This is a genomic window from Saccharopolyspora sp. NPDC000359 (assembly GCF_040300525.1).
Taxonomy (GTDB): domain Bacteria; phylum Actinomycetota; class Actinomycetes; order Mycobacteriales; family Pseudonocardiaceae; genus Saccharopolyspora.
This window is the reverse complement of record NZ_JBEPDU010000033.1, coordinates 1-84951: the sequence shown is the minus strand read 5'-3', so window position 1 is coordinate 84951 and position 84951 is coordinate 1. Positions and strand designations below refer to the sequence as shown.

Sequence of the window (84951 nt, the reverse complement as noted above, 5' to 3'; positions counted from 1 at the left end):
CTCTTCTGGCGAGTCACCCTCCACTGGCGCAAACCCAAGGGGTCGTGAGTGCGTAACAGTGTTCGAACACTGTTACGCACTCACGACCCCCGGCGCTGAGCCGAGAGGAACCCACCCCATTGAGGCCGGTTGAAGACGAGCATCCCGCCGTCGCGGTCCTTGATGTCCCGCGCGCTTCGTCCCGAAGCGGTGCTCAGCCGAGCGCTGGGAACCGCAGTTTCAATTGAAACTGCGATCCCCGCGCCTGGCCGATCGCAGTTTCAATTGAAACTGCGGATCAGCCGAGCGGTCGGGAGGCAGGAGGAGGAGTCCGTGGGGTGGTGTCGGCTGCGGTGGGCTTCGACGAGCACCCGCCCCGTCGACATCGAGCTCGCACCGGAGTTCTCGTGGCTCGGTCCGTGCCGGGAGTGGCCGGTGTTTCCGTAGCTGGTCACCGGCATGGCGGGGTGTTGTCGACGCCGAGCTGGGCCAGGAGTTCGGCCTCTTGCGGGGTGTACTCGCGGTCGGAGATCCGGCACAGGTCGTCGAACCACTGCTGCGGGTCGAGCGGGAGCACTTCCCGGTGCGCCGGGCGGTCGTCCAGGGTGAAGGTGCCGTCCTCCACGGTTTGCTGCTGGTAGTTGTTGCCGAGGTCCAGCGACGCCACTTGGACGCGGTCCCGCCACTGCCAGACGTACAGGTCGGACGTGCCCACGGCGAACAGGTAGTCGCCCGAGATCCCGATGACGTCCTGGCCGCTGGCGTTCAGCGGGGGCAGGGGCGTCATCGTGGTCAGGTCGAAGAGCGCGATCGAGGTGCCGGTCAGCTCGGCCACCGCGGCGACCGAACCGTCCTGGGACACCACGGGTGCGTGCGAGCCCTGGACCTCGAACCGGTGGAAGGGCTGCCGGTCTCGGAGGCCCCACACCTCCACCCCGTCGTTCCACACCAGGAGCTGGTCCTCGTGCCCCGGTCGCGGCACCACCTGCGGGCCGCTGTCCACCCGTTCCCCCGGTCCGCGCAGGGGCAGCGGCGGCGCCACCTGCCGCCCCGTTGCCGGGTCCCAGGACGACAGCACACCCAGGTGGCTGATCAGCACGGTTCCGCCTGGAGCAGTCGCCACCGACGCGTCCCAGACGTGGCTGACCTCGCCGGTGAACCCGGCGGGGGCCGGCAATCGGGCCTCGTGCTCCAGCACCAGCCCGGAAGCGCGGTAGATCCGCAAATCCAGGCCGTCGACCACGATGACGTGCTCGCCGGTCGCGTCGAAGGCGAGCGCGTTCGGGAGCCTCGGCGAAGGAACCTGGTCCAGGACAACACCTCGTGGGTCGAGCAGCACGAGCTGCGCCCGCTCGTCCGCAGCCGTGCCACTCGGGCCGTGCACGTACGTCACCCAGAACCGACCGTCCGGGCTCCGAGCGCTCCCGTTGTTCCAGACCTGCCTGCGCTCGTCGAGCCGCGTGGTGGTCGGGACCGTGCTCAGCTGCACGACGCCGTCGCGCAGCGAGATGACGTCGAGTGAACCACCGGCACCTCGGATCAGCGGGCCAGCACTGGGGATGTCATCGACGCCGAGCCAGGTCCCGGTGCGCCACCGCATGACCGCCGACCCGAACACCAGGTACTCGCCGCTCGCATCGACCGTGAAGCGGCACGACTCGAAGCTCCCGGTCGCTTCTTCGAGCACCGCGGGTTCGGTCGGGTGTGGGCCCCGCACCTCGCCGGAGAACAGGTCGTGGATGGTGAGCGCGCCATCCGCGCAGACGGCGGCTCTCGTCCCCGCGTCGAGGACGGCGAACTGCCACGACGGCGTCGGCGGTGACCGGCGGGCCTCCGCGCCGGACGCGAGGTCGCGCACCACGGCGAAGCGCTGGGTGTCGCCTTCCGGGCTCCGGGCCTCCTCGACCGTCACCAGCGAGCGGCCATCCGGCGACGGGTGGAATCCGTGGACCACCTCCGGACCGCGGTACGGGTGCTGGGCCGGTTCGGCGGTCGGGTCATCGAGGTCCCAGACCAGGACCCTGCCGTCCACGGAGTCCAAGGCGGCGAGGAACCTGCCGTCGGCGCTGAACCCCAGCTGCGCGGGAGTGAGCCACGGGTCCAAGGTGGTCGGCTGGTCCGCGTGGCTGAGGTCCCGCAGCTGGACACCGCGCTGCTCGTCCGCGGTCACCAGCAGCCGCCCGTCCGGGCTGAGCAGCAGTGTGGTGTCCGGGCTCGCCGGTAGCTCCAGGTGGCTGGGCTCGGGCCCGAACAAGCCCCACCACACGGTCGCGTCCTTGCCTGCCCCGCGTGGTTTCAGGGCGACCACCCCGCCATCGGCGCTGGCCACCATCTCCGTGACATCGACCAGCGACGGGTGGGCGGGAACGCGGTCGACCCCGCTCCAGTACAACCGCTGCTGGAACAGCGCGCCCCACGCCTCGGCGTTGCCCGGCTTTTCGCGCCAGGCGGCGAGCGCCAACTGCAAGGCCTGCGACGGGTTGTTCTCGGTGGCCCGGTTGGCTTCCTGCGCGAGCCGCCCGGCGTTGATCTGCCGGAGCCGCCCGTCCAGTTCGCGGTTGTTCGCCAGGACCACGCCGGTCAGCACCGCCGACACCAGCGCCAGGACGCTGACGACCGCGGTGGTGGTGCGCCAGCGGCGCTGCGTTCGGCGGTGGTCTGCTTCGGCGGCGTGGATGTAGTCGCGCAGCGACTCGGGGATGTCGCGGCGCCGTCGCAGCCAGGCCGAGGCTTCGGCCAGCAACGCCCCGGTGAGCTGGGCCCCGGAGTTCCTGAGGTCGTCCAACTTCGCCCGCCAGGACAGGAAGTCGGCGTCCTCGGCCAGCCAACCGCGCAGCGTCGGCCAGTGGTCGATCAGCGCTTGGTGGGGCAACTCCACCCGGCCGTCGTGCACGACCACCAGCCGTTCCCTGGCGAACTCCAGCGCGAGCTCCTGCAGCTCCGATTCCAGGTCCGCGAGGACCACGCTGCGCCGGACGTGCCCGTGCCCGCCGTCCGGGTGGGTCAGCTCGGTGAGCAACCGCCGGGCTCGGCGGAGCCCCTCGGTCCCCAGCCTGGCGAGGACGTCGTCAGCGCGTTTGCCGAGCGCGCCCGTGACCCGCCCCAGCCGCTGGTAGGCGCCGTGCGTGAGCCACACGCCCTGCTTGTGCTGCCAGAGCTGGTCGAGCACGGTGGACAGCAGTGCGAGTTGACCGGGCGGGCAGTCGTGCCGGATCGCTTCTGGCAACCCGGCCTCGAACGCCAGCCCGGCGCGCGCTGCCGGGACCTCGATCGCCTCGCGGAGCTGGTCCGGGCGCATCGGTTTGAGCAGCCAGACGGCCTGCCCGAGCTGTTGCGCGGTGTTCGGCGTGATCAGCTCGTCCAAGGACCGGGACCGCAGCGTGAGCACGACCCGCAGCGGGTGCTCGGCGAGCTGCTGGATGATCCGCTCCAGCTTCGCCCGCGCGGCCTCACGGTCCGCGACCACCTCCTCCTCGAACTGGTCCAGGAACAGCACCCCGCTGGTCGGCATCGGATCGCCATCGCCGAGCTCGACGACCTCGGTCCCAGCCTGCCGGAGCCGGGGGATCAGACCGGCGCGGACCAGCGAGGACTTCCCGCTGCCGGACGGCCCGGAGAGGGCGACCATGCGCTGCCGACCCAGCACCTCCAGCAGGTCGGCGACCTCCTCGTCCCGGCCGTGGAAGCTGTCCGCGTCGGACTCCCGGAACGGGTCGAGCCCGCGGTAGGGGTTGTGGTCGGAGTCGACCCACTCGCGCAACGCCGAGATCGGCAGCAGGTGCGCGGTGGCCTCGTTGCTGCCGGACCTGGTGACGACCATCCCGACGACGCCGCCCAGCTCCCGGTCCCACACCGGTGCGCCGCTGAAGCCCTGCACGATCTGCTCGTGGTCCGGGTCCACCGACATCTGCACCCGGTTCTCGCCCTGCGCACCCGCCAGGACCCCGTTCACCCACACCCCCCGCGGGTTGGCGGTGGTGCAGCCGAGGACCCGGAACCGGTGGTCGACCAGCGCACGGTCGAGCCGGACCGGAGCGGGGCGGATGCCGGACGGCGGATCGAGCAGACGCAGGACCGCGACGTCCTGGGCGGCGTCGAGCGATTCGACCTCGACCGCGCAGCTACCGGCCGCCAGCAACGGGAATTGCGCCGCGATGCCGTCCACGCCGTCGACGACGTGGGCACAGGTGGCGACGCGATCTCCAGGCAGCACGAACCCGGTGCCCAGCAAGGACCGACCCGCGACCAACCGCACCAACGACGCGGCGAGCGGCTCGGCCGCGGTGAGGTCGGACGTCATGCCACGCCTCCCGCCTCGCACGGGGGTTCAGTGCTGGTTCCAGCCGGGAGCAGGGCTTCCTCCTGCGGTGTGTAGGGGCGGTCCGCGAGCCGGCACAGGTCCGCGAACCAGCGGTCGGGTGCCATCGGGATCGGTGGACGCAGTCCGGGGCGCGCGTCGAGCAGGAACTGGTCGTCCCAGAACCCGGCGGAACCGTGCGAGGCACCCACGTCGGTCACCGCGGCGACCTCGCGGCGCCGCGGCCAGTCCCAGACGCCGAGCCCGTCGTTGCTGAAGGTGATCAGGTAGCGGTCGGTGATCCCGAAGACGTCCGAGGTGTTGATGCCGGACACCACGGTCGCGGTGTCCAGGTCGACGACGCTGACCGGGGGGCTGGTGATGTCGAAGGCGACGTACCTGCCGTCCGCCGACACGACGAAGTCCGACGAGGTGCCGCTTTCCCGGACGGGGAAGGAGTGCAGCACCGTCCGGGCGCGGACGTCCCGGACCGTCAGGTTCCCGTCCGCCAGCACGAGCAACTGCTCGGGGTGCCCGGGGCGCGCGCTGATGCGCGGGGTGCCCGGTTTCAGCCCACCCGCCCGAGGTCGTTCGACGACCAGCGGGGGTGCGGTCTGCGCACCCGTGCCCAAGTCCCAGAAGGACAGCATCCCCAGCGCGCCGACGACCAGGCCACCGTCGGCGGAGGGGAGCAGGGACACCCGGGTGTTCGCGGAGAACCCGTGCTCCGGCGGCTGGGGGAGCTGGAGCTCGCGTTCGAGCACCAGCCCCGCCGCGCGGAAGGTGCGCACCACCGGGCCGAGCGACAGTGCGATCCGCTCCCCGGAACCGTCGAAGGACAGGCGGATCGGCGTGTAGGTGAGGTCCGTGCCCGAGGTGCCCGGTACAGGCGTGGAGGCCAGCGGCGAGCCCTGTTCGTCCAGCAGCACGAGTTGCAGGCCGATGGCCTCCTGCGAGGTGTCCACGGCGGCCCACAACGTGCCGCCAGGCCCGCGGGTGAAGCGGCTGTAGTGGCCGAGGCCTTCCTCCGTGGTGGCCTCGATCCGCACCGACAGCGCGCCGTTGTGCCGGGTGATGACGGTCAGGTCGTGGTCACCGCGCGGGCGCAGCACGACCGTGTCGGACAGGTCGAACCCGACGAACTGCTGCTGCCAAGTCGGCCAGTGGACGAGCGGTGCTGGGAGGGTGTTGCCGCCCGACGACGGCACCAGGTACTGCCCGGTCAGGTCCGTGCTGAGGTGGGAGCAGCCGAGGGGGTTCGGCAGCGCTCCGGTCGTGCGCCCGGTGAGGGGTTCCACCGCCCGCAGTCCGCTGTCGTCGCAGGTGACCAGCAGCGTTCCGTTCCCGACGAGCAGGTCGTCGAAGTCGCTGGGATAGGTGCTCGTGGGCGCGCCGGTGGCCAGGTCGCGGACCACGACCTGCTGAGCGGAATCCAGGTCGAGGGACGACGCCTCCCAGGTGATCAGCGAACGCCCGTCGGGAGCGGGGAATGCTTCGCGGGCGGTTTCCCCAGGCAGGTGGGCGAAGTTGGCGCGGCTCGGCAACTCCGCCCCGCTGTGCAAGTCCCACACCCGCACGGGCTGGCCCTGTTCGACCGGTGTCGCGCTGATGAACCGGCTGTTCGCGCTGAAGCTGACCTGCCCGACCTGGACCGGGGGTGGGGTCAACTCGACCGCCCGGTCCTGGTCCGCCAGGTCGAGCACGCGCAAGTCGCGGCTCGGCATGTCCAGCACGGCGAGGAAGCGGCCGTTCGGGCTCAACGTCACCGCTGCCGGTGGCGATGAGCCGGGGTCCACCGGGAGCACCCGGTGCCGCGGGTGCGGACCGTCGATGTCCCACCACACCGAAGGCGCCTTCGACCAGTCCCCCGGGTAGGTGATCAGCACGCGGCCGTCGGCGCTGGCCGTCATCGACCAGATGTCGCCGGTCGGCAGCAGGTCGGGCGGGATGATCCGCTCGGTGCCGTCCCAGTTGACGCGTTGCTGGAGCAGCGCACCGAACGCCTCTGGGCTGTCGCTCCTCTCCGCGTAGGCCGCCATCGCGAGCTGGAGACCTTGGCGCGGGTCGACCGCGTTCGCCCGTTGGGACGCCTGCGCCAGCAGTGCGGCGTTGGTGGTGCGCAGTTGGTCCCGCGTCTGCACCGCGTAGCGCGCGACCACGCCGGTGAGCAGCAGTGCGACCAACGCCAGCGCGACGGACACGGCCGTGGTGGTGCGCCAGCGGCGTTGGTCGCGACGGCGGTGCGCTTCGGCGGCCTGGATGAAGTCGCGGTGTGCCGGGTCGATGTCGGTGGGCCGGGACCCGAGCCAGTCGAGGGCTTCGGCGAGTGCGGCACCGGTGAGGTGGCCGCCGGACGCGCGCAGGTCGTGCAGCTTCGCCCGCCAGGTGAGGAAGTCCACGTCCCGGTCGAGCCAGTCGCGCAGGGTCGGCCAGTGGTCGATGAGCGCTTGGTGGGCCAGGTCGACGCGGTCGTCCTGGATGGTGAGCAGGCGTCGAGCCGCGAGTTCCTGGGCGATCGCGCGGAGATCCGGGGTCAGGTCGTCCAGGTCGGCGCTGCGGCGGGCGTGGCCGCGTTCGCCGTCCGGGCGGGTGAGCTGGGTGAGCAGCTGGCGCGCGGCGCGGCGCTGCTGGACGTCCAGTGCGGCGAGCACACCGTCAGCCGCGGTGCTGATCGCGCCGGGCACGCGCCCGAGCCGCTCGTAGGCCTCGTGGGTCAGCCAACCGCCGTGGCGGTTCTGCCAGAGCTGGTCGAGCACCAGCGAGAGCAGCGGCAGCGTGCCCGGTTCGGCGTCATCCAGGATCCGCTGCACCAGGCCGGATTCGAAGGCCAGCCCGCCGACCACCGCCGCCGGTCCCTCGACGGCTGCGGCGAGCTGCTCGCGGGACATCGGTTCGAGGAACCACACCGCGCGGTTCAGCTCCTCGACGGTGTCCTTGGTGATCAGCTCGTCCAGCGACCGCGAGCGCAGCGTCAGGACCGCCCGCGCTGTCCCGGCCAAGCGGATCACCGCGGCGAGCTTCTCCCGCGCAGCCGCCGGATCCGCCGCTGCGGTCTCCTCGAACTGGTCCAGCACCAGGACCGTGCCCGGCGCTGGGAATTCGGGGACCGCGTCGCTCGCACCGAGGTGGACGACGGGCGAGCCGTGCTCTCGGAGCTTCGGGATCAACCCCGCGCGGACCAGCGACGACTTGCCGCTGCCGGACGGCCCGGCGACCGCGACGACGTCCTGGCGCCGCACCAGGTCGAAGAGCCGTTCCGCGTCGGCGTCCCGGCCGTGGAACAGCTCGGCGTCCTCCTCGCGGAACGGCCGCAGGCCCCGGTACGGGTTGCGGGCAGGTGTCGTCCAGGCGGCGCCGAGGGCGCTCGTCGGCACCAGGTGCGCGGTGGTGCCGCTGCGCGCCGACACGGTCACCACCATGCCGACCACCCCGGCCAGCTCCTCGTCCCAGACCGGCGCGCCGCTGAATCCCGGTTCGACGTGCCAGTGGTCGGGATCGACGGCCATCTGGACGCGGCCGGAACCTTCCGCTCCGAGCAGCCGCCCGGTCACCCAGACCCCGTCCGGCATGTCGTGCGGGAAGCCGAAGGTGCGGAAGCGGTGGTCGCGGACCTCACCGGAGATCCGGGCCGGGGCGGGCAGCGCGCCCGGCGGCGGTTCGGCCAACCGCAGGATGGCGACGTCCAGCCCGTCGTCGCGCTCCAGCTCCTCGACGGCGTGACCGCGGCTGCCCAGCAGCGGGAAGTCGACGACCAACCCGGTGTCCACGACGTGCGCGCAGGTGGCGACCACGTCCGGGGCGACCAGGAACCCCGCCCCCAGGACGCGCTGGCCAGCGCGCAACCGGACGAGGGCGGGGCCGACCGCCGCGCCGCCCATCAGGACTTGTCGACGCCGTTCCACTCGATGGTGACGTTGAAGTTCGCCTCGCCCGCCGACTTGGCCACCGCGAGGTTGGCCTCCCCGGTCACCTTGATGCCGAACTGCACGTTGATCTTCGACGGCGGCTGGTCCATCGCGCGCAGCTCGTCGAGCACCGCCTGGGCGGCGGAGCGGATGTTGCCCATCGCCTTCTGCACCGTCTGCGACGCCTGCACCACGCGGCTGCCGCCGACCGGGATCGAGCCCTGCCCGTCGACGGATTCGATGAGTAGCTCGCCGCCGTCTTCCAGCGGCATCTTCACCAACGACATAGGAAACCCCCAGTGCGCTGCGGAGGTGATCGAAGTTACCCCGAGATCCACCCGAATGTGAATGCCTTTGGCAACTCCCGGTAAGGCCCTCGTTCGGGTGACCTCCGGCCGTGTCTCGGGTCCTCCTGTGCGGGGTAGCCGGGAGACGGCATGCACAGGAGGCACGCGCGTCTTCCACCCGGAGGTGGTCTGCCATGAAGGCAGTCGTGTACCAGGAACCGTTCTCGGTTGCGGTCGACGAGGTGGACCGGCCGAGTATCCAGCACCCCAACGACGTGGTCGTGCGGATCACCTCGACCGCCATCTGCGGCTCCGACCTGCACATGTACGAGGGGCGCACGGCGGCCGAGCCGGGCATCGTGTTCGGCCACGAGAACATGGGCATCATCGAGGAGCTCGGCTCCGGGGTGACCAGCCTGAACCGCGGCGACCGCGTGGTGATGCCGTTCAACGTCGCGTGCGGGTTCTGCAAGAACTGCATGGCGGCCAACACCGGGTTCTGCCTGACGGTCAACCCCGGCTTCGCCGGCGGCGCCTACGGCTACGTCGCGATGGGGCCCTACACCGGTGGGCAGGCGGAGTACCTGCGGGTGCCCTACGCCGACTTCAACTGCCTGAAGCTGCCCGCCGACGGCAGCCACGAGACCGACTTCATCCTGCTCGCCGACATCTTCCCCACCGGCTACCACGGCTGCGAGCTCGCGCAGGTCTCGCCGGGGGAGAGCGTCGTGGTGTACGGGGCCGGGCCGGTCGGGCTGATGGCCGCCTACTCGGCGCTGCTACGCGGTGCCGCGCGGGTGTTCTGCGTGGACCGGATCCCGGAGCGGCTGGCCAAGGCGGAGGAGATCGGGGCCATCCCGATCGACTTCTCGCAGGGCGACCCGGTGGAGATGATCAAGGACCAGACCGACGGCGAGGGCACCGACAAGGGCGTCGACGCGGTCGGCTACCAGGCGCAGGTCGGCGACGGCACCAAGGAGGAGCCGGCCGTGGTGCTGAACTCGCTGATCGACACCGTCCGCCCGACCGGTCGGCTGGGCGTGCCCGGCCTGTACGTGCCGAGCGACCCGGGCGGGCCGACCGACGAGGCGAGGAAGGGCCAGCTGCTCGTCTCTGTCGGCCGGATGTTCGAGAAGGGCCAGGTCATCGGCACCGGTCAGTGCAACGTCAAGCGCTACAACCGGCAGCTGCGCGACATGATCATCGCGGGCCGCGCCAAGCCCAGCTTCGTGGTCTCCCACGAGCTGTCCCTGTCCGACGCCCCGGACGCCTACCGCAAGTTCGACCAGCGCATCGAGGGCTACACCAAGGTCGTCCTGCACCCGTGAGGTGAGCGCTTCGGGGTGGTCGGCGCACCCCGAAGCGCCCGCAGCAGGCTCAGCGGTCGAGAACCGAGCGGAGGGCCTCCGCCAGCTCGGTGGGGGAGCCCGCGCCCTGGCTGCGCCAGGCGATGAAGCGGTCCGGGCGCACCAGGACGGCCCCGTCCGCGGTGACGCCGTACTTGCTGGTCCAGTCCTCCCCGCCGAGCCGGTGCGCCCGCAGACGGACACCAAGGTCGGCGGCCAGCCGCTCGGCTGCCCGGGCCCACTCCTCGGACCCGGTCAGCAGCGCGAACCCGCGGCCGAACAGATCGATCGTGGAGACCTCGCCGTCCGAGGTGGTCACGCGGACATGCGGCGCGCGTGAGCCGGGGCGGCCGGTGGGCGCCGTCGGGTCCTCCAGCAGCTCGCCCTCGTCACCGGGTTCCGCGACGACCGCGCCGTGGTGCCGGTAGCCGAACAGCAGCATGCCGGGGTCCTCGATCGGCGGGGCGTCGTCGTCCCGCTCGAGGTGCGGCATCATGCGCGCGATCGCGTTCTTGTACTGGTTCTCCGCGATCAGCTCGCCCACTGGGCGCCGCTCGACGTCGTGGCTGTCCAGCAGCCCGGGCCCGGCTTCGCCGCGAAGCACCGCGGCCAGCTTCCACGCCAGGTAGAAGCCGTCCATGATCGCGGTGTTGCCGCCCATCCCGCCCTGCGGCGGCATGGTGTGCGCGGCGTCGCCGACCAGGTGCACCCGGCCCGCGGAGAACCGGTCCGCGACGTGCATGCCGGTCGTCGTGGTGTCGGCGGCGAGGACCTCCACCGCGAGGTCGGGGACACCGGTGGCCAGCCGGATCTGCTCGACAGCGCGCTCCGCGGGGAAGTCGGCCAAGCCCTCCCGCTCGGGGTCGTAGCCGACGCCGACCACGAACTGGTCCGGGTGGTCGGTGCTGGCCACCACGCCGCTGCCGCCGGAGAGCTGCGGGTTCTGCAGGTAGTGGAGGACCTGGCGGTCGCCCACGACGGGGGAGAGGTCGGCGCGGACCAGCCAGTGGACCGAGTGGCCCAGGCTGCCGCGCCCGTGGGTGCCGATGCCGAGCTGCTCGCGGATCGGGCTGCGGTGGCCGTCGGCGGCCACCAGGTAGTCGGCGTGCACCTCGCGGTTGCCGGAGAGCACCGCGTGGACGCCGGACTCGTCCTGGCTGAACGACTCCAGCGCGGTGGCGAAGCGGATCTCGGCCCCCAGCTCGCGGGCGCGCTCGGCGAGGATGCGCTCCGCAGCGGCCTGGCTGGCGTCAGCCGAACGGGCCGGCGTCAGCTCGTCGAGCTGGACGAAGGTGTCGTGCAGGATCTCGCGGAAGACCGGGCCGCTCGCGCTCCCGGCGATCCGGATCAGGAACCCGGTGTCCCTAGGCGAGGCCTCGACCATCGCCCCGGCCAGCCCCGCGTACCCCAGCGCCTCCATAACGTGGTGCTGCTGACCACGGGCTTTGGGATGGGTGGAGGTGCTCGGGTGGCGCTCGACCACCAGCGACGGTGTGCCGTGCAGGCCGAGGAAGACTGCGGTCGACAGACCGGCCAACCCGGCGCCGACGATCAGGACGGGAGTGCTTTCGGACATCTCGGTGACCCCTCTTCGCGAACGGCGTTCGTGTTACGAACACTGTTCTAGATTCGAACGGTGTTCGCGTCAAGTACGGTGTTCGGGACAGCAGCGTGTCGATGTTGGGGAGAACGATGTCGGTGCCCGTCCCGCCCTGGCGCCAGCGCGCGGCCCGCGAGCGGTCGGTCAAGCAGCCGCTGAGCCTGGACCTGATCGTGCGCACCGCGCTCGACCTGCTCGACACCGAAGGGCTCGACGCGGTCAGCATGCGCAAGGTCGCCCAGCGGCTGGGCACCGGAGCGGCCTCGCTGTACGCCTACGTCCGCAACAAGGACGAGCTGCTCGAGCTGGTGCTCGACCTGGTCATCGGCGAGATCACCCTGCCCGGACCCGACCCGGCGAAGTGGCAGGATCAGCTCAAGGACCTGGTCCGCCAGCAGGTCGCGGTGCTCAGCGCGCACCCCGGCATCGCCCAGGTCGTCCTGCGCACCCCGGCCCCGACCGGCCCGAACGCCCTGGACGTCAGCGAGGCGATGATGGCGATCCTGCGCGCGGCCGGGAAGTCCGACCGGGTGGTGGCCTTCGCGGTGGACGTCCTCGCCCTCTACGGCACGGCGGTGGCCATGGAGCGCACGGCGGACTTCGGCCTCACCGAGGCCGAGCGGCACGAGCGCCTGACCCAGGTCCAGCAGTACTTCGCCGAACTCCCCCCGGACCGCTTCCCGACCATCACGGCCCTCCTCCCGGCCCTGATGTCCGGCACGGACGAAGAACGCTTCGAGTTCGGCCTCAGCCTCCTGGTCCAAGGCCTCGCCACCACCAACTGACCCCGCCCCTGCGGGACCCCGCGACCCCAGTGGAAATCGCGTGGTCTCCGAGGCCGACTTCGGTGGGACCACCTGCGTGCAGCAGCGGACTCGGCTGTTCTGCGCGGCGTCCCGGGTGCACGTGGGGTGGTCGGGAGTGGACGGTGCGAAGTGGGGTGTTGCGATCGGGGACACGTTGGTGCGCAGGTGCGGCGTGGGTGCCGGGGTGGGCGGTTACTGTTGTCGGTCATGGATGTTCGGGTCGTGGATCACCCCCTGGCGAAGGCAAGGCTGTCCACCATGCGCGACGCACGCACCAACAGCGCTGCGTTCCGGGCCGCCCTGCAGGAGCTCACGCTGATGCTCATGTACGAGGCCACGCGGGACGCCGAGGTCGCGGTGGAGCCGATCCACACCCCGGTGGCGCGCACCGACGGCTACCGGCTCGCCCACCCGCCGCTGCTGGTCCCGGTGCTGCGGGCGGGCCTGGGCATGGCCGACCAGGCGCACCGCCTGATCCCGGAGGCGCAGATGGGCTTCGTCGGCCTGGCCCGCGACGAGACGACCCTGCAGCCTACGCCGTACCTGGAGTCGCTGCCCGCGGACCTGTCCGGCCGCCCGGTGTTCGTGCTCGACCCGATGCTGGCCACCGGTGGTTCGATGGTCCACACGATCCGCATTCTGACCGAGCGCGGCGCCACCGACGTCACGGCGATCTGCACCCTCGCGGCCCCGGAGGGCATCCGGAAGCTGGAGGAGTCCGGCCTCCCGGTCCGGGTGGTCACCGCGAGCATCGACGAGCGCCTCAACGAGTCCGGCTACATCGTGCCCGGCCTCGGTGACGCGGGAGACCGCGAGTACGGGGCGGTCTGACCCACCAGCGCCGCAACCTTCCTCGAATTCGGGTTCACCGCACGGATGCGGCCGGGGAGCGACTCCCATTCCCGGGGAAGTCGCATGACCCCGGGGCCGCGCTGAACCCAGGGCGACCTTGTCCGCACATCGCCGCCCCCACCGACTGACCTGCGGTGGGGGCGGTTGTCGTGCGCGGCTGGACGCAGTAGTCGTTTTTCGGCTGAACAGGCGATGGTTGGTCTAGACCTGCTTCGAATATGGTCTATACCACATGGAGCGATCCCCCCGATGAAGTAGGAGTCGCCATGTCCACTCGAAGACGACGGTTCCCGTTCCGGATCCCGGTGCTGATGGCTTCGGTCCTCGCACTGGGGTTGCCCGTCCTGGCCGCGCCAGCGGGCGCCACCGACACCCCCGCCGAACCCCAACCGCAGGTCGCGGAGGCCCAGCCGCAGGCTGCGGCCCGCAAGGTCGGGTACTTCACCCAGTGGTCGATCTACGACCGCAACTACTTCGTCAAGAACCTCGACACCTCCGGCGCCGCCGGGCAGCTGACCCACCTCAACTACGCCTTCGGCAATCTGGACGCCTCCGGCAAGTGCTTCCAGGCCAACCAGCTCGGCGAGGGCGACGCCTGGGCCGACTACCAGCGCAGGTTCACCGCCGAGCAGAGCGTCAACGGCCAGGCCGACGCCTACGACCAGCCGCTGGCGGGCAACCTCAACCAGCTCAAGCAGCTCAAGGAGAAGTACCCGGACCTGAAGGTCTACATCTCCTTCGGCGGCTGGACCTGGTCGAAGAACTTCCACGCCGCGGCGGCCACCCCCGAATCGCGCGCCGCGCACGTGAAGTCCTGCATCGACATGTGGATCCGCGGCAACCTGCCCAAGATCGGTGAGCCGCAGGGCGGGGACGGCGTGGCCGCCGGAATCTTCGACGGCGTCGACCTGGACTGGGAGTGGCCCGCATCCGAGGGCGGTCCGGGCAACGTGGTCGACCCGGCCGACAAGCAGAACTACACCGCGCTGCTGCAGGAGTGGCGCACCCAGCTCGACGCCGTCGGCCAGGAGCTGGGCAAGACCTACGACATCAGCGCCTTCCTGCCCGCCGACCCGGCGAAGATCGAGGCCGGGTACGAGGTGCCCGAGGTGTTCGACCTGCTGACCTTCGGCACCATCCAGGGCTACGACCTGCACGGCGCCTACGACCCGACGACCAACCACCAGTCGGCGATCTTCAGCCCGGACGGCGACCCGTCACCGGAGAAGTGGAGCATCGACCAGACGATCAACGCCTGGCGCCAGGCGGGGGCACCGGACGACAAGATGGTGCTCGGCGTGCCGTTCTACGGGCGCGGCTGGACGGGCGTGACCAACGAGAACAACGGCCTGTTCCAGAACTCGACCGGCCCGGCCCCGGCCACCTACGAGGCGGGCATCGAGGACTACAAGGTGCTCAAGGCCAAGGCGGGCCAGTTCACCCTGCACCGCGACGAGCAGGCCGGTTTCGCCTGGTTGTTCGACGGGACCACCTTCTGGACCTACGACGACGCGCAGGAGATCACCCGCAAGGTCGAGTACCTCAAGCAGCAGGGCCTCGGCGGCGCGATGGTCTGGTCGATGGACGGTGACGCCCCGGACGGGGAGCTGATGACCGCCATCCACAACGCCCTCGGCTGATCCCCGAGCTGTCGTGCTCGGTGTGGTGCGACCCGCCGGGTCGAGCACGACGCGCTGACCCCGGAGACCAACCCCCCCGTCGCTCCGGGGTCAGCGCCTCCAACCCCTGATGCCGTTGACCAGCGCCCGCTCGTAGCGGGCGCTGGTGGCGTTCTCGGGGAACATCGACCCGTGCTGCAGCTCCAGCGAGACCAGGCCGTGCACCATGGCCCAGGCGGCGAAGGTGATCTCGTCCGGGTCGGCGTCGACCAGCAGGCCCTGGTCGACGCCCCGCGCGACGGCGTCCTGCAGCGGCCGCAAGCTGCGCAGCGCGGCCTCCAGGGCCTCGTCGTCGGGGGTGAAGTCGGGCACCGCGCGGCCGAACATGATCGAGTAGAAGTGCGGGTTGGCCAGGGCGCTCTCCCGGTAGGCCAGACCGAGCGCGCGCAGGTCGGCCACCGGGTCGTCGGTGCTGGGCACCTGCTCCATCCGGTCGCCGAGCCGCCGGAAGCCCTCCACGTACAGCGCGCGCACCAGCCCCGGCTTGCCGCCGAACAGCGAGTACACCGCGGTGGTGGAGGTGTCGACGTCCGCGGCCAGCCGCCGCAGTCCCAGCCCCTCCGGCCCCTGCGCGGAGAGCACTTCACCGGCCCGGTCCAGCAGCCGGGTGCGCAAGGCGTCGTCGTGCGCTCGCGGTCTAGGCATTGACCGAACGTATCGCCTTCACCGAGTGGTATCAGCGCGATACCATCACTCCATGGCCATGACCCTGCGCCTCACCGAGGAAGAGAACCAGCGGCTCGCCGAGCTGGCGGCGGCCGAAGGCCGGTCCAAGCAGGAGGTCGTGCGCAGTGCGCTGGCCGACCGCTGGGCCCGGCAGCAGAAGGAGCAGCAGCTCGACGACGTGGTGCAGCGGGTGCTGCCGCGCTACCGGGGCTTGCTGGACAGGCTCGGCAGCGCATGATCGACCATTGACGGTGTGATCGTTTACCTCGACACGTCGGACCTGCTCCTGCTCGCCACGGCGGTGACCGAAGGCGACCTGGTGGTGCGGGACGGCGGATTGCTCGACGCGGCCGCGTACCGGCCGCACGCCGAGGTGTTCGGCGTCCCCGCCTACGAGACGTTGTGGCTGAAGTCCGCCGCGCTGCTGGACTCGATCGTGCGCACCCGCCCGCTGGTGGCGGGCAACTGGCGGCTGGCGTGGGTGGCCGCGGTGGCGATGTGCGACCTCAACGGGTGGTGGGTGGAGGCCGCCGACGACGCGGCCCTGGAACTGGTCCGCGAAGTCGGCCGCGACCAGCGCGAACTCCCGGACGTCGCGGACCACCTGGAGTCCTGGGCGAAGCCCAAGGGGTGACCCCCGGAAGCGGTGGTGGCCCGGCCGGGACTTCCGGTCGGGCCACCGCGGTCGTTGTGCCGGTTGCCGGTCGTCAGCCGACGGAACCGCTTTGCATCTTGCGCAGCGCGATCGGCGCGCCCGCCAGGTCCTCCTCGTTGCAGAGCAACTTCAGGTCGTAGTACGGGGCACCTTCTCGGTCGTCGTAATCCAGGTGGACTGCGATGACATCGACGGGCTCGCCCAGCCACTCCTGGGCTTCGCGGAGCCACTTGGCGGAACGCTCCAGAGCGGCCGGTAGGTCGTTGTCGCGGAACTCGACAGGTCGGTAGGGAACGCCCTGAACCTGGTCGTGTGGACCAGCGGGCTGTGGGAGATCCACGGAGACGCCGGAGTCGTCGAGTTCGAGTCGGATCGTTTCCTCACTCACTGTCGCAGCGTAACCCCTCCGGCCCGGCAAATGCTGCTGGAGTCCTGGGTGGATGTGTTCCGACGTCCCGATTGGGGTGGTTCCAGGGGGACTGGACCGTTACCGAGCGCGAGGGAGGAGGGCGCCCCGAACATCGCACGTTGATGAGGGAAGGCGGGCTCAGCCCAGGGCGCCCCGTGTCGTCAAGGGGCGCGCCCCGACGACACGATCAGGTTACTCCGCCCGATCGGACCAAGATCAACTGGGGTTCTTCTGGTACCGCGCAACCGAAAACCCGTCGCGCGGCGGTGGGGGAAAACGCCGGAATGCCCGGTCCTGGGGTCAGGCGTCCATGAGCCCGGCCGCGACCGTCGCGCCCAGTTCCCAGCAGGCCGCCAGGTCGTCCCGCTCCGGGGCGCCCAGCGCGACGACCGGCTCGGCGACCTGCTGCCAGGACAGCCCGGTGGTGATCGAGCGGATCGCCCGCTGCGCGCCCTCCACGCCCTCGTTGCCGTGCACGTAGTACCCGAACGGGCGTCCCGAGGTCGAGTCCAGGCACGGGTAGTAGATCGTGTCGAAGAAGTGCTTGAGTGCGCCGCTGATGTAGCCGAGGTTGGCCGGGGTGCCCAGCAGGTAGCCGTCCGCCGCGAGGACGTCGCTGGCAGTGGCGCCCAGGGCCGCGCGGCACACCACCTCGACACCCTCGATCTCGTCGGTGGTCGCACCCTCGACGACCTTCTCGAACATCGCCTGCATCCCCGGCGACGGGGTGTGGTGGACGATCAGCAGCCTGGCCATTCAGCTCCCTCGCACGAGTTCGGACACGGCCCGCTCCAGCGCGGCTAGGCGGTCCGCGGCGCGCCGCTTGGCCGCGGGCAGCTCGTCGACCTGCTCGACCACCTGCAGGTAGCACTTGAGCTTCGGTTCGGTCCCGGACGGCCGGACGACCACCCGCAGCCCGCCCGCGCCGGTGATCACCAGGGCATCGGTCCTCGGCAGCAGGTCCTGCACGTCCACCGCGGTCCCGGCCAGCTCCGCCGGGGGGTGGGCGCGCAGCCGCTCCATGGTGCGTGGGATCTCGCCCAGGTCGGAGACGCGGACCGAGACCTGCCCGGTCTCGTGCACGCCGTGGGCGGTGGACAGCTCGTCGAGCAGCTGCGGGAGGCTGCGCCCCGCCGCCTTCAGCGTGGCCGCCAGGTCGCTGGCCAGCACTGCGGTGGAGATGCCGTCCTTGTCGCGCACGAAGTCCGGGTCGACGCAGTGGCCGAGCGCTTCCTCGTAGGCGTAGACCAGCCCGGTGCCCGCGCCGTCCCCGGCGCGCACCAGCCACTTGAACCCGGTCAGCGTCTCGTCGTAGCGGACACCGAACTCGGCGGCGATCGAGCGCAGCATGGTCGCGGACACGATCGTGGTGGCCACCAGCGGGTCCGCCTTGCGGTCCACAGTGGACAGGATGTGCCAGGCCAGCAGGACACCGGTCTCGTCGCCGCGCAGCATCCGCCAGGTGCCTCCCACCGGGACGCCCAGCGCGCACCGGTCGGCGTCCGGGTCCAGCGCCACCGCCAGGTCCGCGTCCACCTCGGCGGCCAGCGCCAGCAGCGCGTCCGTGGTCCCGGGCTCCTCCGGGTTCGGGAACCCGACCGTCGGGAAGTCGGGGTCGGGGTCGGCCTGCGCGGCGACCAGGTGCACGTCCTCGAAACCCGCGCGGCGCAACGCTTCCCGGAGCGGCCGCGCGCCGACGCCGTGCAGCGCGGTCGCCGCGATCCGCAACCCGCGGGCGCTGCCGCGCGGCAGGGTCGCGACCCGGGCCAGGTAGTCCTCCAGCGCCGACTCGTGGACCGACCAGCTCTCCGCGCGCGGCACCTCGTTGGCCGCCGGGGTCGCGGCCACCGCGGCCTCGATCTCGCTGTCGGTCGGGTCGACCAGGTGGATGCCGCCACGCAGGTACAGCTTGTACCCGTTGTCCTGCGGGGGGTTGTGCGAGGCGGTGATCTGGATGCCCGCGACCGCGTCCAGCGCGCGCACCGCGTGCGCGAGCACCGGCGTCGGCAGCGCCTCGGGCAGCACCCGCACGTCGAAACCGGCCGCGGCCAGCACCCCGGCGGTGTCGGCCGCGAAGTCGGCCGAACCGTGCCGCGCGTCCCGGCCGACGACCACGACACCACCACCGTGGCCGTGCGCGGACAACCACTCGGCCACCCCGGCAGTCGTGCGCACGACCACCGCGCGGTTCATGCCGTTGGCCCCGGCGCGGACCGCGGCGCGCAAGCCCGCGGTGCCGAACCGCGGCATCCCGGACATCCGGTCGGCGAGCTCCGGCGAGTCGGCGTCGACGAGCTGCTGCAGCTCGGCCTGCGTGCGCGGATCGACGTCCTCGGCGATCCACCGCTGGGCCGCGGCCCGCGCACCAGTCCGGCAAGTCCCCAACACTTCGCTCACGCGGCCTCCGATCGCCTCCGGCGCTGCCCGGCCCGGATCATCTCAGCTCCGCGCCGCCCGCGTGGGGTCGTGAGTGCGTAACAGTGTTCCAACACCGTTTCGCACTCACGACCCCCCGGGCTCAGCTGGCCTCGACGACGGAGCGCAGGAGCTTGCCCATGCGGCTGGCCGACGCGCGCCCCGCCGCCAGGACCTCCTCGTGGTTCAGCGGCTGGCCGGACAGCCCCGCCGCCAGGTTCGTCACCAGCGACAGGCCGAACACCTCGGCACCCTCGGCGCGGGCCGCGATCGCCTCCAGCACGGTCGACATGCCGACCAGGTCCACGCCCATGGTCCGCAGCATCCGGATCTCGGCCGGGGTCTCGAAGTGCGGACCGGGCAGCCCGGCGTAGACGCCTTCCTCCAGCGTCGCGTCGATCTCGCGGGCCAGCTCCCGCAGCCGCGGCGAGTACAGCTCGGTCAGGTCCACGAAGTTCGCGCCCACCAGCGGCGACCGCGCGGTCAGGTTGACGTGGTCGCTGATCAGCACCGGCTGCCCGACCTGCATGCCCTCGCGCAGGCCACCGGCCGCGTTGGTGAGCACCACGGTGCGGCACCCGGCCGCGATCGCGGTGCGCACGCCGTGCGCCACCTGGTCGATGCCCTTGCCCTCGTAGAGGTGGGTGCGGCCGAGCATGACGAGCACCCGCTTGTCACCCACCGGCACGGACCTGATCTTGCCGCTGTGCCCGATCGCGCCCGGGGCGGCGAAGCCCGGCAGGTCGCCCATGCCGATCTCGGTGGCGTGCGGGCCGATCTCCTCGGCGGCGGGCTGCCAACCGGAGCCGAGCACGACGACCAGGTCGTGGCGCTCGACACCGGTGGCCTCGGCGAGCGCGGCGGCGGCAGCGGACGGGTCGGAAGCAGTACTAGACGTCACGGCCGCGCAGCATAGAGCCTTCCCGGCGGTCGTGTCGGGCACGACGCGAACCCGTCAGGCCGCGCTGGTGTCCAGGGTCGGTGCGATCTCGTCCAGCACCGCCTGGAGCTCGGTGATCTGCCCGACCGGGCCGGTGACCCGCACGATCCACAGGTCCTTGCCCCGGCGGACCAGTTCCGCCGCCGTGGCGCGCTCGTCCGGGCTGCCGCTCGGGTCGAGCTCCGGGCGCACCGTCGTCGTGTAGACCAGCCGCTGCCCGTCGCCGTGGTCGGTCACCGTGTCCACCTCGACCTCGCCCTGCGCGCCCGCGGTGCTCGGCAGCCCGGCGAGGTAGTCGTCGATGTCGTGACCGGCGCGGAAGTAGTTGCCGTAGCGCTGCACGGCGACCTCGGTGCGGCCGTCCGGGGACACGTGCGAGACCACCAGGCTGTTGGCGATGTCGGTTCGTTCGCTGTGGAACGACCGCCAGCCCTCGGCGCTCGGGGCCAGCACGGTGAACTCGCCGCCCGAGGGCGCGGCGGTGTGCTTGGCGTTGTCCTCGACCTCCACCAGGCCCAGTGCCTCGCTCAGCGGCGTCTTCGTCGTCGGGATGCTCTGCTGCCAGGGGTTCGGCAGCACCGACTCCTGGGCGAGCAGTCGAACGGCGGCGAAACCACCGGTCAGGGCGGCGGCGAAGAGCAGGACGGCGGCCACCGCCAGCGCGATCACCGCCCACGGCGAGCGGCGGCGCGGCGGCGGGTCCTTCAGCGCGAACGGCGGCAGCCCGGGATCGCTGGCCAGCTGCTGCGCGGGAGGTGCGCCGAGCGTGGGGTTCTTGGGCTGGGCTGGCGGCGGGGTCGCCGGGACCAGCGTGCGGACCCGCACCGTGGGCGCGTCCGGGTCGAGCAGCATCGAGAACGGGCGCAGCCCCGGCTCGGGGAGCAGGTGCTGCACCCGGCGGCGGACCTCGGTCAACGGCATCCGCTGCGTCGGGTCCTTGACCATCAGCGCCGCGATGACCTCGCCGAGCGGGCCGGGCCGGGCCGACCGCGGCACCGGCCCGCGCACCACCTCGGTCACGGTGGCCAGCGGGTCGTCGCCGACGTCGTAGGGGGCGCGGCCCTCGGCGGCGGCGAACAACGTCGCGCCCAGCCCCCACAGGTCGGCCGCCGCCATGACGCCCTCGCCCGCCGCGACCTCGGGCGCGATGAAGGCCGGGGTGCCCAGCAGGATCCCGGTGCTGGTGATGGTGTGCTCGGCGATGTTGCGGGAGATGCCGAAGTCGCTGACCTTGATCCGGCCGTCGTCGCCGATGAGCACGTTGCCGGGCTTGACGTCGCGGTGCACGATGCCCGCCCGGTGCGCCGCGTCCAGCCCGGCCGCGACACCGTCGGCGATCACCGCGAGCTGCTGGTCGTCGAGCGGGCCGTGCTCGCCGAGGATCGCCGCGAGGCTCTGCGACGGCACGAGCTCCATCACCACGAACGGTTCGCCGTGCTCGCGGGCCACGTCGTAGAGGGTCACCACGTTGGGGTGCGACAGCACCGCGATCGCCCGGGCCTCGCGGAGCGCGCGTTCGCGCAGCTCGGCGGCCTCCTCGTCGGGCATCCCCGGGGGGAGCTTGACCTCCTTGACCGCCACCGGGCGGCGCAGCAGTTCGTCGGTCCCGGCCCACACGGTGCCCATCGCACCGCCGCCGAGCTCGCGGTCCAGCCGGTATCGGTCGCCGATCAGCCGGCCAGCGCCGGCGAGGGTGTGGTCATCGTTCGCGGGCACGCCCACATTCTCCACAGCGCACCTGCGGCGCGAGGCCGAACGGTCCGATCGTTGCGCACCTGGGACGCGGCCGCGCACCTCCTGGGACGATCAGTGCGAACCGGTCGTATCGGTGTTACAAAACGTGAGTAATCCCACCTGGGCGCGCGCCGCTGAGCCGTTGTTGACGCGGCTAACGTCTTTCGCCGCAACGAAAAAACCGGTCTCGATCCGCTACCGGTTCCTCGATCGCGGATTGGCTCGAATACGTGTGTTTCGGATAAGTTGGGCGCTGATCGGACCTCGCTGACATCGGTGGCCCGAGCCTTCTCATCGCCGATATTCGCAGCGTGGCGCGCTGGTGAGCAACATACCCCAGCCGAGGTGCGCCCGCGATGACGGTGGCGAACCATCCCGGTGGTCGGGTGTCGGCGGGCCGAGCTGACCACGACCAACCGGCGTCGAGGAGGTGCCCTTGCTCGCGTTCGTCGTCGTGCACCTGCTGGTGGCCCTGGCACTGCCGTTCCTCGCCCGCCGCAGCACCCGAGCAGCTTTCCTGACCGCAGCCGTCCCCCCGGCCGCGGCACTGCTCTGGGTGCTCGCGCAGGCAGGACCGGTGCTGGCCGGGGAGGCGATCAGCGAGACCGTCGAGTGGGCACCGCTGATAGGCCTGGAGTTCGCGTTCCGGCTGGACGCGCTGGCGCTGCTGATGACCATCCTGGTCGCCGGTCTCGGCGCCGTGGTGCTGGTCTACGCCGACTCCTACTTCTCCCGCGGCGGTGGGGACGCCCGCCGCTCCGCACCGCTGCTGCTGGCCTTCGCCGGGGCGATGCTCGGGTTGGTCTTCTCCGACGACCTGATCACCGTCTACGTCTTCTGGGAGCTGACCACCATCTGCTCGTTCCTGCTGGTCGGGCAGGCCGGGCTCAGCCGCGAGTCGCGCCGGTCGGCGCTGCAGGCGCTGATGATCACCAGCCTGGGCGGGCTGGTGATGCTGCTGGGCTTCGTGGTGCTGGGCGAGTCCGCGGGCACCTACCGGATCTCGGAGCTGGTGGAGAAGCCGCCGGGCGGCGCCGCGGTGACCGTCGCCGCGGTGCTGATCCTGGTGGGCGCGTTCACCAAGTCCGCGCAGGTCCCGTTCCACAACTGGCTTCCCGCGGCGATGGTCGCACCGACCCCGATCAGCGCCTACCTGCACGCCGCGTCGATGGTCAAGGCCGGTGTGTTCCTGGTGGCCCGGCTCGCGCCGGTGTTCACCGGCGTCCCGCAGTGGACGCTGCTGGCCATCGTGTTCGGCCTGGTGACGATGCTGGTCGGCGGCTGGCGCGCGCTGCACGAGTACGACCTGAAGAAGCTGCTGGCCTACGGAACGGTCAGCCAGCTCGGCTTCCTGATGGTGCTGTTCGGCGCTGGTACCCACACCGGCGCGGTGGCCGGGGCCACCATGCTGCTCGCGCACGGCATGTTCAAGGCGACGTTGTTCCTGGTCGTCGGCATCATCGACCACCAGACGGGCACCCGGGACATCCGCAAGCTGTCCGGGCTGGGCCGCCGGATGCCGGTGCTGGCGGTGATCGCCACCCTCGGCGTGGCCTCGATGGCCGGGCTGCCGCCGATGCTCGGCTTCGTCGGCAAGGAAGCCGCCTTCAGCGCCTTTCTCACCGGCGGTCGACCCGACCTGCTGGTGGACGCGGTGCTGGTCCTCGGCTCGATGCTGACCGTCGCCTACAGCCTGCGGATGCTGTGGGGTGCCTTCGCGGACAAGCCGTCGCTGCCGGACACCAAGGCGAAGACGCCCTCCTGGGAGTCGCTGATCCCCACCGCGCTGCCCGCGCTGGCAGGCATCGTGCTCGGTGTCCGCTACCGGATCACCGACAAGCTGGCGAACGCCTACGCCGTGTTCTTCACCCCGGTCGCCGAGCCGTACCACCTGGCGCTCTGGCACGGCTTCAGCCTGCCCCTGCTGCTGTCCGCGATCGCCGTCGCCGGTGGTGTCGCGCTGCACCTCGGCCGGGTCCAGCTGACCGCGGTGCGCAACCGGTTGCCCCGACCGCTGGACGCCCAGCGCGGCTACGAGCGGATCATGGCGCTGCTGGAGCGGGTGGCGGTCGGCGTCACCGGTCGCCTGCAGGTCGGTTCGCTGCCGACCTACCTGGGCATCATCCTGCTGACGATGCTGGCGATCCCCGGTTCCGCGCTGGTGCTGCGGGCCAGCATCCCGGACGGGCTGCGCGCCTACGACAACTTCCTGCAGGTCCCGCTGGCCATCGTGCTGGTCGTCGCGGCGGTCGCGGTGCTGCGCGCGCGGCGCAGGCTCACCGCGGTGCTGCTGGTCGGCGTCGTCGGCTACGGCATCGGTGGCCTGTTCATCGTCGACGGCGGCCCCGACCTGGCGCTGGCCCAGTTCCTGGTGGAGACGCTGACGCTGGTGGCGTTCGTGTTCGTGCTGCGGCGGCTGCCGGTGCGCTTCACCCAGTCCGACACCTCGAAGACCTGGCAGGTGCCGAAAGCGGTCATCGCCGGTGCCGCCGGGACCTTCATCGCGGTGGCCGCGGTCATCTTCAGCGGGGCGCGGCAGAGCCCGCCGGAGGCCAGCCAGGCGTTCATCGCCAACGCCGAGCAGGGCGCGGGCGCGACCAACGTGGTCAACGCGATCATCGTCGACTTCCGCGCCTTCGACACCGTCGGTGAGATCGCGGTGCTCGCCATCGCCGCCACCGGCGTCGCCAGCCTGATCCTCGCCTCCCGCCACGAGCGGCGGAAGCGCAGCACACGGGTGCCGGTACCCGTCAAGACCCCGACCAAGCAGCAGGAGGAGGTGCGCGAATGACGACCACGCCGATGAAGCGCCCGTCCTGGACGACCTGGGACGCACCGACCGAACGCTGGTTGCTGTCCGGGTTCTGCCGGGACGGCAGGCAGCGCACCGTGCTGCTCGAGCTCGCCGCCCGCACCATCTTCCCGACCGTGCTGGTGTTGTCCATCTACCTGCTGTTCGCCGGGCACGACCGGGCCGGTGGCGGGTTCAGCGGCGGCCTGGTCGCCGGGCAGGCGTTCGTGCTGCGCTACCTGGCCGGTGGCCGGATGGACGACAGCTCGATCATCCCGATGCGGCCGCCGGTGCTGATCGGGCTCGGCCTGACCATCGCCACCACCTCCGCGTTCCTGCCGGTGCTGTTCGGCGGCGAGCTGCTGGAGACGGCGATCTACAAGTTCACCGTGCCGCTGCTCGGCCAGATCAAGGTCGTCACCAGCTTGCTGCTGGACAGCGGGGTGTACCTGCTGATCGTCGGGGTTGTTCTGGACCTGCTGCGCACCCTGGGCTCGGGCATCGAGGCCGACGCCGACGCGGCGGAGCGGGGGCAGCCATGACCATCAACCTGACCATGGCCGTGGTGCTCGCGGTCCTGTACTCGGTCGGCTTCTACCTGCTGATGCAGCGCTCGCTGATGCGCATCCTGCTGGGCATCGTGATCCTCGGGCACGGCTCGAACCTGCTGCTGCAGACCGCGGGCGGGCCGCCCGCCCTGGCCGCGATGATCGGCACCACCGACCCGGCGCAGATGGCCGACCCGCTGCCGCAGGCGATGGCGCTGACCGCGATCGTGATCACCTTCGCGCTGACCACGTTCCTGCTGGCGCTGGCCTACCGCTCGTGGACGCTGCTCGGCCACGACGAGGTCCGCGACGACCTGGAGGACCGGCGCATCCAGCGGTTGGAGCGGCGGCTGGCCGAATCCGAGGAGGACAGCTCGGAGGAGCTGGAGAAGGAGGCCACCCAGTGACAGTCCTCGTGGCCCTGCCCGTCCTGCTGCCCCTGCTGGCGGCCGGGCTGTCGCTGGCGCTGGGGCGCTTCGCCGACATCCAGCGCGCGCTCGGGCTGCTGGTGCTCGGCGGGATCATCGCCGACGCGGCGGTGCTGCTCCACGTCGCCGACCGCTCCGGGCCGGTCGTGCTGCAGATGGGTGCCTGGCCCGCGCCGTTCGGCATCACGCTGGTCGCCGACCGGCTCTCGGCGCTGCTGCTGCTGGTCTCCTCGGTGGTGACCTTCGCGGTGCTGATCTACTCGATCGGCCAGCGCATCACCGACTACGGCCGGGAGCGCTCCAGCACCACGTTCCACCCGATGTACCTGATGCTGTGCGCGGGCGTCTCGCTGGCCTACCTCACCGGCGACCTGTTCAACCTGTTCGTCGCCTTCGAGATCATGCTCAGCTCCTCGTACGTGCTGATCACCCGGCGCACCACCGCCACCCGGGTGCGCGCGGGGATGACCTACGTGATCGTCAGCCTGGCGTCCTCGCTGCTGTTCATCACGATGATCGCGCTGGTCTACGCCTCGACCGGCACGGTGAACCTGGCCGACCTGGGCGAGAAGGTGCACCAGCTGCCCGACGGCCTGCAGATCGCGCTGTCGCTGCTGGTGGTGATCGTCTTCGGGGTGAAGGCGGCCATGGTGCCGCTGCACTTCTGGCTGCCGGACAGCTACCCGACCGCGCCCGCGCCGGTCACCGCGGTGTTCGCCGGACTGCTCACCAAGGTCGGCATCTACGCGCTGATCCGCACCCAGACGCTGGTGTTCAGCCACTCCGAGAGCTGGAACCTGATGCTGGGCATCGCGCTGATCACCATGGTCGTCGGCGCGCTCGGCGCGCTGGCCCAGAACGACCTGAACCGGTTGCTGTCCTTCCTGCTGGTCAGCCACATCGGCTACATGCTGTTCGGGCTCGGCGTCTACGACGTGGTCGGGCTGACCGGCGTGATCCTCTACGTGGTGCACCACATCACCGTGCAGGCCGCGTTGTTCCTGGTCAGCGGTCTGATCACGCGGCACACCGGCACGGTGGCGCTGACCCGGATGGGTGGGCTGGCCAAGGCCGCGCCGCTGATCGCGGTGCTGTTCGCGCTGCCCGCGCTGGCCCTGGCCGGGGTGCCGCCGTTCTCCGGGTTCGTCGCCAAGCTGGCGCTGCTGCAGGCCGGTGCCGGTGCCGGGACCTGGACGGCCTACGTGGTGACCGGCGGGCTGGTGCTGACCAGCCTGCTCACCCTGTACGCGATGGCGCGGGTGTGGACGCGGGCGTTCTGGGGCCAGGTCAAGGCCCCGGAGCAGGACCCGGACCCGACCGATGAACTGGTGGTCGGCACCGGCACCTCGAACCGCTCGATGGTGGTGGCCAGCGGGGTGCTGGTGGCGACCAGCGTGGTGATCGCGCTGGTGGCGGGTCCGCTGGCGGAGGTCAGCGGGCGGGCCGCGACGGATCTGATGCACGGCGAGACGTACCGGACCGCGGTGCTGGGAGGTGCCGGATGACCGAGCGGATCGCCCGCCGGGGCAAGTTCGTGCGGCGGCTGCCGATCGTGGCCTGGCTGACTTTGGTGTGGGTGATGCTGTGGGGCACCTTCGACCTGGGCACGCTGTTCTTCGGCCTGGTGGTGGCGGTGTTCGTGGCGACGCTGTTCCCGAACCCGACCATCCGCACGAACTTCGCGGTGCGCCCGCTGCGGGTGCTGCAGCTGTTCGGGTACCTGGCCTGGGACCTGGTGATCTCGACCCTGCGGGTGTCCTGGCAGGCGGTCACCCAGGGGCCGGGCACGCCCGCCGGGATCGTGGCCGTGACGCTGCGCACCGACTCCGACCACATCACCGCGATGCTGGCCAACGGGGTGTCGCTGGCGCCGGGCAAGTTCGTGCTGCAGATCGACCGGGTGAACCGGATCTGCTACGTCTACGCGCTCGGGATGCGCGCTGAGGACGCCGAGTCGGTGCGGCAGGAGGTGCTCGCGCTGGAGCGCCGGATCGTGCGCGCGGTCGGTTCGGACACCGACCTCGCGCTGATCAGCGGAGAGGAGGGGTGACCATGACCTGGGTCTTCCTGGTGACCTTCGGCCTGCTGTGCGTGGCCGGGCTGCTGGTACTGGTGCGGTTGATCCTGGGCAGCACCACGCTGGACCGGATCGCCGCGGTCGACGTGTTCGTGACCATGATCATCGCCGCGACCTGCGTGAGCATGGGCTGGCTGCAGGACGGCTCGAACATCGCGCTGCTGGCCGCCTTCGCGCTGCTGGCCTTCATCGGGTCGATCAGCGCTGCCCGGTTGGTGGAGAAGAAGGAGCCGTACCGATGAGCCTGCTGGACGTCTTCTCCGCGGTGTGCCTCATCGGCGGCGCGCTGTCCTGCCTGCTCGGCGCCATCGGCCTGCTGAGCTTCCCGGACGTGCTGGCCCGCCTGCAGGCCGCCACCAAGCCGCAGACCCTGGGGCTGGTCCTGATCCTGATCGGCACCGCGGTGCAGCTGGACTTCGTCTACGCCTCCGGCCTGGTGCTGGTGGGGCTGTTCCAGATGTTGACCTCGCCGGTGATGGCGCAGCTGGTGGGCCGGGCGGCCTACCGCGCGGACAGCATCCGCCGGGACACCCTGGTGGTGGACGAGCTCGGCGATCGGATCGAGCGGGAGCGCCGGGTGCGCTGATCCGATCCGGCACATCTCGAACGCGACTGGTCACAGTCCGCGCGGCCTGTGATCAAATGGTCCTGTACGGGTGACCACGAAAGTGTCGGCTGTCCGACGCTGCGCAGAAGGATGTGGAGCCATCATGGGGCGGACCGGCCGCGCGCTCGCTGGCCTGGCGATCGTGTTGTCCCTGTTCTGGGCCCCGGCGGCGGCCTCGGCCGAGGAGGCCCCCGCGCCCCCGCCGACCGTCGTGCTGGCGCAGGAGCCACCGCCCGCCCCGCCGGCCGAGCAGCCTCCCGCGGACGCGGGCGCCGACGCGCGCCAGCGGATGGGGATCGGCATCGCGGGCTTGGTGCTGATCGGCCTGGTGCTGCTGTCGCGCCGCCTCCGCAAGAAGCCGGTGCTGTTCGTCAAGTGGAAGAAGTCGTAGGTCTGGGAAAACCGGGTGACCGGTCTGTTCTTTGTGAAATGATTTCGCTGTCAATTCTCGCCATGGACTAGACCTGACGGCGAACCTGTGGGATTTTCACAACAGACTACGTGCGTAGGCGCAAGCCACACGAGGTGACACCCGTCCCTGACGTGCGTAGATCGGGGCGAACGCCCCCCACGGACGTGGGCCGGCACCGGGAAGCCCCCCGACCGGTGCCGGCCCACACCCTTGTCCGGACCCGTCTCCGCCGTTGGTTGAATGTGAAATCAATGCGCGTTGAGAACTGTTCCACCCAGGCACGGGGGTGGCTTTCGAGTCCGTGCGAACCCCCGGGGTTTCAGCCGAGCTGAATCGAGACCACCCGTTCGTCGCAGCGGGAGTACCAGTGGGCTAGACGTTCGCCATCGGCACCGCGCGGGTGATCCCCATGATGCAGGATGGGCGGCAAATGAGTACTCCGCCCGCTCCGCACCGCACCCCCGGCCACCCCGCCGCCGCGCGCTGCCGCACCACGGTGCTGCGCCACGAGCACGAGCTGGTCGAGTTCTCCCACCGCATCCACGCCGAAGCGGAACTCGCCTTCGAGGAGCACCGCAGCGCGGCCGCGGTCGCTGACCTGCTCGACCGCCACGGCTTCGCGGTCCGCACCCCGGTGGCCGGGCTGGACACCGCGCTGGTCGCCGAGTTCGGCAGCGGTGACCTGGTGGTGGCGGTCTGCGCCGAGTACGACGCGCTGCCGGAGGTCGGGCACGCCTGCGGGCACAACATCATCGCCGCGGCCGCGGTCGGTGCCGCCCTGGCGCTCGCCGAGGTCGCCGACGAGCTCGGCATGACGGTCCGGCTGGTCGGCACCCCGGCGGAGGAGACCGGCGGCGGCAAGGTGCTGATGCTGGAGCGCGGCGTGTTCGACGACGTGGCGATGGCGATGATGGTGCACCCGGGCCCGGAGGAGGTCTGCCGCCCGACCTCGCTGGCCATCACCGACCTGGAGGTCCGCTACACCGGCCGCGCGGCGCACGCCGCCTCCGCCCCGCAGTTGGGCCGGAACGCGGCCGACGCGCTGACCGTCGCGCAGGTCGCCATCGGCCTGCTGCGCCAGCACCTCGAGCCGCAGCAGATGGTGCACGGTATCGTCACCGCAGGTGGCGCGGCGCCGAACATCGTTCCCGCGCGCACCGCGGCGGTCTACAACTTGCGCGCTGCCGAAGCGCGCTCCCTGCAGCGCCTGGAGAACCGCATCCGGGCCTGCTTCGAGGCGGGCGCGACAGCGACCGGGTGCACGCACGAGGTCGTGCAGGTCTCCCCGGCCTACGCGGAGTTGGACCCCGACGGCTGGCTGTCGGAGGCGTACCGCCGCGCGATCACCGAGCTCGGGCGGAACCCGCTCGACCGGGGTGCTGAGCAGGGCCGGGTCATCGGCAGCACCGACATGGGCAACCTGACCCAGAACCTGCCCGCGATCCACCCGATGATCGCGATCGACTGCGGCGACGCGGTCAACCACCAGGCGGAGTTCGCCGCGGCCTGCGCGACCCCGACCGCCGACCGGGCGGTGCTCGACGGAGCGGTGGCGATGGCCTGGACCGCGGTGGCCGCAGCGGCGGACGTCGCGCAACGGGACCGCCTGCTGGCGGGCGTGCGCGAGCGGTCCGAGCGGAGTTCGTCGGAACAGTTCTGCACACCGGGAAGCGGCGCGCACCGCGGACCGGGTGCGGGTGCCCAGCAGGACGAGGGCGTGGCGTGAGCGCTGGCTCCCGCCCGTGCCCCGAACTGGGTGCGGACACCCCGCAAGACAGTGGAGGAATGGCGTGACCGTGGTGGATTCCCGTGGCTCGGACCCGGGGCGGCCCTCGAACAGCGGTTCGGCGGTGGAGGACGTGGACTGGTCGGCGGAGCGCACCGCCGGGCCGGGCACCCTGCTCGCACCGGGCGTGGACGGGCCGTCCGCGCCGATCGGCAGGACCATGTCCGGGGTGGACACCAGTGTCGGGGCCGTGGCGGATCTGGGCGCCGGTCGCGGGCCGTCCTGGCTGGACTCCTGGCTGGACGAGAACGCCCAGCGGGTGGTGGCCTGGCGGCGGCACATCCACGCCTATCCCGAGCTCTCCCGCGCCGAGCACGAGACCACGGCCTTCCTCGCGGACCGGCTCACCCGTGCTGGGCTGAAGCCGGAGGTGCTGCCGGTCGGCACCGGCCTGATCTGCGACATCGGTGAGGAGCGCCCCGGGGCCCGCACCGTGGCGCTGCGCGCGGACATCGACGCGCTGCCGCTGACCGAGGCCACCGGCCTGCCCTACTCCTCCACTGTGGACGGAGTTGCGCACGCCTGCGGCCACGACGCGCACACCACGGTCGCGCTGGGCGCCGCGCTGGCCCTGGCCGCCGCGCCGGAGCTGCCCGGCCGGGTGCGGTTGGTCTTCCAGCCCGCCGAGGAGGTGATGCCCGGCGGCGCGCTGGACGTGCTGGCCGCCGGGGGCCTCGACGGGGTGGACCGGATCTTCGGCCTGCACTGCGACCCGCGGCTGCCGGTGGGGCAGGTCGGCACCCGGGTCGGTGCCATCACCTCAGCCGCTGACCTGCTCGAACTCCGGCTGACCTCGCCCGGCGGGCACACCTCGCGGCCGCACCTGACCGCGGACCTGGTGCACGCGCTGGGCACCGTCATCACCGGCCTGCCGACGTTGCTGTCCCGCCGCGTCGACCCGCGCACCGGCACGGTTTTGACCTGGGGCGCGGTGCGCGCGGGGGAGGCGCCGAACGCCATCCCGCAGGACGGGGTGCTCACCGGCACGCTGCGCACCGGTGACCGCGACACCTGGGCCAAGCTGGAACCGCTGGTGCACGAGCTGGTGCACAGCCTGCTCGCGCCGCTCGGGGTCGGGTTCGACCTCCAGCACCGCCGCGGCGTGCCGCCGGTGGTCAACGACGACGAGAGCACCGAGCTGTTCCGCCAGGGCATCGAGGCGGGGCTCGGGGCGGCGGCCCTGGCCAGCACCCCGCAGTCGTCGGGTGGCGAGGACTTCGGCTGGTACCTGGAGCACGTGCCGGGCTCCTTCGCGCGGCTGGGCGTCCACTCCGGGGTCGGCCGGGTCAAGGACCTGCACCAGCCGACGTTCGCGCTGGACGAGCGGGCCCTGCTGGTGGGGGTCCGAGCAATGGTCCACACGGCCTTGCGTGCACTGGAGCACTGACGTCGGCAGGGGATTGCACCTGATCGAGGTGCATCCACCTCCAGCTGTATCTGGGAGCGGGGTTCGCTCCTCTATAAGGGCATGAGGACGAACATCACCTGCCCCGAAGATCGAACCCCGGCGCCAGTGGTCGAGTGGCCGCCCTCGGCCCGGCACGGCGCGATGACCTGGCTTGACGCCGAACGGCTGCTCGGCCCGGCCGGGCTCGCGGCGGGCTTGGCCGACGGCGAGTGGGTGCGGCCCTGGCACGGCGTCGTGGTCCCGGCGGCCCGCGCGCACGACCCGAGGACCCGCGCGGCGGCCGCCCTGCTGCGCGCCGGGCCGCACTCGGTGCTGTCCGGTCCGACTGCGGTGGCGATGCACGGCTGCGGCCCGGTCGACGAGGTCGTGGACGTGACCATCCCCTACGACCGCGAGCTGCGCTCGCAGCCGGACCTCGCCGTCCACCAGGCGTGGGTCCGGGAGTGCGACGTCGTGGAGCTGGACGGCCTGCGCACCCAAGCCCTCGACTTCGCGATCACCGAGCTGCTGTGCACCGGCGACCAGCGGCAAGCCCTGGACTGCCTGGAGCAGGCGCTCGGTCGGCTCGGCGAGCAGGCCGAGCGCTTCCGGGCGCTGGTCGGCGAGCGGATCGCCCGCCGCCGGGACCGCCGCGGCACCCGGCGGGCGAGCGCGCTGCTCGGGCTCGCCTGGGCGAAGCCGCGCCCGGAGCTGGTCGGGGGTGCGCGGTGAGGACTTCAGCGCGAGGGTCGGAACCAGTTCGCGGCCTGGGCCGCTTCGCGGGCGGCGGTGAACCGCGCGTAGGCGTCGTCGTAGGTGGCGCGATTGGCCTCGATGGGGCGCAGCGGTTCCGACGTGCCGACCAGCTCGCGGGCCACCTCGGTGGTGCTCCGGCCGGTCAGCAGGGACTGCGCGGTCACGGTCGCACCGCGGGCACCGGCCTGCTCATCGGTCGTGCGCACGACCGGCAGGCCGGTCACGTCGGCGATCACCTGCCGCCACAGTCGGTTCGCCGAACCCCCGCCGGTCAGCCGGAGCTCGGTGGGCTGCGCGGTGCTGGCCCGCAGGCAGTCGCGGATCGCCATGGCCAGCCCCTCCAGGCAGGCCCGCGCGATCTCGGCCGGACCGTGCTCCAGGCTCAGGCCGTGCAGGCTGCCGCGCGCGGCCGGGTCGTAGAACGGCGCGCGCTCCCCGGCCAGCGAGAGGTAGGGCAGCACCAGCAGGCCCCCGCTGCCCGGCTCGGCCTGTTCTGCGAGGTCGGTGAGGTCCTCCGGGTTCGGCAAGCCGAGCATCCGGCAGGCCCACTCCACGACCTCGGTACCGGACAGGGTGGCGCTGGCGAGCATCCACCGGCCCGGATCCGGCGTGCGCAGCGACATGCCGACGGGCGTGCGTTCAAGCCGCGGGCTGTCGCTGAGCACCTCGGTGCAGATCGTGGTGCCGAGGATGGTGCACGCCTGGCCCGGTTCGGTGACCCCGGCGCCGATGGCTGTGGAGATCACGTCGTAGGCCCCGAGCACCACCGGCGTCCCGGGCGGGACGCCGAGGCGTTCGGCAGCGAAGTCGCGCAGCGGAGCAATCCGCTGCTGGCCGTCCACCACCTCGGGCAGCAGCGGCCGCGCCCAGTCCAGCCCGAGCTCGGCGAGCACGGTGGGCGAGTACTGGCCGGTGCGCGCGTCGAGGAAGGGGTTCGAGGCCTCGGAGACGTCCCAGGCGAGGCGTCCGGTCAGGCAGTGGAACAGCCAACCGCCGCAGGTCAGCACGGTCGCGGACCGGTCGATCCGGGCCGGGTCGTGCTCGGCGAGCCAGCGCAGCTGCGCGTGCGGGAGGCCGCCGAAGCCGACCGATCCGTTGATCTTGAACAGCTCGGCGAGGACCCCGGACTCGGCCCAACCGGCGGCGATCTCGGATGCGCGGGCGTCGTTCCAGAGCAGTGCGGGACCGGTGGGGCCACCGGCGTCGTCGACCAGCCAGCACCCGTCGCCCTGCGCGGTGAGCGCCAGGGCAGCGACGTCGGACCCCGCTGCGGCGGTGAGCTCGGCAACGGTGTCCGCGACCGCGCTCCAGACCTCCTGCATGTCCTGCTCGGCCCAGCCGGGTCGGGGATGCTCGACCCGGGTCGGCCGCCGGGCGACCGCCAGCTCGGTCCCGTCCGCTGCGTAGGCGACGCTCTTCACCACCGAGGTGCCGGCGTCGATGCCGATGGTGATCACGGGCGTTCCCTCCAGATCCCGCCTACCGGGTCGGCCGGTGCGCGACCCGAGAACATCACAGCATCGAGTGTTAAAAATTTCAAGATGGGTGTTATGTTGGCGCTGGGATGTGACACCACGGTCCCGGTAGTGGACCACCACCGGAAGGACGCGACGTGCCGCCTCAACCCACCACCGATGCCCGGATCGACCTCGTGCTGCTCGACGTCGGCGGCCCGGTCTACGACGACCGCGCCTACCGCGACGCGCTGCTGCGCGCCACGCGCGAACTCGCCGCCGAGGCCGGGCGCGAGGTCGACGAAGCGGAGTTCCAGCAGGTCTACGACGAGCGGCGGCAGGCCCAGGGCGGCTCACTGCGCACCGCGATCGCCGAGCGGTTCCTGACCGCGGGTGCGCGCCAGCAGCTGTCCGACCGCGCCGAGCAGTACTGGGAGTACCCGCCGTCGGCGCTGCACGACGACGTCCTGCCCGCGCTGCGCCAGCTCGCCGGGCGCTACAAGATCGCGGTCGTGGCGAACCAGCGCGCGGTCGTGGTGGACGCCCTGCGCCGCGACGGCGTGGCCGAGTTCGTGGACGTCTGGGCGATCTCGGAGGTCGTCGGCGCGGAGAAGCCGGACCCGCGGATCTTCCAGCACGCGCTGCGGGAAGCCGGCGTCGACCCGCGCAACGCGGTGCACGTCGGCAACCGGTTGGACACCGACGTGCGCGGCGCCCACCGGGTCGGTCTGCGCGCGGTGTGGGTGGTGCGCGGCGAGGCCCCGCCGAACCCGACGCCCGAGCAGCTCGCCGAGCCGGACGTCGCGGTGTTCTCGATGGCGGAACTGCCGGAGGCGTTGGAGAAGCTGCAGGCCGCCGGATGACCAGCGGTCCACGCTCCGGGGAGGGGTGCTGATGGGAGAGCTCGTCGCAGGGGTCGACATCGCGACCGCGAACGTGCGGGTGCAGGTCCACGACCCGGTCGGTGCGGTGGTGGCTGCGGCCTCTCGGCCGCTGCCGCAGCCGGTTCGCTCGTCCGGCGGCCGGTCCGAGCAGGATGCGAGCGCGTGGTGGCCCGCGGTCCGCGACTGCCTGGCCGAGTGCGCAGCCGCGCTCGGGTCGCGCAGTGCCGAGATCACCTCGTTGGCGATCTCGGCGACCTCGGGCACGGTGGTCCCGGTCGACGGCAACGGAGACCCGCTCGGTGCGGCCCTGATGTACGACGACCGGCGTGCCGAGGCCGAGGCCAGGACCGCGGTCGAGGTGGGAGCGCTGCGCTGGGAGCGCACCGGCATCACCCCGTCGGCGGGTTCGGGCCTGGCCCGGATTGCCTGGTTGGCGCGGCACCTTCCGGAGGGGACCGCGCAGGTCTGCCACACCCCGGACGTCATCGCGCGGAAGCTGGTCGGGCTGCCGGTCGCCACCGACACCAGCCACGCGCTGAAGAGCGGCTACGACGCGGTTGCGGGGGAGTGGGCGACGGAGGTCTTCGACGCGCTCGAGGTGCCGTCCCGGCTGCTCCCGGAGGTCGTGCGGCCAACGGCGGTGCTCGGTGCGGTCGGCGCCGCGGCTGCGGCGGAGACCGGCCTGCCGCAGGGCTGCGAGGTGCGGGCCGGGATGACCGACGGGTGCGCGGGCCAGCTGGCGTGCGGGGCCGTCGACATCGGCCAGTTCGTGACCGTGCTGGGCACGACGCTGGTGCTCAAGGGCGTCTCGGCGGAGCTCGTGCACGACCCGGCCGGGGCGGTGTACAGCCACCTGCACCCGGACGGCCTGTGGCTGCCCGGCGGTGCGGCCAACATCGGCGGCTCCGCGTTGTCCGATGTGGACTCCTCGGAACTCGCGGCGCTGGACGAGGCGGCCACCGGGCGTGGCCCGGCGAGCGTGGTCAACTACCCGTTGCGCGGGGAGGGCGAGCGGTTCCCGTTCCTGGCCGAGCGGGCCGCGCAGTTCCTCCTCGGCACCCCGCAGGACCGGGTGGACGAGTACCGCTCCCGCCTCGAAGGCGTCGCCTTCTGCGAGCGGCTCGCGCTGGAACGCCTGGCGGACCTCGGCGCCCCGGCCACCGGCCCGGTGCGCACCGCGGGCGGCGGTGCCCGCAGCCTCGCCTGGTGCCAGATCAGGGCGTCGATCCTGGACCGACCGGTCCTGCGCGTCCAAGGTGCGGGCACCGCGCTCGGGGCGGCGCTGCTGGCGGCAAGCGGATCGACCCACCCGGACCTGAGCGCCGCAGCGATCGCGATGGTGCCCGAGGGCGAACTGGTCGAGCCGGTGCCCTCCGAGGTGCCCCCGCTCGACAGCAGCTACCAGCGCTTCCTCGGCGAGCTCCGGGACCGCGGCTGGCTCGCCGCAGCCTGAACCGCGAGGGCCATCGGTCGGCGGAGGTCAGCGCTCGGCGACCTCCAGCGCCACCCCCGCCGACCGGAGCTCGTCGAGCCGCGCGGCCGGGGTACCGGCATCGACCACGACCAGGTCGAACTCGGTCAGCGGGGCCAGCTCGTGCACCGCGCGCCGGTCGAACTTGGAGTGGTCCAGCAGCAGTACCCGCTTGCCCGCAGTCTCCATCAGCGCCCGCTTGACCTGGACCGTCTCCTGCGAGCGGTGCAGGCAGTGCCCGCCGACGACGGCGGTGGTGGACATGAACAGCACGTCCGACCGAAGGGTGCGGGCCGTGGTGGCGGTGTGCAGCCCGAGGAAGGCGTCGTAGGACGGCTGGTAGTCGCCGCCCAGGCCGATCAGGTGCAGCCCCGGCTCGCCGCTGAGCAGGTTGATCACCGACAGGAAGTTCGTCACGACGGTCAGCGGGGCCAGCGCCGGCAGCCGCTCGGCGACCGCCAGCGCGCTGGTGCTGTCGTCCAGGGCCACGACCTGGCCGGGGGAGACCAGCCGCGCGGCGTGCTCGGCGATGCAGGCCTTCTCCTCGGCGGCGTCGGCGATCCGGGCCCGCACCGAAGTCTCCAGCAGCGCGGTCGGCGTCGAGGTCGCCCCGCCCCGGACCTTGCGCAGCCAGCCCTGCTGCTCCAGCACGTCCAGGTCGCGGTGGATCGTCATGCCGCTGACGCCGTGCTTGGTGGCCAGCTCCTCGATGCGCACGAACCCGCTGGCCAGCACCTCCTGGCGGATCTCCTCGCGCCGGTCCTGCTGGCTGACCGGCGTGCCGCCTGCCTCGGCCACCCGAAACCCCTCACCTCAGAGCTCGTCGCCGCAGCTCCCACCCGGCACGCGACGGCGAGCGACCACGTGTGCAATCACCAGTGATTGTCACACGTGCGGCGTGATGTTCGGATCAGATGTCACGCGGGGAACCGGGACCGACGTTGCGGCAGGGCCGCTTCCGCAGCTTCTCGACGTAGTCCTCGGGGGCTCCGGCGGCCTCCGCGGCGTCAGCCATCACGCCGAGGTAGCGCGCTGACGGCAGCCCGCCCTCGTAGGCGTCGAGCACGTACAGCCAGGCCAGCACCGGCCCGTCCAGCGTCTGCACCCGCAGCCGGAGCTTCTTGTGCATGCCCAGCTCGGCGCCCTCCCAGTTGTCGAGCTGCCGCTCGTCCTCCGGGCTGACGTCGTAGAGCACCGTGAAGACCTGGGAACCCGGGCATTCGACGATGGTGGCGAGGGCGCCTTCCCAGCCGTAGTCCTCCCCGCCGAAGGTCAACCGCCAGTCCACCAGCCAGCCCGTACCCGCCATCGGCGAATGCGGCGCTCGCTTCAACATCTGGGCCGGATCCATGTTGGACCCGTACGCGGCGTACAGAGGCACGCCCAACAGGGTAGCGATCGAGAGCCCGGGTGGCGGACCAGACCGCGTCACAAAAGTGGGTATACACGAGCGGCTTCGGTCATCTCGACCGGTTTCGGGCACCCCGGGGAATCGCGGAGCGCAGCCGCCGACCCCGAGCTGGTGACCCTCGGTCGCGGCGGTGCTGTGGGGTGCACCACGGTGGTCATTTCGGGCGACACCACCCGAATCGACCGGACTACGCGCAGCGTACGGTGAGTCTGGCGCCCACACGGCAGGCATCGGGGAGGAACGCGAAGTGACCCGCATCGTGATCATGGGAGGCGGCCCGGCCGGTTACGAGGCGGCGCTGGTAGCCGCGTCGAACGGGGCGGACGTCACGCTGGTCGAGCCGGAGGGCCTCGGTGGGGCTTGCGTGCTCTACGACTGCGTGCCGTCGAAGACCTTCATCGCCTCCGCGGGGGCGCGCTCCGCCTACCGCGATGCCCGCGAGCTCGGCATCCGCGCGAAGACCGAGGACTCCGACGTCGACGTGGCCGTCGTGCACGGCCGGGTCAAGGGCCTCGCGCTCGCGCAGTCCGCTGACATCCGCTCCCGGGTCCGCCGCGAAGGCGTGAAGATCCTGCCCGGGCGGGCGCGCTTCACCAACCCAGCGAAGGGCATGGCGGTGCACCAGGTCGGCGTCGACCTCGCCGATGGCGGCTACCAGGAGCTGTCCGCCGACGTCGTGCTGATCGCCACCGGGGCCACGCCGCGGGTGCTCAAGGGCGCCGAGCCGGACGGGGAGCGCATCCTCAACTGGCGGCAGCTCTACGACCTGCCCGAACTGCCCGAGCACCTGGCCGTGATCGGCTCCGGTGTCACCGGTGTGGAGTTCGCCTCCGCCTACACCGAGATGGGCGTCAAGGTCACCATGATCTCCAGCCGTGACCGGGTGCTGCCGCACGAGGACGCCGACGCGGCCGCGGTGCTGGAGGAGGTGTTCGCCGAGCGCGGCACCGAGGTCGTCAAGCACGCGCGCGCCGAGAAGGTGGAGCGCACTGGCTCCGGGGTGCTGATCCACCTGGCCGACGGGCGGCAGGTGGAGGCCAGCCACGCGCTGATGACCGTCGGCTCGGTGCCCAACACCAGCGACATCGGGCTGGAGCGGATCGGCGTCGAGACCGACCGGGGCGGCTACATCCCGGTCGACCGGGTGTCGCGGACCTGCGTGCCGGGCGTCTACGCGGCTGGCGACTGCACCGGTCTGCTGCTGCTGGCCTCGGTGGCGGGCATGCAGGGCCGGATCGCGATGTGGCACGCGCTCGGCGAGGGGGTCACCCCGATCAAGCTCAAGACGGTCGCCGCGAACGTCTTCACCCACCCGGAGATCGCCACCGTCGGCATCAGCCAGCAGGCGATCGACAGCGGCGAGGTGCCGGCGCGGACCGTGATGATGCCGCTGGCCACCAACCCGCGCGCGAAGATGGAGGGGCTGCGCCGCGGTTTCCTCAAGGTCTTCTGCCGCCCGCAGACCGGTGTGGTGGTGGGCGGCGTCGTGGTGGCGCCCAACGCCAGCGAGCTGATCCTGCCGATCGCGCTCGCGGTGCAGAACCAGGTCACGGTGGACAACCTGGCCAACACGTTCTCGGTCTACCCGTCGCTGTCGGGTTCGCTCACCGAGGCCGGTCGGCTGCTGATGCGGCACGACGACCTGGACTGACCCGGTCCTCCCGCGCCTGCGGTGCGCAGGAGTCTGGCCGGGTACCCGCTGGGCAGGAGTGGCCATGACTGAGCTCCCGGTGCTGATCTACGACGGCGACTGCGGGTTCTGCACGCGCAGCGCGCGGCTGGCCGAGCGGCTGCCGGTGCGGGTGCGCGTGCTGGCCTGGCAGGAGGCCGACCTCGCCGCCTACCGGACGACGGCCGACCGGGCCCGGCACGAGGTGCTGTGGGTCGCGCCGTCCGGGCGGGTGTTCGGCGGCGCGGCCGCGGTCGCCGAGCTGCTCAAGGGCTGCCGACTGCCGTGGTCGGTGGCCGGTGCGGTGCTGGCCGCCCCGGTGGTGCGAGGGCTGGCCGAGCTGGTCTACCGGTGGGTTGCCGAGAACCGCTACCGGCTGCCCGGCGGCACACCGGCGTGCAGGTTGCCGGAAGAACAACGTCCCGGCCGCGGAGATCGTTCCTGAGCCCGGTGATCTCGGCCGAAAGTACGAGGATGCCGGGTGGCTTCCTGGCCGATCGGTTGACCTCACCTGACACATCGGCTGATCCGCCGCCCCTCTGCCGCGCCATAACTTGGATGTCGTCGGGGGTTGAACGGGCCGGTTCGCCCCGCTCCAGGGGATCGGCGGGGCGAACCGGCCCCCCAAGCGAGATTGGTGCGTCTTGGCACCAACGCGGTGTGGAAGAGCTGAGGTGGCCGAGATGTACGGCAAGGCGTTCGCGCCGGAGTTCCAGGGGCGGCTCCGGAACCTGTCGGTGAACACGAACTACGAGGAGGCGCTGGCCAAGGCGCGCGCGGAAGTGGCTCGCGCGGCGGAGGAAGGCGATGCTCTGGCGCTCGCCCAGGCGAGGTTGGTGGAGTCCGAGGCGTGCCGCCGGTTGGGGCGGATCGCCGAGGCGGACGTGGCGTGGCGCGCGAGCTACCGGGCCGCCCGGGACGCTGGCGAGCCGGGCGCGATGGCGTGGGCGCTGTGGAACGGCGGCACCCTGGCCCGGCAGCGGGGGCAGATGACCGGTGCGCTGCGCTGGCTCGGCCTCGCCCGCGACGCGGCGGTGCGGGCGGGCGACGTGGTGGCCTTGGGCTACTCGGTCGCCGGGATCGCCGAGACGCTGCGCATCCGGGGCGACTACGAGGAAGCCCGCGACCTGCACGAGAAGCTGCTCGCCGAGGCACGCAGGCGGGGCGAGACCCGGCACACCGTGTGGGCGCTCGAAGGGCTGGCCCAGCTCGACCGCAACGCCGGTGACCTGACCGCGGCGTGGGAGCGCTTCGCCGAGGCCGCGCAGATCGCCGAGGACGGCGGGGACGAGCGGGGGCTCGCCTGGGCGCTGCGCGGCCTGGCCGACGTGCTGTCGCTGCGCGGGGAGCACGACGAAGCGCTGCAGCTGCTGACCAAGGCCGAGCAGATCTGCCGCCGGATGGACCTGTCCAGCGCCCTGGCCTACAACCGGAAGATGCGCGGCAACGTCCTGTTCCGCGCGTGCTGGTACGGCGAGGCGGCGCGCACCTACCAGGAGGCGCAGAAGATGTTCCGCGCCATGAACGAACCGCGCGGTGCGGCGCTGGCCCAGCTGGGCCTGCTCAAGAGTCGCGACAAGCTGGGGCGACCACGACCAGCCACCGAGCGCGACCTGCTCGCCCTCCGGGACACGTTGGACGCCCGGGAGCACCGGCACACCCGGAAGATGGTGCAGGACGCGCTCGACGAACTCCTGGAACTGGTTGCTTAGTCGAGCTTGCCGATGCCGCAGCGGTTCTGGCGCGAACTCGGTCCAGTACCGCCTAATTCCAGTGTCGCCTGTGGACGGACATCTGCTCCTTGACAACTGCATTGTGATGCTCCCGTCGGTGTGAACGGGCAGGCCCGGGCGCCGCAGCAGAGCCCGTCGCCCTCGGCGGTCCCTGGTCGACTGGGCAGGCGGGCGCGGGGCACGTCCGGGCCGGTGCTGTCGAGCAGCGGCCGCGCCCCGTCGAGCAGTACCGGATTGGAGTCGTTCTCGACGCGGGCGGACGGGGTGCCGCCAAGCGCGCGGAAAAGGGTGCGACATCGTGGTGCGGGCTGCGTTAACCTGACCGCATGGTGCAGAAGCAGCTCTACCTCTGATCTCGCTCCCACTCACGGCCTCGCGGCGGCTTCGATCCGCCTGCCCGGCCGCGTGTCTTCGCGCGCCCACACCGATCCGGCGTGGCGGTGCACCGCACCTCGCCCGCTGATCCCGCACCTCCGAACCCCGATCGCACGCTGCGAGCAGGCCTCCTGCCGCGGTGTTCGGGGTGCGCGGACTCGGCTGCCCGGGCGCGCCCACCGACATCGTTGAGCAGCCCTCGTCGTGGCGAGGGCGCATTCGTCAGGAGCAGAAGCAGATGACCAAGGCTGCGCAGAACGCGCACCGCACCCGGCCCGCGCACATCACCTTCCTCACCATCCCGGCGCACGGCCACGTCAACCCGACCCTCGGCCTGATCACCGAGCTGGTGAGCCGGGGGCACCGCGTCAGCTACGGGGTGACCGAGGCGTTCGCCGACCAGGTGGCCGAAGCCGGGGCGACCCCGGTCCGCTACACCTCGCTGCTGCCGGGGTCGCCGACCGCGACCCGGCAGGAGTGGCCGGACGAGGAGGTCGAGGCGCGCTTGATGTTCCTCGAGGAGACCAAGTCCGTCGTGCCGCAGCTGGAGGCGGCGTACGCGGCGGACCAGCCCGACCTCGTGGTCTACGACCTCCCCGACTTCCTCGTCCTCGCCGAGAAGTGGGGAGTGCCAGCGCTGCAGCTGTGCCCGACGCACGTCTACGCCGAGGGGCTGGAGTCGGTCCTGGACATGACGCCGACCCCGGAGAAGGTGGCGGTGGAGCGGGCCTACGACGAGTACTTCGCGGAGCAGGGCGTGGCCCTGACCCACGAGGTCCTCATGCACCCGCGCCGCTGCGTCGTGACCATCCCGCGGAGCTTCCAGTACTTCGGGGACAAGGCGTCGGACGTCTACGCGTTCGTCGGCCCGATGCTGACCGAGCGGGCGTCCCAGGGGGACTGGCAGCCGCCGGACGACCGGCCGGTGCTGGTGATCTCGCTGGGTTCGGCCTACAACGACCGCCTGGACTTCTACCGGACGTGCCTGCGGGCGTTCGCCGACCTCGACTGGCACGTGGTGATGTCCGTGGGGAAGGCGGTTGATCCGGCCGTGCTGGGGGAGATCCCGGCGAACTTCGAGGTGCACCGGTGGATCCCGCAGCTGCGGGCGCTGTCCCGGGCCAGCGCGTTCATCACGCACGCCGGGATGGGCGGCACGATGGAGGGCCTGCACCACGGCGTCCCGCTGATCGCCGTGCCGCAGGCCGTCGACCAGTTCATGAACGCGGCCCGGATCGAGGAGCTCGGCCTGGGCGTGCAGCTGGACGGTGCGACCGCCACCCCGGAGCAGCTGCGCGCCGCCCTGGCGGAGGTCACCTCGGATGAGGGGATCCGGACCCGGGTGGCGGACATGCGGCGGGAGATCGAGGAGGCCGGCGGGCTGGCGCGGGCCGTCGAGATCGTCGAATCCATGCTGTAGCCGTCTCGCGCGCCACCCGCCGGGTCACTCCGGCGGGTGGTCCGCGCAGCCCGGTTCTACCGCTCCCACCTGGGCATATCCACGGCGGTTGTGGCCGCACCCGGATGTTCTGGTTCCCGCCGCGCGCGGCTGCCGCCTACCGTCGGGGCGCGACCTCATCCAGGTCGTCTGACCAGCAGTGATGCCGGGAGAACGGGGAGAGCAGTGGCGGAGCGGAGCTTGCGCGGCAAGGTCGCGGTCATCGGCGGTGGGGGCAAGAACCTGGGTGGTCTGCTGTCCACGACGTTCGCGGACGAGGGCGCGAAGGTCGTGGTGCACTACAACAGCAGCTCAACCGCCGCCGAGGCGGAGAAGACGGTCAACGCGGTGCGGGAGGCCGGTTCCGAGGCCATCTCGGTGCAGGGCGACCTGACGCAGGTCAGCGAGGTGCGGCGGTTGTTCGACACCGCGGTGGACACCTTCGGCGGGGTCGACGTCGCGGTGAACACCACCGGGATGGTGCTGCGCAAACCGATCCTGGACACCACCGAGGAGGAGTTCGACCGCATGTTCGCGATCAACGCGAAGGCGGCTTACTTCTTCCTCCAGGAGGCGGGTCGTCGGCTCAACGACGAGGGCAAGATCATCAGCCTGGGCACCTCGCTGCTGGCGGCGTTCACCGACGGCTACTCCACCTACGCCGGGGGCAAGGCACCGCTGGAGCACTTCACCCGCGCCGCGGCCAAGGAGTTCGCGGACCGCCGCATTTCGGTGAACGTGGTGGCCCCGGGACCGATGGACACGCCGTTCTTCTACCCGCAGGAGACGCTGGAGCGGGTGGAGTTCCACCGGTCGCAGGCGATGGGCAACCAGCTCACCCACATCGAGGACATCGCCCCGGTGATCCGCTTCCTGGCCACCGAGGGCTGGTGGTTCACCGGGCAGACGGTGTTCCCGAACGGCGGCTACACCACCAGGTGATCGCCGGTGGCAGGCCGTCGGGCGGAGCGGGCACCAGTGCGGCAGGAGGAGCAGTGGTGAACCTGGCCGGGGTGCGGTGGCGGGCGATGCGGGGGCGCGACCCGAACGAGCCGCACCGCGCCTCGACACCGCTGGAGCTGTTCTTCGACCTGTGCTTCGTGGTGGCGGTGGGGCAGGCCGCCGCGCAGCTGCACCACACGTTGGACGAGGGCCACCTCGGCGGCGGGCTCGTCGGGTTCGCGGCGGTGTTCTTCGCGATCTGGTGGGCGTGGATGAACTTCACCTGGTTCGCCTCGGCCTACGACACCGACGACGTGCTCTACCGACTGCTCACGCTGCTGCAGATGGCCGGGGTGCTGGTGCTGGCGGCCGGGGTGCCCGCCGCGTTCGAGCACTACGACTTCAGCGTCGTGGTCCTCGGCTACGTGCTGATGCGGATCGGGTTGGTCTGCCAGTGGTTGCGGGCCGCCGTCGAGCACCCGGAGGGCCGGGGCACCGCGTGCCGCTACGCCGCCGGGATCGCGGTGGTCCAGGTGGGATGGATCGCCCGGTTGTGGGCACCGGGGGCGTGGGCCTGGGGCACCTTCGTGGCGCTGGTGATCGCTGAGCTGGCGGTACCGGTCTGGGCCGAGTCCCGCCGGCGGACCACCTGGCACGCGGAGCACATCGCCGAGCGGTACGGCCTGTTCACCATCATCGTGCTCGGCGAGGTCGTCCTCGGTTCGCTCGTGGCCGTGCAGTCAGCGCTGACCGAGTACGGGGTGTCGACGACGCTGGTCCTGATCGCCGCCGGGGGCCTGGCACTGGTGTTCGTGGTGTGGTGGATCTACTTCACCGGTGCGGAGCCGCACCTGGCCACCTTGCGGGTCGCCTTGACCTGGGGGTACGGCCACGTCTTGGTGTTCGCCGCGATCGCCGCGCTCGGGTCGGGGATCGAAGTCGCGGTGGACACCGCGGGGCACCACTCGCACGTGAGTGAACAGGCCGCTGCGTTCGCCGTCGCGGTGCCGGTCGCCGCGGTGCAGATCGCGCTGGGTGCACTGCACCGGCTCGCACGCACTGGTGCGGTGCGGAACTTCGCGTTCGTCGTGATCGGTGTGATCCTGGTGCTCGCCATGCCGTTCAGCACACCGCTGCTCGGGTTGGGCGGTGCCGTGGTGGGCATGGCCGTCGCGGCTGCCGCGACGTTGGTCGTCAACGTCCTCGGTGCCGGATCGGACCGCGCGGGGAAGAGGAGGTGACGTGGGCCTGGACCTGCACAAGCTGGGACACCTGGTGGCGGTGGCGGAGGAGGGCAGCTTCACGCGGGCCGCAGTGCGCCTGCACCTGTCGCAGCAGGCGCTTTCGACCTCGATCCGCACGCTCGAACGCGAAGTCGGCGTCGACCTCCTCGAACGGACCACCACCGGGGTGGCTGTGCTCCCCGCTGGTGAAGCGCTGATCGCCGACGCCCGCGTGCTGGAGGGCGTGGCCCGCTCAGCGCTGTACCGCGCAAGGCGGATCGGTCGGGGTGAGGCGGAGGTGCTGCGCATCGGGCACACCCCGGCTGTCACCGGCGACGAGGTCACGGCGCTGCTCCGCCAAGCCCACGCCGACCACCCGGACCTCGCCACCGACGTCAACCAGCGCTACCCCGGTGAACTGGTGGAGCAGCTGCTGGCGGGGGAGCTCGACCTCGGGTTGTGCCGCGCCATGGCCCCGGCGCACGGCCTCACCCGCGCGACGCTCGTCCACCAGCGGCTGCGGTTGGCGGTCTCCGCGGCGCACCGCCTCGCCGACCGGGACGTGGTCGAGCTGCCCGAACTGGCCGACGAGCAGATCGTCGTGTGGGGCAGCCCCGGGCAGTCCGGCTACACCGACCTGCTCCTCGAGCACTGCCGACGGGCGGGTTTCGAACCGCGCACCCGCCGCAACCCCATCCAGGGCACCCCACCGGTCACCGCGGTCCTCGGCACCGACGACGTCGCGTTCGTCACCGCCGAGCCCGGCAGGGCCGCGGGTGGGGAGGTCCGGGTCGTCGAACTCGCCCCGCCCACCGAGGTGCCGCTGCAGGCGCTGTGGCCGACGCACACCACCTCCGACGCCCGGCAAGCCTTCCTGGCCAGCTTCACCTGAGCCCGGTCGGTCGTGGGGTCGGCAGGTCAACCGGATTGCGGGCGGATCGGCGACCTTGGCTTTTCCGCGCACCGCCGGTTATACCTGTGGTCGGCGTGCGCGGAAGCGAGGTGGCCCGATGGCTGCGCTGATCACCGGACTGCGGACCTGTGACGTCCGGTTCCCCACGTCGCGGGAGCTGGACGGCTCGGACGCGATGAACCCGGCCCCGGACTACTCGGCGGCCTACGTGGTGGTGGAGACCGACGCTGACGACGGGCTGACCGGTCACGGGTTCGCGTTCACCATCGGTCGGGGTAACGACGTGCAGGTCGCCGCGATCCGCGCGCTGGAGTCCACTGTGGTCGGTCGGCCGGTGGCGGCGGTGCTCGACGACCTCGGCGCGGTGTGGCGGGAGCTCGTGCACGACTCCCCACTGCGCTGGCTGGGCCCGGAGAAGGGCGTGGTGCACATGGCGATCGGGGCCGTGGTCAACGCGCTGTGGGACCTGAAGGCGAAGCGGGCCGGGAAACCGCTGTGGCAGCTGCTCGCCGAGCTGTCCCCGGAGCAGGTCGTCGACCTGGTCGACTTCCGGTACCTCAGCGACGCGCTCACCCCGGGAGAAGCCCTGGATCTCCTGCGCCGGGCACAACCCGGCCGCGCGGAGCGCACTGCGGAGCTCCTCCGCGACGGGTACCCGGCGTACACCACGTCCCCGGGCTGGCTGGGCTACCCGGACGGGAAGCTGCGCCGGCTCTGCACCGCCGCGGTGGGCCAGAACTTCGACCTGATCAAGCTGAAGGTGGGCGCGGACCTGGACGACGACGTGCGGCGGTTGCGGATCGCCCGCGATGCGGTCGGGCCGGACGTCCGGATCGCCGTCGACGCCAACCAGCGCTGGGACGTGCCCACCGCGATCAGCTGGATCCGCGAGCTCGCGCCCTTCGACCCGTGGTGGGTGGAGGAGCCGACCAGCCCCGACGACGTGCTGGGGCACGCCGCCATCGCCGCGGCGGTCGCCCCGGTCCGGGTGGCTACCGGCGAGCACGTCGCCAACCGCGTGGTGTTCAAGCAGCTGCTGCAGGCGGGGGCGGTGTCCGTGCTGCAGCTGGACGCCACGCGGGTGGCCGGGGTCAACGAGAACCTGGCGATCCTGCTGCTGGCAGCCAAGTTCGGCGTCCCGGTGTGCCCGCACGCCGGTGGGGTGGGGTTGTGCGAGCTCGTGCAGCACCTGGCGATGTTCGACTTCGTCGCGGTGTCCGGTTCCGTGGAGGACCGGCTGATCGAGCACGTCGACCACCTGCACGAGCACTTCGTGGACCCGGTGGTGCTCCGGGGCGCTCGCTACGCCGCCCCGCAGCGCCCCGGCTTCTCCGCGCAGCTGCGCCCGGAGGCGTTGCGGGACCACAGCTACCCCGGTGGCCGGGTGTGGGCCGGTGGGTGAGGGAGGTACCGGCATGCAGCGAATCACTCCGCACGCCAGGCTGAAAGCTGAGTACGAGCAGATCCACGCGGTGATCCCGGCCGAAGTGGACGTGGTGCGGGTAGCGGACCTGCACGGCTCGCGGATCTGCCGCGACGGCTTGGACCTGTTCCACGGGGCTGAGGTGGCGTTGCGCGACCAGTCGGCGAACGTGGCCGGGCAGGCGTGGACGTCCGAGCGGGAAAACCGCTCTGGAGCGAGAACCGGTCCTCGGCAGGCGCAGGAGCTGCCGTGAAGCTCGGTGCCTCGGACGTGGTGGTCTCCCCGCTGGGGTTCGGCGGCGCGGTGATCGGCAACCTATACCGCGCCGTCGACGAGGACACCGCCCTCGGTGCGGTGGATGCGGCCTGGGAAGCGGGGATCCGGTACTTCGACACCGCTCCGCACTACGGCCTGGGGCTGGCCGAGCGCCGCCTCGGCACGGGCCTGGCCGGGCGGCCGCGGTCGGAGCTGGTGGTGTCCACGAAGGTCGGCAGGTTGCTGGAGCCGCGCCCAGCGGGCGCGGGGACGCGCGATGCCGCGGGGTTCGACGTGCCCGCCGACCACGAGCGGGTGTGGGACTTCAGCGCGGACGGGGTGCGGCGGTCGCTGGAGGCCAGCCTGCGGCGGCTCGGCATGGACCGCGTGGACCTGGTGCTCATCCACGACCCGGACGACCACTGGCGGCAGGCGGTCGACGAGGCCTACCCGGCGCTGCACGAGCTGCGCTCGCAGGGCGTGGTCGGTGCGATCGGCGCGGGCATGAACCAGTGGCGGATGCTGGAGCGGTTCGCGACCGAGACCGATGTGGACGCGGTGATGCTCGCTGGCCGCTACACGCTCCTGGAGCAGTCCGCTGCGGACACCATGCTCCCGACGTGCCTGCGGCAGAACGTGGCGGTGCTGGCCGCGGGGGTGTTCAACGGCGGCGTCCTGGCCACCGACGAGCTCGACCCCGGGGCCATGTTCGACTACGCACCCGCTTCGCCGCAGCTGCGCGCGAAGGTCGCCCGGATCGCGGAGGTGGTCCACCGGCACGGCGCGAGCCTCCCGCAGGTGGCGATGGCCTTCGCCGCAGCGCACCCGGCCATCGCCTCCGTCGTCGTCGGGGCCAGGTCCGAGGCCGAGGTCCGCCGCAACGCGGCGCTGTTCGAGCGGCCGGTGCCGTCCGCGGTGTGGGAGGAACTGGTCGCCGCCGGGCTGCTCCGGCCCGACGTCCGTCCCGGCGCCTGACGAAGTGGACTGGTCGTTCTCCGGAGCATTGGCCCTGCCGAAGTGCCACTCCGGGTGAGATCGTCGACGCGACCCCGCAGAAAGGAAGCGCATGTTCACCGGCCTCAGCGCCTTCCCCCTCACCCCGACCGACGAGACCGAGGTCGACGAGCGAGCGTTCCGCGCGCTCGTCGAGCGGTTGGCCGCTGCGGGTGTTGATTCGATCGGCGCACTCGGCTCAACGGGCGGGTACGCCTACCTCACCCGCGAGCAGCGCGCCCGAGCTGCCCGGATCGCGGTCGATGCCGCGGGCGGTGTCCCCGTCATGATCGGCATCGGTGCCCTGCGCACCTCCGACGTCCTGGCCCTGGCTGAGGACGCCCAGAACGCGGGCGCCTCCGCGGTCCTGCTCGCCCCGGTGTCCTACCAGCCGCTCACCGACGACGAGGTGTTCGGGCTCTACGAGGACGTCACCGCGCAGCTCTCCGTCCCGCTGTGCGTGTACGACAACCCCGGCACCACGCACTTCCACTTCAGCGACGAGCTGCACGGACGCATCGCCGCGCTGCCGAACGTCGGTGCGGTGAAGATCCCGGGCATTCCGGCGGACCAGGCGGCTGCCCGGATCACCGCGCTGCGGAGCGGGTTGCCCGACGGCGTGGCGCTCGGCGTCAGCGGCGACCAGCTCGCGGCTGGTGGTCTCAACGCTGGTGCCGACCTGTGGTTCAGCGTCATCGGCGGGTTGCTGCCCGACGAGTGCCTGGCGATCACCCGTGCTGCCGCGGCGGGTGGCGCGGCCCGTGCTGTCGAGCTGTCCGAACGCATGGAACCGCTGTGGGAGCTGTTCGGGCGGTACGGCAGCCTGCGCGTCACCTCCGCCGCTGCCGAACACCTGGGGCTCGTGCGCTCCCCGAACCTGCCCCGCCCGCTCCGCGGCCTCCCGACCGAGGCCCGGCGCGAGGTCGCCGCCGCGCTCACCGTCCTGCGCGCCTGAAACCCCCTGCCAGCTGGGCGGCACGAGTTGACCTCGAGTGCGCTCGAAGTCCTAGGTTGGGGTCGAACTCGAACAGCTGGAGGGACATTCGATGACGGTGCTGGTGACCGGTGCGACGGGCAACGTCGGACGCCGGGTGGTGGCACGCCTGCTGGCGTCCGGTGCGCAGGTCCGCGCGCTGACCAGGAACCCGGACACCGCCGGACTGCCCGGCGAGGTGGAGCTGTTCCGCGGCGGGCTCGGCGACGCGGAACCGCTGGCCCGGGCGCTCGACGGCGTCGACCGGGTCTTCCTGTTCCCGGTCCCGGAGAGCACTCCCACCTTCGTCGAGCAGGCCGCGGCCGCCGGAGTCCGGCGGGTCGTGGTGCTGTCGTCGTTGGCGGTGGAGTTCGGCGACGGCAACGCGATCGGCGAGCGGCACCGGCTGGTGGAGCAGGCCGTCGCCGACGCCGGTTTCGAGTGGACGTTCCTGCGGCCCGGTGCGTTCGCCACCAACACGCTGGCCTGGGCGGAGTCCATCCGCGCGGAGGGCGTGGTCCGGGAACCGTTCCCGGAGGCGCGGCAGACGTCCATCCACGAGGACGACATCGCCGCCGTCGCGGTCGCCGCGCTGCTGGCGGATGTGCACGTCGGGAAGGCGTACCGGCTGACCGGCCCGGAGGCGATCAGCGCGGCCGACCAGGTGCGCGCGATCGGCGCCGCGATCGGCCGGGAGGTCCGGTTCGAGGTGGTGGCGGTCGAGCAGGCGAAGGCGCGGTTGCTGGCCCGCGGCGTGCCGGAGAACGTCGCGGACACCCTGCTCTCGCTCCACGACCAGCGCAGCGACGAACCGGTGCCGACGGTGCAGCAGGTGACCGGGCGCCCCGCCCGCACCTATGCCGAATGGGCGGTCGACCACGCCGACGACTTCCGCTGAGGAAGGCGCGGAAGCGGGCGCGGAGGGCGCAACCTCCGCGCCCGCTGCGCGTCTACGCGAAGGGGCGAGGTCGACGGGCACCGACCTCGCGGCAGTGCACCGACCTCCCGACGACGGGACCCCTCGACTCGTCGTCCGGTGCTGCCGAGGGCGGGGTAGCACGGGGCAGGGCACCCCGCCCGCTCCCTTCGCGTGGCCGCGCCAGTTCGCCACGCTCCACGTGGGACGACCCGCACCCCCGGCGGGGATGCGGGTCGCGCCGCTGGTCAGGTGCTCAGTCGACCCAGTTCAGGGTCTTGGAGACCGCCTTCTGCCACTGCGCGTACTGCTGCTCGCGCAGCTCGACCGGCATCTTCGGGTCCCACTGCTTGTCCTTGGCCCAGTTGGAGCGGATGTCCTCCTCGCTGCCCCAGAAGCCCACTGCGAGACCCGCCGCGTAGGCCGCGCCGAGAGCGGTGGTCTCGGCGACCACCGGCCGGATCACCGGCACCCCGAGGATGTCGGCCTGGAACTGCATCAGCAGCTCGTTGCCGACCATGCCGCCGTCGACCTTCAGCGACTTCAGCGGTACGCCGGAGTCGGCGTTCATCGCCTCGATCACTTCGCGGGTCTGGAACGCGGTCGCCTCCAGCACCGCGCGGGCCAGGTGGCCCCGGTTGACGTAGCGGGTCAGCCCGACGATCGCGCCGCGCGCGTCGGAACGCCAGTGCGGCGCGAACAACCCGGAGAACGCGGGCACGAAGTAGGCGCCGCCGTTGTCCTCGACGGTGCTGGCGACCTGCTCGATCTCCGGTGCGCTGGCGATCAGCCCGAGGTTGTCCCGCAGCCACTGCACCAACGAGCCGGTGACCGCGATGGAACCCTCCAGGCAGTACACCGTGTCGTTGCTGCCGATCTTGTAGCCGACGGTGGTGAGCAGCCCGTTCTCGCTGAGCACCCGCTCGGTGCCGGTGTTGAGCAGCACGAAGTTGCCGGTGCCGTAGGTGTTCTTGGCCTCGCCGGGCGACAGGCAGGCCTGGCCGAAGGTGGCCGCCTGCTGGTCGCCGAGGATGCCGGCGATCGGGATGCCGGCGAACACGCCGCGCTCCCGGAACTTGCCGTACACCTCGGAGGACGAGCGGATCTCCGGCAGCATCGCCATCGGCACGCCGAGCTCGGCGCAGATGTCGGCGTCCCACTCCAGCCGCTCGAGGTCCATCAGCATCGTGCGGGAGGCGTTGGTCGGGTCGGTGACGTGCAGTCCGCCGTCCGGACCACCGGTGCAGTTCCACAGCACCCAGGTGTCCATGTTGCCGAACAGCAGCTCGCCGCGCTCCGCGCGCTCGCGGGTGCCCTCGACGTTGTCCAGGATCCACTTCACCTTGGGACCGGAGAAGTAGGTCGCCAGCGGGAGACCGGTCTTGCGCTGGTACCGGTTCTGCCCGTCCTCGCCCGCGGCGAGGGTGTTGACGATCTCGTCGGTGCGGGTGTCCTGCCAGACGATCGCGTTGTACACCGGTCGGCCGGTGGCCTTCTCCCACACCACGGTGGTTTCCCGCTGGTTGGTGATGCCGACGGCGACGACGTCGGAGGACACCAGGTCGGCCTTGGCCAGCGCGCCCGCGCAGACCTGCCGGGTGTTGGTCCAGATCTCGACCGGGTCGTGCTCGACCCAGCCGGCCTTCGGGAAGATCTGCCGGTGCTCGACCTGGTCCACGGCGACGACCCGACCGGAGTGGTCGAAGATCATGCACCGGGTCGAGGTCGTGCCCTGGTCGATGGCGGCGACATAAGAAGCCATCTGTCGTTCTACCTTCCTATGTGGACGAGTCAGGTCAGCTGGCGATGGGCAGTGCGAGGGCAAACGCACCCGCCAGCACACCACCGAGGATCGGGCCGACGACCGGCACCCAGGAGTAGCCCCAGTCCGCCGAACCCTTGCCGCGGATCGGCAGCAGCGCGTAGGCGATGCGCGGGCCGAGGTCGCGGGCCGGGTTGATGGCGTAGCCGGTCGGGCCGCCCAGCGAGTTGCCGATGCCGATCACGATGAAGGCGACCGCCGCGTAGCCGAGGGCGGAGTTGCCGAAGGTCGGCACGCCGTCGGCGCCGCTGGGCCCGGCCTGCGGGCTGAGGATGATCCAGAAGACCAGCACGAAGGTGCCGATGGTCTCGGTGATGACGTTCCACGGGGCGTTGCGCACGGTCGGCGCGGTGGAGAAGATGCCGAGCGTGTTCCGCGGGTCGTCGTGGGTGTCGAACTGCAGCTTGTACGCCGCCCAGCACAGCACGGCGCCCAGGGTGCCGCCGATGAGCTGCGCGACGATGTAGACCGGCACCTGGTCCCACGGCGTCTGGCCGTTCACCGCCAGCCCCAGGGTGACCGCGGGGTTGATGTGCGCGCCGGTGGGTTCGGCGATGCTGGCCCCGGCGAAGACCGCGAAGCCCCAGCCGAAGTTGACCATCAGGAAGCCGGTGTCGTGCCCCCCGGTCTTGCGCAGCACGTTGTTGGCCACGACGCCGCAGCCCATCAGCGTGAGTACCGCCGTCCCCAGTAACTCCCAGAGGAAGATCTCCCCGAGACTCGTCGTCATTCTTGCCGTTCCCCTCTTCATGCCGCCGTTGGCACAGGCGGGATTTGGTGACTGTCCGACATGGAGTGGGTCGGGACGGTACTGCCGCATGTGAACACGTGTCCATCCATGCCGCCAGTCGTGGGTACGGGGTTGCTCCGTACCGCCCAACGTCCCCGCTCGACCGCGCGGCGCCGGATCGGACCCGGTCCCGGCCGCAGTGCGACCCGACGCCGCTCCATACTGAGCGGTAACAGTAGACTTGGTGAAAACAACGCTGCAAGATGCCTCCGATGGTGTTTTTATCGAGATGGCTGGTGCAGGAGCGAGGGGAGGACGACGATGTCCGCTCGGCGTCCGTCTGAGAAGCAGCAGGACCGTCGGCGCAGGATCACCGAGCTGGTGATGGCCGAGGGCACCCTGCGCATCGACGACCTCGTCGCGACCATCGGCGCCAGCGCGATGACCGTCTACCGCGACCTCGCCGACCTGGAGTCGCAGGGACTGGTGCACCGCAACCGGGGCAACGTCTCGGCGGCGTCGTCGCTGCTGTACGAGGCGGCCTCGGAGTACCGCCTGCCGCAGAACAAGGCGGAGAAGGAAGAGCTCGCCCGCGCCGCCGCCGAACTGGTCGAACCCGGTCAGGCACTGGTGCTGGACGACTCGACGACCGGGGTCTACCTGGCCCGGCTGCTGCCGGAGCGGGCGCCGCTGACCGTGGTCACCAACCACCGCGGGGTGTTCGACGAGCTGCGCAACGCGCCGGGCATCAGCCTGATCTGCGTGGGCGGTGACTACCTGCCGTGGGCCGACGCCTTCGTCGGAGGCATGGCGCTGGACGCGCTGCGCAACCTGCGGGTGGACCTGGCGATCATGTCGGTCTCGGCGGTCACCGACGGCATCTGCTGCTACCCGCAGCAGGAGATGGTGCAGATCAAGAAGGCGATGCTCGCCTCCGCGCAGCGGAAGGTGCTCTACGTCGACCACACCAAGTTCCGGCGGCGGGCGCTGCACGCGGTGGCGCCGGTCGAGGACTTCGACATCGTGCTCGTGGACTCCAAGACCACCAGCGCGGAAATCGAGGTGCTGCGGGACCGCGGTGCGCTGGTCGAACAGGCGGGCCGAACGCGCAGTGGCGCGTCGAGCACGGACCGTGGTGGTCGGGCATGATGACCACTCGTCGAGGTCCGGCTCCCGCGTCGGCGGCGGGCGTGAGGAAGTGCGTTGCGAGCGGTCCGGGCGGTGACCTGCGATCACCTCACCGGTCCGGGGTTGCCCTCCCGCGGAGGCCTGCGAGCGCGCGCAGCGGGTACAGCTGAGTCCCACCCCGCGAGCGGCTGCCGCCGCTGCAGGCAGAACTGATGGTGGGACGTGATTCGAGCGAGGAGGACGCGGTGTCCGAAGACAAGACCGAGAACCGGCTGAAGGGCACGTTGGGGCCGACCGAACGGGCCGAGAACTGGCGGCGGCTGGGCGCCGACGAGTTCGACGTGGTGGTGATCGGCGGCGGCGTCACCGGCGCCGGGGCCGCGCTGGACGCCGCGACCCGCGGCCTGAAGGTGGCGCTGGTCGAGGCCCGCGACCTCGCCGCGGGGACCTCCAGCCGGTCCAGCAAGCTGTTCCACGGCGGCCTGCGCTACCTGGAGCAGCTGGAGTTCTCGCTGGTCCGCGAGGCCCTGCGGGAGCGCGAGCTGATGCTCACCCGGATCGCGCCGCACCTGGTCAAGCCGGTCCCGTTCCTGTACCCGCTGACCCGCCGGGTCGTGGAGCGCCCGTACACCGCGGCCGGGCTCTTCCTCTACGACACGATGGGCGGCGCCCGCTCGGTCCCGGGCCAGAAGCACCTCTCCCGTGCCGGTGCGCTGCGGATGGTGCCCGCGCTCAAGCGCAGCGCGCTGATCGGCGGCATCCGCTACTACGACGCGCAGGCCGACGACGCCCGGCACACCATGACCGTCGCCCGCACCGCCGCCCGCTACGGCGCGGTGGTGATGAACTCGACGCAGGTCACCGGGTTCCTCCGGGAGGCCGACCGGGTCGCCGGGGTGCGGGTGCGCGACGTGGAGACCGGTGCCGAGACCGAGGTCCGCGCGCAGGCCGTGATCAACGCGACCGGGGTGTGGACCGACGAGCTGCAGAAGCTCTCCGGCGGCCGCGGCCGGTTCCGGGTGCGCGCCAGCAAGGGCGTGCACATCGTGGTGCCGCGCGACCGCATTGTCTCCGAGACCGGGATGATCCTGCGCACCGAGAAGTCGGTGCTGTTCGTCATCCCGTGGGGCAACCACTGGATCGTCGGCACCACCGACACCGACTGGAACCTGGACCTGGCGCACCCGGCCGCGACGAAGTCCGACATCGACTACATCCTCGAGCACGTCAACACGGTGCTGGCGACCCCGCTGAAGCACGACGACATCGAGGGCGTCTACGCGGGTCTGCGCCCGCTGCTGGCCGGGGAGAGCGAGGAGACCTCGAAGCTGTCCCGCGAGCACGCGGTGGCGCGGGTCGCCCCGGGCCTGGTGGCCATCGCCGGTGGCAAGTACACGACGTACCGGGTGATGGCCGCCGACGCGGTGGACGCCATCGCCCCGGACATCACCGGCCGGATGGCCTCCTCGATCACCGACCAGGTCCCGCTGATCGGCGCCGACGGCTACCACGCGCTGGTCAACCAGGCCGACCAGCTGGCCGCCGAGCACGGCCTGCACCCGTACCGGATCCGGCACCTGCTGGACCGCTACGGCTCGGAGGTCCACGACGTGCTGGGCCTGGCCGCCGACAAGCCGGAGCTGCTCAAGCCGATCCCGGCCGCGCCGAACTACCTGCAGGCCGAGGCGGTGTACGCGTGCAGCCACGAGGGTGCCCTGCACCTGGAGGACGTGCTGACCCGCCGCACCCGGATCTCGATCGAGTACCCGCACCGCGGTGTGGAGAGCGCGGAGCCGGTGGCTCGGTTGATGGCGGAGGTGCTCGGCTGGGACGAGGCGCAGATCGAGCGCGAGGTCGAGGTCTACACCCAGCGGGTGGAGGCCGAGCGCGACTCCCAGACCCAGCCCGACGACCAGGCGGCGGACGCCAAGCGCTCGGCGGCCCCGGAGGCCCGCGACCGCCTCGAGGAGCCGCTCACCTGACCGGCCCCCCGCGATCCCAAGGAAGTTGGACACCTGATCCCCATCGGGATCGCACTACCTCGGGGCACCGCCGTCTCCGGACGACGGTGCCCCGAGGTCTGAGCCCGGGAGCTGAGACCCGGGGCCTGAGACTCAGGCCCCGGGATCCGATCTGGGGCTGAGATCCGGGATCCAGCACGGGGACCCGAAATCCGGGTCTGAGATCCGAGGCCCGAGGCCCGAGGCCCGAGGCCCGAGGGCCAGGCGGCGGGTCGGGTCCGATTTGCCCGGATTCGCAGTTTCAATTGAAACTGCGGTTTTTCGGCGTGTGGGTGCCCGACGCGCCGGTGGCGCCTCGGTGGTTCGTTGGAGTCCTGAGTCCTGAGTCCTGAGGCCCGCAGCTCGAGGCCGAGGGTCAGGCGGCGGGTCGAGTCCGGTTTGTCCGTATCCGCAGTTTCAATTGAAACTGCGGATTTCGGCGTGTCGGGCACCGACACGCCGGTGGTGCCTCGGTGGTCGTTGGAGTTTTGAGACCTGAGACCTGAGGCCTGAGGCCTGAGGCCTGAGACCCGAGGTCTGAGGCTTGAGGCCTGAGGCTTGGGGTCCGCAGCTCGAGGCCGAGGGTCAGGCGGCGGGTCGGGTCTGGTTTGCCCGGAATTGCAGTTTCAATTGAAACTGCGGTTTTCGGCGTGTCGGTGCCCGACACGCCGGTGGTGCGTCGGTGGTGCGTCGGTGCCCCCGGGTCTGAGGTTCGAGGTCCGGGGTCGTGAGGACCGGGGGCGGAGGCGGCTGGGTCGTGGTCCGGTTCACCCGCGTTCACAGTTTCAACTGAAACTGTAACCGGGGTGAACCGCAGTTTCGACTGGAGCTGCGGGTGGCCGGTCAGTCGGTGGGGGTGACCTCGGCGAGGAGTTCTTCGAGGTGGGCCGTCAGGCGGCGGGCGTCGACCGGGGCGATGGTGCTCCACAGGTCACCGGACGGCGATTCCCGGCGCAGTTGGGCGTACCGCCCGTGCGCGGTGTCGAAGAACCCGACCACCCGGCCCGCCCGGACGCGGCGGCCGAACCGGTCGCGGGCCGCCGCGCCGAACTGCCCGCGGGCGCCAACCCCGGCGATCATGGCGGTCAGCGCTTCCGCGTCGTCCGCGCGCGTTCCCCGGCGCTGCAACGCACTGGTCAGCTGCTCGACGTTGTTCCCGGCCTCCTGCGCCGCGGCGTCCAGGTCGCCGCTGCGCAGCGACACCGACCGGCCCGGCCCTGGTGGCAGCGGGGGCAGCACCGAGATCGCCTCGCGCGGCAGGCCGCTGGCCGCCGCCGAACGCAGGCTCAGCTGGTCGCCGTCCTTGACGACCAGCACCGCTTCTTCACCGTCCGCCGCGGCGAGCACCCGGACGCTGCGCTCCAGCCACAGCCGCCCGTCGACCTCGCGCTCCGGGCGGGCCAGCAGCCGCAGCGCCCGCTCCAGCTCCGGGTCGACGTCGGTCGGTCGTCCGAGCCCGCGTTCGCCCAGCGACCGCCACGCCGAGTCCACCAGCTGCGCGCGTTCGGTGTGGGTGCGACCGGGGGAGGGCACCTTGAGCACCAGCGGCATCGTCTCGAGTTCGAGGTGCTCGACCAGCACGTCGAACTCCAGCGCCGACAAGCCGAGCTGCCGAGCGGTGGTGGGGAACGTCATTGCCCGGGCTCGCCACCGATCACCGGTCGCGAAGGTGCCTCGACCAGGTCGAAGAACCCGCCCCGGCCACCGACCTGCTCGGTGACCTTCCGGTCCACGCCCTCGTCGTGCTGGTCCCGCCTGGCCCGCCCGCCAGCGGTGGACCGGGCACCGCCGCCGGACCGGCCCTCGCCCCGCACCGGGGTGGCACCGGGCCGGGGCTGCTGCCCGGTGCGCTGCGCCACGGTCGTGGCTCCGCGCGGCGCGGGCACGGTCGCCGGGCCCCAGCTGATGGTCACGTTCTGCTGGCCCACGGAGACGCCGGAGCCGCCGCTGATCGGCGCGTCCACGACGACCTGCGGCGGCGGCGTGAACGAGGCCAGCGAGGTGGTGTTGGCCTGGGTGGACGCCTCGTAGGTGCGCATCACGTCGAAGGCGCGCTGCTCGGCCGCGTGCTGCTTGGCCTCCTGCACCTCGTAGTCGGTCTGCCCGCCGAACAGGTGCGTGAGCAGGGTTTGCGCCGAGCTCGGTTCCTCCGCGGTGACCTGCACCGGCGGCGGCATGTCGCGGCGCGCCTTGCTGATGAACTCAGCCTGCTGCTCGGCCCGCTCCCGCATCACGGTGCTGGCTTCCTGGGCCAGCGCGGCCCAGTTGCCCAGCGGGCGCAGCCCGTCCTGGGCGCTGTCCGCCGCGGCGCCCCGCCAGCCGCCCATCGCCGAGGTGACGGCGGCGGCCAACCCGGCGTCGATGTCGCCGAGCGCGCGGGTCAGCTCGCTCCAGCGCCGGACGCTGTCGGTCGAACCCTCCGGTCCCGGTCCCTCGTGGATCTGCGCGTACAGCTCGGGGTGCCGGTAACCCTGCCATCGGTGGTCGCTCATATCCGGTCAGCAGCCCCCGATGCCCATCGCGCTCTCGCCGTCAATGCGCGAGTACTGGTGGTTGGCCCGCTCCAGCGATTCGGCGGCGGCCTGCAGCTGGTCGCGGTAACCGCACAGCGCGGTCAGCGCGTCCTCGCCGCCGCCGAGGGAGCGCCGGTTGAACTCCTCGGCGGCATCGGCGCTGATCGGGTCGCCGGCCCACGGCCGGATGCGGAGTTCGGTGATGGCGTGCTCGATCTGCAGGCCGACCGCGTCCAGCGATTCCTGCAGCGCGTTGACCAGCCTCGGGATGGCGGCGGGCTCGACCTGCATCGAGCCGCCGGACACACCCGGCAGGGCTTCGGTCGAGCTGTCGCCCCACGGAGCAGTTAGCGGCACGTTTTCCCCTCCCACAGGTAAGGGCCCAGATCACGGGTGCCGGCCCTCGTGCTCGAACGCGCGGTTGCGCGGGGCCGCCCGCCGGACAGGTGTTGTGCGGGGCACCTGACCGGGTAGCGGAGCACCCGAGCGCTCAAGCTACTAAACGTCCAGCGAACACTGTAGTCACCAATCGTCACGCTGGGGAGTGCTCCATAAGCGGTGAGTATCACTCTGGTCCCCGCGAATCCGGTCGCTCTGGGTGATCAGTCCGGCCTCGAGGACTCCGTTCGGGGTTCCGAGGTCTCCGGCGCGGCCAGCGTGGCCATGGCGTCCTCGGCGACCCGCTGGGCCCCGGCGCACAGCTGGTCCACCGGCGACGGGGGCTGCGCGCCGTCGTCGCGGTAGAGGACGTCGAGGTGCTGGCCCTCGGCCACGTCCACCGCCACGTTGCAGGACAGGTCCAACCCCGGGGTCTTGATGACCAGCGCCGGGAACCCGCCGATCACCACCGGGGTGGCCTCCACCTGCGCGGTGTCGTCGGTCCACACCCCCATGCCCTCGGTGGTGATCAGCGCCAGCCGGGCACCGACCTTGGCGGTGGTGTTGCGGTAGCTGCAGGTCGCCGCGTTGCCGAAACCGGCTTCGGAGTCGGGCAGCGGGTCGCGGTCGAAGCCGAGCTGGTTGCGCTGGGCGGGGGTGAGCAGCTCGCAGGCGTCCATGCCGTCCAGGCCGAGCTCGAAGGGGCGGGGCGGCGGTGGAGGCGGGGTGCTCGACGTGGGCAGCGGCAGGGGCGGTGGTGCCGCGGTGTCCGCGGTCGGCTGCGACTGCCACAGGCTGCATCCGGTGAGGGTGAGCGCGCTGGCGGCGAGCAGCGCGCTCAGCCGCCGAGCCCCGGTGATCCGCGAGCTGTGCATGTTCACACCGTAACGAAGCGTGGTCGGGAACGAGGTCGTGTCGGCGTTCACCGGCGCCAGGTGAACCAGAGCAGGGCAACCAGTGGCACCAGCAGGATGAGGGCGGCCTGCCGGGCGACGACCACCAGCAGGACCCCCAGCACCGCCACGCCGACCGCGAGTGCGATCCGGGTCGCGGGCGAGCGCGGTGCGACCTGCGGTGCCGGGACGGCGCGTTCGGGGCGGGGATCGGGGAGGTCGTCGAAGAGCGCCTCCAGCTCGGAGCGGAACCGGGCCGCGGCGACCTGGCGGCACCGCTCGTCGTACTCGCCCACGTCGAGCCGCCCGACGGCGAAGTGCTCCCCGAGCAGCCGCATCGCGAGTTCGCGCTCGGGATCGCCGATGCGGAGGTCCTTGCCCCGCCGTCCCTTCTCCACGCCCCCATCCTACGGTCGCCCCACCCCCGATCGAGCTGGCCGAGACGAGGGTTCAGGTGAACATCAGAGGACTGCCGACCGCAGCCGCGACGGGCAACACTGCTCAGGCCACGAACGCGGTGGCACCGCCTCGGTCGAGGGCGCCTGAGGTCGGCAGCTGGATGCGTTCCTCGGATCAGGCGTTGGCGAGCTCGCGGTCGACGAGGGGGGTGCTGGGCTTGGCCAGGACCTCGTCGTCGAGCAGGCCTTCGCTGCGGGCGACCACGGTCGGGACCACGATCTGGCCCGCGACGTTGGTGGCGGTGCGCATCATGTCCATGATCGGGTCCACCGCGTAGGCGATGGCGATGCCGGTGGCCACCACCTCGGCCGGGAAGCCGAGCGCAGCGGTGGTCAGCGTCAGCATGGTGAACCAGCCGGTCACCCCGGCGGTGGCGATCGAGCCGAACACCGCGACCGCGACGATCGTCAGGTACTGCACCGGTCCGAGGCTGATGCCGAAGAGGTTCGCGATGAAGATCGAACCGACCGCCGGGTAGATCGCGGCGCAGCCGTCCATCTTGGTGGTGGTGGCCAGCGGCACCGCGAAGTTCGCGTAGGAGGCCGGCACGCCCAGGTCCTCGGTGGTCTGCCGGGTCAGCGGCAGGCTGGCGCTGGAGGAGCGGGAGACGAACGCGAACTGCAGCACGTTCCACGACTTGGCGAAGAAGCGGACCGGGCTGACCTTGGCCACCAGCGCGAGCAGCACCGGGTAGACCACGAACAGCACCAGCGCGCAGGCCACGTAGGTGGAGCCGATCAGCTTCAGCAACGGCGCGAAGAACTCGTTGCCGTAGCTGGCGACGGCGTTGCCGATCAGGCCGAGGGTGCCGATCGGGGCGAGCCGGATGATCCAACCCAGCACCCGCTGGATGACCTCGAAGGCGGCCTTGTTGAAGTCGACGAACGGCGCCGCCTTCTCACCCAGGCTGTAGGTGGCGGCCCCGATGATCAGCGCGACGAACACCACCTGCAGCGTCTCGCCCTCGGCGAAGGCGCTGATCAGGTTGCTGGGCACCAGGCCGGTGATCAGGTCCAGCCAGGAGCCCTGGGTCTTCTCGCCGATGGACTGCAGCTTCTCCGGGTCCGGTTCGATGACCAGTCCGCGACCGGGCTGGACCAGCGAGCCGACGGCCAGCCCGATCGCCACCGCGATCAGCGAGGTGATGGCGAACCAGAGTGCGGTCTTGCCGCCCAGGCGCGCCGCGACCCGACCACCGCCGAGACCGCGGAGGCTGTTGATGCCCACCACGATCGCGGTGAAGATCAGCGGCAGCACGGTGAAGGTGAGCAGCTTGGTGAAGGTCGAGCCGATGGTGTCGAGCGTGGTGGCGAGCCAGTCGGCGCCGGTTTGCTTGGCGACGTAGCCGAGCAGCGCGCCCAGCACCAGCGACGCGATGACGGCGATGGCGAAGAGCTTGGGGTTGAAGCGCAGGCGCGATCGCCCAGCAGTGGTGGACACAGGGGTCTCCTGGAGTCGCGGAGTGAGTTCGAAGGCAGTGCGGTTCGAGCGGGCGCGCTCGGAGGGCGCGCGGGGCTTGGGAGCGGCCGTGCCGCGCTCGATCACAGACAGACGGAGCTGGCCTGCCGTCGCAGATCGACGTGCAGGCGAGAAGTCAGGTACAGCCGTCGGAGGGTGTCCATCGCGAACATTTGTAACCAGCCGCGAGGCGAAACCCATCCAGGGGTAACTGAATTGTGTTCGTATTCACTCGGACGCCGGAAGGCCGGTGTCACTCCGCGTTCGGCGTGCTCCACAGCGTCACAACGCCGACCCCGACCTCGGCGAGCAGCTTCCGGGTCAGCGGCAGGCTGATCCCGAGCACGCTCGACGGATCGCCGTCCACGCCCTCGACGAACCAGCCGCCGAACCCTTCGAGGGTGAAGCCGCCCGCCACGTGCAGCGGCTCGCCGGTTGCCAGGTAGGCCTCCAGCTCGGCCTCGCTGGGCTCGCCGAAGCGCACGGTGGTGCTCAGGTGGCCCTGGGTGCGCGCGGTGACCTCGCCGCCCTGGATCCGGGCGATCGCGTGCCCGGTCAGCAGCTCGCCGCTGCTCCCGGAGTTCTGCGCCCACCGCTTGGCCGCGGCTTCGCGCGTGCCGGGCTTGCCGACGACCTCGCCGTGCGCCATCAGCAGCATCGAGTCGCAGCCGACGACCACCGCGTCGGGCTCCTCGGCACTGATCTCGGCGGCCACCGCCTCGGCCTTGGCCTGCGCCAGCGCGGTGACCAGCTCGGTCGGCGCGGGGTCACCCAGCGACGCGGTCACCGCGTCCTCGTCGACGCCGGAAACCCGCACCAGCGGTTCGATCCCCGCCGAGCGCAGCACCGACAAGCGAGCGGATGACGCGGAAGCAAGCACGAAGCGCACGCCGCCGATGGTAGAGACCGCCCGCGCCACCCCCCCACCGCCGGTGCTCAACGGTCGTGAGCGGCGATGGTCGTTAGAGCCACCATTCCCGCTCACGAGGTGGGTGTGCAGGGGTCGTGAGTGGCGATGGTTGTTAGGGCCACCGTTGCCGCTCACGAGGTGGGTGGCTCCTCCTGGGGGTACGCGCGGTGCGCCGTTGGGCGGCTTCGTCGGCGAAAGCAGGTGGGACGGCGGCATTTTCGCGCTCAGGATGCTCCGAAAGGTGGTGTCCGATTCGCGGGCCGACTCCTTAATGTCCTTCTACGCGAATCGCCCGCACCCCGAGCGGCCGGTTCGCCCCCTCCCACCCCACTCCGCACCGTCGGCGGATCGCCGGGCGGTGCCACGCGCACCACCTCACCCCCGGCAGCGGGTGCCGGGGGCTCCACGCTCCCGCGCACCCGGGCCGGACCGGTCCCTGCGTGGGTGATCCCTGCCCAATTCGGATCGAGGGAGACGACCATGAGTCGAAGGAGAACCACCCGGTTGCTGGGTGCGGCAGTGCTGGCGGCGGGCACCCTCGCCGCGCTGGCGGTGCCGTCGACCGCCGCACCGGCGCCGGACCAGGCCGCACCCGAGCTGCTCGCCGCGATGCAGCGGGACTTCGGCCTGACCGCGCAGCAGGCGCAGGACCGGCTGGCGCGGGAAGCCGACGCCATCGAACTGGCCGAGGCGGTGCGCGGGAGCACCGGCGACGCCTTCGCCGGTTCCTACTTCGACGACGCACGCGGTGAGCTCGTCGTCGCGGTGACCGACGGGCGCGCGGCGGAAGCTGCGCGTGGTGCCGGTGCGGACGCCGTCGTGGTGGCCAACTCGGCGCGGGAGCTGGACGCCGCGAAGTCCACCCTGGACGCGATGGAGGCGTCCGCGCCGCAGTCGGTCACCGGCTGGTACGTGGACGTGCGGTCCAACTCGGTCGTCGTCTCGGTCGACCGCACGCAGCGGGACGCGGCCACCGAGGACTTCCTCGCCCGGGCCCGCGGCGTCGATGACTCGGTGCGAGTGGAAGAGGTCGCCGAGTCGCCGCGGACCTTCTACGACCTGGTCGGCGGTGACGCCTACTACATGGGTGGCCGCTGCTCGGTGGGCTTCCCGGTGCGCACCGCGTCCGGTGGCGCGGGCATGGTCACCGCTGGCCACTGCGGCCGCCCGGGCACCGCGGTCTCCGGGTACAACCAGGTCTCGATGGGCACGTTCCAGGGCTCGTCGTTCCCGGGCAACGACTACGCCTGGGTCTCGGCCAACTCCAACTGGACGCCGCGCGGGCTGGTCAACATGTACAACGGCAGCGCCCGCGCGGTCTCCGGTGCGTCGGTGGCCCCGGTCGGGTCGTCGATCTGCCGGTCGGGTTCGACGACCGGCTGGCACTGCGGTTCGGTGCAGGCGACGAACCAGACCGTGCGCTACGCCGAGGGCACGGTGTACGGGCTGACCCGCACCAACGTCTGCGCGGAGCCGGGCGACTCGGGTGGCTCGTTCATCAGCGGCACCCAGGCCCAGGGCATGACCTCGGGCGGCTCCGGCAACTGCAGCTCCGGCGGCACGACCTACTTCCAGCCGGTGCAGGAGGCGCTCAACGCCTACAACCTGCGGCTGGTGACCGGCTGACCTGAGGTGCGGTGAGCGCTGGGTGCCCGCAGTGCTCACCTGCTCGGACCAGGGTGGGGCGATCTCGCTGGAGATCGCCCCACCACCGTCAGCGGCCCGGGACGTCCCGGTTGAGCTGGACGTCCGGTCGCGGCGGGACGCGGTCCGGGCGGACGCTCGGCTTGTCCACCCCTGCCGCGGTCAGCGCGGGCAGGTCGCCGATGAGCGGGAGCGCCACCGAGGTGCTGCTCAGGTCCAGGCCGATTTCGCCGGGCTGGCGCGGGGCCACGATGAACGCGTTGTCCGTGCCCCCGATGATCAGCGCCAACCGGTGCCCGGCGGGCACCACGTGGTCGGTGGTGGCCAGCCGGAACGTCATCGTCTGCGGCGTGCCCGGCTGCAGCGGTTGCTCCTCGGACAGCGACTCGTGGTTGGCCAGGTCGGCCCAACCGCGCGCGATGATCTCGAAGTCCACGTCGGTCGTGGTCGCCTCGGTGTCGAGGTAGCAGGCGTCGTCGCCGGGACGGCTCTCACCCCAGCAGGACTCCGTCCCCAGGGTGCGGATGCCCTCGCCCTCGCCCAGGTAGTCGCGGGTGGTGGCGGGGCCGTAGTCGACGAGCACCGCGGACAGGTGCGCCGTCGGGGTGCTCGGCGTGGCGGTGACGGTGACCGATCCGGTCCCGGCCACCCGGACGTCCGCGCTCAGCGGCGCGGGGCTGAACCGCGCGCGGGCCGGTGACGGCTGGTCGGGGTCCGCCGCCCAGTCGTACTCGTCCAGCGACGGGTCGTCGGTGAACGTGGCGGTGCCGCTGCCCGGCTGCTGCCCGAGGCCGTCCTCGCGCGGGTGGAGCACGACGTCCTGGGCCAGCTCACCGGACCAGGTCGGCTCGTCCGCCCAGACGTCCGGCGCGCGTTCGATGCTGGCGGCGGGTTCCCGCTCGATCCCGTTGTCCACGCCGAGCAGCCAGTGGTCGAACCAGCGGTGCAGGGTGTCGACCCACTCGGCGCGGCGGAAGTCGAACGGGTCGACGTGCCCGGTCTGGCTCAACCACAGCTTGCGCGGCACGTCGTGCTCGGCCAGCGCGTCCCACCACTGCCCGAGGTGGAGGGTCTTGACGTTGAGGTCGCCGAGGCCGTGCACCGCGAACACGCTCGCGGTCACCTGGCCCGCGTCCGGCACGTGGTCCCGCTCTGCCCACATCGGGGTGACGTCGCCGTTGGCCGGGGAGCCGTCGTCGAGCTCCTGCTTGGCCGGGCCGCAGTCCGGTCGTCCGCCCTCCTCGACGGTGCGCGCCAGGCCGGACGGGTCGAAGCCGAAGGACACGCCGTCCGAGCGGTAGTAGTCGTACCAGGAGCTGATCGCGCCGATCGGCACGATGGTGCGCAGCCCCTCCACGCCGGTGGCGGCCACGCCGTTGGCGATCGTGCCGTCGTAGGACTTGCCGATCATGCCGACGTCACCGGTCGACCAGCCCGCCTCGACCGGGGCGCCGCCCGCGGGCGCGTCGAAACCGGGGGCGCGGCCGTTCAACCAGTCGACGACTGCCTTGGCAGAGGTGACGTCGGAGGGCCCGCCGACGTCCACGCAGCCCTCGGACCGGTTGGTGCCGGCCAGGTCGACCAGCACGGTCGCGTACCCGCGCGGCACGAAGTAGTTGTCGTAGAACAGCGGGAAGCCGACCGGCCTGCCCTGCTCGTCGTAGGTCTTGAGCTCGCTCTCGTTGCCGCGCCCGCAGCACGAGTAGTACGGGCTGGCGTCCATGATCACCGGAACCGGCTGGTCGGTGCCCGACGGCCGGACGACGTCGGCCGCGACCCGGTCGACCACGCCGTCACCGTCCCCGTCCAGCCCGGTCTCCACCCACACCGTCTCCCGCACCGGGTCGGCGGTGAAGACGGGCTGGCTGCGCCCGCCCCTGACCTGCTCCGGCGCCTGCGCGCCCGCCGAGCCGGGAGCGACCCCGGCAAGCACCAGCGCTGCGCACGGCAGCGCCCACCAACGTCTCCGCAACGTGCCCACCTCCGAGAAGTCTCGGAGGCACGGTACGAACCAAGATCACGAAAGGGACACAGCCGAAAGTGTGCTCAACGCTCGTCCAACGAGCCGAGGACCGCCCGGACAACTCCGGGATCTCGCGCCGGACGACGTTCCACGCGGTGTTCAGGTCCAAGCCGAAGTGCCCGTGCGCCTGTTGAACACCGCGATCAACACCACTGGCGGCTTCACCGGTGTTGTCGTTCCAGCGCAGCAGCAGTGTGGAGCTCGTCGGCGTCGAAAGCCGCCCGGTCCTGCGGAGTGCAAGTCCGCATAGGCTGGGAGCGTGACTCCTGTGCTGCTGGATGGCGGACGGCTGCGGGCCCGGTTGGTCGAGGCCGGGCCGTACGCCGCGCTCGACGTGGTGACCGTGACCGGCTCGACGAACACCGACCTGGCGGCCGCCGCCGGTCGGGGTGCCGCGGATCGGACCGTGCTGATCGCCGAGGAGCAGCAGGCCGGGCGCGGTCGGATGCAGCGCCAGTGGACCTCGCCGCGCGGTCGCGGGTTGTTCGTGAGCGTCCTGCTGCGTCCCGACGTGCCGCCGTCCGCCGTCTCCTGGCTGCCGCTGATCGCCGGGGTCGCGCTCGCCGAGACCGTCCAGCGCACCACCGGCGTGCGCGCCTCCCTGAAGTGGCCCAACGACCTGCTGCTCGGCGGCGGCGAGGAGTGGTTGAAGGCGGCCGGGATCCTGGGCGAGGCGGTGGCCGGGCCGGACGGGCTGGCGCTCGTCCTCGGCATGGGCATCAACGTGCTGCAGGAGCGCGACGAGCTGCCCCGTGGCGCGGGTGGGTTGCCCGCCACCTCGCTGGCTGCGGAGGGCGCGGAGGTCGACCGGGAGGATTTCGCCGTGGCGTTGCTCACGGCGTTCGCCGAGGCGGACGACAGCTGGCGGGCGGCGTCCGGTGACGTGGAGGGCAGCGGGTTGCTCGACCGGTACCGGGCGCTGTGCAGCACCGTGGGCCAGGAGGTGCGGGTCGAACTCGGGCCCGATGAGCAGCTGCGGGGCGCCGCGACCGACATCGACTCCGAGGGTCGGCTCGTGGTCCGCACCGGTAGCGGCCGGACCACGGCGGTGTCCGCCGGGGACGTGGTGCACGTCCGGCGGGCGTGATCACCGAGGCCGCGTCCGGGCGGTGAGCGGGCGGTAACGTGATCGGCGACCCGCGAGGCGGCTAAGGAGGGGAACCGGTGGCCTACCCAGACGACCTGCTCGGCGCGGACGAGTTCGTGGTCGTGCACAAGCACCCGCACTGGAAGATGCTGGTCCTGCCGGTGCTGGTCCTCTTCGTGGTCGTCGGTGGTGGTTCCTACCTGGCGGCCCTGGTCGCCCCGTTCACCTGGCACCTGCCCGCCTGGATCGCGCTGGCGGTCGTCGGTGCCGTCCTGGTCGTCTGGTTCACCGTCGCGCCGCTGGTGCGCTGGCGCACCACGCACTTCGTGGTCACCACCCACCGCCTGATGGTCCGCGAGGGCGTGTTCACCCGCAGCGGCATCGACATCCCGATGTCGCGGATCAACTCGGTGCGCTTCCGGCACGGCCTGGTCGACCGGATGCTGGGCTGCGGCACGCTGGTCGTCGAGTCCGCCTCGGACGAGCCGCTGGAGTTCGACGACATCCCGCAGGTGGAGAAGGTCCACACGTTGCTGTACCGCGAGGTCAACGACGACCCGCGGGACGATTGGGGCCACCGGGGCGAGAGCCGGTGAGCTGCTGGACACGGGAGGGCTGATGGGACCGCTGGAACTGGGTCTGCCGATGCAGGTGGCCGCGCCGGAGCCGGGCGAGCTGCCGGGTTCGGTGACGATCTGGGAGGTCGGCGCGCGCGACGGGCTGCAGAACGAGCAGCAGGCCGTCCCGGTGGAGGTGAAGCTGGAGTTCCTGCACCGCCTGGCCGACGCCGGGCTGTCGGTGCTGGAGGCGACCAGCTTCGTCCGACCGGAGTGGGTCCCGCAGCTGGCCGACGCGGCGGAGCTGCTGGCCGGGCTGGAGCGCGCGCCCGGCGTCCGCTACCCGGTGCTGGTGCCGAACGCGCGGGGCCTGGACCGGGCGCTGGAGTCGCAGGTCCGCGACATCGCGATCTTCGCCTCCGCGACCGAGACCTTCACCCGGCGCAACCTCAACCGCGGCTTGGACGAGCAGTTCGCGATGTTCGACCCGGTGGTGCGGCGCGCGGTCGACGAGGGCCTGTCGGTGCGCGGGTACGTCTCGATGTGCTTCGGCGACCCGTGGGAGGGCGCCGTGCCGGTCGAGCAGGTCGTCTCGGTGGGCAAGCGGCTGCTGGAGATGGGCTGCGACCAGCTGTCCCTGGGCGACACCATCGGCGTGGCCACGCCGGGGCACGTGTCGGCGCTGCTGCGCGGGTTCGTCGCCGCCGGGGTCGGGGTGGACCGGCTGGCGGTGCACTTCCACGACACCTACGGCCAGGCGCTGTCCAACACCTTCGCCGCCCTGCAGCACGGGGTGACCACTGTGGACTCCTCGGCGGGTGGGCTGGGCGGCTGCCCGTACGCCAAGTCGGCCACCGGCAACCTGGCGACCGAGGACCTGGTGTGGATGCTCGACGGCCTGGGCATCAAGCACGGCGTCGACCTCGCCAAGCTGGTGGCGACCAGCACCTGGATGGCCGAGCAGCTCGGCCGCCCGAGCCCGTCCCGAGTGGTCAAGGCGCTGAGCTCGTGACACCCCCGAGCCCGGTCCTGCACGTGGTGCAGGACCGGCCGGTGCTGGTCTGGCGCTGCGGAAACCCCTGGCTGGCGATCTCCTCGGCCCCTCGGGGCGGCGGGATCGGCCTGCGCAACTGGGTCCTCAACGCAACGGTGCCGACCAACTACGACCACCCCGACCCCACGGCCCACGCCGGCGAGCTGGCGGCCGAACTGGACCTCCGCGGCGAGGGCATCGGCCTGCTCACCGCGGTGGACGTGCGCCACGAGATCACCGCGTCAGACGGAGGCGTCCAAGCGAGCGTGACAACCGGTGCGAACGCCCCGGTCTGGGCGGCAGCCCCAGCCGAGGAGCGGGCCTGGGCCCCGGGCACGATCAACGCGGTCTGCTGGTCGCCGATCCGCCTGACCGAAGCGGCCCTGGTCAACGCGGTGGCAACGGTGGCGGAGGCCAAAGCCCAAGCCCTGGCCGAATCCGGAGTACCAGGCACCGGAACGGTCACCGACGCCACAGCGGTCCTCTGCCCAGCAGGAGGCCCTGCGGAGCTCTACGGTGGGCCGAGGTCGAGGGTGGGGTCGGCCCTGGCCCGAGCGGTCCACGCCGCGGTCACAGCGGGCTTGAGGTTGGAGAACCCCCGCCACATCCCCGAGAACCCCTGATCCTCGCGGTTTTCGGGGGTTTGGGGGACCGCAGGAGGTACCCGGTCACCATCAGTTCCGGGTTCCGAACAGCCCGACGAACGTGAACCGCAGGACTCGGTCGCCGTTCCGGTCGGCGGTGCCGGTGATCTCCACCAGGCCCAGGTTCGGCTTGCTCTGCGAGCGGCGCTGGCTGTTGACCTCCATCCTTAGCCGCAGCACGTCGCCGGGGAAGACCGGGGCCAGCCAGGCCAGTTCGTTGCCGCCTGGCGACCCCTGCGAGGTCGAGTCGGCCAGCACGTGGTCCACGTACCCGCGCATCCACAGCGAGGCGGTGTACCAACCGGACGCGCACAGGCCGCCGAGGACGGACTGGCGCCCGGCTTCCTCGTCGAGGTGGAACGGTTGCGGGTCGAAGCGCTCCGCGAAGGCCAGCATCTCCGCCCGGTCCACCCGCACCTCGCCGAGGTCGAAGGTGCGGCCGGGGGTCAGGTCTTCGTACGCGATCGTCGGCATGCCCTCATGGTCGCAGCCCGGGTTCGTCGGCTCGCCGAGGTGGTGCTCACACCGGGTGATCGGGGGTTTCGGACATTCCGGTGCAGTGGCCGGTAGGGGCGGGAGGAGCCGGTGCGGACGTGGAACCATCTGCGCAGCGGGGCACGTCCAAGCCGGGACGTGCGGTCTGCGGTGCACCGGGCCGTGGACGACCGCTCGTGCCGAGCCGGACTTCGCCGCAGCAGCGGGGGCCGTCCAGCGACCAGGGGAGGGGAGCGGCCGTGCCGACCGATCACCAGGCCCAGGTGGCCGAACTGCTGGCTGACTACCAGCGCAGCCGAGATCGCCTCGCCGAGACCCACCGGGACTTGGCTGCCGTCACCGCGACCGCCCGCTCCGGAGATGGCCGGGTGCAGGTCGCGGTAGGCCCGCGGGGCGCGCTCCGCGAGCTGGTGCTGGCCGACGACGTCTACGAGAAGCTGCGGCCCGCTCAGCTCGCCGCGACGATTGCGGAGTTGAGCGCGCAGGCAGCGCAGGACGCGGCCCGCCGCGCCGCCGACCTGCTCGCCGAGGTGCTGCCCGCGGGGACCGATCCGGACCTGCTGCTGGGCGGACACGCCGACGGCGAGTCCGCATCGGTGCTGCGCAACGATGCGGCGCCCGTCGACGATGATGGTGCGGAGGACGAGGACTTCTCGGCCGGGAGCTGGTTGCAGCAGGGCCCGACGAAACGGATGTGACCATGGGCGGTTTCCGCAACGACCTCGGGCGGCTGGACGAGCACGCGAGCGAGTTCGACGATCTGGCGGGCCGGGCGCAGCAGGTCGCCGAGGCGCTGCGCCGGGCGGTGGATTCGGCCGGTGCTTGTTGGGGTGGGGACGAGATCGGCGCCAACTTCGCCCGCGCCCACTGCGGCCGGGCGGACCAGGCGCTGTCCGGCCTCGGGGAGGTGTCGGCGCGGCTGCGCGGCATGGGGTCGAAGTTCGCCGCTGTGGCGGCCACGTCGCAGCAGGTCGACGCCGACAACGCCGAAGAGCTCGGACGAATCACCGAACGGGGGTGAGCGTGGTGGGCATCGAACTTCCCGCCGAACTCCGCGACGTGGCCGCGCGCGCGGGCGCCCGGTGGCCGGAGGCGGACGAGGACGCGATGCGCGAGTCCGCCACGGCGTGGCGTGACGCGGCGAAGGCTATCGAAGGCTTGGCGGCCAGCGCGGACGGTGCGGCGCAGGGTGCGCTGCGGGCTTTCGACGGCGAGGCCGCGGAGGCGGCGAGCCGGGAGTGGGACGGTTTCGTCTCCGACGACGGTGTCCTGCCGAGCTCGGTGCAGCAGTGCCAGGCGGCGGCGGACCGCCTGGAGCACGCGGCCGAGCAGATCGGCGCGGCGAAGGTCCAGCTGGTGCGCGAGCTGGTGTCGCTGGCGAAGCAGACCGACGCGGCCGAGCAGGCCGCGGCCGCCGGACACCCGCAGGCCCTCGCAGTGCTGGACTCGGCGGTGCAGGGCGCGGCGGCGAACGTGGCGCAGCTGCACAACACCCTGGCCGCGGCGGTGGACCCGGACAGCGGTGTCCGGGTGGACCAGGCCCTGTCGGGCCTCGGTGACGTCGCGCTGAACGCTGGAGCGGGACTGGCGTCCACAGTGGACTCCGCTGCTGGCGGCCTGGCCGAGGCCGCAGGCGGTGCGGTCGCGGGCGTCGGTGAGACCGCAGGCGGTGCGGTCGCGGGAGTCGGGCAGGTTGCTGGTGACGCGGTCGCGGGTGTGAGCGAGTCCGCAGGCGGTGCGGTCGAAGGAGTCGGCCGGGTCGCGGGCGGAACGGTCGGCGGCGTCGCGGAGGTCGCGGGCGGAGCTGTCGGCGACGTCGGTCGCGCCACCGGGGAGGTGGTCGGCGGTGCTGCGGAGCACGTCGGCGGTGCCGTCGACGAAGTCGGCCGGGTCGGTCGGGACGCCGTCGGCGGCGTTGCGGAAGATGTTGGCAGCGCGGCAGAACAGGTCGGCCGCGGAACTGTCGGGGGTGGGGCAGCAGGTGCGCAGGACGAGATCTCGGCGGTGGCCCAGTCCGCCACCGGCTGGCAGGCGGACGCCGAGCACACCGGTCCGGTCAAGGTCGACCCCGCAGCCTGGGCGCCCGGCCTCGCCGACGCAGGCACCGGCCCGATCCCGGTGAGCACCGGCAAGGGCTGGACGCCCGGCGACGACCCCGCCTCCACCACCGCTCCGCACGCGGTGCAATCCGCCTGGGCTGCGCCGCAGGCTCCGCCGCCTCCGCTGCCGCCGGGCGCGGCTGCTCCGCAGCCGGGCTTCGCCCCGCCGCCCGCGCCGGGTGGGGGCGGCCACTTCGTGGCGCCCCCCGGCGCGTCTCCGGCGGCTCCGCCCCCGTCCGCGGTTCCGCCGTCCGCGGTTCCGCCGTCCGCCCGGCCACCGGTGGCTCCAGGCGCCTTCGGCGCACCGCAACCACCTCAGCAGCAACAGCAGCAGCCGAGGAACCCGGTGCAGCGCTCCCCGTTGCGTCCGCTCCCGGCCCCGCCGCAGCCGCCCGCGCCCCCAGCGGTGGAGCCGGTCCAGCGGCCGTTGCGGCAGGGCGGCCGCAACGCGGATGTGGTCGCGTTCGTGCTGCACCAGTTCCCGATCGGCTACATGCCGGTCGCGGCGAGCCAGGCGAGCCGCCAGCTCCCGCCGCCGTCGGAGGGTCCGGCCCGGCCGGGGCTGAACTTCCCGCCGCACGACCACCCGGAGTCGCACCTGGTGGACGACCGCGATGCGCTGGACCGGCTGCGTTCGGGGGAGGTCTACGCGGCCGCGCAGCGCGACCGCGAGGAGCGCGACGAGCCGCAGCAGGTGCCGGAGGAGCTGCTCGCGAACCACGATCCGCTCGGCGAGTTCAGCGAGCTGGAGTGGGAGCGCGAGTTCCTGGTGCGCGACGGCGAGCGGAGCGAGTACGCGTGGCCGCCCGCCGACGAGCACCCGGAGGGCGCGGTGGAACCGGCGGAGCCGGTGGTGCTGGAGCCCGACACCGTGCTCGACTGCACCGGCAGCGGCGCCGGACGCTTCTCGTTCGCGCTGGCGACGGCGTTCGGGCAGCGCTCGTTGCCCGAGCCGCACGCCGAGCGGGAGTACCGCCGGTACCGGGTGATGCGCCGGTTACCGGTGTGGCAGTCGGTGACGGCCCCGTGGTTCGCGCAGCCCGGCGGTGGCGTCCGCTACCGCACGACGCACTCGTTGGACGAGCTGGTCGCGCTCGGCTACCTCGTGGAGCTGACCAGGTCGCGGGAGGCCGCGGAGGCGGTGACCTTGCGCATCGAGCGCGAGACCGCGGAGGGCGCCGAGGTGGTGGAGTCGACCTTCCACATCACCTCGGTGGCGACCGAGCGGATCGCCCGCGAGCGCTCGACGGTGCCGATGGGCCAGTCGGAGAAGGAGGCCGGGAAGTGAACACCGAGTCCGTGCTGGGCTGGCTGCTGGCGATGGGCGTCCCAGAGGGGCTGGTGTCGATCGGCGCGGAGGCCGACGACGCCTGGTGCCTGGTGCGCGACGAGCGCGACGGCACCCCGGCGTGGGAGGTCTTCTGGCGGGAGCAGGGCAACCGCTACGACTGGGCCCGGTTCAGCAACGAGCAGGTGGCGTGCTTCTACCTGTTCGGCCGCCTCACCTGGACCCAGGCGCTGCGCGGGGTGGTCGGCCCGGTCGACGCCACGAGCACGCCGCCGAAGGGCACCCCGGCGCAGCGCGGCTGAGCACTGTGATCGCACCTGAGTAGTGCTACCGATGTCCGGACCGGCGTGGTTCCCCCACTGTGTTGGCATGTCGCATCCGTCGCCCGGTCACACGCTCCACCTGGTGGCCGGTGAGCTGCACGCCATCGGCCAGCGGCTGACCTACCTGGGCAGCATGGTGCAGGCCCAGGCCGCAGCGCAGCCGACCCCACCAGCACCGCAGGACGTCCAGTCCCCGGTGCCGCAGCAGGTTCCGGCACCGCAGGACGCACCGCCACAGGACCAGTCCCCGCAGGCCACCCCGCCGCAGGCCGCCCAGCCGCCGGTGGTGCCGTACTCGGGACTGGCGCAGCACCCCGTCCGCCCACGCCGCCAGCTCGGCGCGAACCTGGAGCCGAGCCGCGTGCTTGCCTGGGGCGGCGCCGGGGTGACGCTGCTCGGCGTGGTGTTCCTACTGGTCCTCGCCGTGCAGCGGGACTGGCTCGGACCGGGCGCCCGGGTCGGCGGCGGCGCCGTGCTCGCCGGGCTGCTGGTCGCCGCGGGCTGGTGGGCGCACCGCCGCTCGAAGGGCGAGGAGACCGGTCGCATCGCGGCGTTCGCGCTGGCCACCACCGGTTTCGGGGCGCTGTTCCTGGACGTGGTCGCGGCCACCTCGCTCTACGGGTTCGTGCCCGCCCCGGCGGGCCTGGGCATCGGGCTGCTGGTCAGCCTGGCTGGTCTGGCACTGGCCGACTTCTGGAAGGCGCGACCGCTGGCGCTGGGCGTGGTGCTGAGCTCGGCGATCTGCGCGCCGCTGATCACCCAGCTGCCGAACGCGCTGCTGGTCGGTTTCCTGGTCCTGCTGCAGGTCGCGGCCGCCCCGGTGCAGGTCCGGCGCGGCTGGTCCTCGCTCGCGCTGGCGGCGGGCGTCCCGGTGGTGCTGGCGGCCCTGGCGGCGTCGGTCTGGGGCTCGTTCTTCCACGATCCGGTCCTGGTGGTCGCGATCAGCCTGTCCGTGCTGATGGGCGTGGTGATCGCCGCGATCACCGCAGGCGCCCGGCCGGACGCGGACCGGACCTCGATCGGCCTGCTGGTCGCCGCGCCGACCCCGGCGTTCCTGGCTGGTCCGCTGCTGCTGGAGCGCCCGGCCGCAGGCCTGCTGGGCGCGGGAACCACCGTGCTGCTGCTGGCGATCTGGGCGGTGGCCCGGTTCGTCCCGGCGTTCCACGACTGGTTGTCCCGCCGGTTCACCGCGGCGGTCGGCGCGATGTCGGCGATCGCGGCGGCGCAGACCACGCTCACCGTGCTGGACTCGTCGAGCTGGGCAACGGCGCTGCTGGGCGAGGCGCTGGTGCTGAGCGTCGGTGCGTTCCTGCTGCGCAGCGCGGGTGTGCTCCTCGGCGCGACGTGCTACGCGACCTTCGGGTTCCTGCTCGCCCTGGCCAACGAGGCACCCCTCGCGGCGCTGCTCTGGCACGGATACGCCCCTGGCCTTTCGGGCCTGCTGTGCGGCCTGCTGATCGCTGCCGCGGCGGTCGTGGTGCCCGCCTCGGCGGTCCGGATCGAGAAGTTCCCGAAGTCGCCGCTGCTGTGGGCGGCGACGGGACTGGCCCTGCTGCACGGCACGGCGAGCGCGACGATGGCGGCCTGCCTGTTGGTGTCCGACACCCGGACCGGTTTCCTCACCGCGCACATCCTGATCACCCTGACCTGGGTGGTCGCGGCGATCGCGCTGCTGCTGCGCGGCGTCCGCGTCAGGCACCTGCGCATCGCTGGCCTGGTCCTGATCGCGGCGTCCCTGGCGAAGCTCCTGCTCTTCGACCTGGCCACCCTGGACGGTGTGGCCAGGGTGATCGCCTTCCTCTGCGCGGGCCTGATCCTGCTGGCCGCGGGCTCCCGCTACGCCCGCCTCCTCCGCCCCACCCGGGACGAACCCTGACCACCGCCCCGAGTGGACACCAGACGTCCGAACGGCGGAAGTCGCGGAACCCGGGCGGCGGGTCAGCGCTGCAGGAGGGCCAGCGCCTGGGAGTGGAGGTGGCCGTTGGTGGACAGCGCGCTGCCGCCGTCGTAGCGCGGGACACCGGTCAGGTCGGTGAACGCGCCCCCGGCCTCGGTCACCAGGACCTGGGCCGCCGCCACGTCCCACGGGTTCACGATCGGCTCCGCGGCGACGTCGATCACGCCCTCGGCCACCAGGCAGTGCTGCCAGAAGTCACCGAACGCCCGGTTCTCCCAGCAGGCGTCGACCAGCCGCAGGTACGCCTCCCGCGAGTGGTGCTCCACCCAGGTCCCCAGGTGGGTGGTCGACACGTAGGCGTCGGCGGGGTCGCGCACCCCGGACACCGAGATCCGCTCCGGTTCCGCCGCACCCGTGCGGCACCAGGCGCCCGCCCCGGCAGCCGCCCACCAGCGCTTGCCCAGCGCCGGGGCGCTGACCACGCCGACCTGCGGACGACCGCCGTCCACCAGGGCGATCAGCGTCGCCCACACCGGGATGCCGCGGAGGAAGTTCTTCGTGCCGTCGATCGGGTCGAGCACCCACGCCCGGCCCTCGCCCGCCGTGCCGCCGCGCTCCTCCCCGGCGACGACGTCGTCCGGCCGGTGCTCGGCGAGCACCTCGCGCACCGCGTCCTCCACCGCGAGGTCGGCGTCGGTGACGGGGGTGCGGTCGGGCTTGCGGTCCACGCTCAGGTCGCGGGCCCGGAACCGGCTGCTGGTGATGCCGTCGGCGACGTCGGCGAGGTGCAGGGCGAGGTCGAGATCGCTGGTCACGCCAGGCACCCTAAACGATCGAGCCCGGGCGGCCGGACCCCGCGACGGCGTCCGACCCCGGCGGTGCGAGCTCAACCACCCGCGACACCGGACGTGATCACCCCTGCCCTCTAGGCTGGAGGCGTGAGCGTGGTGCTGTTGGCAGAAGACGACCCGGCCATCGCTGTGCCGCTGTCGAGGGCGCTGCAACGCGAGGGTTACACCGTCCAGGTGATCGAGGACGGTCCTTCGACGCTGCGCACCGCCGCCTCCGGTGGGATCGACCTGTTGGTGCTGGATCTCGGACTCCCGGAGATGGACGGCCTGGAGGTCTGCCGCCGGCTGCGCGCGCAGGGCCGCGGCCTGCCAGTGCTGATGCTGACCGCCCGCACCGACGAGGTCGACTTCGTGGTCGGCCTCGACGCGGGCGCCGACGACTACGTGGCCAAGCCGTTCCGGCTCGCCGAGCTGATGGCCCGCATCCGCGCCCTGCTCCGCCGCGGTGCCCCGGAGACCCTGGAGGCCTCCGGCGTACGCCTGGACCTCACCGCACGCCGGGTGCTGGTCAACGAGCACGAGGTGCAGCTGGCGAACAAGGAGTACGAGCTGCTCCGGGTGCTCATGCAGCACGCCGGGCAGGTGGTGACCCGCGAGGAGATCCTCGAGGAGGTCTGGCCGGAGTCCGACCGCAAGGGCAGCAAGACGCTCGACATGCACATCTCCTGGCTGCGCCGGAAGCTCAGCGACAGCAACGGCCGGCTGGACGAGACCCGCATCGCCACCGTGCGCGGCGTCGGGTTCCGCTTCAACGCGGACTGATCCGCGATGCGCCGCCGGATCCTGCAGGCCACGCTGCTCGCCGTCGCCGTCACCGCGGTGGTCCTCGGGCTGCCGCTGGGGTTCAGCGCGCTGAAGCTCGTCCAGGACATCACCGTCAACGACCTGTCCACCCGCGCGCAGCAGATCGCGACGCTGCTGGACGAGCAGATCGCCGCCCAGCGCCCGGTGGACCTCAACGCGGCGCGGCTCGCGGTGCCCGACGGCGCCCGGCTGATCGTCCGGACCCAGTCCCACGACTACGCCTACGGCCCCGACCCCGGCGAAGAACCGCTGGTGGAGAGCGTGCCGATGGTGCAGAGCGGCACGGTGACGCTGGCCGCGCCGAGCGGCCCGGTGCGCACCCAGCAGATCCAGGTCGCAGGTCTCGTGCTGCTGCTGGTGGTGCTCTCCGCGGGCACCGGGATGATCGTGGCGTCGGTGACCGCGCGTCGCCTCTCCGACCCGCTCCGCCACGTCGCGGCCCGCGCCGCGCGCCTGGGCGCGGGCGACTTCCGCGCGGACCCGCGGCGACACCAGGTGCCGGAGCTGGACCGGGTCGCCGACGCGCTGGACGCCTCCGGTGCCGCGCTGTCGCAACTCGTCCAGCGCGAGCGCGAGCTGGTCGGCGACGTGTCGCACCAGCTCCGCAGCCGCCTCACCGCACTGCACCTGCGGCTGGAAGCGCTCGCGGCGACCAACGACCCGGAAGTCGCCGAAGAAGCGGGAGCCGCGCTGGAGCAGGCCGAACGCCTCTCCGGCGTCCTGGACGACCTGCTCGCCGCGGCCACTGCGGCGCGCGCCCGCGACGCCGCACCCCTGGACATCTCGGCGCTGCTCTCCGACGTGGCGGCGGAGTGGCGCGAACCGCTCAAGGCGGAGGGCCGCACCCTGCGGGTCAAGGTGGAGCAGGAGCTGCTGGCCCGGGTCACGCCGACCCGGCTGCGCGAGACGATCGGCGTCCTGCTCGACAACGCGCTGCGGCACGGCGAGGGCACCGTGACCCTCGCGGCCAGGCAGGGCGGCGGCACCGTCGTGGTGGAGGTGGGCGACGCGGGTTCGGGCGTCCCGGACGAGCTGGTGCCCTACGTCTTCGAACGCGGCTTCTCCGGCCACGGCTCCACCGGCGTCGGCCTGGCGCTGGCCCGGGCCCTGGTCGAAGCCGACGGCGGCCGCCTCGAGCTCAGCCAGGCACGACCCGCGATGTTCGAGGTCTTCCTCCCGGTCGCCCGGGCCGACGACGTCCTCGGCCTGCCCTGGAAGTCCGAGTCCACACCGCGCTGATCAGCTGGTCCGGACGTGCGCCCGCCCCGGCTCGTCCTGGCCCGCGCGGTCGGTGGGGAAGACCCACTTGCGGAACGCCCACCAGCGGAACGCCATGCCCAGCAGCAGCCCGACGACCTGCGCGGCGGTGAAGTCGGCGATCTCCTCCACGAACCGGCTGGTGTACGGGGTCTGCAGGTGCAGCAGGTAGCGGGAGACCCACAGCGGCGCCGAGTACAACCCGACCCCGATCCCGCTGATCGCGAAGTACAGCGTCGCCTCGGAGTGCCGCTGCCGCCCGCCCCTGGTGCGGAACGACCACTCCCGGTTGAGCACGTAGGACACCAGCGTCGCGACCAGCACCGCGATGATCTTCGAGGTCACCGGCTTGTGCGACAGCACGGTCAGCTTCAGCGCGTAGAAGATGCCGGTGTCGATGAGGAACGTGATGGCGCCGACGATGCCGAACTTCAGCAGCTCGCGGTGGCGGATCGCGAGCTTCCGGTACCGCTGCGGGATGCGCGCGGGCACCGAATCGACGACGGACACGCCCCGAGTCTACGTAGTTGCGCCGTCTGGGCGATGGCGGCGGCGGGAACCGGACATCCGATTCACCTGGGCTGCGGTCCCCCTCCCGGGCGCGCGGAGTTCGTCGACGGCGGCCCGCTGCTGGTCGGGGGCGCCGAGCTGGACGGCGGCGCGGTGCTCGCGGGCGGCGCCGTCGTGCCCGGCGGCGCCGGTTCGGGCGGCACGCTCGTGGTCGGCGGCGCAGTGGTGGGCGGCTCCGTGGTGGTCGGCGGTTCCGTGGTCGGCAGTGTCGTGCTCGTCGGCGGTGCGGTGGTCGGCTCCGAGCTGGACGCCGTCGGCGGCCGCCACGGCTCCGGCCACCAGCAGTGCGGCGGCCACCACGGGTGCTGTGCCGAGATCGGCAACCACGGCGGTCGGTGACCCCAGCCCGGCGGCCACCACGGGCACTCCGGCGGTTCCGGCGGCGGAGCGGGCACCGGGAACCACAGCTGCACCGACACCAGGGCTTCCTCGCTGGACGAACCGAGCCGCGCGGTCACCGGAACCTGCACGTCCCGCGAGATCAGGTCCCCGAGCTGCGGGGGCCCGGCCTGCGGGAAGCCCGGCACCACGGCCAACCACACCGCACCGGTGAACCTGCCGCCGGGCGCGAGCTCCTCCGCGCACCGCACCCGGCGCTGGTCGGACTCGACCTCGCACTGCGGTGCCAGCTTCTCCACCCGCACGCCCTCGGGCACCTCGGCGACCGCTTCCGCAGGACCGGTGCTGGTCCCGGTGTTGCGGACCAGCATGGTGACCTTGCTCTGCTGCCAAGGCGCGTGCGACCAGCCCCAGGCCAGCAGGTCGACCTCGTCCACCGGCGCAGGCGGCCGGACCACCACGGGCACCGCGTCCAGGTGCAGCTCGACCTCCGCGCCCGCGGAGATGCTGGCGGTGATCTCACCGCCCTTGGACGACTCGGTGGCGCGCACCGTGAAGCCGAAGGTGAACGACTCGCCGGGCCGAAGCCCGCGGTCGGTGGTGCAGCCGATGGTGCTCGACCGGTTCTGGCAGCTCACCGAGGGTGCGCCGGGCGGCTGCGCCAGCACCAGCGACCTGCCCTGCGGCACCGTCGACGCGGGCCCGGCCGACATCGCGCCCGGGAGCTGCGCGGACACCCCCGACGGCAGTTCCAGCGTCGTGGTGACCGGCTCCGATTCGCCGGAACCGCTGTTGCTCACCGTGATCGGCAGGTCGACCGGGTCTCCACCGGCGACCAGCTGGAGCGGTTCGCCGGGACCGGAGGCGTTGAGCACCGGCGTCGTCGTCGGTGGTGGGGGTTGCGGGGCAGGACCCGGCGGTTCCGGCGGTGGAACCGGGGGCGTCGGGGTCGGGCTCGGCACCTGCGGCGGCCGCTGCGGCTGTGGCGGCAGGGGCGCCGGGGGCGGCGGCGGGTCCGTCGGCTGCACGACGGGCGGCGGTGGTGGTGCGGCGGCCAGCGGCACGGCCTGGTCGGTCGCCGATGTCATGGCGATCGCGATCGCGGTGGCCAGCACCGCCGTCGCCGCCCCGGCGGTGACCGCCTGGCGCGGCCCGGAGCTGGCGGCGTTCGCCGCCCCCGCCGCACCGGACGCGCTGCCCGCGGCCAACGCCGCGGCCGAAGCCCCACCGGACGACGAAGCGGCCAGGTAGCCGGTGACGGCGGTGCCCAGCACCAGCGGCGCGATGATGACCCGGAGCGCACCGTTGACGTCCGCGAGCTCCGCGGCCAGCGCCCGGCACCGGTCGCACCCGTCGAGGTGCGACTCGACCTGGGCGGTCTCCCGCTTGGACAGGCCGCGCCGGGTCCACGCGCCGAGCCGGTCCACCGTCGCCCGGCAGTGCTCGACCCCGGACTCGGCGTCGTCCAGCTGCCCGAGGTGCACCTGCAGGTACGCCTGCCGCAAGCCCTCCCGGGCGCGGTAGGCGAGCGCGGACACGCCGTTCGGCGTCAACCCGAGCAGCGGCGCAACCTGGGCCGGGGTCTGCCCCTCCACCTCGACGTGCCAGAGCACGGTTTGCCAGCGCTCGGGCAACCGCGCGAACGCCTGCGCGGCGAGGGTGCGCTCCAGCCCGGCAACGGCGGTGTCGGTGAACGGCACGCTGACGTCCGCACCGGAGACCTCCGCGACGTCGTCGGCGAGCTGCACCTTGCGCTCGCGGCGGGTGCGGTCGTAGGCGGTGTGCCGCAGCGCGGTCAGCAGGTACGCGCGGAAGGCGGTGGTCGGGCCGCGCCCGTCGCGCAGCGTGTCGAGCACCTTGGCGAACGCCTCGGACACCAGGTCGTCGGCCTCGGCGGTGGACCTCGCGACCTGGCGAGCCATGTTGTAGGCGGCACCGACGTGCCGTTCGTAGAGCTGGGCGTAGGCGGCCGACGACCCGCTGCGAACCGCCTCCAGCAGCTCCCCGTCGCTGGGGCCCTGGACTTCCGACGGAATAGTCGCCACGCCGCACCTTCCTCCCCGCGGGGGACTTCCAGATCTGCTGACCTAGGGAGTCACGGCCGGTGCCGACCATGACGCTGCTCCGATGATTGTGATCTAGATCCTATTGATGACGCCATCCCTTGCACCGTCATGGGCGACTCCCCGCGGCGTCCCGATGACAGCGAGTCGAAGGAGGGGCGTTGAGGATGAGGGAGTGGCCGCTCAAGTGTGATGCGACGATCGCGCGGGGTCGCCAACGGGCCCTGCGCTCGCGCTGGCGGACCGCCAGCCTCGCAGCTGGGTGGCCCTTTCCGAGCGACTGGGCGGCGGACGCGGTGGACGTGGTGTGCGCGGCGGTGGTCGCGGACCACGACCTGGCGGCCCCGCTGGCCGAGCTCGGTGCGGCCCGCGCCGAAGCCGGGGTCGGCCTGGCCGGGACGCTGCAGGACCTGGCCGCGCTGCACGCGGTCGCCAGCGGTGCCCACGACGGGCTCGTGTCCGCCGACCCGGACGCCGTGCCCACGCCGCTGGTGCGCGCCACCGCGCTGGGCTGGGCGGACGTGATCGCCCGGCTGTCCGTCGGTCGCGAGGTCGAGGACCCGCTGACCGGCCTGACCACGGCGGGCTACCTGCGCACCCGGCTGCACGAGGTGTACCGGGCGGCCCAGGCGGAGGGCCGGTCGGCGGGCGAGGACTACGCGCTGCTGACGATCTCGCTGGAGTCCCCGGCCGACGGGTACCCGCGGATGATGGCCATGGTCCTGCTCGCGGACGTCCTGCGGACGGCGTTCGACGCGGGCGAGACGGTGTCGCTGGTCCGGTCGGCCACCGCGGCGGTGCTGGCCCGCCGCACCCCGCAGCTGTCCGCCCGCTGCCTGCACGCGCGCTGCATGATCGAGCACCGGCTGGCGGCGGACCCGGCGCTGCACGCCTGCCGGAGGGTGCGGATCCAGCAGGAACCGCTGCCCGCCGACCACGACGCCGCCTGCGACCTGCTGGCCTCGCTGCGGACCCGGGAGTGACCCGGGTCGCGTTGGGCGGTCCCGGCGCAGGTGCGCGGCCTGCGCCGCTTTACGCTGGCCGCGTGGACCACCGGACCGGAACCCCAGTTGTCGGCATGATCGGCGGCGGTCAGCTGGCGCGCATGACCCACCAGGCCGCGATCCCACTGGGGCAGTCGCTGAAGGTGCTGGCCACCTCGGCGGACGACTCCGCGGCGCTCGTCGCGCCGAACGTCGAGATCGGCCACCACACCGACCTCGAAGCGCTGAAGAACTTCGCGCAGGGCTGTGACGTGATCACCTTCGACCACGAGCACGTCCCCGGCGAGCACCTGCGGGCCCTGGCCGCGGCCGGGGTGTCCGTCCAGCCCGGCGCGGACGCGCTGCTGCACGCCCAGGACAAGCTCGTGATGCGCCGCAAGCTCGCCGAGCTCGGGCTGCCGGTCCCGCCGTTCGCGGAGGTCACCGAGGTCGCCGACGTCCTCGAGTTCGGTGCCGAGCACGGCTGGCCCTGCGTGCTCAAGACCGCCCGCGGCGGCTACGACGGCCGCGGCGTCTGGATGCTCAACACCCCGGACGGTGCCCGGGGCACGGTCGCTGAACTGCTTGAGGGCGGTGCGTCGCTGCTCGTCGAACAGCGCGTGCCGCTGCGCCGGGAGCTCGCCGCGCTGGTCGCCCGCTCGCCGTTCGGGCAGGGCGCGGTCTGGCCGCTGGTCGAGACGGTGCAGGAGGACGGCATCTGCGTCGAGGTCCTGGCCCCGGCGCCGGACACCACCCCGGAACTGGTCGAGCAGGCCCAGCAGCTCGCGCTCGAGGTCGCTGAATCGCTCGGCGTCACCGGCGTGCTCGCGGTCGAGCTGTTCGAGACCGACGAGGGCCTGGTGGTCAACGAGCTGGCGATGCGCCCGCACAACTCCGGGCACTGGACCATCGAAGGCGCGCGGACCTCGCAGTTCGAGCAGCACCTGCGCGCGGTCCTGGACTACCCGCTGGGCGCCACCGAGCTGACCGCGCCCGCGGTGGTCATGACGAACCTCCTCGGTTCGCCGACCGAGCTGAAGATGACCGTGGACGAGCGGCTGCACCACCTCTTCGCCCGTTACCCGCACGCGAAGGTGCACCTCTACGGCAAGAGCGAACGGCCGGGCCGCAAGCTCGGCCACATCACCGTCCTCGGCGACCGCATGGACGAGGTGCGGGAGCAGGCGAGGCTGGCGGCGCACTGGCTGTCGCACGCCGAGTGGCCGGACGGCCACGAGATTCACTGAAGCGAGGGAGGTCTGACCGTGGCAGGCGAGAACCCGCTGGTCGGCGTGATCATGGGCAGCGACTCGGACTGGCCGGTGATGAGCGCGGCCGGGGACGCGCTCACCGAGTTCGAGGTGCCCTTCGAGGTCGGCGTCTACTCGGCGCACCGCACCCCGCAGCGGATGCTGGACTACGCCCGGACCGCCGCCGACCGCGGCATCCGCGTGATCATCGCCGGCGCGGGCGGGGCGGCCCACCTGCCGGGCATGGTCGCCTCGGCCACGGTGCTGCCGGTGATCGGTGTCCCAGTGCCGCTGAAGCACCTAGACGGCATGGACTCCCTGCTGTCGATCGTGCAGATGCCCGCCGGGGTCCCGGTGGCGACGGTGTCGGTCGGCGGAGCCCGCAACGCCGGGCTGCTCGCGGTCCGCACCCTGGCCGCGGACTCCGGTGACCTCGGCGCCCGCCTGCGCGCGGGGATGGCGAAGTTCCAGGCGGACCTGGAGAGCATGGTCCTGGACAAGGACGCCGCCCTCCAGGAGAAGGCCGCGCGTTCCTGACCTTTCGGCAGCAGAACCCCGGGAGGGGCCGGTGCACCCGGTTCCACCTGGGGTTTTGTCGTTAGTGGGGGGTGGTGTTCAGGGGGTGTTCGAGGGTGTGTAAAGTTGTCCAGGTCAGCGCGACACGGGCCGGGAAAACCGGAACGAGCGGGACACGGGGTCGAAACCAAGCTTCCACGAATGAGTGGTAGGGTGGCCTGGCCTCGAACGGCAAGACTTTGAAAATGCGATTTGCTTCGTGGTTGACAACTTTAGATGGGTTCGGGATCTCCGGGAGATAACGAATTGGGTGTGGGTCACCGAGTGACCCCCCTGAATCGCCGGGAATTCGGGCCTGCTAGAGTGGGAATCACGAAAGCGAACAGAGGAAATGCTCCCCGGAGCTGCGCGGCCCTGTGAGGGTTGTGGGTGATGGTGTGGGTGTGTTCTTTGAGAACTCAACAGCGGACTGTTTTGGTTAGTGTTCTTTTATGCCCCCGAC

At 72.0% G+C, this 84951-nt stretch carries 75 protein-coding genes; 48 read left to right on the top strand and 27 right to left on the bottom strand.

The genetic code is table 11. From position 1 onward, the window contains the following. Positions 1–430 precede the first annotated feature (430 nt). The 3 genes from ABT324_RS21275 to ABT324_RS21265 are packed head-to-tail and all read right to left on the bottom strand — an operon-like array spanning position 431 to position 8468. Positions 431–4279: an nSTAND1 domain-containing NTPase gene (locus tag ABT324_RS21275; protein ID WP_351180152.1), complete on the bottom strand. Its 3849-nt coding sequence runs from the start codon at positions 4277–4279 to the stop codon at positions 431–433. Next, positions 4276–8178, bottom strand: coding sequence for an nSTAND1 domain-containing NTPase (locus tag ABT324_RS21270; RefSeq protein ID WP_351180149.1), 3903 nt, complete (start codon positions 8176–8178; stop codon positions 4276–4278). Before ABT324_RS21270 ends, ABT324_RS21275 begins: the two co-directional genes overlap by 4 nt. Continuing rightward, entirely contained in the window at positions 8154–8468 is a 315-nt protein-coding gene (locus tag ABT324_RS21265; protein WP_351180146.1) for a CU044_2847 family protein, read from the bottom strand. The genes ABT324_RS21270 and ABT324_RS21265 overlap by 25 nt, the downstream gene beginning before the upstream one ends. 194 nt (positions 8469–8662) lie before the next feature. Between ABT324_RS21265 and ABT324_RS21260 the strand changes: the two genes are divergently transcribed. Continuing rightward, positions 8663–9796 carry a glutathione-independent formaldehyde dehydrogenase gene (locus ABT324_RS21260; protein ID WP_351180143.1) on the top strand — a complete coding sequence of 378 codons (1134 nt, stop codon included), beginning with the start codon at positions 8663–8665 and terminating at the stop codon, positions 9794–9796. Between the two features lie 49 nt (positions 9797–9845). On the opposite strand, the gene ABT324_RS21255 is transcribed toward ABT324_RS21260, so the two are convergent. Continuing rightward, positions 9846–11390, bottom strand: coding sequence for an FAD-dependent monooxygenase (locus tag ABT324_RS21255; protein ID WP_351180140.1), 1545 nt, complete (start codon positions 11388–11390; stop codon positions 9846–9848). A gap of 116 nt (positions 11391–11506) precedes the next feature. Between ABT324_RS21255 and ABT324_RS21250 the strand changes: the two genes are divergently transcribed. From ABT324_RS21250 to ABT324_RS21240, 3 genes are all read left to right on the top strand, one after another. Continuing rightward, complete coding sequence (locus tag ABT324_RS21250) at positions 11507–12199, top strand: TetR/AcrR family transcriptional regulator (protein WP_351180137.1); 693 nt, start codon at positions 11507–11509, stop codon at positions 12197–12199. Between the two features lie 228 nt (positions 12200–12427). Further along, the gene (gene upp, locus ABT324_RS21245; RefSeq protein WP_351180134.1) at positions 12428–13051 is read left to right on the top strand and encodes a uracil phosphoribosyltransferase; all 624 of its coding nucleotides are present in this window, start codon (positions 12428–12430) and stop codon (positions 13049–13051) included. A gap of 287 nt (positions 13052–13338) precedes the next feature. Further along, positions 13339–14712 carry a glycoside hydrolase family 18 protein gene (locus ABT324_RS21240; RefSeq protein WP_351180131.1) on the top strand — a complete coding sequence of 458 codons (1374 nt, stop codon included), beginning with the start codon at positions 13339–13341 and terminating at the stop codon, positions 14710–14712. Positions 14713–14802: 90 nt separating this feature from the next. Here ABT324_RS21240 and ABT324_RS21235 read toward each other — a convergent pair whose 3' ends face one another. Further along, positions 14803–15396 (bottom strand): TetR/AcrR family transcriptional regulator, encoded by a 594-nt coding sequence (locus ABT324_RS21235; protein ID WP_351180128.1) that lies wholly within the window; start codon positions 15394–15396, stop codon positions 14803–14805. 52 nt (positions 15397–15448) lie between these two features. Between ABT324_RS21235 and ABT324_RS21230 the strand changes: the two genes are divergently transcribed. Both ABT324_RS21230 and ABT324_RS21225 read left to right on the top strand, forming a co-directional pair. Further along, the gene (locus ABT324_RS21230; RefSeq protein ID WP_351180125.1) at positions 15449–15655 is read left to right on the top strand and encodes a ribbon-helix-helix protein, CopG family; all 207 of its coding nucleotides are present in this window, start codon (positions 15449–15451) and stop codon (positions 15653–15655) included. A 15-nt stretch (positions 15656–15670) separates the two neighbouring features. Further along, on the top strand, positions 15671–16051 hold the full coding sequence (locus ABT324_RS21225; RefSeq protein WP_351180122.1) for a type II toxin-antitoxin system death-on-curing family toxin: 381 nt from the start codon (positions 15671–15673) through the stop codon (positions 16049–16051). A gap of 73 nt (positions 16052–16124) precedes the next feature. Here ABT324_RS21225 and ABT324_RS21220 read toward each other — a convergent pair whose 3' ends face one another. The 5 genes from ABT324_RS21220 to ABT324_RS21200 all read right to left on the bottom strand — a co-directional run bounded on the left by ABT324_RS21220 (position 16125) and on the right by ABT324_RS21200 (position 21552). Beyond that, entirely contained in the window at positions 16125–16460 is a 336-nt protein-coding gene (locus ABT324_RS21220; RefSeq protein WP_351180119.1) for a hypothetical protein, read from the bottom strand. 321 nt (positions 16461–16781) lie between these two features. After that, positions 16782–17237, bottom strand: coding sequence for a flavodoxin family protein (locus ABT324_RS21215; RefSeq protein ID WP_351180116.1), 456 nt, complete (start codon positions 17235–17237; stop codon positions 16782–16784). Then, positions 17238–18869: a phospho-sugar mutase gene (locus ABT324_RS21210; RefSeq protein WP_351180168.1), complete on the bottom strand. Its 1632-nt coding sequence runs from the start codon at positions 18867–18869 to the stop codon at positions 17238–17240. Positions 18870–18999: 130 nt separating this feature from the next. Beyond that, on the bottom strand, positions 19000–19797 hold the full coding sequence (locus ABT324_RS21205) for a purine-nucleoside phosphorylase (RefSeq protein WP_351180165.1): 798 nt from the start codon (positions 19795–19797) through the stop codon (positions 19000–19002). 54 nt (positions 19798–19851) lie between these two features. Continuing rightward, a complete protein-coding gene (locus tag ABT324_RS21200) occupies positions 19852–21552 on the bottom strand; it encodes a serine/threonine-protein kinase (protein WP_351180113.1) in 1701 nt (566 codons plus the stop codon). Positions 21553–22006: 454 nt separating this feature from the next. Between ABT324_RS21200 and mbhE the strand changes: the two genes are divergently transcribed. The 11 genes from mbhE (at position 22007) to ABT324_RS21145 (ending at position 32338) form a co-directional block, all read left to right on the top strand. Further along, complete coding sequence (mbhE, locus tag ABT324_RS21195; RefSeq protein WP_351180110.1) at positions 22007–24361, top strand: hydrogen gas-evolving membrane-bound hydrogenase subunit E; 2355 nt, start codon at positions 22007–22009, stop codon at positions 24359–24361. After that, on the top strand, positions 24358–24903 hold the full coding sequence (locus tag ABT324_RS21190; RefSeq protein WP_351180107.1) for an MnhB domain-containing protein: 546 nt from the start codon (positions 24358–24360) through the stop codon (positions 24901–24903). The genes mbhE and ABT324_RS21190 overlap by 4 nt, the downstream gene beginning before the upstream one ends. Continuing rightward, positions 24900–25316: a Na(+)/H(+) antiporter subunit C gene (locus tag ABT324_RS21185; RefSeq protein ID WP_351180104.1), complete on the top strand. Its 417-nt coding sequence runs from the start codon at positions 24900–24902 to the stop codon at positions 25314–25316. The genes ABT324_RS21190 and ABT324_RS21185 overlap by 4 nt, the downstream gene beginning before the upstream one ends. Next, on the top strand, positions 25313–26842 hold the full coding sequence (locus tag ABT324_RS21180) for a Na+/H+ antiporter subunit D (RefSeq protein ID WP_351180101.1): 1530 nt from the start codon (positions 25313–25315) through the stop codon (positions 26840–26842). Before ABT324_RS21185 ends, ABT324_RS21180 begins: the two co-directional genes overlap by 4 nt. Continuing rightward, positions 26839–27387 (top strand): Na+/H+ antiporter subunit E, encoded by a 549-nt coding sequence (locus ABT324_RS21175; RefSeq protein WP_351180098.1) that lies wholly within the window; start codon positions 26839–26841, stop codon positions 27385–27387. Before ABT324_RS21180 ends, ABT324_RS21175 begins: the two co-directional genes overlap by 4 nt. A gap of 2 nt (positions 27388–27389) precedes the next feature. After that, positions 27390–27656: an MrpF/PhaF family protein gene (locus tag ABT324_RS21170; protein ID WP_351180095.1), complete on the top strand. Its 267-nt coding sequence runs from the start codon at positions 27390–27392 to the stop codon at positions 27654–27656. After that, positions 27653–28000, top strand: a complete 348-nt coding sequence (gene mnhG, locus ABT324_RS21165) for a monovalent cation/H(+) antiporter subunit G (RefSeq protein ID WP_351180092.1) — start codon at positions 27653–27655, stop codon at positions 27998–28000. Before ABT324_RS21170 ends, mnhG begins: the two co-directional genes overlap by 4 nt. 124 nt (positions 28001–28124) lie before the next feature. Next, positions 28125–28412 carry a hypothetical protein gene (locus ABT324_RS21160; protein ID WP_351180090.1) on the top strand — a complete coding sequence of 96 codons (288 nt, stop codon included), beginning with the start codon at positions 28125–28127 and terminating at the stop codon, positions 28410–28412. 451 nt (positions 28413–28863) lie between these two features. Then, entirely contained in the window at positions 28864–30159 is a 1296-nt protein-coding gene (locus ABT324_RS21155; RefSeq protein WP_351180087.1) for a M20 family metallopeptidase, read from the top strand. A gap of 220 nt (positions 30160–30379) precedes the next feature. After that, the gene (locus ABT324_RS21150; protein WP_351180162.1) at positions 30380–31606 is read left to right on the top strand and encodes an amidohydrolase; all 1227 of its coding nucleotides are present in this window, start codon (positions 30380–30382) and stop codon (positions 31604–31606) included. Positions 31607–31687: 81 nt separating this feature from the next. Beyond that, positions 31688–32338, top strand: coding sequence for a hypothetical protein (locus ABT324_RS21145; RefSeq protein ID WP_351180084.1), 651 nt, complete (start codon positions 31688–31690; stop codon positions 32336–32338). A 5-nt stretch (positions 32339–32343) separates the two neighbouring features. Here ABT324_RS21145 and ABT324_RS21140 read toward each other — a convergent pair whose 3' ends face one another. After that, positions 32344–33819, bottom strand: coding sequence for an FGGY family carbohydrate kinase (locus tag ABT324_RS21140; protein ID WP_351180081.1), 1476 nt, complete (start codon positions 33817–33819; stop codon positions 32344–32346). 155 nt (positions 33820–33974) lie between these two features. Here ABT324_RS21140 and ABT324_RS21135 point away from each other — a divergent pair, with 155 nt between their 5' ends. Further along, the gene (locus ABT324_RS21135; RefSeq protein ID WP_351180078.1) at positions 33975–34679 is read left to right on the top strand and encodes an HAD family hydrolase; all 705 of its coding nucleotides are present in this window, start codon (positions 33975–33977) and stop codon (positions 34677–34679) included. 31 nt (positions 34680–34710) lie between these two features. Then, positions 34711–36153 (top strand): FGGY-family carbohydrate kinase, encoded by a 1443-nt coding sequence (locus ABT324_RS21130; RefSeq protein ID WP_351180075.1) that lies wholly within the window; start codon positions 34711–34713, stop codon positions 36151–36153. Positions 36154–36180: 27 nt separating this feature from the next. On the opposite strand, the gene ABT324_RS21125 is transcribed toward ABT324_RS21130, so the two are convergent. Together ABT324_RS21125 and ABT324_RS21120 are read right to left on the bottom strand one after the other, a co-directional pair. Continuing rightward, complete coding sequence (locus ABT324_RS21125; RefSeq protein WP_351180072.1) at positions 36181–36969, bottom strand: DeoR/GlpR family DNA-binding transcription regulator; 789 nt, start codon at positions 36967–36969, stop codon at positions 36181–36183. A 112-nt stretch (positions 36970–37081) separates the two neighbouring features. Next, on the bottom strand, positions 37082–37552 hold the full coding sequence (locus tag ABT324_RS21120; protein WP_351180069.1) for a gamma-glutamylcyclotransferase family protein: 471 nt from the start codon (positions 37550–37552) through the stop codon (positions 37082–37084). 277 nt (positions 37553–37829) lie between these two features. Here ABT324_RS21120 and ABT324_RS21115 point away from each other — a divergent pair, with 277 nt between their 5' ends. The 12 genes from ABT324_RS21115 (at position 37830) to ABT324_RS21060 (ending at position 50417) form a co-directional block, all read left to right on the top strand. After that, positions 37830–39233 carry an NAD(P)H-quinone dehydrogenase gene (locus ABT324_RS21115; RefSeq protein ID WP_351180066.1) on the top strand — a complete coding sequence of 468 codons (1404 nt, stop codon included), beginning with the start codon at positions 37830–37832 and terminating at the stop codon, positions 39231–39233. A 64-nt stretch (positions 39234–39297) separates the two neighbouring features. Continuing rightward, entirely contained in the window at positions 39298–39696 is a 399-nt protein-coding gene (locus ABT324_RS21110; RefSeq protein WP_351180063.1) for a thiol-disulfide oxidoreductase DCC family protein, read from the top strand. A gap of 238 nt (positions 39697–39934) precedes the next feature. After that, positions 39935–40963, top strand: coding sequence for a tetratricopeptide repeat protein (locus tag ABT324_RS21105; RefSeq protein ID WP_351180161.1), 1029 nt, complete (start codon positions 39935–39937; stop codon positions 40961–40963). 634 nt (positions 40964–41597) lie between these two features. Then, positions 41598–42779 carry a macrolide family glycosyltransferase gene (locus ABT324_RS21100; protein WP_351180060.1) on the top strand — a complete coding sequence of 394 codons (1182 nt, stop codon included), beginning with the start codon at positions 41598–41600 and terminating at the stop codon, positions 42777–42779. 204 nt (positions 42780–42983) lie between these two features. Continuing rightward, on the top strand, positions 42984–43739 hold the full coding sequence (locus ABT324_RS21095) for an SDR family oxidoreductase (protein ID WP_351180057.1): 756 nt from the start codon (positions 42984–42986) through the stop codon (positions 43737–43739). A 53-nt stretch (positions 43740–43792) separates the two neighbouring features. Then, on the top strand, positions 43793–44980 hold the full coding sequence (locus tag ABT324_RS21090; RefSeq protein WP_351180054.1) for a low temperature requirement protein A: 1188 nt from the start codon (positions 43793–43795) through the stop codon (positions 44978–44980). A 1-nt stretch (position 44981) separates the two neighbouring features. Then, positions 44982–45854 carry a LysR family transcriptional regulator gene (locus ABT324_RS21085; protein ID WP_351180052.1) on the top strand — a complete coding sequence of 291 codons (873 nt, stop codon included), beginning with the start codon at positions 44982–44984 and terminating at the stop codon, positions 45852–45854. 118 nt (positions 45855–45972) lie between these two features. After that, entirely contained in the window at positions 45973–47277 is a 1305-nt protein-coding gene (locus tag ABT324_RS21080; RefSeq protein WP_351180050.1) for an enolase C-terminal domain-like protein, read from the top strand. Positions 47278–47290: 13 nt separating this feature from the next. After that, a complete protein-coding gene (locus ABT324_RS21075; RefSeq protein ID WP_351180048.1) occupies positions 47291–47551 on the top strand; it encodes an L-rhamnose mutarotase in 261 nt (86 codons plus the stop codon). Continuing rightward, positions 47548–48528, top strand: coding sequence for an aldo/keto reductase (locus tag ABT324_RS21070; RefSeq protein WP_351180046.1), 981 nt, complete (start codon positions 47548–47550; stop codon positions 48526–48528). The genes ABT324_RS21075 and ABT324_RS21070 overlap by 4 nt, the downstream gene beginning before the upstream one ends. A gap of 91 nt (positions 48529–48619) precedes the next feature. After that, positions 48620–49501, top strand: a complete 882-nt coding sequence (locus tag ABT324_RS21065) for a dihydrodipicolinate synthase family protein (protein WP_351180044.1) — start codon at positions 48620–48622, stop codon at positions 49499–49501. Positions 49502–49592: 91 nt separating this feature from the next. Continuing rightward, the gene (locus ABT324_RS21060; protein WP_351180042.1) at positions 49593–50417 is read left to right on the top strand and encodes an NAD(P)H-binding protein; all 825 of its coding nucleotides are present in this window, start codon (positions 49593–49595) and stop codon (positions 50415–50417) included. Between the two features lie 274 nt (positions 50418–50691). On the opposite strand, the gene glpK is transcribed toward ABT324_RS21060, so the two are convergent. Next, entirely contained in the window at positions 50692–52197 is a 1506-nt protein-coding gene (gene glpK / locus ABT324_RS21055; protein ID WP_351180039.1) for a glycerol kinase GlpK, read from the bottom strand. A gap of 34 nt (positions 52198–52231) precedes the next feature. Continuing rightward, positions 52232–52987, bottom strand: coding sequence for an MIP/aquaporin family protein (locus tag ABT324_RS21050; protein WP_351180036.1), 756 nt, complete (start codon positions 52985–52987; stop codon positions 52232–52234). Positions 52988–53308: 321 nt separating this feature from the next. On the opposite strand from ABT324_RS21050, the gene ABT324_RS21045 reads away from it, so the two are divergent. Further along, positions 53309–54136 carry a DeoR/GlpR family DNA-binding transcription regulator gene (locus tag ABT324_RS21045; protein ID WP_351180033.1) on the top strand — a complete coding sequence of 276 codons (828 nt, stop codon included), beginning with the start codon at positions 53309–53311 and terminating at the stop codon, positions 54134–54136. A gap of 224 nt (positions 54137–54360) precedes the next feature. Next, positions 54361–56097, top strand: coding sequence for a glycerol-3-phosphate dehydrogenase (gene glpD / locus ABT324_RS21040; RefSeq protein ID WP_351180030.1), 1737 nt, complete (start codon positions 54361–54363; stop codon positions 56095–56097). Between the two features lie 861 nt (positions 56098–56958). On the opposite strand, the gene ABT324_RS21035 is transcribed toward glpD, so the two are convergent. From ABT324_RS21035 to ABT324_RS21005, 7 genes are all read right to left on the bottom strand, one after another. Next, the gene (locus ABT324_RS21035) at positions 56959–57750 is read right to left on the bottom strand and encodes an ESX secretion-associated protein EspG (RefSeq protein WP_351180027.1); all 792 of its coding nucleotides are present in this window, start codon (positions 57748–57750) and stop codon (positions 56959–56961) included. Next, positions 57747–58607: a PPE domain-containing protein gene (locus tag ABT324_RS21030; protein ID WP_351180024.1), complete on the bottom strand. Its 861-nt coding sequence runs from the start codon at positions 58605–58607 to the stop codon at positions 57747–57749. Before ABT324_RS21030 ends, ABT324_RS21035 begins: the two co-directional genes overlap by 4 nt. 6 nt (positions 58608–58613) lie before the next feature. Next, entirely contained in the window at positions 58614–58985 is a 372-nt protein-coding gene (locus ABT324_RS21025) for a hypothetical protein (RefSeq protein WP_351180021.1), read from the bottom strand. Positions 58986–59230: 245 nt separating this feature from the next. Then, positions 59231–59881, bottom strand: a complete 651-nt coding sequence (locus ABT324_RS21020) for a DUF3558 domain-containing protein (protein WP_351180018.1) — start codon at positions 59879–59881, stop codon at positions 59231–59233. Between the two features lie 47 nt (positions 59882–59928). Then, complete coding sequence (locus ABT324_RS21015; protein WP_351180015.1) at positions 59929–60297, bottom strand: DUF1707 SHOCT-like domain-containing protein; 369 nt, start codon at positions 60295–60297, stop codon at positions 59929–59931. Positions 60298–60472: 175 nt separating this feature from the next. After that, positions 60473–61798: a dicarboxylate/amino acid:cation symporter gene (locus tag ABT324_RS21010; protein ID WP_351180012.1), complete on the bottom strand. Its 1326-nt coding sequence runs from the start codon at positions 61796–61798 to the stop codon at positions 60473–60475. A 271-nt stretch (positions 61799–62069) separates the two neighbouring features. Further along, the gene (locus tag ABT324_RS21005; protein WP_351180009.1) at positions 62070–62705 is read right to left on the bottom strand and encodes a Maf family protein; all 636 of its coding nucleotides are present in this window, start codon (positions 62703–62705) and stop codon (positions 62070–62072) included. 501 nt (positions 62706–63206) lie between these two features. Between ABT324_RS21005 and ABT324_RS21000 the strand changes: the two genes are divergently transcribed. Beyond that, positions 63207–64352, top strand: coding sequence for a S1 family peptidase (locus ABT324_RS21000; RefSeq protein WP_351180006.1), 1146 nt, complete (start codon positions 63207–63209; stop codon positions 64350–64352). Positions 64353–64440: 88 nt separating this feature from the next. On the opposite strand, the gene ABT324_RS20995 is transcribed toward ABT324_RS21000, so the two are convergent. Further along, on the bottom strand, positions 64441–66303 hold the full coding sequence (locus ABT324_RS20995; protein WP_351180158.1) for a Xaa-Pro dipeptidyl-peptidase: 1863 nt from the start codon (positions 66301–66303) through the stop codon (positions 64441–64443). A gap of 349 nt (positions 66304–66652) precedes the next feature. Between ABT324_RS20995 and ABT324_RS20990 the strand changes: the two genes are divergently transcribed. The 4 genes from ABT324_RS20990 to ABT324_RS20975 all read left to right on the top strand — a co-directional run bounded on the left by ABT324_RS20990 (position 66653) and on the right by ABT324_RS20975 (position 69693). Next, entirely contained in the window at positions 66653–67480 is an 828-nt protein-coding gene (locus tag ABT324_RS20990) for a biotin--[acetyl-CoA-carboxylase] ligase (protein WP_351180003.1), read from the top strand. A 77-nt stretch (positions 67481–67557) separates the two neighbouring features. Further along, positions 67558–68076, top strand: coding sequence for a PH domain-containing protein (locus ABT324_RS20985; protein ID WP_351180000.1), 519 nt, complete (start codon positions 67558–67560; stop codon positions 68074–68076). Positions 68077–68098: 22 nt separating this feature from the next. Beyond that, positions 68099–69049: a hydroxymethylglutaryl-CoA lyase gene (locus ABT324_RS20980; protein WP_351179997.1), complete on the top strand. Its 951-nt coding sequence runs from the start codon at positions 68099–68101 to the stop codon at positions 69047–69049. Further along, positions 69046–69693, top strand: a complete 648-nt coding sequence (locus tag ABT324_RS20975) for an adenosylcobinamide amidohydrolase (RefSeq protein WP_351179994.1) — start codon at positions 69046–69048, stop codon at positions 69691–69693. The genes ABT324_RS20980 and ABT324_RS20975 overlap by 4 nt, the downstream gene beginning before the upstream one ends. Positions 69694–69744: 51 nt before the next feature. On the opposite strand, the gene ABT324_RS20970 is transcribed toward ABT324_RS20975, so the two are convergent. Further along, positions 69745–70188 carry a MaoC family dehydratase gene (locus ABT324_RS20970; protein WP_351179991.1) on the bottom strand — a complete coding sequence of 148 codons (444 nt, stop codon included), beginning with the start codon at positions 70186–70188 and terminating at the stop codon, positions 69745–69747. Between the two features lie 260 nt (positions 70189–70448). On the opposite strand from ABT324_RS20970, the gene ABT324_RS20965 reads away from it, so the two are divergent. The 5 genes from ABT324_RS20965 to ABT324_RS20945 all read left to right on the top strand — a co-directional run bounded on the left by ABT324_RS20965 (position 70449) and on the right by ABT324_RS20945 (position 75795). Continuing rightward, complete coding sequence (locus ABT324_RS20965; protein WP_351179988.1) at positions 70449–70907, top strand: YbaB/EbfC family nucleoid-associated protein; 459 nt, start codon at positions 70449–70451, stop codon at positions 70905–70907. 2 nt (positions 70908–70909) lie between these two features. Then, the gene (locus ABT324_RS20960; RefSeq protein ID WP_351179985.1) at positions 70910–71230 is read left to right on the top strand and encodes a WXG100 family type VII secretion target; all 321 of its coding nucleotides are present in this window, start codon (positions 70910–70912) and stop codon (positions 71228–71230) included. Between the two features lie 5 nt (positions 71231–71235). Continuing rightward, positions 71236–73596 carry a glycohydrolase toxin TNT-related protein gene (locus ABT324_RS20955; RefSeq protein ID WP_351179982.1) on the top strand — a complete coding sequence of 787 codons (2361 nt, stop codon included), beginning with the start codon at positions 71236–71238 and terminating at the stop codon, positions 73594–73596. Next, positions 73593–73898, top strand: a complete 306-nt coding sequence (locus ABT324_RS20950; RefSeq protein WP_150067388.1) for a hypothetical protein — start codon at positions 73593–73595, stop codon at positions 73896–73898. The genes ABT324_RS20955 and ABT324_RS20950 overlap by 4 nt, the downstream gene beginning before the upstream one ends. Before the next feature lie 67 nt (positions 73899–73965). Next, positions 73966–75795: a DUF2339 domain-containing protein gene (locus ABT324_RS20945; protein ID WP_351179979.1), complete on the top strand. Its 1830-nt coding sequence runs from the start codon at positions 73966–73968 to the stop codon at positions 75793–75795. Between the two features lie 62 nt (positions 75796–75857). Here the strand turns inward: ABT324_RS20945 and hisN are convergent, their stop codons facing one another. Further along, positions 75858–76631 (bottom strand): histidinol-phosphatase, encoded by a 774-nt coding sequence (hisN, locus tag ABT324_RS20940; RefSeq protein ID WP_502949778.1) that lies wholly within the window; start codon positions 76629–76631, stop codon positions 75858–75860. 123 nt (positions 76632–76754) lie between these two features. Between hisN and ABT324_RS20935 the strand changes: the two genes are divergently transcribed. Both ABT324_RS20935 and ABT324_RS20930 read left to right on the top strand, forming a co-directional pair. Then, on the top strand, positions 76755–77429 hold the full coding sequence (locus ABT324_RS20935) for a response regulator transcription factor (RefSeq protein ID WP_351179973.1): 675 nt from the start codon (positions 76755–76757) through the stop codon (positions 77427–77429). A 6-nt stretch (positions 77430–77435) separates the two neighbouring features. Next, the gene (locus ABT324_RS20930) at positions 77436–78710 is read left to right on the top strand and encodes a sensor histidine kinase (RefSeq protein ID WP_351179970.1); all 1275 of its coding nucleotides are present in this window, start codon (positions 77436–77438) and stop codon (positions 78708–78710) included. Here ABT324_RS20930 and ABT324_RS20925 read toward each other — a convergent pair whose 3' ends face one another. Together ABT324_RS20925 and ABT324_RS20920 are read right to left on the bottom strand one after the other, a co-directional pair. Further along, on the bottom strand, positions 78711–79238 hold the full coding sequence (locus ABT324_RS20925) for a GtrA family protein (protein WP_351179967.1): 528 nt from the start codon (positions 79236–79238) through the stop codon (positions 78711–78713). A 62-nt stretch (positions 79239–79300) separates the two neighbouring features. Then, positions 79301–81682: a sigma-70 family RNA polymerase sigma factor gene (locus ABT324_RS20920; protein ID WP_351179965.1), complete on the bottom strand. Its 2382-nt coding sequence runs from the start codon at positions 81680–81682 to the stop codon at positions 79301–79303. Positions 81683–81996: 314 nt separating this feature from the next. Between ABT324_RS20920 and ABT324_RS20915 the strand changes: the two genes are divergently transcribed. The 3 genes from ABT324_RS20915 (at position 81997) to purE (ending at position 84470) form a co-directional block, all read left to right on the top strand. Continuing rightward, positions 81997–82683 carry a hypothetical protein gene (locus ABT324_RS20915; protein WP_351179962.1) on the top strand — a complete coding sequence of 229 codons (687 nt, stop codon included), beginning with the start codon at positions 81997–81999 and terminating at the stop codon, positions 82681–82683. A 62-nt stretch (positions 82684–82745) separates the two neighbouring features. Continuing rightward, entirely contained in the window at positions 82746–83930 is a 1185-nt protein-coding gene (locus ABT324_RS20910; protein ID WP_351179960.1) for a 5-(carboxyamino)imidazole ribonucleotide synthase, read from the top strand. Positions 83931–83981: 51 nt separating this feature from the next. After that, a complete protein-coding gene (purE, locus tag ABT324_RS20905; RefSeq protein WP_351180155.1) occupies positions 83982–84470 on the top strand; it encodes a 5-(carboxyamino)imidazole ribonucleotide mutase in 489 nt (162 codons plus the stop codon). The last annotated feature ends 481 nt before the right edge of the window (positions 84471–84951 follow it).

Excerpts from the sequence above, each read along its gene's own strand:
- ABT324_RS21275 (WP_351180152.1), bottom strand. The coding sequence starts at position 4,279 with ATGACGTCCGACCTCACCGCGGCCGAGCCGCTCGCCGCGTCGTTGGTG.
- ABT324_RS21265 (WP_351180146.1), bottom strand. The coding sequence starts at position 8,468 with ATGTCGTTGGTGAAGATGCCGCTGGAAGACGGCGGCGAGCTACTCATC.
- ABT324_RS21260 (WP_351180143.1), top strand. The coding sequence starts at position 8,663 with ATGAAGGCAGTCGTGTACCAGGAACCGTTCTCGGTTGCGGTCGACGAG.
- ABT324_RS21255 (WP_351180140.1), bottom strand. The coding sequence starts at position 11,390 with ATGTCCGAAAGCACTCCCGTCCTGATCGTCGGCGCCGGGTTGGCCGGT.
- ABT324_RS21250 (WP_351180137.1), top strand. The coding sequence starts at position 11,507 with ATGTCGGTGCCCGTCCCGCCCTGGCGCCAGCGCGCGGCCCGCGAGCGG.
- upp (WP_351180134.1), top strand. The coding sequence starts at position 12,428 with ATGGATGTTCGGGTCGTGGATCACCCCCTGGCGAAGGCAAGGCTGTCC.
- ABT324_RS21240 (WP_351180131.1), top strand. The coding sequence starts at position 13,339 with ATGTCCACTCGAAGACGACGGTTCCCGTTCCGGATCCCGGTGCTGATG.
- ABT324_RS21235 (WP_351180128.1), bottom strand. The coding sequence starts at position 15,396 with ATGCCTAGACCGCGAGCGCACGACGACGCCTTGCGCACCCGGCTGCTG.
- ABT324_RS21230 (WP_351180125.1), top strand. The coding sequence starts at position 15,449 with ATGGCCATGACCCTGCGCCTCACCGAGGAAGAGAACCAGCGGCTCGCC.
- ABT324_RS21215 (WP_351180116.1), bottom strand. The coding sequence starts at position 17,237 with ATGGCCAGGCTGCTGATCGTCCACCACACCCCGTCGCCGGGGATGCAG.
- ABT324_RS21190 (WP_351180107.1), top strand. The coding sequence starts at position 24,358 with ATGACGACCACGCCGATGAAGCGCCCGTCCTGGACGACCTGGGACGCA.
- ABT324_RS21185 (WP_351180104.1), top strand. The coding sequence starts at position 24,900 with ATGACCATCAACCTGACCATGGCCGTGGTGCTCGCGGTCCTGTACTCG.
- ABT324_RS21175 (WP_351180098.1), top strand. The coding sequence starts at position 26,839 with ATGACCGAGCGGATCGCCCGCCGGGGCAAGTTCGTGCGGCGGCTGCCG.
- ABT324_RS21170 (WP_351180095.1), top strand. The coding sequence starts at position 27,390 with ATGACCTGGGTCTTCCTGGTGACCTTCGGCCTGCTGTGCGTGGCCGGG.
- mnhG (WP_351180092.1), top strand. The coding sequence starts at position 27,653 with ATGAGCCTGCTGGACGTCTTCTCCGCGGTGTGCCTCATCGGCGGCGCG.
- ABT324_RS21160 (WP_351180090.1), top strand. The coding sequence starts at position 28,125 with ATGGGGCGGACCGGCCGCGCGCTCGCTGGCCTGGCGATCGTGTTGTCC.
- ABT324_RS21155 (WP_351180087.1), top strand. The coding sequence starts at position 28,864 with ATGAGTACTCCGCCCGCTCCGCACCGCACCCCCGGCCACCCCGCCGCC.
- ABT324_RS21150 (WP_351180162.1), top strand. The coding sequence starts at position 30,380 with ATGTCCGGGGTGGACACCAGTGTCGGGGCCGTGGCGGATCTGGGCGCC.
- ABT324_RS21145 (WP_351180084.1), top strand. The coding sequence starts at position 31,688 with ATGAGGACGAACATCACCTGCCCCGAAGATCGAACCCCGGCGCCAGTG.
- ABT324_RS21130 (WP_351180075.1), top strand. The coding sequence starts at position 34,711 with ATGGGAGAGCTCGTCGCAGGGGTCGACATCGCGACCGCGAACGTGCGG.
- ABT324_RS21110 (WP_351180063.1), top strand. The coding sequence starts at position 39,298 with ATGACTGAGCTCCCGGTGCTGATCTACGACGGCGACTGCGGGTTCTGC.
- ABT324_RS21105 (WP_351180161.1), top strand. The coding sequence starts at position 39,935 with ATGTACGGCAAGGCGTTCGCGCCGGAGTTCCAGGGGCGGCTCCGGAAC.
- ABT324_RS21100 (WP_351180060.1), top strand. The coding sequence starts at position 41,598 with ATGACCAAGGCTGCGCAGAACGCGCACCGCACCCGGCCCGCGCACATC.
- ABT324_RS21080 (WP_351180050.1), top strand. The coding sequence starts at position 45,973 with ATGGCTGCGCTGATCACCGGACTGCGGACCTGTGACGTCCGGTTCCCC.
- ABT324_RS21075 (WP_351180048.1), top strand. The coding sequence starts at position 47,291 with ATGCAGCGAATCACTCCGCACGCCAGGCTGAAAGCTGAGTACGAGCAG.
- ABT324_RS21065 (WP_351180044.1), top strand. The coding sequence starts at position 48,620 with ATGTTCACCGGCCTCAGCGCCTTCCCCCTCACCCCGACCGACGAGACC.
- ABT324_RS21060 (WP_351180042.1), top strand. The coding sequence starts at position 49,593 with ATGACGGTGCTGGTGACCGGTGCGACGGGCAACGTCGGACGCCGGGTG.
- glpK (WP_351180039.1), bottom strand. The coding sequence starts at position 52,197 with ATGGCTTCTTATGTCGCCGCCATCGACCAGGGCACGACCTCGACCCGG.
- ABT324_RS21050 (WP_351180036.1), bottom strand. The coding sequence starts at position 52,987 with ATGACGACGAGTCTCGGGGAGATCTTCCTCTGGGAGTTACTGGGGACG.
- ABT324_RS21045 (WP_351180033.1), top strand. The coding sequence starts at position 53,309 with ATGTCCGCTCGGCGTCCGTCTGAGAAGCAGCAGGACCGTCGGCGCAGG.
- ABT324_RS21035 (WP_351180027.1), bottom strand. The coding sequence starts at position 57,750 with ATGACGTTCCCCACCACCGCTCGGCAGCTCGGCTTGTCGGCGCTGGAG.
- ABT324_RS21030 (WP_351180024.1), bottom strand. The coding sequence starts at position 58,607 with ATGAGCGACCACCGATGGCAGGGTTACCGGCACCCCGAGCTGTACGCG.
- ABT324_RS21020 (WP_351180018.1), bottom strand. The coding sequence starts at position 59,881 with ATGCACAGCTCGCGGATCACCGGGGCTCGGCGGCTGAGCGCGCTGCTC.
- ABT324_RS21000 (WP_351180006.1), top strand. The coding sequence starts at position 63,207 with ATGAGTCGAAGGAGAACCACCCGGTTGCTGGGTGCGGCAGTGCTGGCG.
- ABT324_RS20980 (WP_351179997.1), top strand. The coding sequence starts at position 68,099 with ATGGGACCGCTGGAACTGGGTCTGCCGATGCAGGTGGCCGCGCCGGAG.
- ABT324_RS20970 (WP_351179991.1), bottom strand. The coding sequence starts at position 70,188 with ATGCCGACGATCGCGTACGAAGACCTGACCCCCGGCCGCACCTTCGAC.
- ABT324_RS20960 (WP_351179985.1), top strand. The coding sequence starts at position 70,910 with ATGGGCGGTTTCCGCAACGACCTCGGGCGGCTGGACGAGCACGCGAGC.
- ABT324_RS20945 (WP_351179979.1), top strand. The coding sequence starts at position 73,966 with ATGTCGCATCCGTCGCCCGGTCACACGCTCCACCTGGTGGCCGGTGAG.
- ABT324_RS20930 (WP_351179970.1), top strand. The coding sequence starts at position 77,436 with ATGCGCCGCCGGATCCTGCAGGCCACGCTGCTCGCCGTCGCCGTCACC.
- purE (WP_351180155.1), top strand. The coding sequence starts at position 83,982 with ATGGGCAGCGACTCGGACTGGCCGGTGATGAGCGCGGCCGGGGACGCG.